Annotated in this window: 106 protein-coding genes and 1 tRNA gene (2 of these 107 only partly in view); 60 read left to right on the forward strand and 47 right to left on the reverse strand. The window is 64.9% G+C overall.

Annotated elements, in window-relative coordinates; genetic code table 11:
- From B6V74_RS08800 to B6V74_RS08840, 9 genes are all read left to right on the forward strand, one after another.
- Positions 1-349, forward strand: the 3' portion of a protein-coding gene (locus tag B6V74_RS08800) for a thioredoxin family protein (RefSeq protein ID WP_088722548.1). 206 nt of this gene lie to the left of the window's left edge; the window shows 349 of its 555 coding nt (coding positions 207-555); its start codon lies off the left edge, out of view; its stop codon occupies positions 347-349.
- A gap of 234 nt (positions 350-583) precedes the next feature.
- On the forward strand, positions 584-1,060 hold the full coding sequence (gene soxX, locus B6V74_RS08805; protein WP_075775685.1) for a sulfur oxidation c-type cytochrome SoxX: 477 nt from the start codon (positions 584-586) through the stop codon (positions 1,058-1,060).
- Between the two features lie 37 nt (positions 1,061-1,097).
- On the forward strand, positions 1,098-1,520 hold the full coding sequence (gene soxY / locus B6V74_RS08810; protein WP_075775684.1) for a thiosulfate oxidation carrier protein SoxY: 423 nt from the start codon (positions 1,098-1,100) through the stop codon (positions 1,518-1,520).
- A gap of 28 nt (positions 1,521-1,548) precedes the next feature.
- Complete coding sequence (soxZ, locus tag B6V74_RS08815; RefSeq protein WP_075775683.1) at positions 1,549-1,875, forward strand: thiosulfate oxidation carrier complex protein SoxZ; 327 nt, start codon at positions 1,549-1,551, stop codon at positions 1,873-1,875.
- A 114-nt stretch (positions 1,876-1,989) separates the two neighbouring features.
- Positions 1,990-2,850 carry a sulfur oxidation c-type cytochrome SoxA gene (gene soxA / locus B6V74_RS08820; RefSeq protein WP_088720164.1) on the forward strand — a complete coding sequence of 287 codons (861 nt, stop codon included), beginning with the start codon at positions 1,990-1,992 and terminating at the stop codon, positions 2,848-2,850.
- A gap of 155 nt (positions 2,851-3,005) precedes the next feature.
- Positions 3,006-4,697 carry a thiosulfohydrolase SoxB gene (gene soxB, locus B6V74_RS08825; protein ID WP_088720165.1) on the forward strand — a complete coding sequence of 564 codons (1,692 nt, stop codon included), beginning with the start codon at positions 3,006-3,008 and terminating at the stop codon, positions 4,695-4,697.
- Between the two features lie 58 nt (positions 4,698-4,755).
- The gene (gene soxC / locus B6V74_RS08830) at positions 4,756-6,066 is read left to right on the forward strand and encodes a sulfite dehydrogenase (RefSeq protein ID WP_075775680.1); all 1,311 of its coding nucleotides are present in this window, start codon (positions 4,756-4,758) and stop codon (positions 6,064-6,066) included.
- Positions 6,047-7,171, forward strand: coding sequence for a c-type cytochrome (locus B6V74_RS08835; protein WP_075775679.1), 1,125 nt, complete (start codon positions 6,047-6,049; stop codon positions 7,169-7,171). The genes soxC and B6V74_RS08835 overlap by 20 nt, the downstream gene beginning before the upstream one ends.
- A gap of 194 nt (positions 7,172-7,365) precedes the next feature.
- Entirely contained in the window at positions 7,366-8,601 is a 1,236-nt protein-coding gene (locus B6V74_RS08840) for a DUF4147 domain-containing protein (RefSeq protein ID WP_088722549.1), read from the forward strand.
- A 232-nt stretch (positions 8,602-8,833) separates the two neighbouring features.
- Here B6V74_RS08840 and B6V74_RS08845 read toward each other — a convergent pair whose 3' ends face one another.
- The 3 genes from B6V74_RS08845 to B6V74_RS08855 form a co-directional block, all read right to left on the reverse strand.
- Positions 8,834-9,427: a TIGR02281 family clan AA aspartic protease gene (locus B6V74_RS08845; protein ID WP_088722550.1), complete on the reverse strand. Its 594-nt coding sequence runs from the start codon at positions 9,425-9,427 to the stop codon at positions 8,834-8,836.
- A 71-nt stretch (positions 9,428-9,498) separates the two neighbouring features.
- Complete coding sequence (locus tag B6V74_RS08850; RefSeq protein ID WP_075775676.1) at positions 9,499-10,143, reverse strand: MarC family protein; 645 nt, start codon at positions 10,141-10,143, stop codon at positions 9,499-9,501.
- 40 nt (positions 10,144-10,183) lie between these two features.
- Positions 10,184-10,576, reverse strand: coding sequence for an HTH domain-containing protein (locus B6V74_RS08855; RefSeq protein WP_088720168.1), 393 nt, complete (start codon positions 10,574-10,576; stop codon positions 10,184-10,186).
- Positions 10,577-10,763: 187 nt separating this feature from the next.
- Between B6V74_RS08855 and B6V74_RS08860 the strand changes: the two genes are divergently transcribed.
- The 4 genes from B6V74_RS08860 to B6V74_RS08875 all read left to right on the forward strand — a co-directional run bounded on the left by B6V74_RS08860 (position 10,764) and on the right by B6V74_RS08875 (position 13,382).
- Positions 10,764-10,991 carry a twin-arginine translocase TatA/TatE family subunit gene (locus B6V74_RS08860; RefSeq protein ID WP_075775674.1) on the forward strand — a complete coding sequence of 76 codons (228 nt, stop codon included), beginning with the start codon at positions 10,764-10,766 and terminating at the stop codon, positions 10,989-10,991.
- 77 nt (positions 10,992-11,068) lie between these two features.
- Positions 11,069-11,683, forward strand: coding sequence for a Sec-independent protein translocase protein TatB (gene tatB, locus B6V74_RS19215; protein WP_088722551.1), 615 nt, complete (start codon positions 11,069-11,071; stop codon positions 11,681-11,683).
- The gene (gene tatC, locus B6V74_RS08870; RefSeq protein ID WP_075775672.1) at positions 11,680-12,543 is read left to right on the forward strand and encodes a twin-arginine translocase subunit TatC; all 864 of its coding nucleotides are present in this window, start codon (positions 11,680-11,682) and stop codon (positions 12,541-12,543) included. The genes tatB and tatC overlap by 4 nt, the downstream gene beginning before the upstream one ends.
- Entirely contained in the window at positions 12,540-13,382 is an 843-nt protein-coding gene (locus B6V74_RS08875) for an ATP-binding protein (RefSeq protein WP_088722552.1), read from the forward strand. The genes tatC and B6V74_RS08875 overlap by 4 nt, the downstream gene beginning before the upstream one ends.
- A 39-nt stretch (positions 13,383-13,421) precedes the next feature.
- On the opposite strand, the gene B6V74_RS08880 is transcribed toward B6V74_RS08875, so the two are convergent.
- The 3 genes from B6V74_RS08880 to rocF form a co-directional block, all read right to left on the reverse strand.
- Positions 13,422-14,732, reverse strand: coding sequence for an FAD-binding oxidoreductase (locus B6V74_RS08880; protein ID WP_088722553.1), 1,311 nt, complete (start codon positions 14,730-14,732; stop codon positions 13,422-13,424).
- A gap of 68 nt (positions 14,733-14,800) precedes the next feature.
- Positions 14,801-15,856: an ornithine cyclodeaminase gene (locus B6V74_RS08885; RefSeq protein WP_088722554.1), complete on the reverse strand. Its 1,056-nt coding sequence runs from the start codon at positions 15,854-15,856 to the stop codon at positions 14,801-14,803.
- Complete coding sequence (rocF, locus tag B6V74_RS08890) at positions 15,856-16,782, reverse strand: arginase (protein WP_088720172.1); 927 nt, start codon at positions 16,780-16,782, stop codon at positions 15,856-15,858. Before rocF ends, B6V74_RS08885 begins: the two co-directional genes overlap by 1 nt.
- 121 nt (positions 16,783-16,903) lie before the next feature.
- On the opposite strand from rocF, the gene B6V74_RS08895 reads away from it, so the two are divergent.
- On the forward strand, positions 16,904-17,329 hold the full coding sequence (locus tag B6V74_RS08895) for an Lrp/AsnC family transcriptional regulator (protein WP_088722555.1): 426 nt from the start codon (positions 16,904-16,906) through the stop codon (positions 17,327-17,329).
- A gap of 50 nt (positions 17,330-17,379) precedes the next feature.
- Here the strand turns inward: B6V74_RS08895 and B6V74_RS08900 are convergent, their stop codons facing one another.
- From B6V74_RS08900 to gltX, 7 genes are all read right to left on the reverse strand, one after another.
- The gene (locus B6V74_RS08900) at positions 17,380-18,573 is read right to left on the reverse strand and encodes a LysM peptidoglycan-binding domain-containing M23 family metallopeptidase (protein WP_075775666.1); all 1,194 of its coding nucleotides are present in this window, start codon (positions 18,571-18,573) and stop codon (positions 17,380-17,382) included.
- A 54-nt stretch (positions 18,574-18,627) separates the two neighbouring features.
- Positions 18,628-19,284 carry a protein-L-isoaspartate(D-aspartate) O-methyltransferase gene (locus tag B6V74_RS08905; protein ID WP_075775665.1) on the reverse strand — a complete coding sequence of 219 codons (657 nt, stop codon included), beginning with the start codon at positions 19,282-19,284 and terminating at the stop codon, positions 18,628-18,630.
- The gene (surE, locus tag B6V74_RS08910) at positions 19,281-20,066 is read right to left on the reverse strand and encodes a 5'/3'-nucleotidase SurE (RefSeq protein ID WP_075775664.1); all 786 of its coding nucleotides are present in this window, start codon (positions 20,064-20,066) and stop codon (positions 19,281-19,283) included. The genes B6V74_RS08905 and surE overlap by 4 nt, the downstream gene beginning before the upstream one ends.
- Before the next feature lie 136 nt (positions 20,067-20,202).
- Positions 20,203-20,877: an SDR family oxidoreductase gene (locus B6V74_RS08915; RefSeq protein ID WP_088722645.1), complete on the reverse strand. Its 675-nt coding sequence runs from the start codon at positions 20,875-20,877 to the stop codon at positions 20,203-20,205.
- A gap of 224 nt (positions 20,878-21,101) precedes the next feature.
- Positions 21,102-21,464, reverse strand: coding sequence for a DUF1284 domain-containing protein (locus B6V74_RS08920; protein ID WP_088720176.1), 363 nt, complete (start codon positions 21,462-21,464; stop codon positions 21,102-21,104).
- Between the two features lie 188 nt (positions 21,465-21,652).
- Positions 21,653-22,948: a citrate synthase gene (gene gltA, locus B6V74_RS08925; protein ID WP_075775661.1), complete on the reverse strand. Its 1,296-nt coding sequence runs from the start codon at positions 22,946-22,948 to the stop codon at positions 21,653-21,655.
- A 79-nt stretch (positions 22,949-23,027) separates the two neighbouring features.
- Positions 23,028-24,422, reverse strand: coding sequence for a glutamate--tRNA ligase (gltX, locus tag B6V74_RS08930; protein ID WP_088722557.1), 1,395 nt, complete (start codon positions 24,420-24,422; stop codon positions 23,028-23,030).
- Positions 24,423-24,535: 113 nt separating this feature from the next.
- On the opposite strand from gltX, the gene B6V74_RS08935 reads away from it, so the two are divergent.
- Entirely contained in the window at positions 24,536-26,659 is a 2,124-nt protein-coding gene (locus tag B6V74_RS08935; RefSeq protein ID WP_088722558.1) for a ComEC/Rec2 family competence protein, read from the forward strand.
- 109 nt (positions 26,660-26,768) lie between these two features.
- Here B6V74_RS08935 and lexA read toward each other — a convergent pair whose 3' ends face one another.
- From lexA to B6V74_RS08965, 6 genes are all read right to left on the reverse strand, one after another.
- Positions 26,769-27,485, reverse strand: coding sequence for a transcriptional repressor LexA (lexA, locus tag B6V74_RS08940; RefSeq protein WP_075775659.1), 717 nt, complete (start codon positions 27,483-27,485; stop codon positions 26,769-26,771).
- A 91-nt stretch (positions 27,486-27,576) separates the two neighbouring features.
- Positions 27,577-28,761: a gephyrin-like molybdotransferase Glp gene (gene glp, locus B6V74_RS08945; protein ID WP_088722646.1), complete on the reverse strand. Its 1,185-nt coding sequence runs from the start codon at positions 28,759-28,761 to the stop codon at positions 27,577-27,579.
- A gap of 2 nt (positions 28,762-28,763) precedes the next feature.
- Entirely contained in the window at positions 28,764-29,249 is a 486-nt protein-coding gene (gene moaC, locus B6V74_RS08950; RefSeq protein WP_088722559.1) for a cyclic pyranopterin monophosphate synthase MoaC, read from the reverse strand.
- Positions 29,246-30,043, reverse strand: a complete 798-nt coding sequence (trpC, locus tag B6V74_RS08955; protein ID WP_088722560.1) for an indole-3-glycerol phosphate synthase TrpC — start codon at positions 30,041-30,043, stop codon at positions 29,246-29,248. Before trpC ends, moaC begins: the two co-directional genes overlap by 4 nt.
- The gene (trpD, locus tag B6V74_RS08960; protein WP_075775656.1) at positions 30,040-31,062 is read right to left on the reverse strand and encodes an anthranilate phosphoribosyltransferase; all 1,023 of its coding nucleotides are present in this window, start codon (positions 31,060-31,062) and stop codon (positions 30,040-30,042) included. The genes trpC and trpD overlap by 4 nt, the downstream gene beginning before the upstream one ends.
- An 8-nt stretch (positions 31,063-31,070) precedes the next feature.
- Entirely contained in the window at positions 31,071-31,664 is a 594-nt protein-coding gene (locus tag B6V74_RS08965) for an aminodeoxychorismate/anthranilate synthase component II (protein ID WP_075775655.1), read from the reverse strand.
- 181 nt (positions 31,665-31,845) lie between these two features.
- Between B6V74_RS08965 and B6V74_RS08970 the strand changes: the two genes are divergently transcribed.
- The gene (locus tag B6V74_RS08970) at positions 31,846-33,729 is read left to right on the forward strand and encodes a divergent polysaccharide deacetylase family protein (RefSeq protein ID WP_088722561.1); all 1,884 of its coding nucleotides are present in this window, start codon (positions 31,846-31,848) and stop codon (positions 33,727-33,729) included.
- 37 nt (positions 33,730-33,766) lie between these two features.
- On the opposite strand, the gene trpE is transcribed toward B6V74_RS08970, so the two are convergent.
- From trpE to fabI, 7 genes are all read right to left on the reverse strand, one after another.
- Entirely contained in the window at positions 33,767-35,278 is a 1,512-nt protein-coding gene (trpE, locus tag B6V74_RS08975) for an anthranilate synthase component I (RefSeq protein WP_075775653.1), read from the reverse strand.
- 11 nt (positions 35,279-35,289) lie between these two features.
- Positions 35,290-37,131 carry a SurA N-terminal domain-containing protein gene (locus B6V74_RS08980; protein ID WP_088722562.1) on the reverse strand — a complete coding sequence of 614 codons (1,842 nt, stop codon included), beginning with the start codon at positions 37,129-37,131 and terminating at the stop codon, positions 35,290-35,292.
- A gap of 64 nt (positions 37,132-37,195) precedes the next feature.
- Positions 37,196-38,377: an aminotransferase gene (locus B6V74_RS08985; protein ID WP_075775652.1), complete on the reverse strand. Its 1,182-nt coding sequence runs from the start codon at positions 38,375-38,377 to the stop codon at positions 37,196-37,198.
- A 172-nt stretch (positions 38,378-38,549) separates the two neighbouring features.
- Positions 38,550-39,068, reverse strand: coding sequence for a DUF2127 domain-containing protein (locus tag B6V74_RS08990; RefSeq protein ID WP_075775651.1), 519 nt, complete (start codon positions 39,066-39,068; stop codon positions 38,550-38,552).
- A gap of 3 nt (positions 39,069-39,071) precedes the next feature.
- Positions 39,072-39,578 carry a xanthine phosphoribosyltransferase gene (gpt, locus tag B6V74_RS08995; RefSeq protein ID WP_075775650.1) on the reverse strand — a complete coding sequence of 169 codons (507 nt, stop codon included), beginning with the start codon at positions 39,576-39,578 and terminating at the stop codon, positions 39,072-39,074.
- A gap of 10 nt (positions 39,579-39,588) precedes the next feature.
- Positions 39,589-40,206 (reverse strand): LysE family translocator, encoded by a 618-nt coding sequence (locus B6V74_RS09000; protein WP_088722563.1) that lies wholly within the window; start codon positions 40,204-40,206, stop codon positions 39,589-39,591.
- Between the two features lies 1 nt (position 40,207).
- Entirely contained in the window at positions 40,208-41,029 is an 822-nt protein-coding gene (gene fabI, locus B6V74_RS09005; RefSeq protein WP_075775648.1) for an enoyl-ACP reductase FabI, read from the reverse strand.
- Positions 41,030-41,194: 165 nt separating this feature from the next.
- On the opposite strand from fabI, the gene pdxH reads away from it, so the two are divergent.
- From pdxH to B6V74_RS09045, 8 genes are all read left to right on the forward strand, one after another.
- A complete protein-coding gene (gene pdxH / locus B6V74_RS09010; protein ID WP_088722564.1) occupies positions 41,195-41,818 on the forward strand; it encodes a pyridoxamine 5'-phosphate oxidase in 624 nt (207 codons plus the stop codon).
- 121 nt (positions 41,819-41,939) lie between these two features.
- Positions 41,940-42,494 (forward strand): cold shock domain-containing protein, encoded by a 555-nt coding sequence (locus tag B6V74_RS09015; RefSeq protein ID WP_240496975.1) that lies wholly within the window; start codon positions 41,940-41,942, stop codon positions 42,492-42,494.
- On the forward strand, positions 42,464-42,955 hold the full coding sequence (locus B6V74_RS09020) for a DUF192 domain-containing protein (RefSeq protein WP_088722565.1): 492 nt from the start codon (positions 42,464-42,466) through the stop codon (positions 42,953-42,955). Before B6V74_RS09015 ends, B6V74_RS09020 begins: the two co-directional genes overlap by 31 nt.
- Positions 42,956-42,995: 40 nt before the next feature.
- A tRNA-Pro gene (locus B6V74_RS09025) sits at positions 42,996-43,072 on the forward strand.
- A 523-nt stretch (positions 43,073-43,595) separates the two neighbouring features.
- Positions 43,596-47,255: a vitamin B12-dependent ribonucleotide reductase gene (locus tag B6V74_RS09030; protein WP_088722566.1), complete on the forward strand. Its 3,660-nt coding sequence runs from the start codon at positions 43,596-43,598 to the stop codon at positions 47,253-47,255.
- Positions 47,256-47,384: 129 nt separating this feature from the next.
- On the forward strand, positions 47,385-47,630 hold the full coding sequence (locus B6V74_RS09035) for a hypothetical protein (RefSeq protein ID WP_075775644.1): 246 nt from the start codon (positions 47,385-47,387) through the stop codon (positions 47,628-47,630).
- Positions 47,631-47,902: 272 nt separating this feature from the next.
- On the forward strand, positions 47,903-48,517 hold the full coding sequence (locus B6V74_RS09040; protein ID WP_240497079.1) for an HD domain-containing protein: 615 nt from the start codon (positions 47,903-47,905) through the stop codon (positions 48,515-48,517).
- Between the two features lie 94 nt (positions 48,518-48,611).
- Positions 48,612-48,953, forward strand: a complete 342-nt coding sequence (locus B6V74_RS09045) for a zinc ribbon domain-containing protein YjdM (RefSeq protein WP_075775641.1) — start codon at positions 48,612-48,614, stop codon at positions 48,951-48,953.
- A 456-nt stretch (positions 48,954-49,409) separates the two neighbouring features.
- On the opposite strand, the gene B6V74_RS09055 is transcribed toward B6V74_RS09045, so the two are convergent.
- Both B6V74_RS09055 and B6V74_RS09060 read right to left on the reverse strand, forming a co-directional pair.
- Positions 49,410-50,435 carry an SH3 domain-containing protein gene (locus tag B6V74_RS09055; protein ID WP_168184200.1) on the reverse strand — a complete coding sequence of 342 codons (1,026 nt, stop codon included), beginning with the start codon at positions 50,433-50,435 and terminating at the stop codon, positions 49,410-49,412.
- Between the two features lie 74 nt (positions 50,436-50,509).
- Positions 50,510-51,901, reverse strand: coding sequence for an oligosaccharide flippase family protein (locus B6V74_RS09060; protein WP_168184201.1), 1,392 nt, complete (start codon positions 51,899-51,901; stop codon positions 50,510-50,512).
- 198 nt (positions 51,902-52,099) lie between these two features.
- Here B6V74_RS09060 and B6V74_RS09065 point away from each other — a divergent pair, with 198 nt between their 5' ends.
- The 5 genes from B6V74_RS09065 (at position 52,100) to B6V74_RS09085 (ending at position 59,033) form a co-directional block, all read left to right on the forward strand.
- Positions 52,100-53,338 carry a Coenzyme F420 hydrogenase/dehydrogenase, beta subunit C-terminal domain gene (locus tag B6V74_RS09065; RefSeq protein ID WP_088722570.1) on the forward strand — a complete coding sequence of 413 codons (1,239 nt, stop codon included), beginning with the start codon at positions 52,100-52,102 and terminating at the stop codon, positions 53,336-53,338.
- Entirely contained in the window at positions 53,335-54,498 is a 1,164-nt protein-coding gene (locus B6V74_RS09070; RefSeq protein ID WP_088722571.1) for a polysaccharide pyruvyl transferase family protein, read from the forward strand. Before B6V74_RS09065 ends, B6V74_RS09070 begins: the two co-directional genes overlap by 4 nt.
- A complete protein-coding gene (locus tag B6V74_RS09075) occupies positions 54,498-55,358 on the forward strand; it encodes a glycosyltransferase family 2 protein (protein WP_088722572.1) in 861 nt (286 codons plus the stop codon). The genes B6V74_RS09070 and B6V74_RS09075 overlap by 1 nt, the downstream gene beginning before the upstream one ends.
- A 133-nt stretch (positions 55,359-55,491) precedes the next feature.
- Positions 55,492-57,633 (forward strand): right-handed parallel beta-helix repeat-containing protein, encoded by a 2,142-nt coding sequence (locus tag B6V74_RS09080; protein WP_088722573.1) that lies wholly within the window; start codon positions 55,492-55,494, stop codon positions 57,631-57,633.
- Positions 57,633-59,033, forward strand: coding sequence for an O-antigen ligase family protein (locus tag B6V74_RS09085; protein ID WP_088722574.1), 1,401 nt, complete (start codon positions 57,633-57,635; stop codon positions 59,031-59,033). Before B6V74_RS09080 ends, B6V74_RS09085 begins: the two co-directional genes overlap by 1 nt.
- On the opposite strand, the gene B6V74_RS09090 is transcribed toward B6V74_RS09085, so the two are convergent.
- From B6V74_RS09090 to B6V74_RS09100, 3 genes are all read right to left on the reverse strand, one after another.
- Positions 59,030-60,013 (reverse strand): glycosyltransferase family 2 protein, encoded by a 984-nt coding sequence (locus B6V74_RS09090; RefSeq protein ID WP_088722575.1) that lies wholly within the window; start codon positions 60,011-60,013, stop codon positions 59,030-59,032. The genes B6V74_RS09085 and B6V74_RS09090 overlap by 4 nt on opposite strands.
- 11 nt (positions 60,014-60,024) lie before the next feature.
- Positions 60,025-60,585, reverse strand: a complete 561-nt coding sequence (gene ilvN / locus B6V74_RS09095; protein WP_075775634.1) for an acetolactate synthase small subunit — start codon at positions 60,583-60,585, stop codon at positions 60,025-60,027.
- 86 nt (positions 60,586-60,671) lie between these two features.
- On the reverse strand, positions 60,672-62,417 hold the full coding sequence (locus B6V74_RS09100; protein WP_088720194.1) for an acetolactate synthase 3 large subunit: 1,746 nt from the start codon (positions 62,415-62,417) through the stop codon (positions 60,672-60,674).
- A gap of 549 nt (positions 62,418-62,966) precedes the next feature.
- Between B6V74_RS09100 and B6V74_RS09105 the strand changes: the two genes are divergently transcribed.
- From B6V74_RS09105 to B6V74_RS18960, 4 genes are all read left to right on the forward strand, one after another.
- The gene (locus B6V74_RS09105) at positions 62,967-63,539 is read left to right on the forward strand and encodes a TRAP transporter small permease subunit (RefSeq protein ID WP_075775632.1); all 573 of its coding nucleotides are present in this window, start codon (positions 62,967-62,969) and stop codon (positions 63,537-63,539) included.
- Positions 63,539-65,290 (forward strand): TRAP transporter large permease subunit, encoded by a 1,752-nt coding sequence (locus B6V74_RS09110; protein ID WP_075775631.1) that lies wholly within the window; start codon positions 63,539-63,541, stop codon positions 65,288-65,290. Before B6V74_RS09105 ends, B6V74_RS09110 begins: the two co-directional genes overlap by 1 nt.
- Positions 65,291-65,366: 76 nt before the next feature.
- Positions 65,367-65,537: a hypothetical protein gene (locus B6V74_RS18955; RefSeq protein WP_166504604.1), complete on the forward strand. Its 171-nt coding sequence runs from the start codon at positions 65,367-65,369 to the stop codon at positions 65,535-65,537.
- 99 nt (positions 65,538-65,636) lie between these two features.
- Entirely contained in the window at positions 65,637-65,804 is a 168-nt protein-coding gene (locus tag B6V74_RS18960) for a hypothetical protein (protein WP_157771598.1), read from the forward strand.
- Positions 65,805-65,880: 76 nt separating this feature from the next.
- Here the strand turns inward: B6V74_RS18960 and B6V74_RS09120 are convergent, their stop codons facing one another.
- The 5 genes from B6V74_RS09120 to B6V74_RS09140 form a co-directional block, all read right to left on the reverse strand.
- Entirely contained in the window at positions 65,881-66,993 is a 1,113-nt protein-coding gene (locus B6V74_RS09120) for a TRAP transporter substrate-binding protein (protein WP_075775630.1), read from the reverse strand.
- A 292-nt stretch (positions 66,994-67,285) separates the two neighbouring features.
- Positions 67,286-68,383: a TRAP transporter substrate-binding protein gene (locus tag B6V74_RS09125; protein ID WP_075775629.1), complete on the reverse strand. Its 1,098-nt coding sequence runs from the start codon at positions 68,381-68,383 to the stop codon at positions 67,286-67,288.
- Between the two features lie 234 nt (positions 68,384-68,617).
- Complete coding sequence (locus B6V74_RS09130; protein ID WP_075775628.1) at positions 68,618-69,448, reverse strand: arginyltransferase; 831 nt, start codon at positions 69,446-69,448, stop codon at positions 68,618-68,620.
- Between the two features lie 139 nt (positions 69,449-69,587).
- Positions 69,588-70,043: a DUF2852 domain-containing protein gene (locus tag B6V74_RS09135; RefSeq protein ID WP_075775627.1), complete on the reverse strand. Its 456-nt coding sequence runs from the start codon at positions 70,041-70,043 to the stop codon at positions 69,588-69,590.
- Positions 70,044-70,170: 127 nt separating this feature from the next.
- Positions 70,171-70,638, reverse strand: coding sequence for a YbaK/EbsC family protein (locus tag B6V74_RS09140; protein ID WP_088722576.1), 468 nt, complete (start codon positions 70,636-70,638; stop codon positions 70,171-70,173).
- A gap of 126 nt (positions 70,639-70,764) precedes the next feature.
- Between B6V74_RS09140 and B6V74_RS09145 the strand changes: the two genes are divergently transcribed.
- Positions 70,765-73,539 carry a glutamine-synthetase adenylyltransferase gene (locus B6V74_RS09145; protein WP_088722577.1) on the forward strand — a complete coding sequence of 925 codons (2,775 nt, stop codon included), beginning with the start codon at positions 70,765-70,767 and terminating at the stop codon, positions 73,537-73,539.
- A 15-nt stretch (positions 73,540-73,554) separates the two neighbouring features.
- Positions 73,555-73,821 carry a hypothetical protein gene (locus B6V74_RS09150; RefSeq protein ID WP_075775741.1) on the forward strand — a complete coding sequence of 89 codons (267 nt, stop codon included), beginning with the start codon at positions 73,555-73,557 and terminating at the stop codon, positions 73,819-73,821.
- An 8-nt stretch (positions 73,822-73,829) separates the two neighbouring features.
- On the opposite strand, the gene eda is transcribed toward B6V74_RS09150, so the two are convergent.
- Positions 73,830-74,471, reverse strand: coding sequence for a bifunctional 4-hydroxy-2-oxoglutarate aldolase/2-dehydro-3-deoxy-phosphogluconate aldolase (eda, locus tag B6V74_RS09155; protein ID WP_088720197.1), 642 nt, complete (start codon positions 74,469-74,471; stop codon positions 73,830-73,832).
- Between the two features lie 133 nt (positions 74,472-74,604).
- Positions 74,605-76,410 carry a phosphogluconate dehydratase gene (gene edd / locus B6V74_RS09160; RefSeq protein ID WP_075775623.1) on the reverse strand — a complete coding sequence of 602 codons (1,806 nt, stop codon included), beginning with the start codon at positions 76,408-76,410 and terminating at the stop codon, positions 74,605-74,607.
- A 240-nt stretch (positions 76,411-76,650) separates the two neighbouring features.
- Here edd and B6V74_RS09165 point away from each other — a divergent pair, with 240 nt between their 5' ends.
- The 7 genes from B6V74_RS09165 (at position 76,651) to B6V74_RS09195 (ending at position 83,253) form a co-directional block, all read left to right on the forward strand.
- Positions 76,651-77,859 carry a class I SAM-dependent rRNA methyltransferase gene (locus B6V74_RS09165; RefSeq protein WP_088722578.1) on the forward strand — a complete coding sequence of 403 codons (1,209 nt, stop codon included), beginning with the start codon at positions 76,651-76,653 and terminating at the stop codon, positions 77,857-77,859.
- The gene (locus tag B6V74_RS09170) at positions 77,859-78,401 is read left to right on the forward strand and encodes a PIN domain-containing protein (protein ID WP_088722579.1); all 543 of its coding nucleotides are present in this window, start codon (positions 77,859-77,861) and stop codon (positions 78,399-78,401) included. The genes B6V74_RS09165 and B6V74_RS09170 overlap by 1 nt, the downstream gene beginning before the upstream one ends.
- 64 nt (positions 78,402-78,465) lie before the next feature.
- Entirely contained in the window at positions 78,466-78,966 is a 501-nt protein-coding gene (locus B6V74_RS09175) for a DUF2478 domain-containing protein (protein ID WP_088722580.1), read from the forward strand.
- A gap of 106 nt (positions 78,967-79,072) precedes the next feature.
- The gene (gene zwf / locus B6V74_RS09180) at positions 79,073-80,527 is read left to right on the forward strand and encodes a glucose-6-phosphate dehydrogenase (RefSeq protein ID WP_075775619.1); all 1,455 of its coding nucleotides are present in this window, start codon (positions 79,073-79,075) and stop codon (positions 80,525-80,527) included.
- Positions 80,524-81,195 carry a 6-phosphogluconolactonase gene (pgl, locus tag B6V74_RS09185; protein WP_075775618.1) on the forward strand — a complete coding sequence of 224 codons (672 nt, stop codon included), beginning with the start codon at positions 80,524-80,526 and terminating at the stop codon, positions 81,193-81,195. Before zwf ends, pgl begins: the two co-directional genes overlap by 4 nt.
- Positions 81,196-81,211: 16 nt before the next feature.
- Positions 81,212-82,819 (forward strand): glucose-6-phosphate isomerase, encoded by a 1,608-nt coding sequence (gene pgi, locus B6V74_RS09190; protein ID WP_088722581.1) that lies wholly within the window; start codon positions 81,212-81,214, stop codon positions 82,817-82,819.
- 113 nt (positions 82,820-82,932) lie between these two features.
- A complete protein-coding gene (locus tag B6V74_RS09195) occupies positions 82,933-83,253 on the forward strand; it encodes a hypothetical protein (protein WP_088722582.1) in 321 nt (106 codons plus the stop codon).
- Here B6V74_RS09195 and B6V74_RS09200 read toward each other — a convergent pair.
- Positions 83,250-83,675: a DUF1489 domain-containing protein gene (locus tag B6V74_RS09200; RefSeq protein ID WP_075775615.1), complete on the reverse strand. Its 426-nt coding sequence runs from the start codon at positions 83,673-83,675 to the stop codon at positions 83,250-83,252. The genes B6V74_RS09195 and B6V74_RS09200 overlap by 4 nt on opposite strands.
- 159 nt (positions 83,676-83,834) lie before the next feature.
- On the opposite strand from B6V74_RS09200, the gene B6V74_RS09205 reads away from it, so the two are divergent.
- The gene (locus B6V74_RS09205) at positions 83,835-86,099 is read left to right on the forward strand and encodes an adenosylcobalamin-dependent ribonucleoside-diphosphate reductase (RefSeq protein WP_088722583.1); all 2,265 of its coding nucleotides are present in this window, start codon (positions 83,835-83,837) and stop codon (positions 86,097-86,099) included.
- Positions 86,100-86,208: 109 nt separating this feature from the next.
- Here the strand turns inward: B6V74_RS09205 and B6V74_RS09210 are convergent, their stop codons facing one another.
- The 5 genes from B6V74_RS09210 to B6V74_RS09230 all read right to left on the reverse strand — a co-directional run bounded on the left by B6V74_RS09210 (position 86,209) and on the right by B6V74_RS09230 (position 90,555).
- A complete protein-coding gene (locus B6V74_RS09210) occupies positions 86,209-87,342 on the reverse strand; it encodes an ABC transporter permease (protein ID WP_088722584.1) in 1,134 nt (377 codons plus the stop codon).
- On the reverse strand, positions 87,339-88,313 hold the full coding sequence (locus B6V74_RS09215) for an ABC transporter ATP-binding protein (protein WP_088722585.1): 975 nt from the start codon (positions 88,311-88,313) through the stop codon (positions 87,339-87,341). Before B6V74_RS09215 ends, B6V74_RS09210 begins: the two co-directional genes overlap by 4 nt.
- On the reverse strand, positions 88,310-89,263 hold the full coding sequence (locus tag B6V74_RS09220; protein ID WP_075775611.1) for an HlyD family efflux transporter periplasmic adaptor subunit: 954 nt from the start codon (positions 89,261-89,263) through the stop codon (positions 88,310-88,312). The genes B6V74_RS09215 and B6V74_RS09220 overlap by 4 nt, the downstream gene beginning before the upstream one ends.
- Complete coding sequence (locus tag B6V74_RS09225; RefSeq protein WP_075775610.1) at positions 89,256-89,912, reverse strand: TetR/AcrR family transcriptional regulator; 657 nt, start codon at positions 89,910-89,912, stop codon at positions 89,256-89,258. Before B6V74_RS09225 ends, B6V74_RS09220 begins: the two co-directional genes overlap by 8 nt.
- A 247-nt stretch (positions 89,913-90,159) precedes the next feature.
- Positions 90,160-90,555 carry a cupin domain-containing protein gene (locus B6V74_RS09230; protein ID WP_088722586.1) on the reverse strand — a complete coding sequence of 132 codons (396 nt, stop codon included), beginning with the start codon at positions 90,553-90,555 and terminating at the stop codon, positions 90,160-90,162.
- Positions 90,556-91,002: 447 nt separating this feature from the next.
- On the opposite strand from B6V74_RS09230, the gene B6V74_RS19150 reads away from it, so the two are divergent.
- The 15 genes from B6V74_RS19150 (at position 91,003) to recN (ending at position 108,169) form a co-directional block, all read left to right on the forward strand.
- Entirely contained in the window at positions 91,003-91,206 is a 204-nt protein-coding gene (locus B6V74_RS19150) for a hypothetical protein (RefSeq protein WP_088727767.1), read from the forward strand.
- 286 nt (positions 91,207-91,492) lie between these two features.
- Positions 91,493-92,731 carry an FAD-binding domain-containing protein gene (locus B6V74_RS09240; RefSeq protein ID WP_240497080.1) on the forward strand — a complete coding sequence of 413 codons (1,239 nt, stop codon included), beginning with the start codon at positions 91,493-91,495 and terminating at the stop codon, positions 92,729-92,731.
- A gap of 150 nt (positions 92,732-92,881) precedes the next feature.
- Positions 92,882-94,048 (forward strand): putative peptidoglycan glycosyltransferase FtsW, encoded by a 1,167-nt coding sequence (locus tag B6V74_RS09245; protein WP_075775608.1) that lies wholly within the window; start codon positions 92,882-92,884, stop codon positions 94,046-94,048.
- Between the two features lie 18 nt (positions 94,049-94,066).
- The gene (locus tag B6V74_RS09250) at positions 94,067-95,170 is read left to right on the forward strand and encodes a UDP-N-acetylglucosamine--N-acetylmuramyl-(pentapeptide) pyrophosphoryl-undecaprenol N-acetylglucosamine transferase (protein WP_088720209.1); all 1,104 of its coding nucleotides are present in this window, start codon (positions 94,067-94,069) and stop codon (positions 95,168-95,170) included.
- Positions 95,167-96,576: a UDP-N-acetylmuramate--L-alanine ligase gene (gene murC, locus B6V74_RS09255; RefSeq protein ID WP_088722588.1), complete on the forward strand. Its 1,410-nt coding sequence runs from the start codon at positions 95,167-95,169 to the stop codon at positions 96,574-96,576. Before B6V74_RS09250 ends, murC begins: the two co-directional genes overlap by 4 nt.
- 84 nt (positions 96,577-96,660) lie before the next feature.
- Positions 96,661-97,851, forward strand: coding sequence for an APC family permease (locus B6V74_RS09260; protein WP_075775605.1), 1,191 nt, complete (start codon positions 96,661-96,663; stop codon positions 97,849-97,851).
- The gene (locus B6V74_RS09265) at positions 97,848-98,099 is read left to right on the forward strand and encodes a DUF2484 family protein (RefSeq protein ID WP_075775604.1); all 252 of its coding nucleotides are present in this window, start codon (positions 97,848-97,850) and stop codon (positions 98,097-98,099) included. Before B6V74_RS09260 ends, B6V74_RS09265 begins: the two co-directional genes overlap by 4 nt.
- Positions 98,100-98,147: 48 nt before the next feature.
- Positions 98,148-99,080, forward strand: a complete 933-nt coding sequence (gene murB / locus B6V74_RS09270) for a UDP-N-acetylmuramate dehydrogenase (protein ID WP_088722589.1) — start codon at positions 98,148-98,150, stop codon at positions 99,078-99,080.
- Positions 99,081-99,146: 66 nt separating this feature from the next.
- A complete protein-coding gene (locus B6V74_RS09275) occupies positions 99,147-100,061 on the forward strand; it encodes a D-alanine--D-alanine ligase (RefSeq protein WP_075775602.1) in 915 nt (304 codons plus the stop codon).
- A 53-nt stretch (positions 100,062-100,114) separates the two neighbouring features.
- Positions 100,115-101,014: a cell division protein FtsQ/DivIB gene (locus tag B6V74_RS09280; RefSeq protein ID WP_075775739.1), complete on the forward strand. Its 900-nt coding sequence runs from the start codon at positions 100,115-100,117 to the stop codon at positions 101,012-101,014.
- The gene (ftsA, locus tag B6V74_RS09285; protein WP_075775601.1) at positions 101,011-102,336 is read left to right on the forward strand and encodes a cell division protein FtsA; all 1,326 of its coding nucleotides are present in this window, start codon (positions 101,011-101,013) and stop codon (positions 102,334-102,336) included. Before B6V74_RS09280 ends, ftsA begins: the two co-directional genes overlap by 4 nt.
- 269 nt (positions 102,337-102,605) lie before the next feature.
- Positions 102,606-104,315: a cell division protein FtsZ gene (gene ftsZ / locus B6V74_RS09290; protein WP_088722591.1), complete on the forward strand. Its 1,710-nt coding sequence runs from the start codon at positions 102,606-102,608 to the stop codon at positions 104,313-104,315.
- Positions 104,316-104,549: 234 nt separating this feature from the next.
- The gene (gene lpxC, locus B6V74_RS09295) at positions 104,550-105,470 is read left to right on the forward strand and encodes a UDP-3-O-acyl-N-acetylglucosamine deacetylase (protein ID WP_088722592.1); all 921 of its coding nucleotides are present in this window, start codon (positions 104,550-104,552) and stop codon (positions 105,468-105,470) included.
- Positions 105,471-105,649: 179 nt separating this feature from the next.
- Positions 105,650-106,498 (forward strand): outer membrane protein assembly factor BamD, encoded by an 849-nt coding sequence (locus B6V74_RS09300; protein ID WP_075775738.1) that lies wholly within the window; start codon positions 105,650-105,652, stop codon positions 106,496-106,498.
- Between the two features lie 21 nt (positions 106,499-106,519).
- Positions 106,520-108,169 (forward strand): DNA repair protein RecN, encoded by a 1,650-nt coding sequence (recN, locus tag B6V74_RS09305; RefSeq protein ID WP_088722593.1) that lies wholly within the window; start codon positions 106,520-106,522, stop codon positions 108,167-108,169.
- An 11-nt stretch (positions 108,170-108,180) separates the two neighbouring features.
- Here the strand turns inward: recN and B6V74_RS09310 are convergent, their stop codons facing one another.
- Both B6V74_RS09310 and B6V74_RS09315 read right to left on the reverse strand, forming a co-directional pair.
- Positions 108,181-108,573, reverse strand: a complete 393-nt coding sequence (locus B6V74_RS09310; RefSeq protein ID WP_088722594.1) for an SgcJ/EcaC family oxidoreductase — start codon at positions 108,571-108,573, stop codon at positions 108,181-108,183.
- Positions 108,570-109,946, reverse strand: a complete 1,377-nt coding sequence (locus tag B6V74_RS09315; RefSeq protein ID WP_088722595.1) for an FAD-linked oxidase C-terminal domain-containing protein — start codon at positions 109,944-109,946, stop codon at positions 108,570-108,572. Before B6V74_RS09315 ends, B6V74_RS09310 begins: the two co-directional genes overlap by 4 nt.
- Positions 109,947-110,124: 178 nt before the next feature.
- On the opposite strand from B6V74_RS09315, the gene B6V74_RS09320 reads away from it, so the two are divergent.
- Both B6V74_RS09320 and B6V74_RS09325 read left to right on the forward strand, forming a co-directional pair.
- Positions 110,125-111,513 carry a bifunctional enoyl-CoA hydratase/phosphate acetyltransferase gene (locus B6V74_RS09320; RefSeq protein ID WP_088722596.1) on the forward strand — a complete coding sequence of 463 codons (1,389 nt, stop codon included), beginning with the start codon at positions 110,125-110,127 and terminating at the stop codon, positions 111,511-111,513.
- Positions 111,510-112,682, forward strand: a complete 1,173-nt coding sequence (locus B6V74_RS09325; RefSeq protein ID WP_075775594.1) for an acetate/propionate family kinase — start codon at positions 111,510-111,512, stop codon at positions 112,680-112,682. The genes B6V74_RS09320 and B6V74_RS09325 overlap by 4 nt, the downstream gene beginning before the upstream one ends.
- 133 nt (positions 112,683-112,815) lie before the next feature.
- Here B6V74_RS09325 and B6V74_RS09330 read toward each other — a convergent pair whose 3' ends face one another.
- Positions 112,816-113,589: the final stretch of an aminopeptidase P family protein gene (locus B6V74_RS09330; RefSeq protein ID WP_088722597.1), read on the reverse strand. 1,026 nt of this gene lie beyond the right edge of the window; the window shows 774 of its 1,800 coding nt (coding positions 1,027-1,800); the start codon falls outside the window, past its right edge; the stop codon is at positions 112,816-112,818.

A 113,589-nucleotide genomic window follows, 5' to 3' on the forward strand; every position in this document is an offset into this window, starting at 1 on the left:
GATGCACGAGGAGGTTTTCTCCGATGCCAAAATCGCGCAATACATCACCGACAACTACTATGTCGTGCAGATGAACCTGTTCGGCGATGTTGAAGTGACCGATTTCGACGGCGAGGCTCTGCCCGAAAAAGAGATGGCGATGAAGTGGGGCGTGATGTTCACGCCGACCATGATGTTCTTCCCCGAAGAGGCCTCCGATCAGCCTGCCAACAAGCAGGCCGTTGCACAGATGCCGGGCGCTTTCGGCAAGGGTACGACGATGGCCTTGCTCGAGTGGGTAAAGACTCACGGCTACGAGAGTGGCGTGAATTTTCAGAAGTACGTTGCCGACAAAGTTATGGCGAAGTGATCGCGAGTTTCGCGAATCTGACAGAGTCGTGATCTCGTGCTCGCGGGCGCAGCATTCGTGCTGCGCCCGCGAATGTTTCTGATTTCGCTTAAGAAATCTTGGGTATGCTGCGGTATACGCCGATATGTTCCGGAGAACATATTGGAAAATATGCGGATTTTTGAATTTATCCATTGCGCCGCTGTGACGCGCTCGCTTAAAAGTGAGTCAGGGAGAGAATTTGGGAGGACTTCTATGAAACGCCACGTTGCGTGGGCCGCAATGGCCGCCACCTTCGCAGCCAGCGCCGCGATCGCAGAAACCGCGCCGATGGATGTCAAATTCACCGATGTGGGCGCGGTGACCGAGTCGCTGACCGGTCAGCCGGGCGATCCCGCAAAGGGCGCAGAAGTCGCGGCGACCAAGTCGCTGGGCAACTGCGTGGCCTGCCATAAGGTCTCGGCGCTCGACGCGTCGTTCCAAGGTAATGTCGGCCCGGAGCTGAACGGCGCGGGCGATCGTTGGGACGAGTCGCAGCTGCGCGGCATCGTCGTCGACGCCAAGCACACCTTCGAAGGCACGGTAATGCCGGCGATGTACAAAACCGGTCCCTTCATTCGCCCCGGCGACGGGTACACCGGCAAGGCTGCGCCTGCCGATCTGCCGCCGATCTTGAATGCACAACAGGTTGAGGATGTGGTCGCTTTCTTGATGACCCTCAAGGACGAGTGACCCTCTGAACGACAAACCCGAGAGGAGAAGATACAACATGACCATGACCAGACGTGACGCGCTGGCGCTGGCGATGGGCGGCGTTGCCGCTTCCATGCTGCCGCTGCCCGCGCTGGCCGATGCCGGTGCTGACGCCATCGCCAAGTTCACCGGCGGCGCAGATGCCGCAATGGGTGACGGCGTCACCCTGACCGCGCCGGAAATCGCCGAGAACGGGAATACCGTTCCGATCTCCGTCGATGCGCCCGGCGCAACCGAGATCGCGGTCTTCGCGCCCGGCAACCCGACGCCCGACGTCGTGACCTTCAAGTTCGGTCCGCTGGCCGGCTCGCAGATGGCCTCGACCCGGATTCGCCTCTCGAAGACCCAGGACGTCATCGCTGTCGCCAAGATGGCCGACGGCAGCTACGTCCAGGCGAAATCGACCGTGAAGGTCACCATCGGCGGCTGCGGCGGCTAATTTTTTCGGTATCTGAGGAGACAAGACCATGAAAGGCGTGAGACCCCGCGTAAAAGTGCCGAAAAAAGCTTCGGCCGGTGACACGATCACCATCAAGACCCTGATCTCGCACCCGATGGAATCGGGTCAGCGCAAGGACAAGGACGGCAACGTCATCCCGCGCGAGATCATCAATCGCTTCACCTGCGACTTCAACGGCGAGAACGTCATCGACGTCACCCTCGAGCCGGCGATCTCGACGAATCCCTACATCGAATTCGAGGCGAAAGTCCCGGAATCGGGTGAGTTCAAGTTCACCTGGTACGATGATGACGGTTCGACCTACGAAGACAGCCAGAAGATCGAAGTGAGCTGATCGGCCGAACGGCCAGCGGCGCGTGAGGGAGCGCGCCGCCTCACCAAGAACAGAGAACCGCGCCTGTTTGGGGAGATCGATGGGCGCGGGGCACACCCAGGGAGGACACAGAATATGACGTTGCGCACCAGCCGCACCATCCTTGCCGCCACTGCAGCCTTCGCGCTCAGCACCGCGGCGCTGCACGCCGAAATGGCGGATGACGAGCTCGTCATCAACGGCGACACCCCGATCACGGTGAAGGCGCCCGCCGCCGATCACCTCAAAGGGCATCTCGACGAGGTCTATTCCGGCTGGCTCTTCCGCACGGACGAGACCCGCGCGATGGAACAGGACGACTTCGACAACCCGATCATGATCTTTGCCGAGCAGGGCCAGGAAACCTGGTCGACCGCCGACGGCTCCGAGGGCAAATCCTGCGCGGATTGCCACGGCGACATCAGCGAAGGCATGAAGGGCGTGCGCGCCTCGATGCCTAAGGTGAACGAAGCCGGCAAGCTGTGGTCGGTCGAGGATTACATCAACGATTGCCGCACCAACCGCATGGGCGCCGAAGCCTGGGGTTGGGACAGCGCTCCGATGCACAACATGACCACCGCGATCGCGGTCGAGTCGCGTGGCATGCCGGTCGCGGTCAAGATCGACGGCGAGGCCAAGCCTTTCTGGGAGAAGGGCAAGGAGATGTACTACACCCGCTATGGCCAGCTCGAGCTTTCCTGCGCGTCGTGCCATGAAGAGAACTACGGCAACTACATCCGCGCTGACCATCTTAGCCAAGGCCAGATCCAGGGCTTCCCGACCTACCGTCTAAAGAACGCGGGCGTCGTGTCGATCCACAACCGCTTCAAGGGCTGCATCCGCGACACGCGCGCGGAAACCTACAGCCCCGGTTCGGACGAGTTCCGTAATCTCGAGCTCTACGTCGCTTCGCGCGGCCTGGGTCTCGACATCGAGGGTGGCGGCGTCCGTCCCTGACCTGTGAATTGATGCGCGGGGCAGGGCCTCCCTGTCCCGCGCGTTTCGTTTCAACATATTCAAAATTTCATATCTGTCTGAATTCGTTTGTCTATTTACCCGAATGAAACGACCGCCGGGCGCACTGGCCCGGTGAGAAGAAGGAGACACATCGCATGATATCCCGGCGGGAATTTCTTCAGGCGAGCTTGGCCGCCTCGACCATCCTCGGTGCTTCGGGCCTGTCGCGCTGGTCGCGCGCCATGGCGCAGCAGTCGATTACCCAAGACCAGCTCCTGCAGTTCGAGCCGCTGGGCAATGTCACGCTGATCCACATCACCGACATCCACGCGCAAGCGATGCCGATCTATTTCCGCGAGCCGGAAATCAACCTCGGCGTGGGTGAGGCGAAGGGACGTCCGCCGCACGTCACCGGCGCGGATTTCCTCAAGATGTTCAACATCGAGCCGAACACGCCCGACGCATATGCGCTGACCTACGAGAACTTCACCGATCTCGCCAAGAGCTACGGCAAGATGGGTGGGATGGACCGTGTGGCGACCGTCGTGAAGGCGATCAAGGCCGAACGCCCCGACGCGCTGATCCTCGATGGCGGCGACACCTGGCACGGTTCGATGGTCGCGCTGAAGACCAAGGGCCAGAACATGGTCGACATCATGAACAAGCTCGGCGTCGAGGCGATGACCTCGCACTGGGAATGGACCTATGGCCAGGACCGGGTGAACGAGATCGTCGACGGCCTTCCCTTCCCCTTCCTCGGTGCGAATATCTTCGACGCCGAATGGGACGAGCCCGCCTACGAGCCCTACAAGATCTTCGAGCGCAACGGCACGCAGATCGCGGTCATCGGTCAGGCCTTCCCCTACATGCCGATCGCGAACCCCGGCTGGATGTTCCCTGACTACTCCTTCGGCATCCGCGAAGAGCGTATGCAGGCGATGGTCGACGAGGTTCGTGCGAAGGGCGTCGATCTGGTCGTCTGCCTGTCGCATAACGGCTTCGACGTGGACCACAAGATGGCGAGCCGCGTGAAGGGCATCGACGTGATCCTCACCGGTCACACCCATGACGCCGTTCCGGAGCCGATCCTCGTAGGCGAGACGATCCTGATCGCCTCGGGCTCGAACGGCAAATTCGTCTCCCGCGTCGATCTCGACGTGCGCGACGGCAAGATGATGGGCTTCCGCCACAAGCTGATCCCGATCTTCTCCGACGTGATCGAGCCCGACAAGGAGATGACCGACGTCATCATGGGCCATCGCGAGCCCTACAAGGCCGAACTCGAGGAAGTCGTGGGCGAGACCAACTCGCTGCTCTATCGCCGCGGCAACTTCAACGGCACCTGGGACGACCTGATCTGCGAGGCGATGCTCGAAGAGCGTGACGCCGAGATCGCCATGAGCCCGGGCGTGCGCTGGGGGCCGTCGCTGATCCCCGGGCAGAAAATCACCATGGAAGACGTGCTCAACGCCACTTCGATGACCTATGGCGAGAACTATCGCTCCGAAATGTCGGGCGAGATGATCAAGACCATCCTCGAGGACGTGGCCGACAACATCTTCAACTCCGACCCCTACTACCAGCAGGGCGGGGACATGGTTCGAGTGGGTGGCATGGGCTACCACATCGACGTTTCGAAGCCGATCGGCGAGCGGATTTCCAACATGACGCTGCTGAAGGACGGCTCCGATATCGACCCGGCACGCAACTATGTCGTGACGGGCTGGGCCTCGGTCAACGAAGGTACCGAAGGGCCGCAGATCTGGGACGTGATCGCCGATCACCTGCGCAAGATCAAAACCGTTGACTTGAAACCGAATGACTCGGTGGTCGTGACCGGCATCTGAGCCGGTCCCGCCCGTCGATGATTACGCCCCGCAGGGGTTAGAGACTGGAGGAAAACACATGGACGACAAGGAACGCCAGGGCAACCCGGCCACCAATGCCGCCCTCAGCCGCCGCGGATTCCTCCGCGCAGGGGCTGCGGTCGGTGCGATGGCCGCAGGGGCTGGTGCCGCGCGCGCAGAACAGCAACCCGATCCGTTGATCACCGAAGTTCAGCCTTGGGCTTCGGGCTGGGGCGACGGCGTCGATGCCACCCCCTACGGCCTGCCGATCGAATTCGAAGATGACGTCATCCGCCGCAATGTCGGCTGGCTGACCGCGGACGTGATCTCGTCGATCAACTTTACGCCGATCCACGCCCTCGACGGCACGATCACTCCCACCGGCTGCGCCTTCGAGCGTCACCATTCGGGCGCGATCGAACTGAAGAAGGAAGACTACCGTCTGATGATCAACGGCCTCGTCGACAAGCCGCTGGTCTTCACCTACGAGGATCTGGAGCGTTTCCCGCGTGTGAACCGCACCTACTTCCTCGAATGCGCCGCGAACTCGGGCATGGAATGGGCCGGTGCCCAGCTCAACGGCGCGCAGTTCACCCAGGGCATGATCCACAACATGCAATATTCGGGCATCCCGCTGCGGACGCTGCTCGAAGAAGCGGGGATCACCAATCTCGGCGACCAGATCAAGGACAAGTGGGTCTATGCCGAAGGCGCCGACGCGTCCTCGAACGGCCGCTCGATCCCGCTGGAGAAAGCGCTCGACGACTGTCTCGTGGCTATCAAGGCCAATGGCGAAGCGCTGCGCAAGGAGCACGGTTATCCGGTGCGCCTCGTGGTTCCGGGTTTCGAAGGCAACATGTGGGTGAAGTGGCTGCGTCGTCTCGAAGTCACCGACGAGGCCGTGCAGTCGCGCGAAGAAACCTCGAAATACACCGACACGCTCGCCGACGGCACGTCGCGCAAGTGGACCTGGGTCATGGACGCCAAATCGGTCGTCACCTCGCCCAGCCCGCAGATGCCGATCAAGCACGGCAAGGGTCCGCTGGTCATCACAGGCATGGCCTGGTCGGGTCGCGGTCACATCACCAAGGTCGACGTTTCGCTCGACGGCGGCGCGAACTGGCAAGAGGCCCGTCTGGCCGAGCCGGGCGCCGACAAGGCGGTCTCGCGCTTCTATCTCGAGATCGACTGGGACGGTTCGGAAATGCTCCTGCAGTCCCGCGCTACCGATTCCACCGGCTACGTTCAGCCGACCAAGGACGCGCTGCGCGCGATCCGCGGGGAGAATTCGGTCTATCACAACAACGGTATCCAGACCTGGTGGGTCAAGGAAAACGGGGAGTCCGAGAATGTCGAAGTGTCGTCGTAATCTGCTGCTGGCCACGCTTCTGGCCGCTCCGCTCGTCGCGACGCCCGCCCTGGCCGAGAAATTCGGTCTGGGACGCGAAGCGCTGCCCGAGGAAATCAACGCCTGGACCGTCGAGGTCTTCCCCGATGGCAAGAACCTTCCCGAAGGCTCGGGTTCGGTCGCCGACGGTGAAAAGATCTTCGCCGACAACTGCGCGGTCTGCCATGGCGACTTCGCCGAGGGCGTCGACAACTGGCCGAAACTGGCCGGGGGCGAAGGGACGCTGGCCAACAAGGATCCGGTGAAAACCGTCGGTTCCTACTGGCCCTACCTGTCCACCGTCTGGGACTATGCGCACCGCTCGATGCCGTTCGGCAACGCGCAAACGCTGACCGTCGACGAGACCTATGCCATCGTCGCCTACATTCTCTACTCGAACTACCTCGTGGAAGACGATTTCGTCCTCACGAAGGATAACTTCCTCGACGTGGAGATGCCGAACGCGGACGGGTTCATCGTGGATAACCGCGACGAGGTCGAAGTGCCGAAGTTTTCGGAAGCCGCTTGCATGAGCGACTGTAAGACCGACGTGCACATCACCAAGAAAGCCACCGTGCTCGACGTGACGCCCAACCAAGGCGGCGGCGAAGATACGGCGGCTGCGGACGATAGCGCTCCGGCCGACGTCGTCGTCGCAGGCGACGCTACCCAGAGCGACGCGGCCGAGGCGATGGCGCAGGACGCTCCGGCGGCGGCGCAGGTGGAGAAAACCACCTCCGAGCCGAAGGAGACGCTCTCTGCCGATCCGGCGCTGGTCGAGGCTGGCGAGAAGGTCTTCAAGAAGTGCAAGGCCTGCCACCAAGTCGGCGAAGATGCGAAGAACCGCGTCGGCCCGGTGCTCAACAACCTGATCGGTCGTCAGGCCGGGACGGCTGATGGGTTCAAATACTCGAGCGCGATGAAGCAGCACGGTGAAGACGGTCTGATCTGGACCGAACAGACGGTCGAGGAATATCTCGCCGACCCGAAGGGCTACATTCCGAAGAACCGGATGTCCTTCGCCGGCCTGAAGGACCCCGAAGACGTCAAGGCGGTGCTCGCCTATATCGAAAGCCAAGGTGGCTAAGACCCTCCCCGGGCGGGGGCCTCGGCTCCCGCTCACTTAAACCGACAGGGCCCTTCCGCCTGATCGTGTTTCGACGCCCGCGCTCCCCGCGGGCGTCTTTTCGTTTCTGCGCCACCGCGAGGACTGCCTTCGCCTGGCGCACTTGCACCCCGGCGCCCCCCGGGCATAGTTGGGCAAAAGCGAAGGGAGAGGGCATGGATCTGGATGCACGCGCACGCGAGCTGTTCGATATCGGAGTGAAGGCGGCCGATCCAGCGGCGGGTGTGTCCCGCGCGATGGGATGGGCGATGGAGACCCCGCCGGGGCCGGGCGGGCGCTGGCAGGTGATCGCGCTCGGCAAGGCGGCGCTGGCGATGAGTGCTGCGGCGCTGGAGGCTTTGCCCGAAGATGCGCAAGCGCTCGTCGTGACCAATCCCGAGAATGCCGAAGCGGCGGCGCCTCGTGCGGGTGTCACGCTGATCGCGGGCGATCACCCTGTGCCGGGGGAGGGCAGTGAACGGGCCGGGCGCGCGATCCTGCAGTGCCTGCAAGCCTGTGGCCCGGAGGATCGCGTTCTTGCGCTGATTTCCGGTGGCGGCTCCGCGCTCGCGGTCGCACCAGCAGAGGGGCTGAGCCTGTCGGACAAAGCCGAGGTCAGCCGACTTCTCCTCGGTTGCGGGGCCGATATCACGCAGATGAACCTGATCCGCCAGCAGCTGTCGCAGCTCAAGGGCGGCGGCTGGCTGTTGGCCTGCGCGGCCCCCGTGACGGGGCTGATCCTTTCAGATGTGCCGGGCGATGATCTGCGCGTCATCGCCTCGGGACCCACTGTCGAGCCGATCGGCACGCGGGCCGAGGCAGCGCGGCTGTGCCGTGATCTCGGGATTTGGGACGCTTTGCCCGCGCCTGTGCGGGCGCATCTGGAAGCCTCCGGCCCGGAACCAGCTCTGCCTGCGGCGCGCAACCGTCTGATCGGGGCGAACGGGCTGTCGGTCGCGGCGATGGTGTCGGCCGGAGCCGAGGCCGCGCCCTTCGCGCTCGACGGGGACGTGGCCGACCTTGCGCCGCAGATCGTGGCCCTGCTGCGCGATATGCCCTCAGGGGCGCTCGTCATGGGGGGCGAGACCACCGTGACGATCAAGGGCGACGGGCTGGGCGGTCGCAATCAGGAACTCGCGCTGCGGGTGGCTTGTGCCGCGGAGGCGGCGGGTCTCGAGGGTGATTGGCGCTTCCTGTCGGGCGGTACCGATGGCCGCGATGGGCCGACGGATGCGGCGGGCGGTCTGGTGGGGCCGGGGACCTGCGCGGCGGCGCGGGCGGCTGGCGTCGATTGCGACGCGGCGCTCGCCCGCAATGACAGCTATCGCGTCCTGCAGGCGGCGGATGCGCTGCTGATGACGGGGGCGACCGGCACGAATGTGGCCGATCTCGCGGTTCTGGTGAAAGGCTAGCTTAGCCGCGCTCTGCTTCGGCAGAGCGCATCATCGGGCGCAGACGGAGATAGGCTTCGCGGATGACGGCGACGGTGATGATCGCAAGCGCGAAGGTGTCGAAGGCAACCATGGGCGTTTTCCTCGTAACGAAGCCTGGAGGGCCGAGCCTGAACGGCGGCCACCTTGGGACCCTCGACAAAGATTGAGGCGCAAAAAAGGCACGATCACGGCGATTGAGGGCCGGGTCCGCTTAGCGTTCGAGGATCAGCGTGCCCCGCGCGAATTCCACTTTCGCGAAGCGGGTGAGGTAGGTCATCCCCAGCAGTGACGTGTCCATCGATCCGCGATTGACCACGGCGCGCAGGTTGCTGTCGTGGATCGGGCCCAAATCGAAGCGCTCCAGCCGCACCGGCGCAGTCGCGACGATGCCGTTGGCTGTGCGCGCCTGCCCGATATAGGCGAGATCGGCGGTCTTGATGCCCGCGCGCTCGGCGGCGCGCTGGGTCAGGACGATCTGGCTCGCGCCGGTATCGACGACGAAGCGGATCGGCGTGCCGTTGACCTCGGCGGTGAGGTAGTAATGCCCGTCGGGCGCTTGCGGCACTTCGATCCGCCCATCACGCATCACGGCCTGATCGGGGATCGAGACCTGTCGCTGGATGTCGGTCCAAAGCCCCACGGCGGCGAGCGTGCCCAGAAAGATCAGCCCCCAGATCGCGGCCTGTTGCAGCGTGCGCCCCGGACGGCGACGGATTTCCAGCAGGAAATACCCGCCCACGGCGACGAGCAGGAGGCCCAGATAGACGAGCCGTCCCCAATTCTCGCTGATGATCGTCTCGACCATGATCCTCGTTACCCCTACCAACCTAATTCAGATAGGATCGCCTGCGCGGCTTTCCCAGAGGGCGGATTGCCTCAGCTTACCGGGCTCCCGCCCATCAGCCCCGCGCCATGCAGCCCGTCGAGGATGAACTGGATCGCCAGCGCCGCCAACAGCATCCCCAGAAGCCGGGTGACGACCATCGTGCCGGTGCGACCCAGCGCGCGCTCGATCGGCGTGGCGAGCAGGAACATCACGAAGACGCAGCAAAGCACCAGCAGCATCATCGCGATGATGACCACTACATGCAGCCAGTCGCCGCCCTCGCGGCCGGCCAGCAGGATCATCGTCGCCATCGCGCCGGGCCCGGCGAGAAGCGGCGTCGCCAGAGGGAATACGGAAGGGTCTGTTTCGGGGTCGGCCTCGTGCTCCTCGCCCTGCGCCTCGCGGCGTTTGGTGCGGCGTTCGAACAGCATGTCGAGCGCGGTGAGGAACAGCAGCACCCCGCCCGCGATGCGGAATGCGGGCATGGAGATGCCGATCCCGGCGAGGATCTTGTCGCCGAAAATGCCGAACAAGGTCAGCAGCACGGCGGCTATGATGAGGGCGCGCAGGGCGATGCGCAGTCGCGCGCGATGGCTTTCGCCCAAGGTCAGTGCGATGAAGACCGGGGCCAGCCCGATCGGATCGATGATGACGAAAAGTGTCACGAAAGCAGTGATGTATTCGGCACCGATCACGCAGGGGCATCCCTTCCAAGTTTCGCAGTCGAGCCTAGCCTCATCCCCGACCGCCCGCCAGCCTTTCCCCGGCGTCTTCGGCAGATGGCTCGGGCGGCGCGGAGGGCAGGGCGGCACGGATTTTCGCGGCCAGGCTCGCGGCGCCTCCGGCAAGGCGCGGATCCTCCATCGCCTCGGCGAGATCGAGCAGATGATCGAGCGCGGCCAACTCCTCGCGGGTCAGCACAAGAGGCGGCAAGCCAACCGCCCGGCGCAGGATATAGCCGACGCCGCGTTCGCCCTCGACCGGCACGCCATAGGCCGAGATTTCCGCCATGTCGCGCCAGATCGTGCGGACCGAGACTCCCAGCCGCTCAGCCAGATCGCTGGCACGGTGCATCTTGCCGTCGCGCAGGATGGCGATGATCTGTTGCAGCCGCTCGTCGCGGGTCATGGGTCTCTCCCGTCAGGTCAAGCGAAGGGTAGCGCGGGGCGGGGCAACTGACAATGAACTGTCAGTAATCTGCGCCTCACAGCGCCGTTTGGGCGGAATCGGTCTAGGATTGAGGCCCGCATGATCCTAAAACTCGGGACCGACATAAGGCGCGGGCGGCGGGCCCGTGACCAGAGGAGAGACAACAATGCTCAACAATATCGGCCTTCCCGGTCTGCTTCTGATCGCCGTCGTGGTTCTGGTTCTTTTCGGCCGCGGCAAGATTTCCTCGCTCATGGGTGAAGTCGGCAAAGGCATCACCGCCTTCAAGAAAGGCGTGAGCGACGGCACGAAGGAAATCGAAGACGGCTCCGTCGACGAGGCACGCGACGTGACCCCGGCGGACGAAGTTCAGAAAGAAAAAGACAAGGCCTGAGCCTGATCGCTTTTAGGGGTTGCGGGCTGATGCCCGTTTGCCTTTGCGTCCTCATTTGGCCGGAGGCCTGAGCACTCATGTTAGACATCGGTTGGAGCGAGCTTCTGCTGATCGGCGTCGTGGCGCTGATCGTCGTGGGGCCGAAGGATCTGCCCAAGATGTTCCACCAGCTTGGCCGCATCACCGCGAAGGCCAAGTCGATGGCGCGCGAATTCTCGCGGGCGATGGAAGATGCGGCGAAGGATACCGGGCTCGACGAGGCCGCGGGCTCCGTGCGCGACTTGAAATCGCTGGCCTCGAAGAAGTCGCTCGGGCTCGACGCGCTGGAAAAGGCGACCGACGCTTTCGAGAAATGGGAGCCGGGCCGGTCCGAGCGGACCTCGCTCAAGCCCGATCCCGAGGCGGAGCCGCCCAAGCCCGAGGCTGCCCAACCCGAGGCGACCGCAGCCGAGACGGCCAAACCCGAGACTTCCAAGACGGCAAGCAAGCCGGCGGCCAAGCCCGCTGCGAAGAAAGCCGCGTCGAAGACCGCAGCCAAGACTGGCGCGAAGACGGGCAGTTCGACCGCAGCGAAATCCAGCGCCAAGCCGGCGACGAAGTCGAGCAGTAAACCTGCCGCGAAAACCGGTGCCAAACCGGCGGCCAAGAAGACGGCGGCGAAGAAACCCGCCGCGAAGAAGGGTGACGCATGAGCGACCATGACGAAATCGAGGACAGCGCCGCCCCGCTGATCGAACACCTCGCGGAACTGCGCACGCGCATCCTCTATTCGCTGGGGGCCTTCATCGCGGCGATGGTGGTCTGCTACACGGTCTGGAACCCGATCTTCAATTTCCTGACCCGGCCGGTCTGCTCGGCGCTGGAATCGCGCGGCGAGCAATGCGGCCTCTACCTGATCAAGCTGCAGGAAGGTTTCTTCGTCGCGATCAATATTTCCTTCCTCGGCGGTTTCGCCCTGGCATTCCCGATCATCGCCTACCAGATGTGGCGTTTCGTGGCGCCGGGCCTTTACCGCAACGAGAAGAACGCGTTTCTGCCGTTCCTGATCGCCTCGCCGGTGATGTTCTTCCTTGGCGCGGCGTTCGCTTATTACATCATCCTGCCGCTGGCCTTTAACTTCTTCCTCGGCTTCCAGCAGGGCGAGATCGGCGCGACGTCCGGCGCGAACGAGATGGCCGCCATCGGCTTCCAGGGCTCGGTGCAGGAATATCTCAACCTGACGATCAAGTTCGTCATGGCCTTCGGGATCTGCTTCCAGCTGCCCGTCCTGCTGTCGCTGATGGGCAAGGCGGGTCTGGTCTCCTCGCAAGGCCTCGCGAATATGCGCAAATACGCCGTGGTCGCGATCCTTGTCGTGGCCGCGATCGCGACGCCTCCGGACGTAATTTCCCAGGTCATCCTGTTCTCGGTGGTCTACGGTCTCTACGAGATATCCATCCAACTCGTGAAGCGGATCGAGAAGACCCGTGAAGCTCGAATGCGCGCCGAAGGCACCTGGATCGATCCCGACGAATGGGATGAAGACGAAGACGACGAGGATACCAAGGGATGAATGACGCGACGCTGACCCGGATCGCCACGGCACTGGAGCGGCTCTCGCCCGCGCCACAGCCCGCGCCGGATTTCGCCTCGGCCAGCGCCTTCATCTGGCACACCGCGCCGGATCGGCTGGAGCCCGTGCCTCAGGTGAACCGCGTCGACCTGAGCCTGCTGCACGGCATCGACCGCTCGCGCGACACGCTGCTGGCCAACACGCTGCAATTCGCGCGCGGGGCGGCTGCGAACAACGCGCTTCTCTGGGGCGCGCGCGGGATGGGGAAGAGCTCGCTCGTGAAAGCGGCCCACGCCGCGGCGGTGGCCGAGGGGCAGCCGCTCAAACTGGTGGAGCTTGCGCGCGAGGATCTGCCGTCCGTCGGGCGTCTGCTCGCGCATCTGCGCGACGCGCCGGAGATGCGCTTCATCCTGTTCTGCGACGACCTGTCGTTCAGTCATGATGACCAGCATTACAAATCGCTCAAGGCGGTGCTGGATGGCGGGATCGAGGGGCGGCCCGCGAACGTGATCCTCTATGCCACGTCGAACCGCCGTCACCTGATGCCGCGCGACATGATCGAGAACGAGCGTTCGACTGCGATCAGCCCCTCCGAAGCGGTGGAGGAGAAAGTCTCGCTGTCCGATCGGTTCGGGTTGTGGCTGGGCTTCCATCCCTGCAGCCAAGACGAGTATCTTACGATGATCCGCGGCTATTGCGACAGCTATGGCGTAGAGATCTCCGACGAGGAGTTGCGCGCCGAAGCCATCGAATGGCAGGCCACGCGCGGGGCGCGTTCGGGCCGCGTGGCATGGCAGTATTTCACCGATCTGGCCGGACGGCGCGGGATCGCGCTGTAAGCGCGTCTCTCCGCATCGTCCAAGGCGCGGGTAGGGGGCTTACACCCCCAGCCGATCGCGCAGAGCATACCACCACGACCCCGCGACGGAGTAGGGCACGCGGAAAGTGCGCCCGCCGGGAAACGGAATCCACGGCAGTTTCGCGAACGTATCGAACCGGGTCAGGTCGCCGTTGATCGCCTCCGACAGGATGCGCCCGAAAGTATGCGAGCCGGTCACGCCATGCCCCGAGTAGCCATGCGCGAAATAGGTGTTCTGCCCGATCCGTCCCATCTGCGGCACGCGGCTGAACGAGAGCGCGAAATTGCCCGACCACGCGTAGTCGATCTTGGTGCCTTTGAGCTGCGGGAAGACTTTCTCGAGGTTCTTCCAGAGCTTCGCCTTGATGTCTTTCGGGTCTGCCCCGCCATAGACTGTGCCGCCGCCAAACAGCAGGCGGTTGTCGGCGGACATGCGGTAATAGTCGAGGATGTAGCGAACGTCCTCGATGCAGACATCTGACGGCATCAATTCGCGTGCCTTGGCCTCGCCCAGCAGCTCGGTCGCCATCACCTGCGTCGAGACGGGCATCACACGGCGCTCCAGCGTGGGCACGACATGGCCGAGATAGGCGTTGCCGCACAGAACCAGCGTTTTCGCGGTGATCTGCCCCTTTGCGGTCCTGATCACCGGGCGCGTGGCTTCGGTGTCGACGAAATTGACGGGGGACATTTCGTAGATCGTGCCGCCCATTTTCTCGACCGCCGCCGCCTCGCCAAGCGCGAGGTTCAGCGGATGCAGATGGCCGCCCTTGTGGTCGATCATGCCGCCCGCATAGAGGTCGGAAGCCGCGTGCTCGCGCATCTGCTCGCGGCTCAGCATCTCCTGGCTTTCGATGCCGTAGCTGCGCCAGAGTTTCCAGCGCGCTTCCAGCTCCTGCATATGCTTGCCGGTGAGCCCCGCGAAGACGTTGCCGGGCTTCAGGTCGCATTGGATGTCGTAGGTCGCGACGCGCTCGCGGATGATGTCGCCGCCTTCCATCACCAGACCGGCGACGAAATTCGCGGTGTCCTGTCCGTAGCGGCTCTCGATCACGTCGAGGCTCGCGTTCAGCCCGTTGACGACCTGACCGCCATTGCGGCCCGAAGCGCCCCAGCCGATGCGTGCGCCTTCCACGACGGTGACGCTATAGCCCTTTTCTGCCAGATGCAGCGCGGTCGAGAGGCCCGAAAAGCCCGCGCCCACGACGCAGATATCGGCCTCCACCGCGCCTTCCAGTTCCGGACGGAGCGGGGCCGGGTTGGCCGAAGCCGCGTAGTAGCTGTCGGTGTGTCTGCCGTCGCCCGCATAGGGGTGGGTCTTGTCGGTCATGTCGCGCTCTCGTCTGAAAGGGGCGTTTCGCTTTCGGTGCCACGCGCGCGCGTCAAGCGCAAGCGGGCTCAGCCCGCCCGCGTCAGCATCCCGAACAAATCGCGCGGATCGTCGGGGTCTGCCATAAGATCGAGCATCTGCGCATAATCGCCACCCTTCACGCGGTCATGGATGTAGCGCAGCGCGCTGAAATCCTCGATCGCGAAGCCCACGCTATCGAACAGCGTGATCTGTTTCGCGTCGCGGCGGCCCTCGGCCTCACCGCGCATGACCTTCCACAACTCGGTCACCGGGTGATCCTCGTCGAGCGCCTGAATCTCGCCCTCGATGCGGGTCTGCGGCGGGTATTCGACAAAGATCTCCGAGCGGGTGAGGATGTCGCGATGCAGTTCGGTCTTGCCGGGGCAGTCGCCGCCGATTGCGTTGATGTGGATGCCCGAGCCGACCATATTGTCGGTCAAGATCGTCGCATATTGCTTGTCGGCGGTGCAGGTGGTGATGACCTGCGCGCCTTCGACCGCTTCCTCGCCGGAGCGGCATTTGGTGACGTTGAACCCCTGCGCGATCAGGTTCTTCGCGGCTTTCTCGGTCGCGCTCGGGTCGATGTCGTAAAGCCGCAATGTGTCGATGCCGCAGATCGCGCGGAAGGCCAGCGCCTGAAACTCGCATTGCGCACCATTGCCGATCATGCCCATCACCGTCGCGCCTTTCGGGGCGAGGTATTTGCCCACCAGCGCCGAGGTGGCGGCGGTGCGCAGTGCGGTCAGTATCGTCATCTCGGTCATCAGCAGCGGATAGCCCGTAGCGACCGAGGACAGCACGCCAAACGCCGTCACGGTCTGGTGCCCGGTGCGGCCGTTCTTGGGGTGCCCGTTGACGTATTTGAAACCGTAATTTTCGCTATCCGCGGTCGGCATCAACTCGATCACGCCCTCCGCAGAATGGCTCGCGACGCGCGGCGTCTTGTCGAAATCCGGCCAGCGGCGGAAATCCTCTTCGATATAGGCGGCGAGGTCGCGCATCACCTGTTCGGGGCCGATCTCGTTCACCAGCTTCATCATGTTGGCGACGGAAACGAAGGGCACGAAGGCCAGTTCGGAGGGGGCGAGCGGGGACTTGTCCATCAAAAACTCCGTGTCATGCGGTCAAGAACGCGGCGGCCGAAGAGGCTGGCCGCGAGGTCGCACAGCAGTTTCGCCGTGCGGCCGCGTTCGTCGAGGAAGGGGTTAAGCTCGACAATGTCGAGCGAAGTGACGAGGTCGCTGTCGCCGACCTCTTCCATGATCAGATGCGCCTCGCGGAACGTGGCGCCGCCCGGCACGGTCGTGCCCACGGCGGGCGCGATCCCGGGGTCTAGGAAATCGACGTCGAAGCTGACATGCAGAAGGCCGTTGGCTTCGCGCACGCGGTCAAGGAAGGCGCGCAGCGGAGCCAGCACGCCGGTCTCGTCGATGGCGCGCATGTCATGGACTTCCAAGCCGATCTGCTTGATGCGCTCGCGCTCTGCCGGATCGACAGAGCGGATGCCCATCATGCAGAAGTTCTTGGGATCGATGCTGGCTTCCAGCGGCGGGAATGCCTCGAAATCCGGCTGTCCCGTGACGTAGGCCACGGGCGTGCCATGCAGGTTACCGCTGGTCGTGGTTTCCAGCGTGTGCAGGTCCGGGTGGGCGTCGAGCCACAGAACGAAAAGCGGGCGATCCTGGGTTTTCGCATGACGTGCCAGCCCGCTCAGCGTGCCGGCAGCCAGCGCGTGGTCGCCACCGATGAAGATCGGGCGGTCGTGCTTCTGGGCGGCGTCGAAGGCTGCGTCCGACAACGCCTCGATCCAGGCGCGGGTCTCGGCCAGATCGTGGATCGCGGGGTTCTTGTGCGGCACAGGGTCTTGCGCCGGGATCGACAGGTCGCCCAGATCGTTCACTTCCCAGCCCAGCTCGGTCAGGATGTCGCCCAGCCCGGCGATGCGCAGGCTGGCCGGTCCCATGATGCAGCCGGGTTGCGAAGCGCCAGTTTGAATAGGCGCGCCCAGAATCGATACTGTGCGTGTCATCGTGATCTCCCTTGTTGGACTCAGTCTGACGAAATGGCGCAGAGGTTTCGCTTGTCAATTTGCGCAAATCGGAACTAAATTTGATCAGTTTGGCTAATTGATTGATCAAAACGGAGGGGCGATGCAGCTCGACGATACGGACCGCGCGATCCTGACCGCATTGCGGGCGGACGCGCGGCTCTCGGTGACTGATCTTGCGCTGCAGGTGGGGGTGTCGCGCACCACAGCACGCGCCCGGCTGGAGGCGCTGGTGGCGTCGGGGCAGATCCGGCGCTTTACCATCGAGACCGAGACCGATGTCGAGGGGCAGGTGCGTGCGATCTCGCTGGTCGAGTTACAGGGCAAGATGTCGCGCGCTGTGATCCGGGCGCTGCACCGGATTCCGGAGGTCACGACGGTTTTCGCGACCAATGGAAACTGGGATCTGGTGGCGGAAATCCGGGCCGAGACTCTGGGCGAGTTCGACCGGGCCTTGCGCGATATTCGGGAAATTCCGGGGGTGCTCAACAGCGAGAGCTGTCTGCTGCTCGCGCCTGTTGCGGGCTAGGCGGGCAGGGGCGCGGGCGGACCGGAATATCTCCGGCCCGCCGCGCAAGATCAGTTGAGATACGGCATCGGATCGACGGAATCGATCCCCTTGCGGACCTCGAAATGCAGATAGCCCTGATCGCCGGACGCGACCTTCGCGATGGTCTGGCCGCGCTTGACGCTCGCGCCTTTCTTCACCGTGATGCCGGTCACGTTGTAATAGACCGTCACCAGATTGTCGGGATGCTTGATCGCGAGGAAGGCGACATCGTCGGTGTCCTGGCTGATCAGCAGCACGGTGCCGCTCTCGGCGGCTTTGACCGCAGTTCCGGCCGACGCGGAGATATCGACACCGTCGTTCTTGCCCTTCTTGTAGGGGCGGATGATCGAGCCGGGAACCGGCATCATCATCTTCGACGTGTCCGACGCCTTGGTGCGATCGGTGCTCATGTCCGGGGTCTGCGTCTTGACCGGCTCGGAGGCTTTCGGCGGCGTCTTGTCGGGCAGGGGCTCTGCCGCGGAGGGCGGCACCGGGGTCGGCGAGCCGGTGCCGGGCGCCGTCGTAGCCGTAGCGGTCTCGACCTTCGGAGGTTGGCGGCCGGAGGCGACCGGGATGATCAGCATCTGACCTTCACGCACGCGCAGATCGTTGGGTAGCCCGTTCCATTCGGCCAGTGCCTTCACCGGCACCGAATAGTAGCGCGCGATGGAGTAGGCGGTCTCGCCACGCGCGACCTTGTGGCGGATCGGCTCGGGGCTGGTTGTGGAGACCGGGGCCGAAGCCGGGGTCGCCTTCGCGGGCTGGTTCGCCTGCGCCTTGTCGATCGCGTTCGACGCGAGCGAGGTGATGTCGATCGTCTCCGAGGTCAGTGCACTGGAATTGCCCGGCGCCGCGGTGCCGGCTGTCGTCGCGACCTTGTTGGGCAGGGCCAGCACTTCGCCCGCGTTCAGCACCGCGTCGGGCGCGACCGCGTTGTAGCGGGCCAGCGCGCCGGGATCGGTGCCGATGCGTTGTGCGACGGAGTTGACCGTATCGCCGCGGCGCGCCACGACGACCTGATAATTCGGGTAGGTGATGATGCCCTGCGCATTCGGGCGCGGGCGATCCTGTACGGCCTGCCGGGCAGCCGCGCTCGTGTCGAGCCCGCCATTGCCGTAGCCGCGCATGTCCAGATCGAACCCGTTCGGGTTACAGGCGGCCAGCGCCGTCAGCGCGACTCCACCTGCCAGAATCAGCCGCAGCCGGGAATTCTTCGTTGCCATCCGCTCGTCCTCACTGTCTCTCAGACCTCTACGGGGTCCGTTCTTGCCTGCCACTCAGTCGTTTGCCACGCCCTCTACAAGGGGGACGAAGCGCACCGGACGCAATTCTTCGTAATCGAAGCCCGTCTCGAGCCGGCGCACCCGGATCAGGCTTTGCACCGTGTCCGACTGGCCCACGGGCAGAACCATGATACCCCCGATCTTCAGCTGGGCCAAGAGCGGCCCGGGAGGGTCTTCCGCGGCGGCAGTCACGATGATTCGATCAAAGGGCGCCTGATCGGGCAGCCCATGCGAGCCGTCGCCGGAAATCGCAACGATATTGGTGAGCCGCAGCGCCGTGAAGACGCCCTCGGCCTCGCGCACGAGGCGCTTGTGGCGATCCACCGTGTAGACCCGCCGGGCGAGCTGACTCAGGATGGCTGCCTGATAGCCCGATCCGGTGCCGATCTCGAGCACGGTATCGCGCGAGCCGACATCCGCGGCCTGGGTCATCAGCCCCACGATCGAAGGTTGCGAGATGGTCTGTCCGCAGGCGATCGGCAGGGGCATGTCCTCATAGGCACGATCGGCGAAGATACCGCGCACAAACTGGCCGCGGTCGATCCCCTCCATCGCGTGCAGCGTGCGCGCGTCGGTCACGCCCTTGGAGCGCAGTGCGAAGAGGAACCGCATCTTGCGCTCGGCCAGATCCTCTTCCGCATCCTCGCTCATCCCAGACGGGCCTCCAGATCGGCGATCACGTCATGCGCCGTCAGATCGGCGCGCATCGGCGTGACCGAGATATAGCCGTCGAGGTTGACGGCGGCATCGGTGCCCGGCTGCGTCGGCGTATGCTGCGGGCCACCCTTGATCCACAGGAAGCGCCGCCCCGAGGGCGCGTGGTGCGCCTCGGTCGAGAAGAAGCAATCCTTGCGGAAGCCTTGGGCGGCGACCTTGTGGCCCTTGACGTCGGCTGCCAGCACCGGCGGGAAATTGACATTGTAGAACACACGGTAATCGCCATCGTCCCAGATGCCCTGATCGAGGAGCTTGCGCACGAGCCCCGCGCCATGCACCCGCGCCGCCTCGAACATGTCGGGGGCATTGAAGACGTCGGGTCCGATGAATTGCGACAGGGCAATCGCGGGCACCCCTTGCAGCGCCGCCTCCATCGCACCGCCCAACGTGCCGGAATAGAGCGCGTTGTCGGCGGAGTTGTTGCCCCGGTTCACGCCCGAGAGCACCAGATCGGGCCGCTGCCCTTCCAGCACGTCGTAAAGCCCGGCCATCACGCAGTCGGCGGGGCTGCCTTCGGCTGCGAAACGGCGCTCGGCCAGCTTCGAGATCATCATCGGCCGGGTGTAGGAGATGCAATGGCCCACGCCCGATTGCTCGAACGCGGGCGCGACCGTCCAGACCTCGCCATCGGGACCTGCGAGTTCTTCGGCGATCTCGAGAAGAACGGCCAGACCCGGCGCGTCGATGCCGTCGTCATTGGTGATGAGAATACGCATGTTGCCCCCAGTTCCCCGTCGCGTCACCCGATGCTTACCTTGCAGTGGATGAAGGGTAAAGCGGGGGCAGGCAACAGCCTGGATGTGTCGCCAAAGCGCCGCAGGCCAAGCGGTCCGCGGCGTTTTGGCCGGGGCGTCAGAGCGTGTCGAGGATACGCCGTGCTTCGGCATGGCGATCGGCGAGAGCGTCGCGATCCTCGCCGGGGAAGAACCGCCCGCGCAAGGCGGTCGCCATCGGCGCAGGCTCGGCGATGACCACGCGCGGCCCGATCTTCACGGTCTCCGCCAGCCACGAGCGCAGCATCGCCATCTGTGCCGCTTTCGTCGCCCCGTAGATGCCGAAGAATTTCTGGCCCGCACGCGGATCGTCGAAGGCCAGCGCGGTGCCTTGACGGGCGAGCAGCAGCGGCTCGATCAGCCCGATCAGCTGCGCGGTCGCGGTCACGTTCACCTTGACCGAATTGGCCAGTTCCTTGGCGTCGATATGCCCCGTCGGCGAGAGCGGCGCGGCATGGATCGCGGTATGCACCCAGAGATCGAGCCCGCCCCAGCGCGCGCCGATCGACTGCGCGAGATGCGCCATCTGATCGGGGTCGGTCACGTCCAGCGGGCCGAGCGAAGCGGTGCCGCCCTTCGCCTGAATCCGGTCGTCGAGTTCTTCCAGCGCGCCGGTGGTCCGCGCGACGGCCATGATATGCCAGCCGTCTTCGGCCAAGGCCTCTGCAATCGCCCCACCGAGGCCACGCGAAGCGCCGGTGACTAGCGCCAGTTTCTTGCCCTGCGAAGGGTCTTGGGTCTGATCCGTGCTCATGGCGCGTTTCTTGCCACCACGCTCGCCTTCGCGCAAGCGTCAGATGCACGATCCGCGCCTCTCCCGATGATTTGCGAATTTGCGCGCGGGCGAGTCGGCCCGCTTGGCAATGCTGCGCAATGGCGGCTGCGCCACTCGCCGTCGCGGGCAGCTGGTCGGCGCCGCGCAGACGCGGCGGGACCCTGCCTCGAAATCGAAGCGCTGCCCCCCGGCTGGGAATGGCGTTACGCTTTGCCCTGAAGCCGAGCGAGAGCGGCTTCGCACATGCCCTCGCTCAGCCATTGGCACTCGGCGCAGATCGTCTGGTGGACATCGGCGGGCAGGGCGGCCATCCGCTCCAGCGCCTCGCCCCAGCTGAGCACATCGCCCGGCGCAATTCCCAATGCCTTCGCATGGGCTGCATCCAGCCGGTCGATCTTCGCCTGCCCGGTGCAACCGGACCCGCGCCGCGACGGGCAGGGACCGCAGATGTCATCGGCCGCGCCCACCACTTCGATCTCCACCGCCGCGCCTTCCGCACGCCGCAGTCGCCCCTCGACGATTTCGGTCATGTTCGCAGTGAAGGCATCCGAATATCCCTTCCCCACGAACCCGAGCGAGCAGAGGAAATGATGCGGGCGGTATGTCAGACGGTCAGCTATGTCTTCGCTCTTTCGTAATTATCCCGGGGGAGGCCGGCGCAGCCAAGCGGGGCTCCGTCCCCTGTCACCGGGGTAGCAGAATGGAAAACGGGCCGGAAGGTTTCCCCTCCGGCCCGCAATGATCTGGTCTATGCTCAGCGCTTCTCGAGATCGACGTAATCGCGGTAGGTCGCGCCGGTATAGAGCTGACGCGGGCGACCGATCTTGCCGGTCGGATCCTCGATCATCTCTTTCCACTGCGAGATCCAGCCGACGGTGCGCGACAGCGCGAAGATCGGGGTGAACATCGAGGTCGGGAAGCCCATCGCCTCGAGGATGATGCCCGAGTAGAAGTCGACGTTCGGATAGAGCTTCTTGGAGACGAAATATTCGTCCTCCAGAGCGATCTTCTCCAGTTCCTTGGCGACCTGAAGCGTCTCGTTGTCGTGGATGCCGAGCAGGTCGAGCACCTCGTCTGCCGATTCCTTCATGACCTTCGCGCGCGGGTCGAAGTTCTTGTAGACGCGGTGACCGAAGCCCATCAGGCGGAAGGGATCGTCCTTGTCCTTGGCGCGCTTGATGTATTCCGGGATCTGGTCGACGGTTCCGATTTCGCGCAGCATCTCGAGGCAGGCTTGGTTGGCGCCGCCGTGGGCGGGGCCCCAGAGGCAGGCGATGCCGGCCGCGATACAGGCGAACGGGTTCGCGCCCGAGGAGCCCGCCAGACGCACGGTCGAGGTCGAGGCGTTCTGCTCGTGATCGGCATGGAGCGTGAAAATCCGGTCCATCGCACGGGCCAGCGCAGGCTCGATCTTGTAGTCTTCGGCCGGGACCGAGAAGCACATGTGCAGGAAGTTCTCGGCGTAGCTCAGCTCGTTCTTCGGATAGACGAAGGGCTGACCGATCGAATACTTGTAGGCCATCGCGGCGATCGTCGGCAGTTTCGCGATCAGGCGGATCGAGGCGACTTCGCGTTGCCACGGGTCCGAGATGTCGAGGCTGTCGTGATAGAAGGCCGACAGCGCGCCCACGACGCCGACCATGGTCGCCATCGGGTGGCTGTCACGGCGGAAGCCCTGGAAGAACTGCTTCATCTGCTCGTGGATCATCGTGTGACGCGTCACGCGGAACTCGAAATCTTCCATCTGCGCCTTGGTCGGCAGTTCCCCGTAGAGCAGCAGGTAGCACACTTCGAGGTAATGCGACTTCGACGCGAGTTGGTCGATCGGATAGCCACGATACAGCAGCTCACCCTTGGCACCGTCGATGAAGGTGATCTTGGATTCGCAGGCTGCGGTCGAGGTGAAGCCCGGATCGTAGGTGAAGACGTCGGCTTGGCCATAGAGCTTGCGGATATCGAGCACGTCGGGACCAGCCGAGGGCGAGAGCACGGGAAGCTCATAGGTTTGTCCGTCAAGCGAGAGCGTGGCGGTCTTCGAGTTGTCTGCCATGTAAATTCCCTTTCATCCTCCGGCTGGGCCGCGCCGGTCTATCGCGTCCGGACAGTCGTCCGGAGAGGGCGGCCAGGCCTCAGGCCGCCTGATCGTCGAGTCGAGCCAGAGTCTCCTCCCGGCCCAAAACGAGCATCATATCGAATACGCTGGGGGTTGCCGCACGTCCCGCCAAGGCCGCCCGCACCGGAGCTGCGACCTTCCCAAGGCCAAGCCCATGCGCTTCGGCAACCTGTCCGACAGCGGCTTCCAGGTCTTCCCGCGACCAATTAGCGCGTTGCAGCGCAAAGGTCAATTCACTCAGTATACCACGGGATACATCATCCAGTGCCTTGGCCGCTTTCTCTTCGATCTCGATCGGGCGCTGCGTCAGAGAGAAGTGTGCCTTTTCAATGAGTTGCGGCAGAAGTTTCGCTGATCCCTTTACCACGGGAAGCGTGCGCATAAGCGCAGATTTCTGTGCGTCATCCAGCGACGGTTTTTCTGCAGCTGCGAGATAACCTTCGATTTCGCGCAGCAATTCGGCCTCGTCGGTGACCGCGATATGCTGGCCGCAGATATTCTCGAGCTTCTTGAAATCGAGCCGCGCCGGCGCCTTGTTGATGCCGGTGATGTCGAACCATTCCTTCGCCTGTTCGTCGGTGAAGAATTCGTCGTCGCCATGGCTCCAGCCGAGCCGCGCGAGGTAGTTGCGCATGCCCGTCGCCGGGTAGCCCATCGCCTGATACTGCTCGAGGCCCACCGCGCCGTGGCGCTTCGACAGCTTCTTGCCGTCGGGGCCGTGAATCAGCGGGATATGCGCGAAGGTCGGCACGTCCCAATCCATCGCGCGATAGACCAGCATCTGCCGCGCGGCATTGACGAGATGGTCGTCCCCGCGGATCACATGGGTCACGCCCATATCATGGTCATCGACGACAACGGCCAGCATGTAGGTCGGTGTGCCATCCGAACGTAAACAAATCATGTCATCGAGCTGATCGTTGCGGATCGTCACTTCGCCCTGCACCGCGTCCTGGATCACGGTCGTGCCCTCGCGCGGGGCTTTCAGCCGGATCACGTAGGGCGCGTCCGGATGGGTCGCGGGATCGGCATCGCGCCACGGCGAGGGGAACATCTGGCCCTTGTTCGCCGGGTCCTCGCGGAAGGCCGCGATCTCTTCCTGCGTGGAGAAGCACTTGTAGGCGTGGCCTTTCTCCAGCATCTTATGGGCGACCTCGGCATGGCGAGCCGCGCCCGCGGCTTGGCTCACCACCTCGCCGTCATAGTCGAGCCCCAGCCATTCGAGCCCCTGCAGGATCGCCGCCGTCGCCTCCGGGGTCGAGCGTTCACGGTCGGTATCCTCGATACGCAGCAGGAATTTACCGCCGCGCCCGCGTGCATAGAGCCAGTTGAACAGCGCCGTGCGCGCACCGCCGATATGCAGATAGCCGGTGGGCGAGGGGGCGAAACGGGTGACAATCTGGTCGGACATGTCGGAGCCTTTCTTCGCGGGCTCTCACCGGCCCGCCTTTACCTTTCGGAAACCATCAAGCGCATAGGCTTTCTCGGCTCGATGCATAAGCAGGGACGGGGCCGAGGACAAGCATGGCGATCAATGCGGAACCGGGCGACTGGGCGCTGCCGGAGGGCGCAAAGGGCGCGGGCCGCAGCTCTCGTCTGATCGCGGCGCTTTTCGCTGGTCTCTCCGATCCGCTTGGTGCCTTGGTGCGGGCGCGGGCGCAGCTTTTCCTGTGGATGCCGGTGGCGCTCGGGGGCGGGGTCGGTGCGTATTTCACGCTCAAGGTGGAGCCGGGCTGGCTTATCTACCTGACCGCGCTCGCGATCTGCGCGATCTCTCTGACGCTTTGGCTGCGTGGCGCGGTATGGTTTCGGCTGCCGGCGGCACTCATTGCCCTCGCGGCTCTGGGCCTGTTGCTGGCGGGACTACGCGCCCATCTCGTCGCCGCACCGGTGCTGCAATACCGCTATTACGGCCCCGTCGCCGGGCGGATCGTTAAGATCGACCGCGCGCGCTCGGACCTGATCCGGCTGACGTTGGATCAGGTGCGGATCGACCGGGTCGCCCCCGGAAATACGCCCGCGCGGGTCCGGGTCACGCTGCATGGCGATCAGAGCGAGTTCACCCCGGAACCCGGCGCGCAGGTCATGCTCACGGCGAATCTCTCGCCCCCGCCGCCGCCAGCCGCGCCCCGGGATTACGATTTCCGCCGCACCGCCTGGTTCGATCGCCTCGGCGCGATCGGCTATACCCGCGCGCCGGTGATGCGGGTCGCGCCGCCCTATCCCGGTGATTGGGCGATGGCGGCGCATCGCGCGCGGATGCGGCTCTCTACGGCGATTCAGGCGCGGATCGCGGGCCAGCCCGGCGCGGTCGCGGCGGCGCTGATGACCGGCGACCGCTCGGGTCTGAGCGAGGCCACGCGCGAGGCTATGCGCCGCTCCGGCCTCGCGCATCTGATCGCGATCTCGGGGCTGCATATGGGAATCCTCGCGGGTTTCGTCTTTGGACTCGTGCGCTACGGGCTGGCGCTGGCAGGCCGACCCGCGCTGATCTGGCCCACGAAGAAATTGGCCGCCATTGCGGCGCTGATCGCGGCCAGCGCCTATCTGTGGCTCGCGGGGCCTGCGGTCTCGACCCAGCGGGCCTGGATCATGGTGTCGATCATGCTCCTCGCCGTTCTTTTCGACCGTCGTGCGCTGAGCCTGCGCACCGTCGCGCTCGCCGCCACGCTCTTGCTGATCTGGCAACCAGAGAGCCTGACCGCGCCCGGCTTCCAGATGTCCTTCGCGGCGACGACCGCGCTGATCGTGATGCTCGGGCCGTGGACCCGCGCCGCGCGCTACCTGCCGCGGCTTCTGAGGCCCGCGCTGATGCTGGTCGCGACCTCGCTCATCGCTGGAGCGGCTACGGCGCCGATCGTGGCCGCGCAGTTCCACCGGCTGTCGGAATACGGGGTTCTGGCGAACCTGTTCGCGGTGCCCGCAATGGGGCTGGTGATCATGCCGATGGGGGTCCTCGCGGCGCTGCTGGCCCCCTTCGGTCTGAGCGGCCCCGCGCTTTGGGCGGTGGGGCAGGGGACGGCGTGGATCTTGCGCGTCGCGCGATGGGTCAGCGACCTCGATGGCTCCGTTCTCGCCATCGTTCAACCGGGGCCTTATGTGCTGCCGCTGATCGCGCTTGGCGCTTTAGGGCTGATCCTGACCCGCGGCGCGGGACGGACAGCGAGCATCGGCCTGATTGCGACGGCTTGCGTGTTTTGGCTGCGCGCCGACGACGAGCGACCTGCACTTCTGATCGCACCCGAGGGCCGGCAGGTCGGGGTGATGACGCCGCTAGGCCGGGCTCTGTCGAAACCCGGCGCGGGGTTCATCTCGGGCCGCTGGCTTGCGGCGGATGGCGACGCGGCGACGCTGGAGGTGGCGGCCGCGCGGCCTGCATTCTCCGGGCCGCGCGGCGCGCGGATTGCGCAGTTTCGCGGGGCGCAGCTTGCGCATTTCACGGGAAAAGCCGTGCAATACGCCTTGCCTGCGGTCTGCGCCAAAGGCGGAATTGTCGTAACCTCCGCCAAATTCGACAGCGCCACAGGCCCTTGCGATCTGTGGGACGCGCAGCGCCAGCGCGGAACCGGCGCGGTCGCGATCAGTGCAGCCGGGGAAATCACGACGACCGCGCAAGTCAAAGGTCGCCGTCTCTGGACGCGCCCCTGACCTTCGCTCTTCGCAAATATGCCCGCCGGAGGCTCCGCCCTCTGCCACCGGCGCAGCAAATGAAAAAGAGCGCCCCGCAGGACGCCCTCTTCCAGAAACTCAATGGATGTCAGTAGCTGCGGATCAGCCCGACGAGCCGACCCTGCACCTTCACCTGATCGTCGCGCAGCAGCCGCGTCTCATAGGCCGGGTTGGCGGCCTCCAGCGCGATCATTCCGCTGCGACGGTAGAAACGCTTCAGCGTGGCCTCATGGCCTTCGACCAAGGCGACCACGATATCGCCGTTATCCGCCGTGCCCTGTTCGCGGATCACCACGACGTCGCCATCGTTGATCCCGGCCTCGATCATCGAGTCGCCTTTGACCTCGAGCGCGTAATGCTCCCCGCGTCCGCTCAGCATCGAGCCCGGAACGGCGACGTGATGCGAAACTTCCGAAATCGCCTCTATCGGGACACCGGCGGCGATCCGGCCCATCACCGGCAGTTCCAGCGCGTGGATCACGTCAACCGGCATCGCGCCGCGCGGCGGATCGGCCTTGTCCCCCTCGATCACTTTGGGCGCGAAGCTTCCTGTATCCTCGGTCGCGGGCGCGCCGAATTTCTTCTCGAGCGCCTCGGGCAGTTTCACGATCTCGATCGCGCGGGCCCGGTGAGCGAGACGGCGGATGAAGCCGCGTTCTTCCAATGCGGTGATCAGCCGGTGGATACCGGACTTGGAGCGCAGGTCCAGCGCGTCCTTCATCTCGTCGAAAGAGGGCGGAACACCGTCCTTCATCATCCGTTTCTGAATGAATTCCAGCAATTCCAGTTGCTTGCGCGTCAGCATCCGCGACCCTCCGTTCCCCGGTCAAGGCACATGTTCAAGGATTGTTCTACCCTTGTTCACGGGGGCTGTCAACGGCCGAGGCGGGCGCGGCTCAGTCGAGCGGCAGGATCTCGACCGTCTCGCCCGCCTTGCGCGGCCCGTCGCCGATGGGGCGGATCAGCAGGCAATCGGCCTGCGACAGGAGGCTCAGCATCGCGGAGTCCTGGTTGTCGAAGGGCGTGACGCGGGGCAGGGGATCGCCGGGCACGAGCGTGGCGCGCATGTAATGCGTGCGCGGACCGGTGGGGCCGGTATCGGTCGCGAGGATTGCCTGTTTCACGCGCGTTTCGGGCGGCAGGCCCGAAAGCTTGCGCAGCATCGGGCGCAGGAACAGTTCGGCACAGACCGTTGCCGAGACCGGGTTGCCCGGAAGGCCCAGCATCGCGGCCTCGCCCATCCGGCCCGCCATCAAGGGCTTGCCCGGGCGCATCGCGATCTTCCAGAAGCTGCGTTCGAGTCCCAGTTCCTCGGCCACGTCGCCCACAAGATCATGCGCGCCGAGCGAGGCGCCACCGGAGGTCACCACCATATCGGCGCCCTTCGCGAGGTCGAACACGGTGCGCAGACTGTCGCGGTCGTCGCGAGCGATCGGCAGCATGCGCGCTTCTGCGCCCATGCGCTCGGCCAATGCCGCGACGATGAAGCTGTTGGAGCAGATGATCTGGTCCGGCCCCGGCTCTTCGCCCGGCATCACCAACTCGTCGCCAGTCGCGATGATCGCGACGATGGGGCGGCGGCGCACGGTGAGGGCGGGCACGTTCATCGCCGCCAGCAGCCCGAGGTCGCGCGCGGTCAGCGGGCGGTCGGGGCAGAAGCTCTCGCCTTGCGTGAAATCCTGACCCTTCGGCCGGATATTGGTATTGCTATCAAGCTCTTGCGGCAGCGTGATCGTGTCGCCTTCGCGCGTCACGTTCTCCTGCAGCACGACCACGCCATTCGGCCCCGGCACTGGCGCGCCGGTGAAAATGCGTACCGCCTGGCCGGGCTTGGGCTGACCCTCATAGCCGCGACCCGCGGCGGCTTCGCCCTCGACGGTCAGCGTCGCGCCGGGCAGGTGGTCGGCCGCGTCGAGCCAGTAGCCATCCATCGCCGAGCCCGAGAAGGGCGGCTGGGTCAATTGCGCGGTCGCGGGCTCCGCCATCACACGACCGAGCGCATGACGCAGGCTCACGCGTTCGGTACCCAGCGGTTCGACCAGCGTCAGAACCTTTTCAAGCGCTTCTTCGACGGGCAACAGGCTCATGTTGCGCTCCCTTCAGCCTCGTATTTGCCGGATTTCCCGCCGTCTTTCAGCACGACGCGGATACCCTCGATCTGCATGGATTTCTCGACCGCCTTGAGCATGTCATAGACCGTCAGCGCAGCCGCCGACACGGCGGTCAGCGCCTCCATCTCGACGCCGGTCTGCCCCGAGGTTTTCACGGTGGCGCGAATGCGTACACCGGGCAGCGCCTCGTCGGGTTCCAGATCGAGCGTGACCTTGGTGATCGGCAGCGGGTGACATAGCGGGATCAGATCGGAGGTCTTCTTCGCGGCCATGATGCCCGCGATCCGCGCGATGCTCAGAACGTCGCCCTTCTTCGCGGTGCCCTTCAGGACATAATCCAGCGTCTCGGGCAGCATTACCACGCGCCCCTCGGCCACGGCGATGCGGTCGGTCACGTCCTTGTCGGAGACGTCGACCATATGGGCCTGACCGTCCTTGTCGAAATGCGACAGGCTCATGCGACCTCCAGAAGCGTCCGGGTGGCGCCCGCGACATCGTCCTGCCGCATCAGGCTTTCGCCGATCAGGAAGCGGCGCGCGCCGACCTCGGCCATCGCGGCCATGTCGTCGCGGGTGAAGATGCCGCTTTCGCAGACCAGATCGCGGCCCTCGGCGAGGATGCTCGGTGCAAGTTCGCGGGTCACGTCGAGCGTAACCTCGAAGGTCTTCAGGTTGCGGTTGTTCACGCCCAGAAGCGGCGACTTCAGGTGTTTGAGCGCGCGCTCGGTCTCTTCCATGTCATGCACTTCGACCAGCACATCCATACCCCAAGCAAAGGCTGCGTCTTCCAGCTCAGCCGCCAGATCATCCTCGACCGAAGCCATGATGATCAGGATGCAATCGGCGCCCCAGGCGCGGGCCTCCGCGACCTGATAGGTGTCGTAGAGGAAATCCTTGCGCAGCGCGGGCAGCGAGCAGGCCGCGCGCGCCGCCGACAGGAATTCCGGCGCGCCCTGAAAAGACGGCGTGTCGGTCAGCACCGACAGGCAGGCCGCGCCGCCTGCCTCATAGGCTTTGGCCAGCGCGGGCGGGTCGAAATCGGGGCGGATCAGTCCTTTCGAGGGCGAGGCCTTCTTGATCTCGGCGATCAGCCCGTAGCCCGTTTCCGCCTTCGCGGTCAGGGCGTTGGCAAAACCGCGCGTGGGCGCCTGCGCCTTGGCCTGAGCTTCAACCTCGCTCAGCGGGCGGGCGGCTTTGGCCGCTTTGATCTCTTTAAGCTTGTAGGCCTTGATCTTGTCGAGGATCGTGCTCATCCGGCGACCTCCTGCGTGATGCGGGCCAGCGTTTCCAGAGCGGTCTTGGCCTTTCCGCTGTCGATGCTCTCGGCCGCCATTTCCGCCCCGGATTTCAGGTCCGAGACCTTGTCGGCCACGACGAGCGCGGCGGCGGCGTTGAAGATCACCGCGTCGCGATAGGCCGAGGGCTCCCCCTCGAGCAGTGCGCGCAGGGCGGCGGCGTTCTCGGCTGCGGTGCCGCCGATCAGATCGCGGAAGCGATGGACGGGCAACCCTGCATCCTCGGGGTGGATCTGGATCGACTCGATCCGGCCGTTTTCCAGCGCGGCGACTTCGGTCGTGCCGCAGATGGTGATCTCGTCGGTGCCGTCCGAGCCATGGACAAGCCATGCCTTCTCGGAGCCGAGCATCTGCAACGTCTCGGCCATCGGGAAGATCAGGTCGGGCGCGAAGGCCCCGGTCAGCTGTCGCTTCACGCCTGCGGGGTTGGTCAGCGGGCCGAGGATGTTGAAGATCGTCTTGCAGCCCAACTCCTGACGCACCGACCCGACATGACGCATCGCGGGGTGGTGGATCTGCGCCATCATGAAGCCGATATTCGCCTCGGCCAGACCGCGCTCTGTCGCCTCCGGCCCCGCCATCACGTCAATGCCGAGCTCGGACTGCACATCCGCCGTGCCCGATTTCGACGAGGCCGCGCGGTTGCCATGCTTTGCGACCGGAACGCCCGCGCCCGCCACGACGAAGGCCGCAGCCGTCGAGATGTTGAGCGTGTGCATCCCGTCGCCGCCGGTCCCGACGATGTCGATTGCGCCTTCGGGGGCTTTGACCGGCACGCATTTCGCGCGCATCGCGGCGGCGGCAGCGGCATATTCCGACACGGATTCCCCGCGCGCCCTCAGCGCCATCAACAAGCCGCCGACCTGCGCGGGAGAAGCTTCGCCGTTGAACAGGATTTCGAAGGCCATCTCTGCCTGCGCGCGGCTCAGCGGCCCTTCGGACGCCGAGTAGATCAGCGGCTTCATTGCTTCGCTCATGGCCTGGCTCATGCGGGCACCTTCAGGCTGACGCCTGCCTCTGTCAGGAAATTCTTCAGCATCGCGTGGCCATGCTCGGAGGCGATGGATTCCGGGTGGAACTGCACGCCCTCGATCGGCAACTCGCGATGGCGCAGCCCCATGATCGTGCCGTCATCCAGCTCGGCGGTGATCTCGAGGCAGTCGGGCAGGCTCTCGCGCTCCACGATCAGCGAGTGGTAGCGCGTGGCTTTCAGCGGAGAGGGCAGGCCCTTGAAGCAGCCTTTGCCCTCGTGGCGGATCTCGCCCATCTTGCCATGCACGATCTCGGAGGCGCGCACGACTTTCCCGCCGAAGGCCTGACCGATGGTCTGATGCCCCAGACAGACGCCGAACAGCGGCAGCTTGGCCTCGGCCGCGGCCATCACCAGCGGCAGGCAGATGCCGGCTTGATCGGGATCGCAAGGCCCGGGCGAGAGTACGATCGCCTCGGCACCCATGCCCATCGCGTCCTGAACGTTCAGCGCGTCGTTACGCCAGACCTTCACATCGGCGCCCAGCTCGCCAAAATAGTGCACCAAATTGTAGGTGAAGCTGTCATAATTATCGATGAGCAGCAGCATGGCCGGGCCCTTTCGTTTGTTGGCCCCCGGCGTCCCCGATGCGGTCAGGCGCGGATGCGCCTATCAAGGGGGGTGAACCGGGGATCGGGTCGGGCTATAGATGCTATCAGCGAAGGGCCGGGGTCAAGGGCAGTCCCCGGGAAAAGCCGCGTATCAAGAGCGGTGAAGATGGAGGCAGGCAATGATGCGATCTGTGATGAAGGGCGGGCTGGCCGGTCTGCTGGTCGCGGTTTTCGGCACGGCGGTGATGTCGTTGATCTTCCCGGCCCCGAAAGAGCCCGGCGCGGAGATCAAGCTCGCCGGAAGCCCGACGCCCGAAGAACCCGCGAATGTGGACTTGCCCGCGGGCTCCGATTTCTCGCGTCCGGCGACCGATCGAACGCCCGCGATGCCGACCCCGGACGGGGCGCCGCTCTCGGCGCCGACCCGGGCGCCCCGCGTGTCAGAGCCGCAGCCAAGCCTCGCGCCGCCCAGTGCCGACGAAATCCAAAGCGCCGCGCGCCCCGAGATGTCGACCGACATGGCCGAGCCGCGTCCCGAAGCGCAAGGCGAGACGGTCGCGCTCGCCGCGCCGGTCGCGCAGGAGGCGGGCAGGCAACCGGACAGCGCCCCGCCTTCCGCTCTGCAAGGTGCGCCTGCGCCCGACACCGCACCCGAGGTTGCGCCGGTGATCGAGCCCGCGCCTGCGCGCGAGACATCGCCGGAAGCCCCGAATTTCGCGTCGGCGATGAGCGCGCCGACAGTGGACACACCTGCGACGACGCCCGCCGCCCGCGAGGCGCAGCCGGATATGACTGCAGAAAATGCGCCCGCAGCCGAGATGCCCGCCTTGCCGGAGGTGAGCTTGCAGCCGCCGAAAGCGCCCGAGAAAGCAACGGCGCCCACCGATCAGGGGAATACGGCTGTCGTCGCGACCGATATGCCCGCACTGCCCGGGGCCAAACTGACGCCCCCCAAACCGGAGCCCCAAACGGCTCCGTCCTTGGCGGACATGCCCGCACCTGATCGGTTGCCGTCCGAAGGGGAGGGGATCGACACCGCGCAGGCGGATAAACCCGAGATTTCGACCGACCCATCGGCAAGCCCGGACCTGCCCGCTGGGCGCGCCCTCCCGCAAGGCGGGGATGCGGTGCCGACCAAGCCGCGCATCTTCTCGTTGCAGGATGTGCCCTCGATGCCGGGCAAGCCCGCGAGCGGGTTCAAATCAGCGCCCGGCGTCGTGGTGGATCGCTTGCCGCAGGTGACGCCTTCGGCGCCGCCCTCCCTCGGGGACGGACCTGACGGCGGCGGCGCGCAGGATGCGCCGGGGACCGCGCAGGTCGATGCGGCTGACCTGAGCCCGATCGAGAAATTCGCAGCCCCCGCGCCAGCCGGCGACAAGCCGGAGATTTCGCTGGTTCTGATCGATCCGGGCGTGGCGAGGGGCGGGCTCGATCCGGCGACGATCACGGCGAGCGATCTGCCGATGACCATCGCGATCGATCCAACCCGGGACGGCGCTGCCGAAGATGCCAAAGCCTTCCGGGCGGCGGGGTTCGAGGTCGCGATCCTTGCGTCCGGTCTGCCCGCCAATGCCGCCCCCGAGGATGTCGAGGTGGCGCTCGAGGCGTGGCGTCACGTGATCCCCGAGGCCGTCGCCGTCGTGGAGCCGCCGGAGCCGCAGTTCCAGAACAACCGTCCGCTCGCGCGTCAGATGGTCTCGGCGCTCGGGCGCAGCGGGCTGGGCGTGGTCACGCAGAAGAAGGGGTTCGACAGCGCCAACCAGATCGCGATCTCCGCCGATCTCCCGCGCGCGCAGGTCTGGCGCGTGATCGATGACGGGCGCGAGAAGGCTGCCGTGATCTCGCGGATGCTGGCGCGCGCCGATTTCGAAGCAGAGCGCAATGGCTCGGTAGTGGTAATGCTGTCCGCTTGGCCGGAGTCGTTCCAGGGGATCGAGGATTGGTATGTTGACGCGCAGGACAAGGTGACGCTCACCCCGGTCTCGGCGCTCGCACTTGATACCGTGACGCAAGCTGCGCCCGCCCCGGAGACCGAGCCGAAAATGGAAAACGCGGGCCAGTAAGCCCGCGTTTCTCTCTTTTCGCCTGTGGTGACGGTGCTCAGCCGTTGCCGCGTGTCGCCACGAACAGCCCCGCATCCTCGGCGGCCTTGCGCAGCGCTTTGGACTTATTGACCGTCTCCTGCCATTCCGCCTCGGGGTCGCTGTCATAGACCACGCCGCCGCCCGCCTGAATGTAGAGCGTCTTGTCCTTCACCACCGCCGTGCGCAGCGCGATGCACATGTCCATCTCGCCATTGGCCGCGAAATAGCCCACGCCACCGCCATAAATGCCGCGCTTCTCAGGCTCCAGCTCGTCGATGATTTCCATTGCGCGAACCTTGGGCGCGCCCGAGACAGTGCCCGCGGGCAGACCGGCCAGCAGCGCCGAGAGCGCGTCCTGATCGTCGCTGAGCTCGCCCACCACGTTCGAGACGATATGCATGACGTGGCTGTATCGCTCGATGATGAACTTCTCGGTCGGGTGCACGGAGCCGATCTTCGAGACGCGGCCGACATCGTTGCGACCGAGATCGAGCAGCATCAGGTGCTCGGCCAGCTCCTTCTTGTCGGCCAGTAGATCCTCTTCCAGCGCCTTGTCCTCGGCAGGGGTAGCCCCGCGCGGGCGGGTGCCCGCGATCGGGCGGATCGTCACCTCGCCCTCGCGGACCCGCACGAGGATTTCAGGCGACGCGCCCACGATCTGGAAGCCTCCGAAGTTCAGGAAGAACATGAAGGGGGAGGGGTTGGTGCGTCGCAAGCTGCGGTAAAGCGCGAAGGGCGGCAGCGGGAAATGCGCCGACCAGCGCTGCGCCGGAACCACCTGGAAGATGTCTCCCGCGCGGATGTAATCCTTCGCGGTCTCCACGGCGGACATGTAGCCCTCCTTGGTGAAGTTCGAGCGCATCTCGCCGACCTGCAGGCTCTCGCCCAGATCCCGGCTCTCGACCGGCGTGCGGTCGAGATCGCGCAGCGCATCCGAGACGCGCTCGGCGGCCTGCGCATACGCGGCGCGCGCCGACAGACCGGCCGACTGGAAGGCCGGCGCGCAGATGATCACGTCGCCCTTCACCCCGTCGAGTACGGCCACGACCGACGGGCGCAGCAGCATCGCGTCGGGTACGCCCAACGGATCGGGGTTCACGTTCGGCAGCTTCTCCACCAGCCGGATCGTGTCATAGCCGAGATAGCCGAACAGACCCGCCGCCGCGGCAGGCAGATCGTCGGGCATGTCGATGCGACTCTCCGCGATCAGCGCCCGCAGGCTATCGAACGGGTGGCCCGGAAGATCTTCCCATGCCTCGTCGAAGCGCGCCGAGCGATTGATCCGCGCCTGTTCGCCCCGGCACTCCCAGATCACGTCAGGCTTCATGCCGACGATCGAGTAGCGTCCGCGCACCTCGCCACCGGTCACCGATTCCAGCATGAAGGAATTCGGCTGCGCCTCGGCGAGCTTGAGCATCAGCGAGACGGGCGTGTCCAGATCGGCCGCGAGCCGGGCGTAGACCAACTGGTTTTCACCCTTGGCCCAGCGTTCCTCGAACGCCTCGAAAGAGGGGGAGAGAGCGACCACGACGGGCCTCCTTACTGCATCTGCGACTGCACCGCGGTCACGGTCTGGCTGTCGAGATCGAGCCCGGCCTCCGACTCCACGGCGGTCGCGTAGAAATTGAGCAGGTCATTGGCCAGCGAGTTCGACAGCTGTTTGCCGATCTGACCCGAGATCAGCTTGCTGTCAGCATCTTCCATATCCGCCGGGATGACCTTGTCGGTGACGAAGACATAGACCTTGCCGCTGGCGGTGATCTGCGCCGGCTTGCCCGGTTCGGTCTTGAAGACCTTCGAGACCACGGGCGGCGGCAGTTCGTCGGAATAGCCGCCGCGCCCGATGCTCGCCACCTTGGTGGTCAGCACGCCGGTCTCGCCCAGCGACTTGCCGCCCTCGACCGCAGAGACGATCTCCTTGGCGCGGGCCTCTTCCGCCTGCACGACCTGATCGGCGCGCCACGCATCGGCCACGTCGCTCTTGACCTCGTCGAAGGGCTTGGGCTGGGGCGGCACGATCTTGTTCAGGCGCAACGCGAAGACGCCGCCATCCGACAGGGTCTGCAGCTCGGGATAGGCGTCGGTCGTCGCCTCGTTCGCCGCCTTGCGGAATTCGTCATAGCCCGCGATGCCGTCGGTGCTGTCGGCGGTGAAACCGATCTGGCCAAGCTCCATGTCGGTTTCCTTGGCCATCTCCTCCAGAGTCGCGCCTCCGGCCAGACGGTCCTGCAGGTTTTCACTCATCTTGCCGATCTCGTTGCGCGCCTTCTCGGCCTCGGCATCGCCCGCCAGTTCGTCGCGCGCGTCGGCGAACGAGGTCTCCTGAGCATCGATGATGCCGTTCACCTTGAACAGCGCCGGGCCCAGATCGGTCTCGACGGGGCCGACCACGGTGTTGTTTTCGGCCGAGAAGACCGCGTCGGCGGCCTTGCCCAGATCGTCGCGAGTCACGTCGCCCAGATCGGCATCGTCCAGCGTCAGGCCGCGATCCTTCGCAAGATCGGCAAAGGTCGCGCCGCCGTCCAGCTTGGCTTTAGCGGCTTTCGCGGCATCCATGTCGGAATAGACGAGACGCTCCACGAGGCGCTTTTCGGGCTGCTTGAACTCGTCGATCCGACGCTCGTATTCGGCCTTCAGCGTGGCGTCGTCGATCTTCACCTTGTCGGCCAGCATCTCAGGCGTCAGCCAGGCATAGGTGATGTCACGCGTCTCGGGCGCGGTGAACTGATCGATATGGTCGTTGTAATAGGTTTTGAGCTGCTCGTCCGTCGGATCCGGGATCGCCTTGGTCAGATCGCTCTCCGTCACTTCCGCCCAAGTGAAGCCGCGCTTCTCGCCTACATATTGCGTATAGGCATCCACGACGGGCTTGGGGGCATCCACGCCGCCCGCGACCGCGCCCTGAATGATCGAGCGGGCGAGATCGTCGCGCAGCTGCGTTTCGAATTGCTGCTCGGAATAGCCTTGCTGGCGCAGCGCGAACTTGTAGGTCTCGCGGTCGAACTTGCCCGAGGCGTTCTGGAAGGCCGGGATGTCGTAGATCTTCTGTTGCAGCTGCTTGTCGCCGACCGAGACGCCAAGACGCCGCGCGCCCTCACCGATCGCGGCCTGACCGATCAGCTTGCCCAGCACCCGCTGGTCCGCGCCCGACGCCTTCATCTGCGCCATCGTCACCGCCTGGCCAAGCTGCTGCGAGCGCTGCTGCATTTCCTGACGCAGAGCGCGAGCGTAATCGTCCACGGTGATCTTGGTCTCGCCGACCGCGCCGACCGACTTGGCCGAACCGGAGAAGCTGCGTAGCCCGAAACCGCCGAGACCAAGGATCAGCATGGCCAGCAAGATCCAGACGACGACACTCTTGCCGTGGCTGCGCATCTTCATCGGGGGTCCTCCTCGGGAATTGTCTTTTGGCGCTGTTTAGGGCTTTGATTACTGGCCTGCAAGGCTAGCTGCGCGCGAGGCTCGCCAGCCGGTCGCGCAGCGCCGCGATCCCGTCACTGTCGACATTGGCGAAGGCGATCCGCATCTGCTGCGCGGCTCCGTTTGCGCCCTGTGGCATGAACATCGTGCCGGGCAGCATCAGCACGCCCGCCTCGCGCACCAGAGCCTGCGCGAAATCAGGAGAGGGGCGCGGATCGGGATGGGTGACATAGGCGAAATAGGCGCCGCAGCCCAGCATCTTCCAGCCTTCCAGATCGGCGAAGGCCGCCTCCATCGCGGTGCGGCGGCGCAGGATTTCCTCGCGCTCGCCCGCGACCCATTGCGACAGGTGGACCATCCCCCACAGCGCTGCCATCTGACCAAGCTGCGAGGGGCAGATGGCCACCGTGTCGAGGAATTTCTCGACCTCTGCAAGGCGCGCCTCGCCTGCGACGATGGCGCCGACGCGATGCCCAGTCAGGCGATAGGCTTTCGAGAAGGAATAGAGATGGATGAAATAGTCCGGCCAGTCGGGATCGGAGAACAGGTCATGCGGAGCTCCATTGCGCGAGTCGAAGTCGCGATAGGTCTCGTCCACGATCAGCGCGAGCTTGTGACGCTTGGCCAGATCGGCGAAGGCGCGCAGCAGCTCGGCCGGATATTCCGCCCCGCCCGGGTTGTTGGGCGAGACGAGCACGATCGCCCGGGTCTTGCCGGTGATCTTCGCGGCGGCCTCCTCGGGATCGGGCAGTAGCCCCGCGCCGGGGGCGAGCGGCACCGTGTGCACGCCCGCCATGTCGAGCCACATCTTGTGATTGAAATACCAAGGCGTCGGCAGGATCACCTCGTCGCCCGGGCCTGCGAGCGTGGCCAGCGTCGCGCAGAACGCCTGATTGCAGCCTTGGGTGATCGCGACCTGACGCGCCGCGACCTCGCCGCCATAGGCCAGCGACCATTGATGCGCGAGTTCCGCGCGCAGATCGGGAAGGCCCAGAACGGGGCCGTAGAGATGCGCCTGCGGATCGTTCAGCGCGGCCTCGGCGATGGCTTGGCGCAGCGCCTCGGGCGGCGGATCGACGGGGGCTGCCTGCGAGACATTGATCAGCGGGCGATCGGCGGTGAACTCGACCCCGTCGAGCCAGCGCCGCGCCTCCATGACCGGGGGCGGGAAGGTGGCGGCGAGGGCGGGGTTGAGCGGATGGGGCATGAAGGTCCTCTTGGCTGATCGGCGCGAGATCAGCAGAGCGCCGCCCGCTTGGCAAGAGGCGGGAGCCTCCGGTGGGGATATTTGGATCGAGAAGAAGAGGGCTGCGCTTCCTCTTGTCGGGAATATCTCGGGGGTGAGGCGCAAACGGAGGCAGAGAAGGGCGCAGCGCGCCCTAGCTGCGTCCCTCATGGTGGTTGCGCCATGCGAAGCTGTGCCGCACATACCACTCGCGTAGGGTCAGCGCGATGACCACGAGATCCAGCACCGTCAGCGCCAGCATGCCTGCGCCATGGTTCAGACTGTAGAGATACATCTGGTAGGCCACGAAGCCGGTCATCATCACGATCGCCATCGGGTAGGCCCAGATCAGTCCGCGGATCAGCAGGATCACCACGACCAGCTTCAGCAAGCCGTGGCTGGTGAAATAGAAACCGTAGAAATCCTGAGTCTGGATCGAGAAGTGGTGGGCCGCGTTGAGGAACGCATTGGCGATGCGGTCATTGGGATCCTCGCGCAGCTCTCGCGCGGTCAGCCAATGCGCGGCGTCGAAGACCGCATTCTTCGGCAGCCCGAGAAGCGCGAGGCCGGACAGCGTTTCCGCAATCTCGAAGATCGCCTTGATGATCAGGCTGACCTCGAAAAGCCAGTGCAGGAACCGCCCGAGAGGGGTTCCGGGTGCGCCGAACCGCACTGATCAGTCCGTGCCGCGATAGGGTTGCACATATTGCAGCGCCATGTCCCAGGGGAAGAAGATCCAAGTGTCCTGGCTGACTTCGGTGATGAAGGTGTCGACCAGCGGTGCGCCCATCGGCTTGGCGTAGACGGTCGCGAATTGCGCCTTCGGGAAGAGGTCGCGCACCAGCTTCAGCGTGTTGCCGGTATCGACGAGGTCGTCGACGATCAGCACGCCTTCGCCGCCGTTTTCCATCAGGCTCTCCTGCGTGGGCTTGATGACCTGCGCTTCGCGTTGTTCCTGATGGTTGTAGCTTTTGACCGAGATCGTATCGACCGTGCGGATGTCCAGTTCGCGCGCGACGATCGCCGCCGGAACGAGGCCGCCACGGGTGATGCCTACCACGGCGCGCCAGCTGCCGTCGCCCGGCCCCTTGCCGTCGAGACGCCATGCCAGCGCACGGGCGTCCCGGTGGATTTGGTCCCAGCTGACGTGGAAGCCTTTTTCATGCGGCAGACGATCGGACATCGGGGTCTCCTCAGCTCAGAGCGAGTTTCAGACCGAGCAGCGCCAGCAGGCCGCCGAAGCAGCGCTCGATCACGGTTTTCAGGTTCAGATAGGCCGCGCGCGTCTTCTCGAGCGAGAAGATCCGCGCGACGATGACGTTCCATCCCGCATCGTTGAACATCACGATGCCGAGGATCGCGACATAGGCCCAGGCGGGCGCCGAGGGCGGGATGAAGGTCAGGAAGACGGTGCCGAAGAATACGGCGGGTTTCGGGTTGGCGAGCTGGGTCGAGATGCCGAGCCAGATCAGACGCGGAGCCGAGCGGGTGCGGGGCAGGTCGGGAATCTCATCTTCCATCGGATCGTCCGCGTGGCGCCACATCTTGTATGCGAGCCACAGCAGATAGGCCGCGCCGGCGATTTTCAGCGTGGTCAGCAGGGCAGGGGCGATCTTGAAGACGAGGGCGAGACCGAACAGCGCCGCCGCCGCCCAGATAACCGCGCCCAAGCCGATCCCGAGTGCGAGCCAGATGCCGCGCTGGAACCCGTCGCGCAGACCCGTGCGCGCGGCCAGCAGCACAGCTGGCCCCGGCGACATCGCCGCGGCCAGATGCACGAAATAGATCGCGGTGAGGGCCGCGAGGGTCATCTCATTCCTTCCGCTTGGTGACCACGTCGATATCGGGCGCGTCGACCGCTTTCATGCCCACGACGTGATAGCCCGCGTCGACATGCAACGTCTCGCCGGTGGTGCCGGAGCCGAGATCGGAGAGCAGGTAGAGCGCGGCCTTGCCGACCTCTTCCTGTGTCACGTTGCGGCGCAGCGGCGAGTTCAGCTCGTTCCACTTCATGATGTAGCGGAAATCGCCGATGCCCGAAGCCGCGAGCGTCTTGATCGGACCGGCGGAGATCGCGTTGCAGCGGATTCCGTCCTTGCCGAGGTCCTCTGCGATATACATCACGCTGGCTTCGAGCGCCGCTTTGGCCACGCCCATCACGTTGTAATGCGGCATGACCTGCTCGGCACCGTAATAGGTCAGCGTGAGCAGCGAGCCGCCCTCGTTCATCATCGCAGCAGCTTCCTTGCATACTGCGGTGAAGGAATAGACCGAGATGTCCATCGTGGTTTTGAAGTTGTCGCGCGAGGTGTCGACATAGCGCCCGCGCAGCTCCGACTTGTCGGAGAAACCGATCGCGTGGACGACGAAATCGATGCTGTCCCAATGCGTGCGCAGCGTCTCGAAAAGGCTCTTGATCGAGTCACCGTTGGCGACGTCGCATTCGACGAGGATCTCGGAGCCGAGCTGTTCGGCCAGCGGTCCCACGCGCTTCTTGAGCGCCTCGCCCTGGAACGAGAAGGCGAGTTCCGCTCCCGCATCCGCGAGGGCCTTGGCGATGCCCCAGGCGATGGATTTGTCATTCGCAAGGCCCATGATCAGCCCGCGTTTGCCCGCCATCAGGTTGTTCGACATGTCAGGTTGTCCCCCGCTTCGCTCTGGTAAGTCCGAATGCTTTAGGCGAAAGGTGAAGACGCATCAAGGCTACTGACCTCCGGTCAAGCATGATCGTGTGGATCGTGTTGCCGATCGGAGCGTTGGGCACGGTGTGCCATGCGACGGGCCAGACTGGAGGCGAGTATGAGTGACAGAAGCGGAATTTTCGCGGGCGACGATCCATTCGCGATCGCGCAGGCTTGGCTGAGCGAAGCCGAAGAGACCGAGATCAACGATCCCAATGCGATAGCGCTGGCGACGGTCGATCCGGACGGGCTGCCCAATGCGCGCATGGTTCTCCTCAAGGAAATAGAGGGGCGCGACATGCCCTCGGGCGGGGCGTTCGTCTTCTACACCAACTACGGATCGGTGAAGGCGCAGGAGATCGAGAGCGCCGGAAAAGCTGCTTTCGTGATGCATTGGAAGTCATTGCGCCGCCAGATTCGGGTTCGCGGTATGGTTGAACGCGAGGAAGGGCCGCAGGCCGATGTCTATTACAAGTCACGCTCCTTGAAATCGCGTCTCGGGGCCTGGGCCTCGCGACAAAGTGAGCCGCTGAGCTCGCGCAGCGCGCTGATGGCGGAGGTCGCGAAGGTGACCGCGGGTCATGGCACAAATCCGGAACGACCGCCTTTCTGGGGAGGGTTCAGAATCAAGCCCTTGGAGTTGGAATTTTGGGCGGACGGCGCATTTCGCCTTCACGATCGTTTCCGTTGGAGCCGGCAAACCCTTGCCGATGCGTGGGAAGTGACCCGCCTAAACCCCTGAAACTCGCGCTTCGTGAATTGCATAGGGTCTTGAAACTTTGAGAATTCTCTTGAAGTGTCGCGTGAATACCGCATCTCCTGAGTGAGGTGCGGGCGGAAATGCGAACAGGAAAGCCCGAAGTATGCAAACGGGATGGAAGATGCTGGGGGAGTCGGAGGCCGAGCCTCGCGAAGTTACCGGCACCGTTAAATGGTTTGACCCAGTCAAAGGGTTCGGCTTCATCGTCGATGGCGAAGGGGGGCCGGATATCCTTCTACACGCGAATGTGCTTCGCAATTTCGGCCAGGGCTCGATTGCTGACCGCGCACGGATTCGTGTCCAGATGCAGCTGACCCCGCGCGGCGCGCAGGCGGTCGAGGTCTTGGAGATTTTACCCCCGGAAGGCGAGCCCGTCGCGCCGATCGAAGATTTGGGTGACAACAGTTTCGACGATATCGCGGCCCTGCCGCTGGAACCGGCGCGGGTGAAGTGGTTTGAAAAGGCCAAGGGATTCGGCTTTGCCAACATCTTCGAAAACGAAGAGGATATTTTCATTCACATGGAAGTTCTGCGTCGGTCGGGCTTCGCCGATCTCAGCCCCGGCGAAGCGGTGTGCCTTCGGGTGATCGAAGGCAAGAGGGGGCGGATGGCGGCACAGGTGCTCGCATGGGATGCTGGTTTGAAATCCGGGCGCTGAGCGCCGCCCTTCTTCTGAGTTGGGCGCCGGGCATTGCCGCGGCGGACGGAGCGCAATGCCGCGACGATCTCGCGATTCTGCGCACGGATGGCCAGTTGGTGAATTTCACCATCGAGATTGCCGATGACAGTGCAGAGCGTGCGCAGGGCTTGATGGGTCGGCGCGAGATGGACACGGGGGCAGGGATGCTCTTCATCTATGACCGCCCGCGCGAGGTCGCCTTCTGGATGCACGACACGCCGCTGCCGCTCGATATGGTTTTCATCGATCCGGCAGGGCGCGTGGTGAAGGTCGCGGCGAACACCACTCCCAATGACGACACGCCGATTCCCTCCGGCGCGCCGGTACGCTACGTGCTCGAGATCAATGCCGGGATGGCCGCGCGCTACGGGATCGCGCCGGGTGCGGAGCTTGCGCATCCCAGCGTCGATCCGGCACAAGCCGCATTTCCCTGCGAATGACCCTTTCCTTGTACCGAACCTCTTTGTAAGGAGAGGGCGTCGGGGCGTAGCGCAGCCTGGTAGCGCGTCTGTTTTGGGTACAGAAGGTCGTGAGTTCGAATCTCGCCGCCCCGACCATCCCTCCAAATTGCCGATTCCGGCTCTGACTACATCTAGTGGCAGGTCTTGATTGTGGCACTAGCGACACGATCCGCGAATTTGCCCATTTTTTGCGCAAAGCCGGCGCGGCTATCCACAAGATATTGCGTGCTGTGGATTGAAATTCCCAGATGAGCCGCAAACGCGCGGGAATCCTCAATTAAATTTGGCCCTTATTGGTGCCGCAGCGCGGCGTCCTAGCGTTAACCAAATGTGGAGGAATCGTGCAGTCCGCTTCCCTTGGGGCCGGTCAACTGAAAAATGGACTAACTCAAGGTGAAAGTTTCGTTGACGGCTCGGTGCGCCTACGGCAGGTTGTGTGGTGTCGGAGGCCAACCCACCAGATGTAGTGGAGCCTAGGGCCAAGGGACAGATTTCGGACATTGCACCCCCGAATCCGGGGCGCGCAGCCCTCGCGGTGTCGACTGCGAGGTCCGGGCTTTCTGTTCTCTGCGGCTCCCGCCGACACCGGATTTGACTGACTGCAAACGGGGACAGGGCAATGAAGATCGAACGCAAGTTCACCACCGACGAAACCGGCGCCTACGGCGCGCTGGAGTTCACGACGACCGCATCCGAGATTCGCAATCCCGACGGCAAGGTGGTGTTCCGCAACGAGTCGGTCGAAGTGCCCAGCGGTTGGAGCCAGGTCGCCTCGGACGTTCTGGCGCAGAAATACTTCCGCAAGGCCGGCGTCCCGGCGGCGCTGAAGAAGGTCAAGGAAAAGGGCGTGCCGGAATTCCTATGGCGCTCGGTTCCCGATGAAGAGGCGCTGGCCCAACTCCCCGAAGAGGCGCGCTTCACGGGCGAAAGCTCGGCCAAGCAAGTGTTCGACCGTCTCGCCGGTGCCTGGTGCTATTGGGGCTGGAAGGGCGGCTACTTCACCACGGAAGCTGATGCGCAGGCTTACTATGACGAGATGCGCTTCATGCTGGCCGAACAGATGGCCGCGCCGAACTCGCCGCAATGGTTCAACACCGGCCTGCACTGGGCCTACGGCATCGACGGCCCCGGTCAGGGCCACTTCTATGTCGATCACAAGACCGGCAAATTGACCTCCTCGACCTCGGCCTACGAGCATCCCCAGCCCCATGCCTGCTTCATCCAGTCGGTCTCGGACGATCTGGTGAAAGAGGGCGGGATCATGGACCTCTGGGTCCGCGAGGCGCGCCTGTTCAAATACGGCTCGGGCACGGGCACCAACTTCTCGAGCCTGCGCGCCGAAGGCGAGAGCCTCTCGGGCGGTGGCAAATCCTCCGGCCTGATGGGCTTCCTCAAGATCGGCGACCGCGCGGCGGGCGCGATCAAGTCGGGCGGCACCACGCGCCGCGCCGCGAAGATGGTGATCTGCGACATGGATCACCCGGATATCGAGGAATTCGTCAACTGGAAGGTCATCGAAGAGCAGAAAGTGGCCTCGCTGGTCGCGGGCTCCAAGCTGCATGAGCGTGAGCTGAACGGCATCTTCACCGCGATCCGCGAATTCGACGGCTCCGACGAGACCTCGGTCGATCCGACTCAGAACGAGGCGCTGAAAGCCGCGATCAAATCCGCCAAGCGCGTGATGATCCCGGAAACCTACATCAACCGCGTGCTGCAATATGCGCGGCAGGGCTACAGCTCGATCGAATTCCCGACCTACGATACCGATTGGGACTCGGAAGCCTACGTTTCGGTCTCGGGTCAGAACTCGAACAACTCGGTCCGCGTCACCAACGCTTTCCTGAAAGCGGTTAAGGACGATGCCGATTGGGAACTGATCCGCCGCACCGACGGCAAGGTCGCCAAGACCGTGAAAGCCCGCGATCTGTGGGAGCAGGTCGGCCACGCCGCCTGGGCCTGCGCCGATCCGGGCATCCAGTTCCACGACACCGTCAACGAATGGCACACCTGCCCCGAGGACGGCCCGATCCGCGGCTCGAACCCGTGCTCGGAATACATGTTCCTCGACGACACGGCCTGTAACCTTGCCTCGATGAACCTGCTGACCTTCTACAAGGACGGCAAGTTCGACGCGGAAAGCTACATGCACGCCACCCGCCTGTGGACCGTGACGCTGGAAATTTCGGTGCTGATGGCGCAGTTCCCCTCGAAGGAAATCGCGCAGCGCAGCTACGACTTCCGCACGCTGGGCCTCGGCTATGCCAATATCGGCGGCCTGCTGATGAACATGGGTCTGGGCTACGACTCGAAAGAGGGCCGGGCGCTGTGTGGCGCGCTGACCGCCGTGATGACCGGTGTCTCCTACGCCACTTCGGCCGAGATGGCGGGCGAGTTGGGCGCGTTCCCGGGCTACGAGAAGAACTCGAAGCATATGCTCCGCGTCATCCGCAACCACCGCAACGCCGCTTACGGCAAGAGCGATGGCTACGAGAGCCTCGAGATCAAGCCGGTCGCGCTCGATCACAAGGGCTGCCCCGATCCGGAACTGATCGCGCTGGCCAAGCAATCCTGGGACGAGGCGCTGGCCCTGGGCGAGCAGCACGGCTACCGCAACGCGCAGGTGTCGGTGATCGCGCCGACCGGGACGATCGGTCTGGTAATGGATTGCGACACCACCGGGATCGAGCCGGACTTCGCGCTGGTGAAATTCAAGAAGCTTGCAGGCGGCGGCTACTTCAAGATCATCAACCGCTCGGTGCCGGGCGCGCTCGAAACGCTGGGCTATAGCTCGGCGCAGATCGAAGAGATCATCGCCTATGCCGTGGGCCACGCCAGCCTTGGCAACTGCCCCGACATCAACACCACCGCGCTGATCGGCCACGGCTTCGGCCCGCGCGAGATCGAGAAGGTCGAGGCCGCGCTGCCGACCGCCTTCGATATCCGCTTCGTCTTCAACCAGTGGACGCTGGGCGAGGAGTTCTGCACCCAGACGCTGGGCATCCCGGCCGAGAAGCTGAACGACCCGACCTTCGACATGCTGCGTCACCTCGGCTTCACCAAGAAGCAGATCGACGCCGCGAACGACCATGTCTGCGGGACGATGACGCTGGAAGGCGCGCCGCACCTGAAGGACGAGCACCTGAGCGTGTTCGACTGCGCCAATCCCTGCGGCAAGAAGGGCAAGCGCTACCTCAGCGTCGAGAGCCACATCCACATGATGGCTGCCGCGCAGAGCTTCATCTCGGGCGCGATCTCGAAGACGATCAACATGGCGAACCACGCCTCGATCGAAGACGTGAAAGCGGCTTACGAGCTCAGCTGGTCGCTCGGGATCAAGGCCAACGCGCTCTACCGTGACGGGTCGAAACTGTCGCAGCCGCTGGCTGCCGCGCTGGTCGAGGATGACGAGGAGGCCGAGGAAATCCTCGCCACCGGCTCGACCCAGGAAAAGGCCGCCGTGCTCGCCGAGAAGATCGTCGAGAAGGTGCTGGTCAAGGAGATCGTCCGCAGCCACCGCGAGAAGCTTCCGGAGCGTCGCAAGGGCTACACCCAGAAGGCGGTCGTGGGCGGTCACAAGGTCTATCTGCGCACCGGCGAATACCACGACGGCACGCTGGGCGAGATCTTCATCGACATGCACAAGGAAGGCGCTGGCTTCCGGGCGATGATGAACAACTTCGCGATCGCCGTGTCGGTGGGCCTGCAATACGGCGTGCCGCTGGAGGAGTTCGTGGACGCCTTCACCTTCACCAAGTTCGAACCGGCCGGGATGGTGCAGGGCAACGACTCGATCAAGAACGCGACCTCGATCCTCGACTACGTGTTCCGCGAACTGGCCGTGTCCTATCTCGACCGCACCGACCTTGCGCATATCAAGCCGCAGGGCACCAGCTTCGACGATCTGGGCGGTGGCGAGAACGAGGGCAAGCGCGCCGACGGCAATGTCGAGCCGATGTCCGAGAACGCTTCGAAGTCGCTCGAAGTGCTGCGCCAGATTTCCTCGACCGGCTATCTGCGCAAGCGCCTGCCGCAAGAACTGATGGCTCTGCAGGGCGGCGTGGAAGTGGTGACCTCGCAGATGCCCGCGCAAAGCGCGCAGGCCCGTGCCTCCAGCTCCACCGCGGTCTCCTCGGGCTCGGTCCAGATGGATGCCCGCGCCAAGGCGAAGATGCAGGGCTACGAGGGCGAAGCTTGCGGAGATTGCGGCAACTACACGCTGGTGCGCAACGGCACCTGCATGAAGTGCAACACCTGCGGGGCGACCAGCGGTTGCTCTTGAGGGACAGGGGTCTCGGTCTGGCGGCCGGGGCCCCGACGACGACGGCACGGTCCGGTCTGTCCGGGCCGAGGGAAGACGGGCGCGGCCCGAGGGACAGAAACGACCGCCAAAGGCGGCAAGGAGCGGAAATTGGACTTGATCGTCGGCAATAAGCGGGTGACCCCCAAAACGACGCGCCGCATCCCCGGTGGCATCGAGGCCGAGCTGGTGGGCGAGGGGCTGACCTCGCTGATCGACGCGACTTTCACGGGCACCGAGATCGCCTGCCTCGGCGGCGACCTCGATCACCACGCGCTCGACGTGACCGATATCCGGATGGGCGGCGGTGCGACCACCGTCACCCTGATGACCGCGCGCGAGATGGCGCTGCACTGAGCGCCGCCGTGCGCAACAACGAGATCCGGGGCGGGTGCGCTCGTCCCAGACGCCGAGAAGGCCCAGGCGAGACTAAAAACAGCTCGGGCGGTAAACTAATGAGCCTGATCGGCGAAACTGGCCCTCTCCGCCCCCCGGAGAGGGCCTCTTTCCGTTCGGGGTGAAACTGGAAGGTGCGGCCGCGCTCTGGCCATTTTCGCCATCCCGCGTCACGATGTCCGGTGTGGCCCGAGGCGGCCAAGGAATGAAACCCGCAACCGGAAGGACCGCAGATGACCGCATCCGGACCGACAGTCTCCTTCATCCAGATGAAAGACGGCACCCGCGAAGATTACGAACTGCTCGAAGAGCTGGAGAAGCCTTTCCTTGCAGGAACGGCGGATCGGTTGTTGCGCGAACTCGCCGCGCAGGCGGAGGAGACGCTGTCGGGCTACCAGATCACGCGGCTCGAACACGGGCTGCAGGCGGCGACCCGGGCGCGGCGGGACGGGGCGGATCTTGACTGGATCGTGGCGGCACTGCTGCACGACATCGGCGACCGGCTCGCGCCCCAGAACCACGACCGGATGGCGGCGGAAATTCTGCGGCCCTATGTCCGCGAGGAGGTCTCGTGGGTGGTCGAACATCACGGCATTTTCCAGATCGCCTATTACGGCCATCACTACGGTTGGGACCCGGAGGAGCGCCAGAAATTCAAGGACCACCCCTGTTATCGCAGCTGCGAGCAATTCTGCGAGCGCTGGGATCAGTCGAGTTTCGATCCGGCCTATCCGATGGACCCGCTGGAGAGCTTCGTCGGGGACGTCCGCGAGGTGTTTTCCCGCAAGGCCTATGCGCCAGAGGTCCTGCGCGCTGGCGAGGTTCACGGCTTGCCCGATCCAGCCTGAGCGGGCCGGAGCCGCACAGACCGCTTCCCGCTTTTTCTCGCAGGAGAAAGATTTTTCTGGCGATAACAGGCGCGCGAGACTAAGGGCATGACCCATGAGCGATACCTTGCCCCCGTGCCCCGAATGCAACTCGTCCTTCACCTACGAGATGGACGCCCTGCTGATCTGTCCCGAATGCGGCCATGAATGGTCGGCCTCGGGTGACGCGGATGCGCCCGCGGAGGTGCGCGACGCGGTGGGCAACGTGCTGAACGACGGCGACACGGTGACCGTGATCAAGGACCTCAAGGTGAAGGGCTCCTCCTCGGTGGTGAAGGTCGGCACCAAGGTGCGCGGCATCCGTCTCGTCGACGGCGATCACGATATCGACTGCAAGGTGCCCGGCATCGGCCAGATGGGGCTGAAGTCCCAATTCGTGAAAAAAGTTTCCGAGTAAGCCTCCTCATTGTCGCGTCGCGACCCAGGTGCCGCTGCACCCGTCGACGTTTTGATAATCCCCCACGAGGTGCCCTTTGACGAGGTGCCCCTTGAGTGAGCCGACAGAGCGCGTTCGGAAGTAGAAATTCCCGACGATCCGGTCGGCTCCGACGACTTGCCCGGTTACCCTGTAGGAAGCTCCGTAGGTGTTGGTGGCCTGGCCCGAAACCCGGCCGTCCCGGATGAATATCCCGCCGTAGCCCGGCGTGCAGGGCCGATCCATCACACGCATGCTCTGAGGGGTGTACCTACCGACCCAGTGCCCGTCGAGCGGGCTTGGCCGTCCGTCGGGTGGCTCTGGAACGCAGGCTGCGAGCGCGCTCAGGGTCACGCCCGCCAGGGCCGCGGTGGCGGCCCTGCGTGTGAGTGTCGTCCTCTTGTTCATTGGATTGTCCTCCCGGGTTCGCGCCCGCGCTCACTCGATCCCGACGATCATCGTGAAGGGGGCAGGGGCGTCGCCGATATTGTACACCGTGATCCGGTTTTCGCCGTTGAGCCAGAGCTGTCCGCGATAGTCGCGCCTACCGCCGCGGCTCTCGTAGAGAAGCTGGCCGTCCGGGGTGAAGATGTTGAAATGCACCGCAGGCGAGCCTGTCTGGAGCTGTGCCGTCAGGAACTGCTCGGCCCGCGCGCCGAGCCGGTAGTTGACCGCAGCGCCGGGGTCGAGGGTTGATCTCAGCACCGCGCCGCTCGTGCCGGGGGCGAACTGGACCTGCTGATCGCGGGTCTCGGGTTCGGCCACGCGCGGTGGCGGGGCAGAGCCTTCTCGCAGGTAGCGTCCTGCGACCCAGCCGGTCAGAGAGCCTTCGGTGGCCGCGACCTGGCACCAGCGCTGACCCTCGGCCATTCGGCAGCCCATGTTGCGCAGGATCGCCCCCTCGGGGAACCGGCCGAGGATCGTAGCCCCGGTCGAGGGCCTCGCGCGCAGGTTCAGCGGATCGTTGATATCGCCGGTCTGGACCTGCCAGAAATCCGGCCCGCCCTGCAGCCCGTCGGCATAATCGCCCTGCACGATCGCGCCGGTCTCGCCGGTGATCCCGATCCGGATGTCGAAATTCGCGATCTCGTCGCGCCGCGCCGCCGAGCGCATCATGTAGACCGAGATCTTGTATGTCCCCGAACTCGGCAGCGTGCCGGTGTAGTGGTTCAGCTCGGGCGTGAACTGGCTGTTCATGATCGCCTGATCGCCGGGCCCGCTCCCAGGGCCGTAGAGGTTGAAATACGTGGCGGTGTGTTTCGTGGACAGCTTGATATCGATCGTCTGACCGGCCTCGGCGCCGATCGTGTAGATCACGCTGTCATAGCCCTTGATGCGATCGCTCAGAACCGCGTTATCCGCTCCGGCTGAGAAATACACCGGAACCTCGCGCATCTCCTCCGCGAGGGCAGGCGTTGCGAGTGAGAGCGCCGCGACGAAGACATAACCCAGAAACCGGTTCATACCGATCCTCCCTCTTTGGTTTATGGCGCGCGTCATCGGAGAGTGTAGCACGAAAATCGTACAGAGGCGCGGCGTCAGGCAGTGCCGATCTGCGGGTGTCCGAAATAGGCCCGCAGATGGGGCAGGGCGACAAGTTGCGCCGCGATCAGGAGCAGCGCGATCGGCCAGATCAGCAGCGTGCCGGGCGCGGCAAGTGTAATCAGCGGGATCGCGACCAGCACGAGTGCGGTCGTCAGCGCAGCGCGGCCAACCTGTGGCAGCGCCATAACCCGCGACAGCCGCCAGAGCGCCACGCCGAGACCGATCGCCTCGCCCGTGACCCCGAGCCAGATCACCGGCACGACCGAGCCGGTCTGGGCAAGCGCCCAATAGCTCACCGGGAGAACCGCGATCCGGGGCAGGTTCCCCCAAAAGCCGTTATCGGTCTGCCCCGCCGAGAGCGCGACCGTGCTCGGCCCGTTCTTGATCGCGCGGAGCGCGTTCATAAGCGCGAAGGGGATCAGGAGCGGCAGGAGGCTTGCATATTTCGTCCCCAGAAGGGCGGTGACGACGAACGGTCCGATCAGGACCGTGCCCAGCAGGAGGGTCGATCCGGTGAGGAACATCCCCTCGAATGTCGCCCCGGCAAGCTGGCGATGCGCGGAGGCGTCCGCACGGCCATGTGCGACCGAGAGTTTCGGTAAAAAGAGGTTCTGCACCGACTTCGCGCCAATCAGCGTGGGCGTCAGCGTCAGTGTCATGCCCATCGCGAAGACCGCCAGCGCCTCCATTCCTGCCAGTCGCCCGACGATGATCTTGTCGCCCTGAAAGACGAGATACATCAGGGCCGCATTGGCCAGAAGCGGCGCGCCGAAACGCAGGTTCGCGCGCATCTCGGCGCGGTCGAGGCGCAGGCGGTAGCGGCGCTCGGCCATCAGGTGCGAGACCAGAACCCCGAGGGCTGCGTGCAGCAGGATCGCCCAAAGCGCCACCTGCCAGTCGTCGAAGAGACGCGAGAGCGGCCAGATTGCGATCAGCGCGGCCAGTGCGGGCAGGGCGCCTGTCAGCAGCATCGGGCGATAGTGGTCCCTGCGCTGGGCGCGGTGGATGTCGAAATGCTGCGCCGCCGTCAGGAGCGGTACCAGCGCGAGCCAGCGATAGGCAGATGCGGCCTCCGGGATCGCGAGGAAGTCGGCGATCGGCCCCGCCAGCACGAACAGCGCCGCCGCCGCGATCACGCCGCGCAGCAGTTGAAAACCTTGCAGTGCGGCCTGAAACGCGGGGTCGTCGCCGCGCTTGGACTGCACGATCTGCTGCTGCAGCCCCAGCGTCGAGCCCATCTCGATCACCGCCATCACCATCGCGAAGGTCGCGGCCACGCCGTAATCGGCGACCGGGATCAGCCGCGCGATTGCGAGGTTGCGCGCGAGCATCAGTGCCGAGGTGGCGGCGTTCCCGCTGAGGATGAAGATCGCGGTGCGAAGCATGTACTGTCCGATATGGCGCGGGGTTTGGCCGCCCGCGCATGTTTTGCGCCCATAATCCCGCCCCGGGTACCGCTTGGTCAAGCGCGGCATTACGGCTGTGGCCTGACGGCCACGTCAACCGAGGTCTCCGGCGGTGTTCCGCCTTGCCAGATTCCCGGCTTTGCTGTTCAACTTCGTGAAAAAGCAGAGCGGCCGAGCATGAACCATCACAGCCCCATTTCGACGCCTTCGAGCGATGCGCTCTCGCAAGTCGCTGCGGGCGATCTCTGTGCAGGCTGCGGGCTGTGCGCCGGGGTCGCGCCTGACGAGATCGCGATGGAGCTCGACGCGCGCGGCTTTCTGCGCCCGGTGCAAAGCGCCGAGATCAGCGCGCGTGCGGAGACCGCGATTGCCGCCTGCTGCCCGGGCTTGGGCCAGAGCGCTCAGCGCGTCGCGCCCGGAGAGGAGCCGCTCTGGGGGCGGTTCATGGAGATGAAGAGCGGCCATGCCACCGACGCGGATCTGCGCCATGCGGGGGCTTCGGGCGGGGCGCTCTCGGCGCTGGCGCTGCATCTGCTGCAATCGGGGCGCGTCGATGCCATTGCGCAGATCGAGCCCGATCCCGAGAACCCGATCGGCAATCGAATGCGGCTGAGTACCACGCGCGAGGAAGTTCTGGGGGCGGCGGGCTCGCGCTATGCGCCCTCGGCCCCACTGGCCGATCTGTCGTCGCTGATCGCGGATGGGCGACGCTTCGCGGTGATCGGGAAGCCTTGCGATGCGGTGGCACTGCGGGCGCTTGTGGCGCGCGATCCGAAACTCGCGCGGACTTTCCCGGTGATCCTGTCCTTCTTCTGCGCGGGCGTTCCCAGCGCGGAGGGCGCGCGGGAGTTGCTGGCGGAAATGGGCGCGCCCGAGGATCGACTGACAGGCCTGCGCTATCGCGGCAATGGCTGGCCGGGCAAGACGGTGGCCACGCTACATGATGGCGCCACCCGCGAGACGAGCTATCACGCGGCCTGGGGCGGGGTGCTCTCGCGCCATGTCCAGCATCGCTGCAAGATTTGCGCCGATGGCACCGGGGTTGCCGCCGATCTGGTCTGCGCCGATGCGTGGGAAGCCGATGACGAAGGCTATCCGCTGTTCGAAGAGGCGCCGGGGCGCAGCCTGATCGTGGCGCGCACGCGGCTCGGCGCGGACATTCTGAGGGAGGCCGAGGCGGCAGAGGCGGTCGAGACCGCGCCGTTCGATGTGGCGGAACTCGCCGCGATCCAACCCGGTCAGCGCGAACGCCGCCGCGCCCTTTTCGCGCGTCTCGCGGCGCTCAAGCTGATGGCACGCCCGATCCCGCGCTACGAGGGGATGAACCTGCGCGCCTGCGCGTTGCAGAACCCGGTGACGCGGAACCTGCGCAACTTCGCAGGCACGATGCGCCGCGTCTGGCGAGGACGGATATGAACCGCACGCTGCGCGTCTGCCTGATCTTCCACTCGACGCGCTCGGACAATCTTGGCGTCGGCGCGCTGACCGTGTCGGAGATCGCCCTGCTGCGCGATCTGGCCACGAAAGCGGGGCGCGAGATCGCGATTACCGTGCTCGACTGGAAGGACCGGCGCGCGCCCTATGTCGCGGGCGAAGACCTGCGGCTGATCGAGGTGGATGGCGCGTTTCTGAAATCTCCCAAAGGGTTGTGGGCCGAAGTTAAGGGCGCCGATCTGGTGATCGACATTGGCGGCGGCGACAGTTTCGCGGACATCTACGGCACCTCGCGGCTGGTGAAGATGTTCTGGATGAAGTTCGCCGCCCATCTCGCGGGCACGCCTTTGGTGGTCGCGCCGCAGACCGTGGGGCCGTTCACCAAGGGCTGGTCGAAGCGGCTGGCGCGGATGAGCCTCAACCGTTCGGCTTTGGTGGCGGTGCGCGACGAACGCTCGCGCGCGGCGCTGGACGATCTGGGCTATCGCGGCGCTCCAGTTCTGGCCTCCGATCTGGCGCTGCGGCTGCCTTTTGATCCGCCCGCGCCGCGTGATGGTGGGCCGGTGCGCGTCGGTCTCAATGTCTCGGGGCTGTTGATGGCGGGGGGCTATCACGGGAGCAATGATTTCGGGATGGCGCTGGATTATCCCGCGCTGATCGCGCGCGCGATCGACTGGTTCAAGGGGCAGGGAGCGGAGGTCCATCTGGTCCCGCATGTGATCGTGCCCGAAGGCCCGATGGTGATCGAGGATGACCTGCGCGCCTGTGAGACGCTGGCGGCCGAGCATGACGTGATCTGCGCGCCTGCCTTCGCAAGCCCCTCCGGGGCCAAGAGCTATATCGCCGGGCTCGATTTCTTCACCGGGGCGCGGATGCATGCCTGTATCGCGGCATTTTCGGCGGGTGTCGCGGTGGTGCCGCTTGCCTATAGCCGAAAGTTCGCGGGGCTTTTCGGCGCGCTTGGCTACGATCACACGGTCGATGCGACCACGGCGGCTGCGGATACGGTGATGGCGGCGCTGGAGCGAGGGTTCGCCAATCGCGAGACGCTGGCCGCAGAGGCGCAATCGGCGCTGGCGCGGGGGATCGACCGGCTCGCCGTCTATGACGCGGCGCTGTTAAACCTGATGAAGGCGCTGTGATGGCCGAGGCCGCGATCATCATCCCGCATTACAATGACGTCTCGCGGCTGATGCGCTGCCTGGAAACGCTTTCGCCGCAGCTGGATGCGCGTTGCGAGCTGCTGGTGGTCGACAATGGCTCGACCGATGATCTTGGCCCCGTCCGCGCGGCCTATCCCGACCTTCGGATCGTCACCGAGACCAAGAAGGGCGCGGCAGAGGCCCGCAATCGCGGCGTGGCGGAGACGACGGCGGAGCGGCTGTTCTTCATCGACAGCGATTGCGTGGCCGACCCGAACTGGATCGCGACCGCTTTCGCCGTGGCCGGGCAGGGCGATCTGGTCGGCGGGCATGTCTTCGTCTTCGAAGAGACTCCGCCGCCGCGTTCCGGCGCGGAGGCGTTCGAGACCGTCTTCGCATTCGATTTCCGCCGCTATATCGAGGAGAAAGGCTTCTCCGGCACCGGCAACCTGCTGACCCGGCGCGATGTTTATGAGGCCACCGGCCCCTTCATCGCCGGGCTGTCGGAAGATCTGGACTGGTGCCGTCGGGCGACCGCGAAGGGGTATTCTCTGGTTTATGCAGAAAGGCTGCGCGTGGGCCATCCGTCGCGGCAGGATTGGGCGGCGCTGTCGCGCAAATGGCGGCGCCTGACCGAGGAAGGCTTCGGTGTGAATGGCGCGAGCCTGCCCGCGCGGCTGCGTTGGGGCGCGAAGGCGCTGTTGATGCCGGTGTCGATACTCGCCCATCTGCCGAAGGTCCTGCGCCATCCCGAGCTGAACGGTGCGACCGAGCGTCGCCGCGCGGTGGGGACGCTCGCAAGGCTGCGGCTCGCGCGGATGGGCTGGATGCTGCGGCAGGTGATTTTCGGGCGGCTTTAGCGGCGCGAAGGCCACAAAGGCGACGTGAAAAGTTAAATCTGGGTTAAAGCACTTGCTGCCTTGATCGCCCTCACGCTAGCGTGACGTCAAGACATCAGAGCCGCAAGAAGCGGCCCGGGACAGGCAGGCAGCGATGGAGCAGATCGCATTCACCACGAGGCATGCGGCCCGCGTCGGATGGCGTGGGCTTTTGGCCGTCGGATTTGTCATGCTCGGCGCATGGCCCGCAATGGCGCGCGACTGGCAGGTCTCGGATACGGAAGCACTCGCGCGGATCGGGGCGAAGCTGGAGCCGGGCGATACGGTCCTGATCGCGCCGGGCGACTATGACGCTCTCGAGCTGCGGGGTATGGCGGGGCGCGAGGATGCGCCGATCACCTTTCGCTCTGCCGATCCGGGCAACCCGGCGGTGATCGCGCGAATGGACCTGCAGGAGGTCAGTCATGTCGTGATCGAGGCGGTGATTTTCGACTATCGTTACGCAGAGGGAGACCGGTCCAACACGCGCCCGTTTCAGGTCTTTACCACGCGCGATCTGACAATCCGCAATGTAGTGTTCGACGGTGACCTCGCGCCGCCCGATCCCGAGTTGATCGAACAGGGCCCGCTGCCGACTGCTTTCGGCCTCGCCGTGCGCGCCTCGACCGGGATCAGGGTCGAGAGCTCCGAGTTCCGACGCTTCTATCGCGGCGCGATCTTCACCGATTGCACCGATCTGAATCTGGTCGGCAACGATATCCACGACATGCGGATGGACGGGCTAAACTTCGCCCAGATCGAGCGCGCCGAGATCGCGGGCAACCACATTCACGATTTCCGTCGCGCGGTCGCGTCCGGCGATCATGCCGACATGATCCAGTTCTGGACCGCAGGCACCGAACGCCCCAGCCGCGACATCGCGATCCGGGGCAATCTGCTCAATTCCGGGGAGGGCGGCTTCACCCAGTCGATCCTGATGCGCAACGAGCTGGTCGATCGCGGCAAGGCCGGGGCGGAGATGTTCTACCGCAACGTCGAGATCAGCGGGAACGTCATCATCAACGCCCACCTGCACGGGATCACTTTGGGGGAGGCGGACGGCGTGAAGATCGCCAACAACACGCTCATCCATGATGTCTATTCCGAGGGCGAGAAACGCGATCCGGTTCTCTGGATCCCGCAGATCCGCGTGGCGCGCGACGCCCGCGCCGTCGAGATCGCCCGCAATGCGGTGAGCGAGATCGCAGGGCCCGCGGGGCAGCCCGACTGGAGGGTACGGGACAACCTGCTGATCCAGGACATCACGCCGCAGCGCGCGGGCTATTACGACGATATTTTCGTCGCCGCGCGCACCGGTGCGCCGCGTGAGATCGCGAATTACGCCTATCTGCCGAGTGGTCCATTGGCCGGGAGCGGGATCGGTGCGCCGATGCTGGATATCCTCGGCGGTCCGGATGCGTTCCAGCCGGTCATGCGGTTTGCCCGCGGCGAGGGAGGCGGCACGACGCTGCAATTCGATGCGCGCGCGAGTGTGCTTCCCGAAGGCGTGGACCCCGCCGAGGTCGCCTATGAATGGCAGATCGACGGGCAGACCAGTCTCGATGGTGTGCAGGTGCCGGTGGGCTTCCGAATGCCGGGTCGGCACAAAGCGACCCTCTCGCTCACGCTGCCCGATGGGCGGAGCGCGCAGAGCACCGGCTACGTCATGGTCCGCGGCGACCGTATCCTCAGCTACGATCCGCAACTGGGCCGGGTGATCTCGCATGCCGGGTCGCAGCCGAAAGTGCTCGACTCGATCCCGCTCAGCCCCGGCGCATTGGAATTCGGGCTCGGCGGGGGCGCAGTGGTGATCCCGCGCGAGATGGTCGCCCCTCTCTTCGGAGCAGATCGCTTCTCGCTGCATATGAGCCTGCGAGCGATGGGCGATTACAAATCCGCGGGAGAACTGTTGCGCCTGCATCAATCGCTGATCGTGCGGGTTACCGGGCGCGGTACCTTCGAGGTCGAGTTCTGGCCCGAGAGTGGGCAGCGGCTGTTCCTCCGCACCAAACGCGTGCCGATCTATGACGGAAAATGGCACGACATCACCTTCCGCTACGCCTCGGAGGATAGTCTTTTCGAGGTGCTGGCGGGCGAGGAGGTGATCGGCAAAGGCACCGTCTCGGGGCGGCTCAAGCCGATGGAATATTGGGGCCTTGCGCTGGGCAATCCCTTCGGCAAGGGCAGCTTCCACGGCGAGCTTGAAGCCCTTGATCTGATCGCGAGCCGCCCGGCGGTGAGCGGGGCGATGCGCTGATGCGCGCCGGGGCGATCGGTGGCACCATGCCGGAGCATGCGCGCCCGACACGCCGTGCGGGTGGGCGAAACCGCATTGCCGAGACCGCCGCGCTCGCGACCGCGAAACTGCCGTGGCCGGTGCTGTTGTTCGTGCTGTCGATCCTGCTGCCCTTCAAGTTCAACCTCGGCCCGCTTGCGATCACCGGAAGCCGTCTCGTGCTGATGTTCTTCATCCTGCCCGCCTTCGCGCGGGTCTTCAGCGGGCGCGCGGGGCGGATATTGCCGGTGGACTGGCTGTTCCTGTTCCATGCGCTGTGGCTGTCGGTCGCGCTCGCGGTCAACAACCCGGATCGCGTCATTCAGCAAGCGGGCTCGGTGGGGCTCGAGGTGCTGGGAGGCTACCTGATCGGGCGCGCCTATATCCGCTCGCGCGAGGATTTCGCGGCGCTGGGCAAGGTGCTGATCTGGTCGGTGCTGATCCTGACGCCATTTTCGCTTTACGAGACCAAGACCGGCACGACCCTGATCCCGACGCTGATCGACAAGCTGCCGGGAATGAGCACGATCACCTACAACTTTCAGGAGCCGCGCTTGGGGCTGGAGCGTGTGCAGGGCCCCTTCGCGCATCCGATCCATTTCGGGCTCTATTGCTCGGTCGTCTTCGCCTTCGCCTTCGTGGCCTTCGACGGGATCAAATCGCTCGGGTGGCGGGTGGTGGCGAGCGGGATGATCCTGCTCAATGGCTTTCTCGCGCTGTCTTCGGGCGCGCTTCTGTCGCTGCTGCTGCAACTGGGGCTGATCGGCTGGTATATCACCTTCGTGCGGATCGAATGGCGCTGGTGGCTGCTGACGGGGCTCTTCGCTTTCGCCTATGTCACGGTTGACCTGCTGTCGAACCGCTCGCCGATCATGGTGTTTCTCAGCTACGCGACCTTCTCGGCCCATACCGCCTATTGGCGCACGATCATCTTCGAGTGGGGGCTGAAGAATGTCTGGGCCAACCCGGTCTTCGGGATCGGCCTGAACGACTGGGTGCGACCGTGGTACATGTATTCCGGCTCGATGGATAATTTCTGGCTGGTGATGGCGGTGCGCTATGGCATCCCCGGCTTCCTGCTGGTCACGAGCGGCTATGTCTGGGGGCTGTTCAAGGTGATGTTCCGGGATTTCAGCGGCGATACGCGGATGCAGAATTTCCGTCGCTCCTGGGTGTTCACCTTCGCGGGGATGACCTTCACGCTCTGCACCGTCTATGTCTGGGAATCGATCTACGCCTTCACCTTCTTTCTGTTCGGCGCCGGCATGTGGATGCTGACCGAGGCGGTGAAAGAGCGGGCCGACGACCCCGAGGACACGGCACGGCCTGAGGCGCGTGCCACCAGCTACACGCGGTTTGCACAGAGTCATCGGCGGGATTAACGGCCGATCTTTGCCCGCGCCTCCGGGCTGAGCGCGGCCAGAACCGGATCGGGCGGTGCCATTCCGAAAAAACCCCGCAACAGGGCCGCGGCTTCCGTTCCATGCCCCTGCGCCCGCAATTGCGCGGCTTTGGCAAGCGACCACGCCGCGCCGCCGATCAGACCGGCGGGGAAATGGCGGCGCAGGAACATCGCTCGTGCGCGATGCTTGAAATATTGCGAGAACGGCGAGGCGACCGAGCCCATCCGCTGCGAGCCGATCGCCGTGCCCGCGACGTGATGAACGATTGCGCCTGCGCAATAGGAGATCGGCAGATTGCCCCGGCGCAGCGCCCAGTCGACCTCCTCGTAATAGAGGAAATAATCTTCCGTCAGAGGCCCCGCGCGCTCGAGATGGGCGCGGGTGGCGACTAGGCTCGCGCCGGTGACGAAGTCGATGTGCTCCGGGTCCGGAGCAGGGCTGTCCGCGGGGGCAAACTGGTTCAGGTTATGGGTGATCCCGGTGCGCCGGTCGATCACTCCGCCGTCAATCTGGATCGTATCTGGCGCGTCACCATAGACCACCCGATGCGCGATCATCGCGGCGCCTCGCGGTCCGGGATCATGCGAGACGAGGGCGGCAGGCGTCTCGGGCGGCACCACGCAATCGGGGTTGAGCAGCCAGAACCGGTCGGGCGCGGGATTGGCCGCGAGCCGCGCGAGGCCAAGATTGACGCCCGCAGCAAACCCGCCATTGGCTCCCGCCTCGATCAGCGCAATGCCTTCCTGACCCGCCTCCGCAGCCCCCATCAGATCGGGGACAGCCGCGCGGATCACCTCGACCGTGTCATCGGGCGAGGCATTGTCGACTACCACCACATGCAGCGCCACGCCGGTCGCCGCCCGCAGCGAGGCGAGGCAGGCCGCGATCACGTCCGAGGACCGATAGGTGACGATGACGACACCCAGAGCAGGATCGGTGGCGGGATGCGGCTCGGCCATGTCGCTCGGGCTCAGGCCCCGCGCGACAGCGCCGCGACCCCGGTGCGGGCCACTTCGGCCAGACCCAGCGGGCGCATCAGATCGGCGAAAGCGTCGATCTTCTCGGGCGTGCCGGTGATCTCGAAGACAAAGCTCTCCAGCGTCGAGTCGACCACATTGGCGCGAAAGATCTCGGCCAGACGCAGCGCTTCGATACGCTTGTCGCCGGTCCCCGCAACCTTGATCAGCGCCAGTTCGCGCTCGACCGGATAGCCCTCGACGGTCAGGTCCTTCACTTCGTGAACCGGCACGATGCGGCCCAGCTGTGCCTTGATCTGGTCGATCACGTTCTCGGTGCCGCGGGTGACGACGGTGATCCGGCTGCGATGGCCCTTATGGTCCACCTCGGCCACGGTCAGGCTGTCGATGTTGTAGCCGCGGCCCGAGAACAGCCCGATCACACGGGCCAGAACCCCGGCCTCGTTATCCACGATCACGGCGAGCGTATGGCTGCGCTCAATCTGATCGTGGCTGTCGCGCAGGTCGTAAGCGGAATGGCTCGAGGAGCCTTTCTTGATTTTCAGAGCGGCCATTGCCTCTCTCCTTTTCCTAGTTCGGACCCGATCTTCGGCTTGGTCCAAATATCCCGGGGGGCCGGGGGCAGAGCCCCCGGCGTCGCTCACACCAGCGCAGCGCCTTCCTTGAAGACATCGGCATCGGCCGCCAGCAGCATCTCGTTATGCGGCTTGCCGGACGGGATCATCGGGAAGCAGTTCTCGTGCTTCTCCACGAGGCAGTCGAATAGCACCGGGCCGTCATGCTTGATCATCTCCATGATCGCATCGTCGAGATCGGCGGGGTCGGAGACCTGCATCCCCTTCCAGCCGAAGCTCTCGGCGAGCTTCACGAAATCGGGCAGGCTTTCGGACCAGCTATGCGAGTAGCGCTCGCCATGCAGCAACTCCTGCCACTGGCGGACCATGCCCAGACGCTCGTTATTGAGGATGAACTGCTTCACCGGCACGCGGAACTGGGTCGCGGTACCCATCTCCTGCATGTTCATCAGCCAGCTCGCCTCGCCCGCCACGTTGATCACGAGGCTCTCGGGATGGGCGATCTGCACGCCGATCGACGCCGGGAAGCCGTAGCCCATCGTGCCCAAGCCCCCGGAGGTCATCCAGCGGTTCGGATCCTCGAAGCCGAGGAACTGCGCGGCCCACATCTGGTGCTGACCCACCTCGGTGGTGATGTAGCGATCCATGCCCTTGGTCAGCTCTTCGAGACGCTGCAGCGCATATTGCGGTTTGATCGTCTTTTCCGAGTTGGTGTAGGCGAGGCAGTTCACCTTCTTCCACTCGTCGATCTTCTTCCACCATTTCTCGATCGCGGGCTTGTTCACCTTGCGCCCGCGCGATTTCCAGACCTTGAGCACGTCTTCGAGCACATGGCCGATATCGCCGAGGATCGGCAGGTCGACGGCGATGATCTTATTGATCGAGGAGGCGTCGATATCGACATGCACCTTGGTCGATTTCGGCGAGAAGTCCGCCACGCGGCCGGTGATCCGGTCGTCGAAGCGCGCGCCGAGGTTGATCATCAGATCGCAGCCATGCATCGCGAGGTTGGCTTCATAGAGGCCGTGCATCCCGAGCATGCCGAGCCAGTTCTTGCCCGAGGCAGGGTAGGCGCCCAGACCCATCAGCGTCGAGGTGATCGGGAAGCCGGTCGCGTCGACCAGTTCGCGCATCAGCTGGCTCGCGGCAGGGCCCGAATTGATCACGCCACCACCGGTATAGAAGACCGGCTTCTCGGCGGTTTCGATCAGCTCGACCAGCTTGGTGATCGCGTCCAGATCGCCTTTCACCTGCGGCTGGTAATGGTCGACCTTCGCGGCTTTCGGCTCGCAGTAAGTGGCCACCGCGAATTGCACGTCCTTGGGCATGTCGATCAGCACCGGGCCGGGGCGGCCCGAGGTCGCCACGTGGAAAGCCTGATGGATCGTCTCGGAGAGTTTCGCGGGGTCTTTCACCAGCCAGTTATGTTTGGTGCAGGGGCGGGTGATGCCCACCGTGTCGGCCTCCTGAAAACCATCGGTGCCCACGAGGAAGGTCGGCACCTGACCCGACAGCACGATCAGCGGGATCGAGTCCATCAGCGCGTCGGTCAGACCCGTCACCGCATTGGTCGCGCCCGGGCCCGAGGTCACCAGCGCCACGCCCGGCTTGCCGGTCGAACGCGCATAGCCTTCGGCCATGTGGATCGCGGCCTGCTCGTGGCGGACGAGAATGTGACGGATGTCGTTTTGCTGGAAAATCTCGTCATAGATCGGAAGGACCGCGCCGCCCGGATAGCCGAAAATTACCTCGACTCCGTGATCCTTCAGCGCCTGAACCACCATCTTCGCGCCGGTCATCTGCCGTGCCATATGCTCACTCCATCCTTGCGCGAGGGCCACGCCGCCCGCCGCTACCTCTCAAGCGTCCAATCGTCCAATAAAAAGCCCCCGGCTTTGAGGCGGGGGCGCATGGGAACCTTCATGGTCTAACCGTTACCGGCCCATGCGCTTGGCTCCTACGACGACAAGAAGAATCGCATCCATTGCGGATCCCTTTCGGACTGCTTTGCGCGGACATTATGAGCGGGTGCAGGAGGCGTCAATGCCCAAACGCTGAATAAAATGTCGCGAAGGGAGGAAATTTCTTCCCGATTGTTGCGCATCGCGGCCTGCGAGTCGCAACTTTGAGAAATCATAAGCGGCATGCGACGCGGGTGCCGCTAGGTCAGTCGCATCAAAGTGATCCCGTTGACGCTTCGTCAGCCGCCAGGTCGGCGCTGGGGAGCGATGTTTTTAGGTCGATCTGGTCAAGTGAACAGACCAGATAGGGCCTTAATTGCTTGACCTTTCGCCTCCACTCGGCCAATCACGGGCAAAGCCTCGGGCAGGCTTTCGGGACAAAATTAGGGAGGAAGTGAGATGGGCGCTTTGCTGGCCCTTTCACGCGCGATCGACCGGATAAACGAGACCATCGGCAAGGCGGTGTCGTGGCTTATTCTGGTGTCGGTCCTCGTGAGTGCGACCAACGCCATTGTACGCAAAGCCTTCGACATGTCGTCGAACGCTTGGCTGGAATTGCAATGGTATCTTTTCGGCGCGGCGTTTCTGGGCGCTGCCGCATACACGCTCAAGCAAAACGAGCATATCCGCATCGACATCATCTATGGTGCGTTCTCGCGGAAAGTGCAGCACTGGATCGATCTGCTCGGGCATATCTTCTTCCTGATGCCGTTCGTCGTGCTGATGCTGTTCAAGCTGACTCCCTTCGTGATGATCTCGATCCGCTCGGGCGAGATGTCGACGAATTCGGGCGGTCTGATCCTGTGGCCGGCCAAGCTCCTGCTGCTGATCGGCTTCTGGCAGCTGTTCTTCCAGGGCGTGTCCGAGATCATCAAGAAGATCGGCGTGATGCGTGGGTTGATCGCGGATCCCCATGCCGACAGCGCGGGCCATCACGGCCATGATCCCATCGCCGAAGAGGAGGGTCTGTAATGCTCGAGCTTATTGCTCAGAACATGGCCCCGATCATGTTCATCTCGCTGATCGTCTTCCTGCTGATCGGCTATCCTGCGGCCTTCGCGCTCGCGGCCAACGGTCTTTTGTTCTTCGTCATCGGCGTTGAACTGTCGGGCTATTCCGGCGGGACGATCAATCTTGACTGGCCGTTGTTGAATGCGATGCCGCAACGGTTCTACGGGGTCTTGTCGAACGAGACCCTACTTGCCATTCCGTTCTTCACATTCATGGGCATCGTGCTCGAGAAATCGGGCATGGCCGAGGATCTCCTCGACACGATCGGTCAGTTGTTCGGTCCGGTGCGCGGCGGTCTCGCCTATGCGGTGATCATCGTGGGCGCGCTTCTGGCGGCGACCACGGGCGTGGTCGCGGCGTCGGTGATCGCTATGGGCCTGATCTCGCTGCCGATCATGTTGCGCTACGGCTATGATCGGAAGGTGGCCACAGGTGTCATTGCGGCGTCTGGGACACTGGCGCAGATCATTCCGCCTTCGCTGGTGCTGATCGTTCTGGCTGACCAGCTGGGTGTTTCGGTGGGTGACATGTACAAGGGCGCGCTGATCCCCGGTATGGTGCTGACCGGCATCTACCTCGGCTACGTGCTCGTGATGTCGATCATCAAGCCGAAGTCGATGCCGGCCCTGCCGAAAGAGGCGCGTACGCTCGGCTCGGGTGTGATGTCGCTCCTTGTCGCGCTGGCAGGTGCGGTCGCGGTCTTCATCTTCGCCGAGAAGTATTTCGAGGCGAGCGGATCGAGCGTCAACAACTCCGAGATCCTGGCTGCCGGTGCGGCCGTGATCGTGGTCTATATCGTGGCCTTGCTCGACAAGGCGCTGAAGATCAACCTGATGAGCCGTCTGGCCCAGCAGGTGGTCATCGTGCTGATCCCGCCGCTGGCGCTGATCTTCCTGGTGCTGGGCACGATCTTCCTGGGTGTTGCGACCCCCACCGAAGGCGGCGCCATGGGCGCGGTCGGCGCGCTGGTGCTGTCGGCGGTCAAGAAGCGTCTGACCTTCCCCGTCGTGCGTGACGCGCTGGCGGCGACGACGCGCCTGTCGGCCTTCGTGCTGTTCATCCTGCTGGGCGCGCGGGTCTTCTCGCTCACCTTCTACGGGGTGAACGGGCAGGTCTGGGTCGAGCATCTGCTGACCTCGCTTCCGGGTGGCCAGTTGGGCTTCCTGATCGTGGTGTCGTTCCTTGTGTTCTTCCTCGCCTTCTTCCTCGATTTCTTCGAGCTGGCCTTCATCATCGTGCCGCTTCTGGCGCCTGCCGCGCAGGCGCTGGGGATCGATCTGATCTGGTTCGGCGTGATCCTGGGCGTGAACATGCAGACCTCGTTCATGCACCCGCCCTTCGGCTTCGCGCTGTTCTACCTGCGCTCGGTCGCGGCCAAGGTACCCTATATCGACAAGGTTACCGGCAAGAAGATGGAGCCGGTGAAGACCTCGCAGATCTACTGGGGCGCAATTCCCTTCGTGTTCATCCAGGTTGCGATGATCGCCATCGTGATCGCCTTCCCGGCCATGGTGATGCACTACAAGGGGCCGCAGGTTGATCTGAAGGACGTCGAGATCAAGCTGCCCCAGATGCCGGGCATGGGCGATGGGGGCGGCCTCGGTGGACTGCCGTCTCTGGCGCCGCTCGGTGGGTCGACCTCTGGCGGGTCAAGCTCGGGAAGCGCGGCTCCGGGCGGGCTGCCCCCGCTTCCCACACCGGGCAGCAACTGATCGACCGTAAAATGAAAGATCGGGGCGGCCTTCAGGGGCCGCCCCTTTTTTATAGAGAGAGAGTGGAGGGCGAGGGATGCGGTATCCTCTTCTGGTGATTTTCGGGGTTTCGTTGCTTGCGCTGGCGGGCTGTGGTGAGACCAAGGAGCAGCGGGCGGCGACGGGCGGCGTGGCCGGTCTCGTCGTGGCGGGCCCTGTCGGAGCGGTCGTCGGGGCCGGGCTAGGTGTGGTGACGCGCAGGAACTGACGAGCAGCCTTTCACGGAGCTTGGGAACCGCGAAAGGCGTCTCGGCGTCTTGTCCTTGAGAAGGTCGCGCGTTGCGGCTGCTATCGAAAGGACGAGAAGATGCGAATTGCGACGATTGTGATGGCGGGCGGCCTGCTAGTTTCGCTCGCGGCCTGTGGAGATACCACCACCGAACGCGCAGCCACTGGCGGCGTCGGCGGGCTTGTCGTGGCCGGACCCGTGGGCGCCGTGGCAGGCGCGACGGCAGGGGCCGCGACCACGAAGTGAGGTCGGGCCGCACCCGGATCGAAAAAGGCCCCGGGGCGCGAACCCCGGGGCCTTCTCGTTTCACGCTGGGCGTGGTTCAGATCTTCAGATTGCCCGCAGCCTGCTGGCGCATCATGAAGTAGTCGAAGTTGAACTCCGACAGCTGCCACCAGCCATAGGCGTCGTTGCGGAAGCTGAACTGGCTGTCGTAGATCTTCTTGAACGCCTCGTTCGAACTGTTGATCTCGTCGTAGACCTCGTTCGCGGCGTTGAAGCAGGCTTCGAGGATATCCTGGCTGAACGGACGCAGCTGTGCCCCTTGGCCGAGGAGCTTCTTCAGCGCGGTCGGGTTCTTGTAGTCATAGGACGCCATCATATCCGAGTTCGCCGCCTGCGTCGCTGCCTGCAGTGCGACCTTGTAGGCCTCGGGCAGTTGCTCGTAAGCGTTCTTGTTGAACATGGCGTGCAGACAGGCGCCGCCTTCCCACCAGCCGGGATAGTAGTAATAGGGTGCGACCTTGTAGAAGCCGAGCTTCTCGTCGTCATAGGGGCCGACCCATTCGGTGGCGTCGATCGTGCCTTTCTCGAGCGACGGGTAGATGTCGCCGCCGGCGATCTGCTGCGGCACGACGCCGAGCTTCTCCACGACCTTGCCGCCGAAGCCGCCGATCCGCATCTTGATGCCCTTGAGATCTTCGGGCGTGTTGATCTCCTTGCGGAACCAGCCGCCCATCTGGGCGCCGGTGTTGCCACAGGGGAATGCGGTGATGCCGTAGTTCGCGTAGAACTCGTTCATCAGGTCGTTGCCGCCGCCATAGTAGAACCAGGCGTTCTGCATGCGCATGTTCAGGCCGAACGGCACTGCGGTTGCGAAGGCGAAGGTCGGATCCTTACCCCAGTAGTAGTAGGACGCGGTGTGGCAAGCCTCGACGGTGCCGTTCGACACCGAATCCATGGCCTGCAGGCCGGGCACGATTTCGCCCGCCGCGAAGACCTGAATGTTGAATTTCCCGTCCGTCATTCCCTTGACGTAATTCGCCATCGTCTCGGCGGCGCCGTAGATCGTGTCGAGCGATTTGGGGAAAGACGAGGTCATGCGCCACGTCACGGTAGGGGTTTCTTGCGCGATAGCAGGTGCGGCGAGTGCGCTACTGGCAGCTGCGGCTGCCCCGCCAAGCGCACCTTTGCGCAGGAAAGAACGACGATCCATATGGTTTCCTCCCAAGTCGTGGATGTCTGTCAATTTTTCTGACCACACCGCTCCATTGATGGCGTTCCCTCCGGTGTGGACATTGCGGTCACTTTACTTGACCGGTTCCGGGTGTAAACCGGGCATCACGCAATTTTATGTCGTGTGTGGTCACAGTTCTGAAACCATGCTGCAATGTAGCATTGCACGCGCAGAATCTCCGCCCGGCGCCTGGTCTCGTGCAGGCATAGAAAAAGCCCCAGCGCGCAGCGCGCCGGGGCTTCGGTTCTCTGGCTTGACCAGTTTGGGCGGCTTACAGCTCGCCCTTGTTGGCTTCGCTCATCATGAAGTAATCGTAGTTGAACTCGGCCAGCTGCTCCCAGGTGAACCAGTCCTTGCGGAAGTCCTTGATCGAACCCCAGATCTTCGCGAATTCGGGGTTGTTCGCTTCCATCTCCGAATAGACCTCGTTGGCCGCCTTGAAGCAGGCCTGCATGATCTCCGGCGAGAAGGCGCGCAGCTGGGTGCCGTTGGCGACCAGGGTCTTGAGCGCCTTCGGGTTCTTCATGTCGTATTTCTGCAGCATGTCCGCATCGGCGGCCTGAGCGGCGGTGTGGAGAAGTTGCTGATACTGCTTCGGCAGGCCTTCCATCTTTTCTTTCGAGAACATGAAGTGGACCGTCGGGCCACCTTCCCACCAGCCGGGGTAGTAGTAGTAGGGCGCGACTTTATAGAAGCCGAGCTTCTCGTCATCGTAGGGGCCGACCCATTCGGTCGCGTCGATCGTGCCTTTTTCGAGCGCCGGGTAGATGTCACCGCCGGCGATCTGCTGCGGCACGAGGCCGAGCTTTTCCATCACCTTGCCCGCGAAGCCACCAACGCGCATCTTGAGGCCCTTGAGATCCTCGACCGTCGAGATCTCCTTGCGGAACCAGCCGCCCATCTGTGCGCCGGTGTTGCCGCCCGGCAGACCGTAGAGGCCCTGCTTGCCGAGGAACTCGTTATAGAGCTCGATACCGCCGCCGTGGTAGTGCCACGCGTTCATGCCGCGCGCGTTGAGCGAGAACGGCACTGCCGCGCCGAGCGCCCAGGTCGGATCCTTGCCCCAGAAGTAGTAACCCACGGTATGGCAGGCTTCGACCGTGCCGTTCATCACAGCATCTGCGACCTGAAGACCGGGGACGATTTCGCCTGCGGCGAAGACCTGGATCTTGAAGTTGCCGTCCGAGGCTTCCTCGACCATCTTCGACAGGACTTCCGAGCCGCCATAGATCGTGTCGAGCGACTTCGGGAAGGACGAGGCGAGACGCCAGGTGATCTGCGGGTTGCTTTGTGCGATCGCGGGGGCTGCCAGCGTGCTCGCAGCCGCACCACCCAGCGCGGCTTTCGTCAGAAAGGAACGACGGTCCATTTAGGATCCTCCCATTATTGCTCCGTTGCGCGAGGACGCGCCTCGCCACCCACCTCGTATCCTCCGTGGCGGGTCTGCCGGGACCGTTTCACCACAGGCCGGGAGTGTCCAGAGTTCACGCGCGCGTAATCAACGGAAGTCGTGGAAAAGTTTTAAAAAAATCATTTGACATACGGCGAGTGCCGAACGGTTGAGCAGTCGTCTGCGAGAGCGTCGGCGGCGCGTGGTGGTGGCTCAACTGTTGCGTGTGTCGGGGAGCTGGATTCGCGCGACTTGTTCTGCGATCGGCGGCACCGAGAGCGGATGCGTCTCGGTCTCGTGCTTGGCGGGATCACCGATATCGGTCCACTTGCCGCCCTTGTAGATCTCGAGCGCGGAGAAGTTCGCCTTGTAGTTCATCTTCGGCGAGCCGGGTACCCAATAGCCCAGATAAACGTAAGGAAGGCCCACGCGCTTCGCGATCTCGACATGGTCGAGAATGAGGTATGTCCCGAGGGAGTCGCGGATGCGTTCAGGCTCGTAGAAGGAATAGACCATCGACAGCCCGTCATCGAGCACATCGGTCAGGCAGGTCGCGATCAGCGCGCGCATGCTGTCGGGAGTGGCCGCGGTCTCGCGATATTCGATGACCCGCGATTTCACGGGCGTCTCCTCGATCATCGCGGCGAATTCGAAGATATCCATGTCGGCCATGCCGCCATCGGCGTGGCGCGCATCGAGATAGCGGCGGAACAGGGCGAATTGCTCTTCTGTCGCCCAGGGAGACGTCGCGGTGCGCCGCAGGTCGCCGTTCTTCTTCATCACCCGGCGCTGCGATTTCGACAGTTTGAAATCGGCGACCCGTATGCGGGCCGACAGGCACGCGGTGCAATCGGCGCAGGACGGCCGATAGAGCACGTTCTGTGACCGGCGAAAGCCTTGGCGCGACAGCGCGTTGTTGAGCTTCTCGGCGGACTCGCCCTGCAAGGCGGTGAACAGTTTTCGTTCCGACCTGCCGTCCAGATAGGGGCAGGGCTGCGGCGCGGTTACATAGAACTGCGGTGCAAGCGGAAGCGAATGGCGCATCAAAAGCCTCGTTGGGGAGGGGTGGCGGCAGGCTAGCAAAGGAGCGCTCACCCGCCAAGTGTTTCATGGTGACGACATAGAAAGCGCCCCGGTCAGGTCAACCGGGGCGCTGAATTCGCGTCGCGAACTGTCTATATGGTTAGGCTTTCGCCTCTTCGGAGGTGTTCTCCGACTGGGCCGCTTCCTTGGCGCGCTCTTCCATGTACTGGTCGAACTCTGCCTTGTCGCGGGCTTCGCGCAGACGGCCGAGGAACTCTTCGAATTCCTGCTGTTCGCGCTGCAGTCGCTCGAGCGTGTCGGCCTTGTAGGCGTCGAACGCGGCGTTGCCGGTCGAGCGCGAAACATGGACGCCACCGGCGCCGTAGCAGCCGAAGCCGCGTTTCTGCACCGCCTGACCCGTGCGCCAGCGACGCCCGAAGCGGCCGGTGAACAGGATGAAGGCGAGAATGACGAGGCCGAGGGGGCCTGCGAAGATGAAGCCGGCCACCATCAGCGCGATCCAGGCGCCGGGGCCGTTCCCATCCATCCAGTTAACGGCGCGGGTAAACCAGTTACCAACCGCGACGGGCATGGAGTTGGTGGAATAGGCGGACATTGGAACCTCCGGGTTGAGTATGTGAATTCCTTTCACATCTCCAAGATCGGAAGTCGGACCGTGTCTTGCAAGGGGGGATGTAAACGATTTTTACATTTTTGCCGCAAGGCGCCGAAATTGCTTTGTTTTATTCGGTGAAATCGGCCCGTTTCGCGCCGCTGATCCGTTCCAGGTCGGCCGGGGCGATGGCAAAAACGTGCCGAGGCGTGCCCGCTGCGGCCCAGACGGTATCGAAATCGAACAGCCGGGGGTCGAGGAAAGCCGTTATCGGCCCGACATGACCCAGCGGCGCGACGCCGCCGATCGCGAAGCCGGTCTCCGCGCGGATCAGCCCCGCGTCTGCCTTGCCCAAGGGCTGGCCCGCGACAGCGCTCGCCTTCTCGGCGCTCACCCGGTTGCCGCCTGCGGTGATGAAGAGCACGACATGGCCGCTGTCTTCTCCGCGAAGGATGATGGATTTCGCGATCTGATCGACCTCGCAGCCCACCGCCTGCGCCGCCATCTCGGCAGTTCGGGCCTCGCCCGGTTCGGTGATCTCGAAAGGCGCGCCTGCGGCTTCGAGGGCGGCACGAACGCGTTTCAGGGATTTGCTCATGGCGAGGCTCCGGACGGTTTGCGGTCAGGGCGCGGATGCGCCCCGGGGCGGGGTGTAGTTATGGCCAGATGGCGCGTGACAGCAATCCCCATTGACCGGCTGGCCCCGCAGGGTAAGCATGGCGCCATGCCGTTTACCTCGCGTCTCACCCGTTCGCCCCTGCCTTTCGAGCCCGACCGCGCCGCCGAGGCCGAAGAGCTGTTTTCCGATCTCGCGCCGGAGTTGCGCGAATTGTTAGGGGGCACGGCTGGTTGCAGCCCATATCTCAAAGGCCTGATGGAGAAAGAGGCCGAGTGGCTGCGGTCTGCGATTTCAGTCAATCCGGAAGCTGCGCTGGCCGATGAATTCGCGCGGATCACGCCCGTCAGCCTCGCCGATCTACCGAGCGAGCTGCGCCGGGCGAAGCAGCGGGTCGCGCTGCTCGCGGGACTGGCCGATCTCGGTGGCGTCTGGTGTCTCGAGGAAGTGACCGGCGCCTTGACGCGGCTTGCCGATATCGCGGTCGATCTGGCGATGAAGCGGCTGGTGGCCGAGGAAATCCGCCGCGGCAAGATACCCGGTGCGAGCGACGATGATGTCGAGAGCGCCGCCGGGATGGTCGCGCTCGCGATGGGCAAGATGGGGGCAGGGGAGCTGAACTACTCCTCCGATATCGACCTGATCTGCCTTTTCGATGAAAGCCGGTACGACCCCGATGAGGCGATGGAGGCGCGCAGCGCACTGATCCGGGCGACGCGCAAGATGGCGGCGATGCTAAACGATCGCACGTCCGAGGGTTACGTCTTTCGCACCGACCTGCGCCTGCGCCCCGATGCCGCCGTCACGCCGGTCTGCATCTCGATGGGATCGGCGGAGCTCTATTACGAGGCCGAAGGTCGGACATGGGAGCGCGCGGCCTATATCAAGGCACGTCCCTGCGCGGGGGATCTCGCGGCGGGGGAGCAGTTCCTTGAACGCCTGCGGCCCTTCGTCTGGCGCAAGCATCTCGATTTCGCGGCGATTCAGGACGCCCACGACATGCGCCTGCGTATCCGCGAGCATAAGGGGCTGCACGGTCCGATCGAGGTGGCGGGCCACAATATCAAGCTCGGTCAGGGCGGCATCCGCGAGATCGAGTTCTTCACCCAGACCCGGCAACTGATCGCAGGCGGGCGCGACGAGACGCTGCGCGACCGGACCACGGTGGGCGGGCTGCGTGCGCTCGCCGCGAAGACTTGGGTGGCCGAGGATGTCGCGGAGGAACTGATCGGTCATTACCGCGAGCATCGCGAGATCGAGCACCGTCTGCAGATGGTGGGGGACGCCCAGACCCAGATTCTGCCCGGCAATGAAGAAGGGCTCGCCCGGATCGCCGCTATGATGGGCGAGGGCGATGTGGCTCGCTGGCGCGATCGGCTGCGCGACCGGTTGGAGCGGGTCGAAAGCCTGACGAATGATTTCTTCGCCCCCGATGCCGCCGCCGAGCGCCCCGAACTGAGCGACGCCGCGCGTGAGATCGTCGAGGGCTGGACGGGCTATCCGGCGCTCCGATCCGAGCGGGGGCGCGCGATCTTCAAGCGGCTGGAGCCGGAACTGCTCGACCGGATGCGGCGCGCAGCAAACATGGAGGAAGCACTCACCCAGTTCGACGGCTTCCTCAAGGGGCTGCCCGCGGGCGTGCAGCTGTTCTCTCTGTTCGAAGCCAATCCGCAACTGGTCGATCTCATCGTCGACATCTGCGCCACTGCGCCGGGGCTCGCGAGCTACCTGTCGCGCAATGCCGGGGTGCTGGACGCGGTTCTCGGCGGCTCGTTCTTCGCGCCCTGGCCGGGAAAATCTGCGCTGGAAGCCGATCTCGCCCGGCTGATGGAGCGCGCCGACGATTACGAGGCCGCGTTGATTGCGGCGCGGCGTTGGGCGAAAGAGTGGAAATTCCGCGTGGGCGTGCATCATCTGCGCGGTCTCGTCGATGCGTCAGAAGCCGCGGGCCAATATGCAGATGTGGCTGGCGCGGTGCTGGGCGCGCTCTGGCCGGTCGTGCAGGGCGAATTCGCGCGCCGCTACGGGTCATGCCCGGGCAAGGGGGCGGTGGTTCTGGGCATGGGTAGCCTCGGGGCCGAGCGGCTGAATGCGCAATCCGATCTCGATCTGATTGTGATCTATGACGCCGATGGGGAGGAGTTCTCGGATGGCAAGAAGCCACTTGCCTCAAGGGCTTACTATGCGAAGCTCACGCAGGCGCTGATCACCGCGCTCAGCGCGCCGATGCCGGAAGGGACGCTCTACGAGGTGGATATGCGGCTGCGCCCCTCGGGCAAGCAGGGGCCTGTCGCGACCTCGGTACAAAGCTTCGAGAGCTACCAGATGGAGGAGGCCTGGACCTGGGAGCATCTGGCGCTCACCCGGGCGCGCCCGGTCGCCGGCAGCGCCAATCTGGCCGACCGGGTCGAGGCGATCCGTCTCAAGGTTCTACAGGCGAAAGGCGGCGGCGCCGAGGTGTTGCGCGATCTGGCGCAGATGCGGGCGCGGATCTTCGCGGCCAAGGCTCCCGATGGCGATTGGGAGGCGAAGGTCGGCCCCGGGCGATTGCAGGATATCGAACTGCTCGCCCAGAGCTTCGCGCTGCGCGCGGGCGTCCCGGCGCGCAAGGCCGAGGCGCAACTGCGCGCAGGCCCCCGCGGCGGGTTCGTGACCCGCGAAGAGGGTGAGGCGCTTGCCTCGGCCTATCGTCTGCTGTGGCGGTTGCAGGCAGGCGGGCGCTTGCTGAGCGAGAAGCCCTTGGATATGGCGGCGATCGGAGAAGGCGGCCGCGCTTTCCTGTTGCGCGAGACGGGGCTGGATGATCTCGATGCTCTGGCGGCGCGTCTGAACGAGGTCACGACCGAGACAGCCGCCATCGTGGACAGGGCTCTGGAGGGCTGAATGGCGCGCAAACTTATGGAATTGAGCGAGGCGGACCCGAAAGGGCTGATCCGCGAGAGCTTCAAGATCGACGGGATCACTATGGAAGAGTGCCGCTCGATCTTCATGGACTGGGCGTTGAGCCTCGGGCCGGGGATGGATGCGAGCGAAGCGATGCGCACCGTGCTCGCGGCGTATCAGGCGCCGCCCGAGCACCCGATGACCCGTGTGCTCGAAGAAGGTCTGACCCGCGAAAGCGCCCCGCCGATGCGGCGCGGCGGCTGGCGGGCGCGTCGTCCCTAGCAGGGCGATTAGCGCGGCAGCGCCGCCGCCTCGCGCGCAAGCGCTTCGATCCCGGCCCAGTCGCCCGATTGCACCATCGCATCGGGCGCAACCCACGAGCCGCCCGCGCAAAGAACGTTGGGCAGGCTCAGGTAATCATTGGCGTTCTTCATGCTGACGCCGCCCGTCGGGCAGAAGCTGACCTGCGGGATCGGCGCACCGATCGCCTTCAGCGCGGGCGCGCCGCCCGAAGCTTCCGCCGGGAAGAACTTCAGCACGTCGTAACCCATCTCGAGAAGCTTCATCACTTCGGATGCAGTGGCCGCACCGGGCAGCAGCGGCAGGCCTTCATCTTCGCAGGCCTTCACCAGCGTTTCGGTCGCGCCGGGCGACACGCCGAATTTCGCGCCCGCGGCTTTCGCGGCTTTCACATCGGCGGGGGTCAAGAGCGTCCCCGCGCCGACCACGCCGCCTTCGACATCGGCCATGGCGCGGATCGCGTCGAGCGCGCAGGGCGTGCGCAGCGTCACTTCCAGCGCAGGCAGGCCGCCCGCGACGAGCGCCTTGGCAAGAGGGGCGGCATGAGACACGTCCTTCACCACGATCACCGGCACGATCGGGGCCAGTTCGCAGATCTTGCGGGCGGATGCGGATTGTTCACTCGGGGTCATCGGATCACTCCAGTCTGGTTCGCCCATGCGGGCGGAGAGGGCAGGACGCTCCGCGGGGGATATTTCTTGCCAAGCCGAAAGCAGAACCCTGTTTTCGCCTTGGTACAAATATCCCCGCCGGAGGCTAGAAAACTCAAAGCACCACCGAGGCGCCTTTTGTGGACGGGCCGACATGGGTGCGGAAGGCGCCGAACAGCTCGCGACCGAGGCCGAACTGGTTGCCGCTGAGGTCGGGTTCGACCGGCGCGCGGCTCTCGAAGCCTTCGCTCAGGCAGGTCAACTCGCCCGTCGTCGCGTCGAGCCGCACCATATCGCCGTCCTGCAGCTTCGCAAGCGGCCCGCCATCGGCGGCCTCGGGGGAGACATGGATTGCTGCGGGAACCTTGCCCGAGGCGCCCGACATCCGGCCATCGGTGACCAGTGCCACTTTCAGCCCGCGATCCTGCAGCACTGCGAGGGTCGGGGTGAGAGAGTGCAACTCCGGCATCCCGTTCGCCTTAGGTCCCTGGAAGCGCACCACGACGATCGTGTCTGAGGTGAATTCGCCCGCCTTGAAGGCGTCCTTCACCTCGTGCTGTTCCTTGAAGACGCGGACCGGCGCCTCGATCACATGGCGCTCCGGCGCGACGGCGGAAACCTTGATCACGCCGCGGCCGAGATTGCCTTCGAGCTGCTTCAGGCCACCGGTCTTCTGGAACGGATCGGCGGGTTTGCGCAGAATCTTTTCGTTCTGGCTCTCGGGATCGGCCTCTTCCCAGACCAGACCGTCCTCGGTGATCTTCGGCTCCTGCGTGTAGCGGGTCAGCCCGTCGCCCGCGACGGTCTTGGCGTCCTCGTGCAGCAGGCCCGCGTCGAGCAGATGACGGATCATGAATTGCAGACCGCCCGCGGCGTGGAAGTGGTTCACGTCGGCGAGGCCGTTGGGGTAGACTTTCGCCATCAGCGGCACGACCGAGGAAATCTCGTCGAAATCTTCCAGATCGAGCACGATCCCGGCGGCGCGCGCCATCGCCGGCAGGTGCAGCACATGGTTGGTCGAGCCACCGGTGGCCATCAGCCCCACCATGCCGTTCACGAAGGCCTTCTCGTCGAGCACTTCCGACGCCGGGCGGTAGTCATTGCCGAGCGCGGTGATCTCGGCGGCGCGTTTCGCGCCTGCGACCGTCAGCGCCTCGCGCAGCGGCGTGTTCGGGTTCACGAAGGAGGCGCCGGGCAGGTGAAGACCCATGAACTCCATCAGCATCTGGTTGGTATTCGCGGTGCCGTAGAAAGTGCAGGTGCCTGGACCATGATAGGAAGCCATCTCTGCGGCCATCAGCGCGTCGCGGCCGACTTCGCCGGCGGCGAATTGCTGGCGCACCTTGGCCTTCTCGTCATTGGGCAGGCCGGTCGTCATCGGCCCCGCGGGGATGAAGATCGCCGGGATATGCCCGAAGGTCGCGGCGGCCATGATGAGCCCGGGCACGATCTTGTCGCAGACGCCGAGGTAGAGCGCCGCGTCGAAGGTGTTGTGGCTGAGCGCCACTGCCGCGGCCATCGCGATCACGTCGCGCGAGAAGAGCGACAGGTCCATACCCGGCTGGCCCTGCGTGACGCCGTCGCACATCGCGGGCACCCCGCCCGCGACCTGTGCCGTCGCCCCCACCTCGCGCAGCGCAGCCTTGATCGTCTGCGGGAATGTTTCGAAGGGCTGATGGGCCGAGAGCATGTCGTTATAGGCGGTCACGATGCCCACGTTGGGGGCGCGTTCGCCGGCGAGCTTGTCCTTGTCCTCTCCCATCGCGGCATAGGCATGGGCCTGGTTGCCGCAGCTGAGATGCGCCCGGGCGGGCCCTGCATCGGCGGCGGCCTGCATCCGGGCGAGATAGTCGCCGCGCGGGCCTTCGGAGCGGGCGCGGATTCGGTCGGTCACACGGGCGATTGTGGCATCGAGGGTCATCGGCGGGGCCTTTCCTTGCTATGCATCTGATGCGGAACATGCAGCCCGTAAGGGCCGCTCGCGCAGCGGGCGCGGATCGCGGTTGCGTCCTCGCTACCATGTTAGCGCTAACGCCGCAACCCGTTCCCTTTGTCGATTATCTGGGGCAGAGCGGGGATGCGGCAAGCGCGAGGGCTTTCGCGCCGGGTCGCTTGGCGCTAGGAAGGCCGCGCCTGAGACAGCGCGCGCAAGGAGCCCCCGATGAGCCAGTCCGAAGACCCCGCCACCCGTCCGACCGTCCGGCTGCGCCCGAAAGCCGAGGCCCGCGCGATCCGCCACGGCTTTCCCTGGGTTTATGCGGACGAACTGGTGACCGACCGCCGCACCAAGGCGATCGCGCCCGGCACGATCGCGACGCTGGAGGATGGCGAGCGGCGACCGCTCGCGACGGTTACGGTCAATCCGAACTCCAAAATCATCGCGCGGGTGATGAGCCGCGACGCCGAGGCGGTGATCGATCGCAACTGGATCACTCTGAAGCTGGCCCGGGCGCTCGAGATGCGCGTGCGCCTGTTCGATGCGCCTTTCTATCGCTTGGTCCATGCCGAGGCGGACGGGCTGCCCGGTGTCATCATCGACCGGTTCGGTGACGCGGCGGTGATCCAGCCGAACGCGGCATGGTCGGAGGTGATGATCGCGGATCTCGAGGCCGCGCTGGCCGAGGTCACGGGCGTCACCACGATCATCAAGAACGGCGCGGGCCGGGCCCGCAATCTCGAAGGTCTCGACGAGGAGATGGTCACGCTCCGTGGCGGGATCGACGCCCCGGTCGAGGTGCCGATGAACGGTGCAATTTACCTCGCCGATCTGATGGGCGGGCAGAAGACTGGGCTTTTCTACGACCAGCGCCCGAACCACGCATTTGCGGCGCGGCTGGCCGAGGGCGCGCGGGTGCTGGATGTCTTCTCTCACGTGGGCGGCTTCGCCTTGGCCGCGCTGGCCGGTGGCGCGCAATCCGCTTTGTCGGTCGATGCGTCTGCGTCGGCGCTCGAGCTGGCAAGCAAGGGCGCCGAGGCGATGGGCGCAAGCGCCCGGTTCGCGACGCGTCAGGGGGACGCCTTCGATACGCTCGACGCTTTGGATCAAGAAGATGAGCGGTTCGATCTGGTGATCTGCGATCCGCCCGCCTTCGCCCCCGCCAAGCCCGCGCTGCAAGCGGGGCTGCGTGCCTATGAGCGGATCGCCCGGATGGCCGCGCCGCTGGTCGAACCGGGCGGCTATCTGGTGCTGTGCTCCTGCTCGCACGCCGCCGATCTGTCGCAATTCCGCGCAGCTTGCACGCGTGGCATCGGCAAGGCGGGGCGGTCCGCGCAGCTGATCCACACCGGTTATGCCGGGCCGGACCACCCGATGCTGCCGCAACTGGCGGAATCAGGTTACCTGAAATCACTGTTCTTCCGGCTCGACTGATGCGGGTCGTGCTCGATGCCTGCGTGCTCTACCCGACGGTGCTACGCGAGATATTGATCGGGGCGGCGAAGGCGGGGCTCTATCGTCCGCTCTGGTCGGCGCGGATTCTCGAGGAATGGGCGCGGGCCGCCGCGCGCCGCGCGCCCGCCGACGAAGCGGTTGCGCGGGGCGAGATCGCGCTGCTGCGCGCCACCTTCCCGAAGGCCGAGGTGGCGGCGCAGCCGGGGATCGAGGACCGGCTGGTCTTGCCCGACGAAAACGATCTGCACGTTCTGGCCGTGGCGATCGCGGGCAGCGCCGATGCGATCCTGACCTTCAACGCGCAGGACTTCCCGCGCGGGACACTGGCGGGCGAGGGGCTGGAGCGGCGTGATCCGGACGGGTTCCTCTGGCAGCTTCTGTCCGAGCACCCCGAGCAGATGCGCGCCATCACCGAATCCGTACGCGCCGAGGCAGAGCGTTTGTCGGGCGAGCCGCAGCCGATCCGGGCGCTGATGAAACGGGCGCGTCTGCCGCGCTTCGGCAAGGCGTTGGCGGCGTGATCTTGCGCTCCGTCTCAGGGCGTGGCCCCTTGACCGCCCGCGAAAGCCTCGCCAAACAGGCGCAATGATCGGGTTCATCACATGCCAAGAGCGCGGCGCGGCCGACAAGCTCCTTGCCCAGCTCGCCGACAGGCTGCTGTCGCAAGGGCGCGACGTGATTGGCATGGTGCGCGCCGAGGTGCCGCAGCGGTTCGAGTGCGAGATGCATCTGCGCATCCTCCCCGATGGCGAAACCCGCACGATTTCGCAGGATCTGGGGCAGGGCGCGGGGGCGTGTTCGCTCGACGCGGGTGCGCTCGAAGAGGTCGTCGCACAGGTCGGCCATGCGCTCGAGATGGCGCAACCGGGCACCATCGTGATCCTCAACAAGTTCGGCAAACAGGAAGCCGCGGGGCGCGGCTGTCGCGACCTGATCGCCCAGGCGATGGCCTCCGATTTTCCGGTGCTTCTGTCCGTTCCGCCCGAAACGCGCGCGGATTTCGCGGCGTTCACGGATGGTTTGGCCGAAGAAATCCTGCCGGATATTCAGGCGCTTGAGGCATTTCTCTCGCGTGAGAGCGCTTAATCCGCGCCCTTACGTTGTCTCGCGCCGCTGCCATGCTAGACTTGTTCCGCTAAGGTGAGTACAAGGGGGTCGTTAGCGCTAACGGACCCCAAACACGGAGCAGCCCATGGTTTCGCGCGTCATTCCCGTCGAACGTTTCGACCTGGTGATTTTCGGCGCCACTGGCGACCTCGCCAATCGCAAAATTCTCCCCGGCCTGTTTCGGCGCTATTGCGCGGGACAGATTCCCGAAGGCTCCACCATCATCGGTGCCGCGCGCTCGGAGATGACCCCGGATGAATTCCGCGATCAGGTCCGCGCGGCGATCGCCGAATTCGGTGGCAGCAAATGCGACGACGAAGGCGCGCTGGACGGGTTCTTGCCGATGCTCGACTATGTCGCGATCGATGCGAAAGGCGATGGCGGCTGGGATGATCTGAAATCGAAAGTCCGCGGCGACACGGTCAACGCGTTCTACTTCTCGGTGGCGCCCTCGCTGTTCGGCGACCTCGCGGAGCGGCTGCACAAGCGCGGGATCGCTGGGCCGGATGCCCGGATCGTCGTGGAAAAGCCCTTCGGGCGCGACCTCGCCTCTGCCAAGGCGCTCAACGCCGTCCTCGCGGAGTATTTCGACGAGACACAGATCTACCGGATCGACCATTATCTCGGTAAAGAAACCGTGCAAAACCTGATGGCGGTACGCTTCGCCAACATCCTGTTCGAGCCGCTCTGGAACAGCCAATTTGTCGATCATGTGCAAATAACGGTCGCCGAAACGGTCGGCGTAGGCGGTCGCGGATCGTATTATGACAAGTCGGGCGCGATGCGCGACATGGTGCAGAACCACTTGATGCAGCTTCTGTGCCTGATCGCGATGGAGCCGCCTTACCACTTCGACCCCGATGCGGTGCGCGACGAAAAACTCAAGGTGATCCGGGCTCTGCAGCCTGTCGCACCTGCCGATATCGTGCGCGGCCAATACGTGGCGAGCAAGGATGCGCCCGGCTATCTGGAAGATGCCGAGGACCCGGAGTCGACGACCGAGAGCTATATCGCGATGAAATGCCATGTCGCGAACTGGCGCTGGGTCAACACGCCCTTCTACCTGCGCACCGGTAAGCGGCTGCGGGCCCGCACGTCCGAGATCGCGATCACCTTCAAGCAGCCGCCGCACCAGATCTTCGACGAGGCCGAGGGCGAGTGGCGCGAGAACGTGCTCGTGATCCGGCTCCAGCCCAACGAGGGCATGAACCTGAAGATGATGATCAAAGAGCCGGGGCCGGGCGGCATGCGCCTCGTGCAGGTGCCGCTCGATATGTCCTTCGCGGACGCTCTGGGCGAAGAGGCCGACATCACCGACGCCTACGAGCGGCTGATCATGGACGTCATCCGCGGCAACCAGACGCTGTTCATGCGTGGCGACGAGGTTGAAGCGGCTTGGGCCTGGACCGATCCGATCATCGAAGGCTGGGAGTCGCGCGGCGACAAACCTCAAAGCTATGACAGCGGTTCGTCGGGCCCCGATGACGCGTTGATGCTGATGCATCGGGACGGCCGCCGCTGGCGGGAGATTCGCGAATGAATTTCGAAAGTTACCCCGATCGCGAGATGCTTATGATGGGGCTTGCGGACCGCATCGCGAGCCAGCTTCGCGCGGCAATCAACAACGAGGGCCGCGCGACCTTGTCGGTGCCGGGCGGCTCCACGCCCGGACCGATATTCGACATTCTCTCGGATATCGATCTGGACTGGTCCAAGGTCGCGGTGCTGCTCAATGACGAGCGTTGGGTGCCCGAAACCTCGGAGCGGTCGAATACGCGCCTGATCCGCGCGCGGCTCCTGACGGGCCGGGCGGCGGCGGCGACGCTGGTGCCGCTCTATGCCGAAGCGGAGCAGCCCGAGGACAAAATGACGGAACTGGCTGCCGGGATCGAGCCGCATCTGCCGATCTCCGTCCTGCTTCTGGGTATGGGCGCGGATATGCATACGGCGAGCCTGTTCCCCGGTGCCGACCGCCTGAAAGAGGCGTTGTCGAACGAGGCGCCGATCCTGTTGCCGATGCGCGCCGAAGCTGCGGGCGAGCCGCGTATCACGCTCTCGGCACCGGTGCTGCGCGATGCGATGCACACGCATATCCTGATCACCGGGCCGGAGAAGCGCGCGGCGATCGAAGCGGCGGAAAAGCTCCCCGTGGAACAGGCGCCGGTGCGCGCCGTTCTCAAGGACGCGACCGTGCACTGGGCGGAATAAGGGAGCACTTTCACCGATGACCATCTGGCAAGACCTCCTCGACAAGGCGCAATCCGTGCAGTCCCGCGAAATCGCGGAATTGTTCGAAAAGGACAATCGCGCGTCCGGTTTCAGCCGCGAAACCGGGCCATTCCTGTTCGATTTCTCCAAGACCAACATCGACTCGGAAACGCTCGACCTGCTGGTGAAGCTGGCCGAGGAGAAGGGCGTCGCGGCCCGCGCGGAAGCGATGTTCACCGGTGAGAAAATCAACGACACGGAAGGCCGCGCAGTGCTGCATACCGCGCTGCGCAATCTCGACACGGACGTGTTCGTCGATGGCGAGAACGTCATGCCCGATGTCCGCGCAACCTATGCCCGTATGGAAGCGTTCGCCCGCGACGTTCGCGAGGGCAAGTTCAAGGGGGAGGGCGGCAAGATCACCGATGTGGTCAATATCGGCATCGGCGGCTCGGACCTTGGCCCGGCGATGGCGACGCTGGCGCTTGCGCCTTATCACGACGGTCCCCGCTGCCATTTCGTGTCCAATGTGGACGGGGCGCATATCCATGACACGCTGGCCGGCCTGAGCCCGGAAACGACGCTGGTGATCGTCGCCTCCAAGACCTTCACCACGATCGAGACGATGACCAACGCCGAGACGGCAAAGCGCTGGATGGCCGAGAAGGTTGCGGACCCGGCGCAGCAATTCGCAGCGCTCTCGACCGCTGCTGACAAGACCGCCGCATTCGGCATCGACGAGGCACGCGTCTTCGGGTTCGCCGATTGGGTTGGCGGGCGCTATTCGATGTGGGGGCCGATCGGGCTGTCGCTGATGATTGCGATCGGACCGGAGGATTTCGCAGATTTCCTCAAAGGCGCCGCTAAGATGGATGCCCATTTCCGCGCCGCCGATTACAAGGACAACCTGCCGGTTCTGCTGGCGCTGGTGGGTATCTGGCACAACCAGTTCTGCGACTACGCCACCCGTGCGGTTCTGCCTTATGATCAAAGGCTTGCGCGGCTGCCGGCCTATCTTCAGCAACTGGAGATGGAGAGCAACGGCAAGCGCGTGAGCATGGATGGCAAGAACCTGCCTTACAATTCGGGCCCCGTCGTCTGGGGCGAGCCGGGCACCAACGGCCAGCACGCATTCTACCAGCTGATCCACCAGGGTACGCGGGTCATTCCCTGCGAATTCATAGTCGCGGCCGAGGGGCATGAGCCCGATCTGGCGCATCAGCACATGTTGCTCGTGGCCAACTGCCTTGCCCAATCCGAGGCGCTGATGCGGGGCCGCTCGCTGGCCGAGGCGACCGAGATCATGCGCAAGAAAGGCTTCGAGGGCGATGAGCTGGACCGTCAGGCGCGGCACCGTGTTTTTCCGGGCTCGCGGCCATCGACGACGCTGCTCTATCCGAAGCTCACGCCGGAGGTCTTCGGCGGGATCGTCGCGCTTTACGAGCATCGCGTCTTCGTCGAGGGCGTGATCCTCGGCATCAACAGCTTCGACCAATGGGGCGTGGAGTTGGGCAAGGAACTGGCGCTTGCGCTTGCGCCGGTGCTCAAAGGCGAGGATGCGGGAGAGGGCAAGGACGGCTCGACCCGGCAGCTTGTCGCCCGGGTCCAGTCGCTGCGCGGCTGATCCAAACGTGTTCGGCGGTCCCGCCTGCGGGCGGAACCGCGTCGGTTATCCTTCCGTTCATCTTGCAGGCCGGGACGCTCCACCCGCCAAGGTTCGAGTGAAGGATTTTCGCGATGATCGAGAAGATGGAAGATGGACCCGAAGGCGTCGCGGAACTCCGCGCCTCGGGCACCGTTCTCAAGCATGACGTGACCGAGGCGATGCGCCTCGTAGGCACGGCGGACCGGATGATGGTCGTCGTCGCGCCGCGCTTCGATGGCTACATGGCCGAACTGATCGGCGGGCTGCGCCAAAGCTGCGAAGACGGTCAGGCCGGGCGCTGCGCGCTGGTCGTGCCGGAGGATATGCGCTCCGAGGCGGATTTGCAGGGCGAGGGCGGCGCGTTCCGCATCTTTACCGTGCAGGCGGAGGCGGAACGCTGGCTCGGCTCTTAGCGCAGGCCGATTTCCGAGAGCGCCACGGCGAGCTCGCGGGGCAGAGCCTCTTCGCGGGCACGGCCCTTGGGCAGATCGCGGGGTGCATCCTCGGGGCTGAGATAACGCCAGCCCTGGAAGGGGCGACGCGACAGGGCCTCTGTCCGGATCACCTCGCGGTCGAGCACGATGGCGCAGCGCGCAATCCCGTCCGCGCCCATCACCTCGGACAGTTCCAGAATGCGCTGGCGCGCCAGCACCGCGCCCTTGAAGACCCAGTACAGCGACCCGCCGTTGAGGATTTCGTCCGCGCGTTTCGGCCACATGCGCGTGACATGCATCGCCGGCCCTTTGCCATAACGGCTGGCCTGCCACGCGATCAGGTCTTCGACCTTCTCGGCGCCGACGCACAGTTTTATCAGATTCACCACTTTGTCACCCATGCCCCTTAACTAGGATTTCGTTCCCGCGACGGCAATGTCCGATTTGCGTCTGGTCATGCGAAGAGGCCTTAGGTATAGTGTCAGCCCGCCCCCGACGCACGATATGCGGCGGGGGCTTTCGATTTCTGACCTCACTCGAACTGCTGCCACGAGGACCTCATGAGCCGTTTTGCCGCCCCGATTGCCGAACAGATCTGGGACATGAAATACCGCCTGAAAGAGCAGGACGGGACCCCGATCGACGCCACCGTGGAAGACAGCTGGCGGCGTATCGCGCGCGCCTTGGCCGAGGTCGAGGATAAGCCCGCGAAATGGGAAGAGAAATTCTACGGCGCGCTGGAAGATTTCAAATATCTCCCTGCCGGCCGTATCGCCGCAGGTGCCGGCACGGGCCGCGCCGTGACACTGTTCAACTGCTTCGTCATGGGCACGATCCCCGACAACATGGGCGGCATCTTCGACATGCTCAAGGAAGCCGCGCTGACGATGCAGCAGGGCGGGGGAATCGGCTACGACTTCTCGACCATCCGTCCGCGCGGGGCCGAGGTGAAGGGTGTCGCCGCCGATGCCTCCGGCCCGCTGAGCTTCATGGATGTCTGGGATGCGATGTGCCGCACCATCATGTCGGCGGGCTCGCGCCGTGGCGCGATGATGGCGACGATGCGCTGCGATCACCCCGATATCGAGAGCTTCATCACCGCCAAGCAGGATTCGGCCCGTCTGCGGATGTTCAACCTGTCCGTGCTGGTGACCGACGCGTTCATGGAGGCCGTGAAGGCGGATGGTCCGTGGGATCTGAAATACGGCGACAAGGTCTATCACACTCTGAACGCCCGCGATCTGTGGAACAAGATCATGCGCGCGACCTATGACTACGCCGAGCCGGGCGTGATCTTCATCGACCGCATCAACAAGATGAACAACCTCAACTATGTCGAGCAGATCGCCGCGACCAACCCCTGCGGCGAGCAGCCCCTGCCGCCCTATGGCGCCTGCCTGCTGGGCTCGATCAACCTCGCGCGGCTGGTGACGAACCCGTTCGAGGCGGATGCCGGGCTGGATCCCGAGCAGCTCGACGAGATGGTGCGCCTTGCGATCCGCATGATGGACAACGTGGTCGACGCCTCGCGCTTCCCGCTGGAGCAGCAGCGCGAAGAGGCGCAGAACAAGCGCCGCATCGGGCTGGGTGTGACCGGTCTGGCCGACGCGCTCCTGATGCTGGGCCTGCGCTATGGCTCGGAAGAGGCCGCGGCACAAACCGAAGCCTGGATGAAGCAGATCGCGCGGGCGAGCTATCTCGCCTCGGTCGATCTCGCGAAGGAGAAGGGGCCGTTCCCGCTGTTCGACGCCGAGAAATACCTCGCCTCGGGCAACATGATGCAAATGGATGACGACGTGCGCGAAGCGATCCGCGAGCACGGCATCCGCAATGCGCTGCTGACGTCCATCGCGCCCACGGGCACGATCTCGCTCTACGCGGGCAACGTCTCCAGCGGCATCGAGCCGGTCTTCGCCTATGCCTACAAGCGCAAGGTGCTTCAGCCCGACGGTTCGCGCACCGAGGAAGAAGTGGTCGATTACGCGGTGCAGATGTGGCGCGACAAGTTCGGAGACAAACCGCTGCCCGACTATTTCGTCAATGCCCAGACGCTCGCGCCGATGGACCACGTCCGGATGCAGGCGGCGGCGCAGAAATGGGTCGACAGCTCGATCTCCAAGACCATCAACTGCCCCGAGGATATCCCCTTCGAGGCGTTCAAATCGGTCTATATGGAAGCTTGGGACACCGGCTGCAAAGGTTGCACCACCTACCGTCCGAACGACGTCACCGGCTCGGTTCTCAGCGTTTCCGAGAAGTCCGAAGACGCGCCGGAAGTCGATGAGGGCGCCGATGTGGTCTACCTGACCGAGCCGCTGGACCGTCCCGCGGCGCTCGAAGGCTCGACCTACAAGATCAAGTGGCCGGGCTCGGAGCACGCGATCTACATCACGATTAACGACATCGTCCAAGGCGGCCATCGCCGTCCCTTCGAGGTCTTCATCAACTCAAAGAACATGGAGCATTTCGCTTGGACCGTGGCGCTGACCCGGATGATCTCGGCGGTGTTCCGGCGCGGTGGCGATGTCTCCTTCGTGGTCGAGGAGCTGAAAGCCGTGTTCGATCCGCGCGGTGGCGCTTGGATGCAGGGCAAATACATCCCCTCCATGCTCGCGGCGATCGGCGGCGTCATCGAGCGTCACATGATCTCCATCGGCTTCCTCGAAGGCGAGGGCATGGGCCTGAAATCCGACCCCGAGGCCGACCGTATGGCCATCGGCGAAGCCCCCCGCGGCAAGGCCTGCCCGTCCTGCGGCTCCTACGCCCTCCGGATGGTCGAAGGCTGCATGACCTGCGCCGATTGCGGCCATTCGAAATGCGGCTGAGCTGATCCGGCCATTGATTTGAAAAGATCTGCCCCTGACCGTCTGGTCAGGGGCTTTTCTGTTCCAGCGGGTTACGATCTTCGATCTGATTTCATTTGCTGGACCGGCATCAATCCAGCGTCTGCCGGTAGCGCAGCAGCGAGATGACGATGATCGCCACGCCGATGATCAGGATCGCGCGCAGGTCGCCGGTGATGTCGGCCAGGTGGGCGCCCTTGAGCATCACTTTGCGCACGATCCGCAGGAAATGCGTGGCCGGGATCGCCGCGCCGATTACCTGTGCCCAGCCGGGCATGCCCGCGTAGGGGAACATGAAACCCGAGAGCAGGATGGTCGGCAGGATCGTCATGAAGCTCGCCTGCATCGCTTGCATCTGGGTGCGCACGAGGGTCGAGATCAGGAAGCCGAGGGCGAGGTTCACCACGATGTAGAGGTTGAAGCCGATGAAGAAGGCCAGACCCGATCCGAGGAACGGCACCCCGAACAGAAGCTTCCCGGCGATCAGGAACACGATGGTCTGGATGTAGCCGATCACAACATAGGGCAGGATCTTGCCCAGCATCACCTCGAGCGGTCGGACTGGTGTAGCGATCAGGGTCTCCATCGTGCCGCGCTCCGTCTCTCGTACGATCGCGATGGCCGTGATCAGCACCATGGTCATCGCGAGGATCACGGCGATCAGCCCCGGCACGATGTTCAGGGAGGTTTCGCCTGCCGGGTTGAATTGCTTGTGCACGACGACCGAGAACGGCGGCGACTGCCCTGCGACCGGGGCGAGGGGGCCCTCGAACGTTTGCTTCACCGCGGTGTCGACGATCCCCGCCAGGGCGCCTACGGCCGTCCCCACCGCCGTCGGGTCGGAGGCATCGGCGCTGACCAGCAGCTTCGGCGAGAGGCCCCGCACGATGTCGCGTTCGAAATTGGGCGGAATGACCACGACGAAATTCGCGGTGCCGTCGCGAAGCGCGCGAGCGCCCTCTTCGGCGCTGGTCACGATGCCCTCGAATTTGAAGTAATCCGAGGTTTCCATGCCTGACAGCACCGCGCGCGCCACCGGACTCTCGTCGGCCATCTCGATCAGGGTTGGCAGGTGATGCGGGTCGGAATTGATGATGTAGCCGAACATGATCAGCTGCAGGATCGGGATGCCGATCATCATCGCGAAGGTCATCCGGTCGCGCCGCATCTGGATGAATTCCTTGTAGAGCACCGCTCCGAAACGCGACAGAGAGAACCAGCTCATGCGGAGGGGCCTCCGTTGACACCGAAATTGTCGGCCGCTGTCGCCATCAGGTAGATGAAGACCTCTTCAAGCTCGGCCTCTTTCTTCTCCCATTTGCGTGCGTCGTTTTCGTTCCGCTTTTCAGCGACGACCGCGTCAAGCCCGGCGCTGTCGGTCGAGGAGACATGAAGCTGGGCGCCGAACCGCGCCACCTGTTCGACCCTGGGATCGGCGCGCAGATCGTCTTCTAGCTGGATCAGATCGCGGCCGGAGACCCGCCAGGTGGTCAGGCCGACCTGATGGGGGATCTCGGCCGCCGGCCCGTCGATCAGCTTCTTCCCGTAGGCGATATAGGCGATGTAGTCGCATTGCACCGCCTCATCCATGTAATGCGTCGAGACCAGCACCGTGACGCCCTGCTTGCTGAGCTGGCGGATCTCGTCCCAGAAGTCGCGTCGCGCCTTCGGGTCGACCCCGGCGGTGGGTTCGTCGAGCAAGAGGAGCGCGGGTTTGTGCTGCATGCACGCAGCCAGCGCGAGGCGCTGTTTCCAGCCCCCCGACAGCGTGCCTGCCAACTGCTTGCCGCGCCCCTCGAGGCCGAGCGTGCGCAGCGTCTCGTCCACCACCTTCTTGCGGTTTTTCACCCGATACATCCGAGCCATGAAGTCGAGGTTCTCACGGATCGTCAGATCGCCATAGAGCGAGAACTTCTGCGTCATGTAGCCGACGTTTTCCTTGATCAGGCGCGCGTCCTTGCGGATGTCGTAGCCAAGGGTGTGACCTTCGCCACCATCGGGGGTGAGCAGGGCGCACATCATCCGGATCGTGGTGGTCTTGCCCGAGCCGTTGGGTCCGATAAAGCCGTAGATCGCGCCTTTCGGCACCGACATGTCCACCGCGTCCACGACCTTCTTGCCACCATAGATTTTCGTCAGCCCGCGCACTTCGATCGCGGGTTCGGGCTCGGAGGTCGCGGCGGGCGTCGTGGTCATTTCACTCGCCTCAGGCTGACCGGCTGGCCGGGCAGGAGCGTCGCGCCCGCAGGAATGCGCGCCTCGGCGCGGAACACGAGCCGCGACCGTTCTTCGCGGGAATAGATGATTGGCGGCGTGTATTGCGGCTCGGAAGCCATCTTGCTGATCGTCACCTTGATGCCGGTGTCACAGCCGTCGCACTCCATCTCCAGCTGATCGCCGAGCGCAAAGTCGGCGCGCTCGGCCTCGGGCAGGAAGAACAGGACCTTGAGCGCGTTCGGCGGCAGGATCGACAGCACGGGCGCCCCCGCTGCGGCCACTTCCCCGGCCTTGTAATAGACCGTCTCGATCCGCCCCTCCACCGGCGCGGCGACCGTCATGTCATCGAGTTGCGACCGCGCGAGATCGGCATCGGCCTGCGCTGCCTCGAGCGTTTTCTGGGCAGCCAGAAGCTGTGCGCTGCGCGCGGGCAGGGCGGCCACTTCGAGCTGAGCCTTGAGTTGGGCGACCTGCGCCTCGGCCTCTTCGAGCGCAGCGCGGTCGACATCCACCTTGGCCTGCGCGACGATCTCGCGGGCGAACAGATCTTCGGTGCGCTTCAAAGCGGATTCCGCGAGATTGCGATGCGCGATGGCCTGTTCCAGCGAGGCCTTGATTACCTCGATCTCCGGGTCGCGAGAGCCGGTTTCGAGGTTGTTCAGATTGGCGCTCGCGGTCCCGATCTTGGCTTCGGCGGCGCGGACCGCTGCCTGCTGCTTGGTCGAATCCATGTCGAACAGGAACTGGTCGGCCTTCACCGTGTCACCTTCCACCACCGCCAGCGTCTTGATGCGTCCGGTGACCGAGGGGGCGACGTAGACATATTCGCCTTCGACATAGCCCGAGTAATGCGGCACCGGGGCGTCCCCGTAGCCGGGAATGATCGCGGCGAGCAGTGCGCTGATCCAGGCGAGGATGGTATCAAGCATCGGTCGAACCTTCTGTGGACAGGAAAACGCCGTGGAACAGGATATCGAGGTGGTTCTCGATCAACTGGTCGATCGCGAGCCCGCCCTCCGGCACGACGTTGAAGATTTCCGCAAGCAAGAGATGCACGACGATGGGACCGATGACCGAGCGCAGGGTCAGTTCGGGATCGACCGGGCGCAATTGGCCTGACGCTATGCCCTGCCGCACCATTTCAGTCGCTGCGGGCAAGACGTGGTCGAACACCTCGCGCCGATACATCGCTGCGATCTCGGGGGCGACGACGGCTTCGCGGATCACGACCTTGGGGATCGCCAGCACCTTCGGGTCCGAAAGCGAAGTCGCGATCAGCGAGAACAGCGCGCGCAACGTGCCGCGCGCGTCGTCGGAGCTCAGTTCGACAAGGGCTTGCGCCCGCGCGGCGATCGGAGAGACAGCCCGCCGCACCAAGCCTTCGAGAATGGCCTGTTTGGAGGGGAAATAGAGGTAGACCGCCCCTTTGGAGAGCCCTGCGGTCTTGGCGATCTGGGCCACGGACGTATGGGCGTATCCCTTCTCTTCGAAGAGCGTGAGGGCCGCGTCGAGCACCTCGTCGGGCCGCGCCTCGGCGCGACGGCGGAATTTGGGCTCGGGCGAGTCGGAAGTCGTCATGGAAAGAAAGTAACTGACCGGTCAGTCAGTAGCAATGACTTTGAATACTTCCTCGCCGGTTCAATGCAGTCCGCGAAAGAGTAGGGCTCGGTGCCGGCCACGCTGTGTCGCTGGATAAAGGTGCGGTCGGGAGTGCGGGAGATGGAGAGCGGACCCAGCCGCTTGCGACGAGCGGTACTCGCGGAAGCTGCTCGCATCGTTTCGTTCTTGGAGAGAAGGCCGAGCCGCGCGGGCCCGGCCATCAGGGTCAGCCGTTATAGTCTTCGTCGGCGACTTTCTCGAGCCATGTGACCGGCGAGCCGTCGATGCTCTCCTGAATCGCGATATGGCTCATCGCGGTGTCGGACGAGGCGCCGTGCCAGTGCTTTTCGCCTGCCGGGAACCAGACGACATCGCCCTGGCTGATCTCTTCGACGGGGCCGCCTTCGCGCTGGACGCGGCCGCGCCCGAAGGTGACGATCAGGGTCTGGCCCGCCGGGTGGGTGTGCCATGCGGTGCGCGCGCCGGGCTCGAACGTGACATGGCTGCCCGAGGTGCGGCCGGGCTCTTCGGCCTGAAACAGCGGGTCGACGCGGACGGTGCCGGTGAACCAGTCTTCGGGGCCCTGCATCGAGGCGTTGGTGCCGGAGCGAATGATCTTCATGGGAAAACTCCTTTCTTGGGGTAGGGGAGTGCGGGGCTCAGCCGCGCAGGTTCTCGAAATCAGAGTTGCCCGCCATAGACGGGAGGTTTGAAGTGCACGACTTCGGTTCATGCCCTGCAACCTAGTGCGGCAGGGGCGACAGGATAATCGGTGGAATCTTTACAGCACTCATGAGCAAGAGCCATGAATGTGCAGGTTCATTCAACCGAGCGTGATAATGGGAGCCCGGTCAACTGCGCTCCCGCACGGCTTCCAGAACCGCCCCGAAGGCGGAGGACGGGCGCTGTCGGCTGGGGTAATAGAGGTGGCGCGTGTTTCATGACGTCCACGGATTATCCAGGCGTCATTTCAGGTAGCCTGCGTCGCTTACCTGCGCGCCCCAGGTCGCAACAGATGAGCGCCGTTCATCTGTGGCAGTATTGCCTCTAGCAGCGGGAGGCCCCGGCCATGCGCTTTCCGAGGTTTCTCAGACCCGTCGCGGCGCTGTTCATCGTCGCGAGCATGGCCAGCGCTCAGGAAGCGAAAGGAGACAGCATGATCCCGATCATAGTGACCGTGACCGCAGGCGAGACGGTGCTGACCGCGAAGCTGGACGACACGCCCGCGGGGGCGCGATTTCGCGAGCCTGATCCGCTGGGGCTGACCCTGTGAGACGTCCACGGCGTCGAGAAGATCGCCGACCTACCGCGCGAACTCGACGCGACCAACGCGCCTCGGAGCTATGAGCCGAAGACGGGCGACATCACGCTTGATGCGCCGTGGGGCAATCTCGCGATCTTCTACAAGCCCTTCGCCAACTCGCCGGGCCTCGTGCGGCTGGGTACGTTCGACGGGTCGGTCGAGGTGCTGAAACCCGACGGTGCGGTTCGAACTGGCCGAGTGATCGCATATCTTCTTCGCGGCGTAGATCGGTAGTCCTGACCCAAAAGGAGACGCCGTGACTGTAGCCGAGCCTTTGCCATGTCCTGCCGCCACCCGCGCTGCGGGCGAAGAGCGCCTCGCGCGCTTCACGCCGAGGATGGGCGCGGCTTACGCGCAGGGGCGCAATTTCGATCACGGGGCCGGTCGGCACAGGGATGTCTCGCAACTCTCTCCCTATCTGCGCCGCCGTCTCGTGCTGGAGCGGGATGCGGTGGCGCGGGCCCTCGACGCCCATGGGGCAAAAGCTGCGGAGAAATTCGTGCAGGAGGTTCTCTGGCGAGGCTATTTCAAAGGCTGGATGGAGCATCGTCCGGCAATCTGGATGCGCTATCGCGACGGCTTGGCGCACGACCTCGCGACGCTCGAGGAGAGCCCCAAGCTAGCGGCGCGTGTGAACGACGCCGAGGCGGGACGCAGCGGTATCGCCTGTTTCGACGCCTGGGCGACAGAGCTGCGCGAGACCGGTTATCTGCACAACCACGCCCGGATGTGGTTCGCCTCGATCTGGATTTTCACGCTTCGGCTGCCGTGGCGGATCGGGGCGGATTTCTTCTATCGCAACCTGCTCGATGGCGATCCGGCCTCGAACACGCTCAGCTGGCGCTGGGTGGCGGGGCTGCATACGCGGGGCAAGTTCTATGCCGCCGAAGCTGCCAATATCGCGCGCTATACCGGCGGGCGGTTCGCGCCCGATCCCGCACAATTTGCGGCGGTGAGTGCGGGGCTGGAGGTGCAAGAGCCAGAGGGGCTGCCCCCGGTCGCCCCGTTACGCGCGCCGCGCGCCCCGCAGCCGGGGCTGCCCACGGCGCTTCTGATTACCGAGGAAGATTGCCGCGTCGAGGATTTCGATCTGGGCGCGCTCGACCTGCGCGGGGTGGCGACCGTCAGCGCAAGCCATCTGCGCTCGCCGCGCGCGGTGGCCGAACATGTCGCCCGGTTCGAGCGTGACGCGCTCGCCGATGCTACGGTTCGCTCAGGAATCTCTGAAGGGCTGCCCATGGGAGCCGACGATCTGGCCGTGCTCGTGGAATGGGCGCTAAGCCTTGGTGCCAAGCAGATCGTCACGCCCTTTATCCCGGTCGGCCCGCTTGGCGACTGGCGGGAGAGGGCGGACGCGGCGCTGGGCCAGCACGGTATTGCGCTGTGCGAGGTCAATAGGGATTGGGATCGCGCTATCTGGCCCCATGCCACGGCCGGTTTCTTCAAGATCAAGAAGAAGCTCCCGCGCATCCTCGAGGAGCTCGACCTGACCTGAGGGCGGTGGCCATCGCACCTGCCCTTGCCGATCATCGCCGAGTGATCGCGTCGCAGTTGAATTTTCCTAGTCATCTCAAAGCTTTTGGGCTACGATTCCATTCAGACCCGGAAAACGGGCGTATTCGAGGCAGTAACGGCAGTATAGCCCATGACAGAAATGGCATTCGGCACCGTCCCCGTGCGGGTCGGTGAACCCGTCTTACCGAAATGGTGGCGCACGATCGACAAATGGGCGCTCGGCGCCGTTTTGGCGTTGTTCGGCCTTGGCATGCTTCTGGGGCTCGCAGCCTCGGTGCCGCTGGCAGAGCGCAACGGACTCGAGCCCTTCTATTACGTGAAACGACAGGCGGCCTTCGGCGTGTTGGCGCTGTGCGTGATGCTGGGCATCTCGATGCTCGATCCGAAACAGGTGCGCAGGCTCGGCGTGATCGGCTTCGTGGGCGCGTTCATCGCGGTGATGCTGCTGCCGGTGCTGGGCACCGATTTCGGCAAGGGCGCGGTGCGCTGGTATTCCTTCGGCTTCGCCTCGATCCAGCCCTCCGAATTCCTGAAACCCGGTTTCGTCATCATCACCGGCTGGTTCATGGCCGCAGCGCATGAGGTCGGCGGGCCGAAGGGGCGGCTCTATTCCTTCCTGCTGATGGTGATCATCGTCGTGGCGCTCGCGCTGCAGCCCGACTTCGGTCAGGCCTCGCTGGTGCTCTTCGCCTGGTCGGTAATGTATTTCATCTCGGGCGCGCCGATCGCGCTGCTGACGGGGATCGGGGCGATGACCGTCGCAGGCGGCTTCTTCGCCTATAACTTCTCGGAACACTTCGCGCGCCGGATCAACGGGTTCCTGTCGACGGATGTCGACCCGCGCACCCAGATCGGCTACGCGACGAACGCCATCCAGGAGGGCGGGTTCTTCGGCGTGGGCGTCGGGCAGGGGTCGGTGAAATGGTCGCTTCCCGATGCGCATACCGACTTCATCATCGCGGTCGCCGCCGAGGAATACGGCCTCATCCTTGTCCTCGTCATCATCGCGCTCTACGCGACGGTCGTGATCCGGTCGCTGCTGCGCCTGATGCGGGAGCGCGACCCGTTCACCCGGCTCGCAGGCGCGGGTCTGGCATGCGCCTTCGGCGTTCAGGCGATCATCAACATGGGCGTCGCGGTGCGCCTTCTGCCCGCGAAAGGCATGACTTTGCCGTTCGTCAGTTACGGTGGCTCTTCGGTCATTGCTTCGGGGATTGCGGTGGGTATGTTGCTCGCGCTGACTCGGACCCGGCCGCAGGGGCAGATTTCGGATATTCTCGCCCGGCGCGGTCGCTAAAACCCTCAGGAGGGGGACATGGCCAAGGACACGACCCCGCTACTGCTGATCGCCGCTGGCGGCACCGGCGGGCACATGTTCCCCGCACAGGCGCTGGCCGAGGCGATGGTGCGCCGGGGCTGGCGCGTCAAGCTGTCCACGGATGCGCGCGGGGCGCGCTACGCGGGCGGCTTTCCCCATACGGTGACGGTGGAGCAGATCGCCTCGGCGACCTTCGCGCGCGGCGGGGCGCTCGGCAAGCTGGGCGTGCCCTTCAAGATCGCGGGCGGCGTGGCCTCGGCCATCCGCAAGAACCTGTCGGACAAGCCGACGGTGGTCGTGGGTTTCGGCGGCTATCCGACGATCCCGGCGCTGTCTTCGGCGGTCGCGCTTGGCATTCCGCGTGCGATCCACGAACAGAACGGCATCATGGGCAAGGTGAACCGCGTCTTCGCCAAGAGGGTGAACCGCTTCGCCTGCGGCACCTGGCCGACCGATCTGCCCGAGGGCGTGCAGGGCGAGCACACGGGCAATCCGGTGCGGGCTTCCGTGCTGGAGCGTGCGGGGGCTGCCTATATTCCACCGGGCGATTACCCGATGTCGGTCCTCGTGATCGGCGGCTCGCAGGGCGCGCGCATCCTGTCTGACACGGTTCCGGCCGCGATGGCGAGCCTGCCCGAAGCCGCTCGCGCCAATCTGCGCGTCTCCCATCAGGCGCGCCCCGAAGATCTCGACCGGGTCGTGGCCGCCTATGAGGCCGCGGGCATCAGCGCCGAGGTCGAGCCCTTCTTCAACGACGTGCCGCGCCGCCTCAGCGAATGTCAGCTGGTGATCTCGCGCGCGGGCGCATCATCGGTCGCGGATATCTCCGTCATCGGGCGGCCCGCGATCCTGATCCCATATGCCGCCGCCGCTGGCGATCACCAAGCGGCCAATGCGCGCGGTCTCGCGAAGACCGGCGGCGCGATCACCATCCCCGAAAGCCAGCTCTCGGCAGAGAGCCTCGCGGATCAAATCTCACTGGTGCTGGACAACCCCGAGGGCGCGCTGCAGATGTCGCGCGCGGCCCTCTCCTACGGGGTGCCGGACGCCACCGAGCGGCTTGTCGCCCTCGTCGAAGACCTAGCAGGAAAGACTCAATGAACGCGACCAAACTGCCCGGAGAACTCGGTCCCATCCATTTCGTCGGTATCGGCGGGATCGGCATGTCCGGCATCGCCGAAGTGCTGATGACGCAGGGCTTTACGGTTCAGGGCTCGGATGCGAAATCATCGAAAATCACCGACCGCCTGGCCACGCTGGGCGCGACGATCTTCGAAGGCCAGCGCGCCGAGAATATCGGGGAGGCTGGAGTCGTGGTGATCTCCACCGCGATCAAGCCGGGAAATCCCGAGCTTGAAGAAGCGCGCCGTCGCGGTCTTCCGGTCGTGCGCCGCGCCGAGATGCTGGCCGAGCTGATGCGCCTGAAATCGAACATCGCGATCGGCGGTACCCACGGCAAGACGACGACCACGACACTGGTCGCGACGCTTCTGGACAAGGGCAATTTCGACCCGACCGTGATCAATGGCGGGATCATCCACGCCTATGGCTCGAATGCGCGCGCAGGCGCGGGCGAGTGGATGGTGGTGGAGGCCGACGAGAGCGACGGCTCGTTCAACCGTCTGCCCGCGACCATCGCCATCGTGACCAATATCGACCCCGAGCATATGGAGCACTGGGGGTCATTCGACGCGCTGCGCAAGGGCTTCTACGATTTCGTTTCGAACATCCCGTTCTACGGGTTGGCTGTCTGCTGCACCGATCATCCAGAGGTGCAGACGCTGGTCGGCAAGCTCAATGACCGCCGCGTCGTGACTTTCGGCTTCAACGCGCAGGCCGATATCCGCGCGATCAACCTGCATTACGAGGCGGGCGTCGCGCATTTCAACATCGCGCTGCAGGGCGAAGAGGGCAAGCCGGTGATCGAGGGCTGTACGCTGCCGATGCCGGGCGATCATAACGTCTCGAACGCGCTGGCCGCCGTCGCGGTGGCGCGCCACCTCGGGATGAAGATGGACGAGATCAAGGAGGCGCTTGCGGGTTTCGGCGGTGTGAACCGGCGCTTCACCAAGGTGGGCGACGTGCTGGGCGGGGTGACGATCATCGACGATTACGGTCACCACCCCGTCGAGATCGCCGCGGTGCTGAAAGCGGCGCGTCAGGCGGTGAAGCCCGGTGCGCGTGTGATCGCGGTCCACCAGCCGCACCGATATTCGCGTCTGCATTCGCTGTTCGACGATTTCTGCACCTGTTTCAACGAGGCCGATGTGGTAGCCATCGCCGAGGTCTTCTCGGCGGGCGAGGAGCCGATCGAGGGGGCGACGCGCGACGATCTGGTCGCCGGTCTGATCGCGCATGGTCACCGTCATGCTCGTGCCATCTTGTCGGAAGATGATCTGGCCCGGCTGGTGCGTGAACAGGCGCGTCCCGGCGATATCGTCGTCTGCCTCGGGGCGGGGACGATCTCGACCTGGGCGAACAACCTGCCTGCGAAGCTGGGGGGCTGAGCAGGCGCCGGGGTGACCCGGCACGACATCCAAAAGGCTTGCGGCGCTGCCACGTCGTCTCATGTGGGCAAGGAAAGCCGCGCTATGCGTGACGAGGCGCATCTGAAACGTCGATTGGGTCCGTGGCTGATGACCGGCTACGGGGTCGGCGTCATGGTGGGCGCGGGTATCTACGTGTTGGTCGGCGCGGTCGCGGCGCAGGCAGGGATCTGGGCGCCGCTGGCCTTCGTGCTTGCGGGGCTGATCGCGGCCCCCTCGGCGCTTTCCTATGCCGAGCTCTCTTCGCGCATCCCCGAAGCCGCCGGGGAGGCGGCCTATGTCGAGGAAGGGCTGCGCAGCCATGCGCTGGCTCTGATCGTGGGGCTGGGCATTGTCGTGGCAGGCACGGTCTCCGCCGCGGCGGTGCTGCGCGGTGGGGCGGGGTACCTGACGCTGCTGGTGCCGTTGCCGGTCGAGGGCGTGATGATCGCCTTCGGGCTGGCGCTGATCGGCGTCGCATGCCTCGGCGTGCTCGAATCCGTCGGTCTCGCCGCGGCGCTGACGCTGGTCGAGGTGGTCGGGCTCGCGCTGGTCATCTGGGCGGGGCTCTCCGCCGACCCGAGCCCCGATCTCACGCCGCTGCCCGCGCCGCACTGGGCCGGGATCGCGGCGGCCGCCTCGCTCGCTTTCTTCGCCTTCATTGGTTTCGAGGACATGGTGAACATGTCCGAGGAGATGCGCGACCCCATCCGTGACATGCCGCGCGCGATCCTCGCCGCGCTCGCGATCACCGCCGTTCTGTATCTGACCGTGAGCTATGCCGCCGTGCGTGCGGTGCCGCTGGCCGATCTCGCCCGCTCCGAACAGCCGCTGGCGCTGGTATGGCAATCGGCGGGGCACGCGCCCGGAATCCTCGCCGCGATCGCGGTGGCGGCGGCGCTGAACGGGGTGCTCGCGCAGGTGGTGATGGCGGCGCGCGTGCTGTTCGGTCTCGGTCGCCGCAGCCCCGCGCTTTCGGTTTTTCATCAGGCGCATCCGCGCTTTGGCACGCCGGTTCTCGCGACACTTCTTTGCGGCGTGGCGATGATTGCGCTTGCGCTCGCCGCCCCGGTCGAGCAATTGGCCGGTATTACCTCGAAGGTGCTTCTGGGCGTCTTCCTTCTCGTTAACTTGTCGCTCGTCGCGCTGAAAAGCCGGTCCGACTATGCGCCGTTCAAGGTGCCGATGGCGGTTCCGGTGGTGGGCGCATTGGTCGCCGGAGCGGCCCTGATTGCAGCCTTGGGAGGTTTCTCATGACCGTCTCGCTCTTTCTCGCTTGTGTCTGGGCACTCATAGCCACGCTTATCGCGATGGGGCCGCGGCGGTTTCATTGGCCGGGCGCGTGGGGGCTGATCGCGGTGGGGGTGCCGCTGGTCGGCTGGGTGACCTATCAGAACGGTCCGATCTGGGGGCTGCTGGTCATGGCGGGCGGGATGTCCGTGCTGCGCTGGCCGGTCATTTTCCTCGTCCGGGCGCTGCGCGGCACGCGCGACACCGCTGAGTGAGCTCACGATCGCTTGCTTCGCCCCGCGCGCGAGGCTACGAAACGCGCCATGACCGATTGCCCCTCGACCTATACTCCGCGCGGCGCTCTGACGCCGAACCGTCCGCTTGACTCGCTGACCTGGCTTCGCGTGGGCGGCCCGGCCGACTGGCTGTTCCAGCCTGCCGACGAGGATGACCTTGCCGCCTTCCTGAAAGGCCTGCCCGAAGAGATCGCGGTCTTCCCGATGGGCGTCGGCTCGAACCTGATCGTGCGTGATGGCGGTCTGCGCGCGGTGGTGATCCGCATGGGGCGCGGTTTCAACGGCATCGACTGCGAGGGCGAGACCGTCACCGCAGGTGCGGCGGCGCTGGACGCCCACGTCGCGCGCAAAGCGGCGCAGGCGGGGCTCGATCTGACCTTCCTGCGCACGATCCCCGGCGCGATTGGTGGCGCGGTGCGGATGAACGCGGGCTGCTACGGCAGTTACGTGGCCGACCACCTGATCGAAGCGCGTGCGATCACGCGGGCAGGGCAGCGGGTCACGCTCACGCCCGCCGATCTGAACTTCGCCTATCGTCAGAGCGATCTGCCCGAGGGCTGGGTGCTGACGGGGGCGACTTTCCGCGCCGAACCCGGCGATCCGGCGGCGCTCGAGGCGCATATGGCTGAACAGCTGGCCAAGCGCGACGCGACCCAACCCACCAAGGAGCGCACCGCCGGATCGACCTTCCGCAACCCGGCGGGCTTTTCCTCGACGGGACGCGCCGATGACACGCATGAGTTGAAGGCGTGGAAGGTCATCGACGACGCCGGCATGCGCGGCGCGCGCATCGGCGGCGCGCAAATGTCGGAAAAACACAGTAACTTTCTGATCAACACTGGCGGGGCGACCGCGGCCGATCTCGAAAATCTCGGGGAAGAGGTGCGCAAAAAGGTTGTGCAATCGAGCGGAATTTCGCTAGAGTGGGAAATCATGCGTGTAGGAGAATTCGAGGCATAAGACCTCCACCCTGCAACGCAATTACCGGACGGGGGCCAACCCCCGCATGAGGCGAAAGTAGCGGGTATGTCGAGCAGGGCATCCCACCGTGTGGCGGTTCTTCTGGGCGGCCCTTCTGCTGAGCGGGAGGTGTCTCTGTCCTCGGGGCGCGAATGCGCCAAGGCATTGCGCACGGCGGGTTTCGAAGTGATCGAGATCGACGCGGGAGAGGATCTTCCGCAACGGCTGAACGATGCCGCGCCTGACTGTGTTTTCAATGCTTTGCACGGTCGCTGGGGCGAAGATGGCTGCGTTCAGGGCATGCTCGAATGGCTCCGTATTCCCTATACTCATTCCGGCGTTCTGGCCTCTGCGCTGGCCATGGACAAGGCCCGCGCCAAGCAGGCCTATGCCGCCGCGAACCTGCCCATCGTGCAATCGGTGATCGCCTCCAGGGGTGACGTGATGGCGCGGCACGTGCTGCCCGCGCCCTACGTCGTGAAGCCGAATAACGAAGGATCGTCCGTCGGCGTCTACCTGGTGATGGACGGCGCGAATTCTCCGCCGCAGCTGTCGGCCGAGATGCCCGAAGAGGTGATGGTCGAGACCTACGCCCCGGGCCGCGAATTGACCGTTTCCGTGATGGGCGAGCGCGCGCTCTGCGTGACCGAAATCATCACCGAGGGCTGGTACGACTATGACGCGAAATACCGCCCCGGCGGATCGCGTCACGTCCTTCCCGCCGAAATCCCCGTCGAGATCACCGAAGCTTGTCTCGATTACGCAATTCGCGCACATCAGGTGCTGGGCTGCCGGGGGCTCTCGCGCACCGATTTCCGCTGGGACGAGGGCAGGGGGCTCGCCGGTCTCGTGCTGCTGGAAACCAACACCCAGCCCGGCATGACGCCCACCTCGCTTTCGCCCGAACAGGCGGCCCATTGCGGCATCGACTTCCCGGAGCTTTGCGCATGGTTGGTGGAGGACGCCTCATGCGGCCGCTGAACGGGACCCCGCCGCGCGAAGCCCCCGGGCATCGCAAAGGCCCCCCGGGCGGCATGGCTCCTCGCGTTTACCAACGCTCCAAACGTCCCGCGCGACGCGATCCCGCGCCGTCGCGGCTCGCTTTCAAACTCGAACGGCTGTGGCTGACGCCCGCCGTGCGCGCCTTCACCCGGATCGGCCTTCCGCTCGTGTTGATCGTTGCGGGCCTTGGGGTATGGCTCGGCGATCCCGGCCGCCGCGCCGAGCTGGTCGCGCAGGTGCAGGACGTGAAGGACGCGATCGAGCATCGCCCCGAATTCATGGTCAAGCTGCTCAAGATCGAGGGTGCGAGCCCTGAGGTCGCGCATGCCGTGCGCGCGATGCTGCCGGTGGGGCTGCCCGCGTCCAGCTTCGACATCGACCTTGATGCCTATCGCGATACGATCCGCCGGCTCGATGCGGTGGCCGATGCGCGCCTCGTGATCCGCCCCGGTGGCGTGCTCGAGGCCGACGTGACCGAGCGCGTGCCCGCGATCCTCTGGCGGCAGCCAGCGGGTCTGGAAATGCTCGACGCCTCCGGCCACCGGGTCGCCACGCTGATTTCGCGCGACGCGCGCCCCGATCTGCCGGTGATTTCCGGCATGGGCGCGGACAAGGCGGTGCCCGAGGCGCTGGAGATCATCGCCGATGCCGGTCCGATCCTGCCGCGCCTGCGCGGGCTGGAGCGGTTGGGCGAGCGGCGCTGGGACATGGTGCTCGATCACGATCAGCGCATCATGCTCCCCGAGACCGATCCTGTCGCCGCTCTCGACCGCATCCTCGCGCTCAATACCGCCGAGGATCTGCTCGCACGCGATTTCACCGTGATTGATTTTCGAAACAAGGACCGTCCGACGATCCGGCTCAGCGATAACGCGCTCGCCGAATTCCGCCGGGTGCAGTCAGACATTCTCAAAGCGAGGGCCACGCAATGACCGATCTCTACGAGTTCCAGCGCGCAATGCGCAACATGCGTAAGGCAGCGATGCAACGGGGCGTGATCGCGCTCCTCGATGTCGGCAGTTCCAAGATCGCCTGCCTCGTTCTGAAGTTCGACAATCCCAACGGGACCGAGGATGAAGGCTCGCTGGCCGGGCACGCCTCGGTTCGGGTGATCGGGGCCGCGACGACCCGTTCGCGCGGGGTGCGCTTCGGCGAGATCGACGCGATGGCAGAGACCGAACGCGCGATCCGGACCGCCGTGCAGGCGGCGCAGAAGATGGCCAATACCCGTGTCGATCACGTCATCGCCTGTTTCGCGGGCGCCGAACCGCGCTCCTATGGTCTCGCCGGTGAGATCGAAGTGCAGGGCGATCAGGTCACCGAGGTGGATGTGAGCCGCGTGTTGGCGTCGTGCGATATCCCACCGCTCGGGGCAGGGCGCGAAGTGCTCCATGCGCAGCCAGTGAACTTCGCGCTCGACCATCGCTCGGGTCTGGCTGATCCGCGGGGCCATGCGGGGCAACGGCTCGCGGTCGACATGCATTTGCTGACCGTCTCCGACACCGCGATCCAGAACCTGATTTACTGCATCCGGCGCTGTGATCTCGAACTCGCGGGTATTGCGAGTTCGGCCTATGTTTCCGGCGTCTCCAGCCTTGTCGAAGACGAGCAGGAACTGGGCGCTGCCTGCATCGACATGGGCGGCGGTGCGACCGGCGTGTCGATCTTCATGAAGAAACACATGATCTATGCCGATGCGGTGCGTCTGGGTGGCGAGCATGTCACCCGCGACATCGCGGCGGGGTTGCGGGTGCCGATGTCGGTCGCCGAGCGGATCAAGACCTTCCACGGCGGCGTCGTGGCTACCGGCATGGACGATCGCGAGATGATCGAGCTGGGCGGCGACTCCGGCGACTGGGAGAAAGACCGCCGCCAGGTAAGCCGGGCCGAGCTGATCGGCATCATGCGTCCGCGCGTCGAGGAAATCCTCGAAGACGTGCGTGCGATCCTCGATGCCGCAGGGTTCGAGCATCTGCCCTCGAAGCAGATCGTGCTGACCGGCGGGGCGAGCCAGATCCCCGGCCTCGACGGGCTGGCTGCGCGAATCCTCGGCCAGAATGTAAGGCTCGGGCGACCGATGCGGGTGCAGGGGCTGCCGCAGGCCGCGACCGGGGCGGGCTTCTCTTCCGTGGTGGGGCTCTCGCTTTTCGCGGCGCATCCGCAAGACGAATGGTGGGATTTCGAAATGCCGCCCGAAACGCTGGGCGGGCGCTCGCTGCGCCGGGCCATCCGCTGGTTCCGCGATAATTGGTGAAATGTTGCAAAAGTGAAAATCGACTGATCTCAGACGCCTGTCGCGCGAACTTCAAGTTCGCGTAGCGGCGGCGGTCTGACCGCACGATCCACACAATATCCTGACGTTTGCGCGAAATACCGCTGGTCACGGAATCTGGAGCTCCAGATTTTGTGGTTCGGGACGGTTTTTTGCGTGACGCTGCGGCGATTCATCGCTAAAATCGGCCTAATTTCCATCGAAATCGGCCTGGGACAGGGTCGGGCAGCAACAACAGGCGGACATACCACATGGCGTTGAATTTGATGATGTCAGAGCACGAGGACCTCAAGCCCCGGATCACCGTATTCGGCGTCGGGGGCGCGGGCGGGAACGCGGTCAACAACATGATCGAGCAGCAGCTCGAGGGCGTGGAGTTCGTGGTCGCGAATACCGACGCTCAGGCGCTGCAGCAGTCCAAGTCGCAGGCCCGGGTCCAGATGGGCACCAAGGTCACCGAGGGGCTGGGCGCAGGCGCGCGTCCCACGGTGGGCGCGGCCGCGGCCGAAGAGAGCATCGAGGCGATCGTCGATCACCTTGCCGGGGCGCATATGTGCTTCATCACCGCCGGTATGGGCGGTGGCACCGGCACCGGCGCGGCGCCGATCATCGCGCAGGCCGCGCGCGAGCTTGGCGTGCTGACCGTTGGCGTCGTGACCAAGCCCTTCCAATTCGAAGGCTCCAAGCGGATGCGTCAGGCCGAGCAGGGCCTCGAGGAGCTCCAGAAGGTCGTCGACACGCTGATCATCATTCCGAACCAGAACCTGTTCCGTCTGGCCAACGAGAAAACCACCTTCACCGAAGCCTTCTCGATGGCCGACGACGTTCTGTATCAGGGCGTGAAAGGCGTGACCGACCTGATGGTCCGCCCGGGCCTCATCAACCTCGACTTCGCCGACGTGCGCGCGGTGATGGACGAGATGGGCAAGGCAATGATGGGCACCGGCGAGGCCACCGGCGAGGATCGCGCGGTTCAGGCGGCCGAGAAGGCGATCGCGAACCCGCTGCTCGACGAGATCTCGCTCAAGGGCGCGAAAGGCGTGCTGATCAACATTACCGGCGGCTACGACCTGACGCTGTTCGAACTCGACGAGGCGGCGAACCGGATCCGCGAAGAGGTCGACCCGGACGCAAACATCATCGTGGGTTCGACGCTGGACCCGGAGATGGAAGGCGCGATGCGCGTCTCCGTCGTCGCGACCGGCATCGACGCGCTGGCGAGCCCGGCGGAAATCCCGGTGCCGCGCCGCTCGCTGGCCGAGCCGCTGAAGCCCGCGGAAACCGCAGCCGAGGCCACCATCGAGCATGCACCCGCCGCAGCCGCCACTCCGGCGCCGCAACCGGCACCGCAGCCTGCGCCGCAGCACGCGCCGGCCGCTCAGGCAGCCCCGCAGCCTGCGCCGCAACCGCAGCAGACCGCGCAAGAGCGGACCCTGTTCGATGCGCCCGCGGCGCGCGCCACGATGGATCAGCCGCGCGCCCACGAGGCCGCCGACGATCTGCCGCCGCCGGCCTACCGTCCGCAGCCTGCGCCCACGCAGGACCTGCATGTCGAAGACGGCGCGCATGACTATGTCGCACCGCGTCCGCGTCAGCCCGGCACCCCTTCGCCGGAGGCGCTGCGTCGCCTCGAGGCGGCGGTGAACAAGACCCCGTCGAACGCGCCCGCGCAGCGTCCGATGGCTGCGACTCGCCCCGCAGCGCAGCAGCAGCCGCAGCCGCAGCCGCAGGCAGAGCGTCCGCGTTTCGGGATCAACTCGCTGATCAACCGCATGACCGGTCACGGCCATGGCGAGCAGGGCCACGCGCCGCAGCAGCACGCTCCGCAGCAGCCTGCGCCGCAGCCCCAGCAGCAGCGTCCGCAGACCGCTCAGCCGCGCGCGGAAGCCTACGATGACGAGCAATCCGACGATCAGGATCGCATCGAAATCCCGGCATTCCTGCGTCGTCAGGCGAATTAATCGGTCACAAAGACTTCACGAAACATCGAAAAGGGCCTGCGAGAGCGGGCCCTTTTCTATTGTAGAACAAAGGTTTACGTCCTCATACGCGGTGTTCCGCCAGATCACGGTCGCAATGTTTCAGGCCGTTACAAAGAGTGAATTGTTAACCGCGCCCTCTCTGACTAACTGATGCTGCGGCTCCCGAACCCGTGTGTTCGTTGATCGCCAGAGAAAAAAGTTGTGAGGTCTATCGTGCAGACGACGCTTGCCAAATCCGTGGCCTTTTCCGGCGTTGGGCTCCATTCGGGCGCCCCGGTCGAGATGCAAGTGCATCCGGCGCCGTCGGGCCATGGCATCGTGTTCCGTCGCACCGATGTGTCCGGCGTGAACCCTCGCGTACCCGCCTTGTGGAACAACGTGCCGAGCGCGACGCTCTGCACGCTGATCGAAAACGAGGATGGTGTCCAGGTCTCGACGATCGAGCATCTGATGGCGGCACTCGTCGGTTCGGGCATTCACAATGCGCTGATCTCGCTCGACGGGCCTGAAGTGCCGATCCTCGATGGCTCTTCGGCCCCGTTCGTCGCCGAGTTCTGCGAAGCCGGTCTGCGGCACCTCGCCGCGGAACTGCGCGCGATCCGCATCCTCAAGCCAGTCGAAGTGCGCAACGGCAAGGCCGTCGCGCGGCTCGAACCGGCCGCCAGCCTCGAGATCGATTTCGCGATCGACTTCACCGACGCCGCCATCGGCCGTCAGAGCAAGCGTCTCAAGATGGCCAACGGCGCCTTCGTGCGCGAGCTGATGGACAGCCGCACCTTCTGCCGCCTCGCCGATGTCGATGCGATGCGCGAGAAGGGGCTGAGCCTCGGCGGCACCTTCGAGAATGCCGTGGTCGTCGATGGCGACAAGGTTCTGAGCCCCGGCGGTTTGCGTCACGCGGACGAACCAGTGCGCCACAAGATGCTCGACGCGCTTGGCGATCTCGCGCTCGCGGGCGCGCCGATCCTCGGTCGTTATCGCGGCAACCGCGCGGGTCACGCGATGACGAACCAGCTTCTGCGGGCGCTGTTTGCGCGCCCCGATGCGTGGTGCTGGGAAACCTGCTCGCCCGCACAGGCTTACAGCCTGCCCGGAGCTGGTGTATGCTCGGCAGCGGCACTGGCATCGGCCTGAACGCATCGCGGCCCGGTCACGGGTTCGCGGGCATCGGGAAAAGGGGCGTCAAAACCCGCAAAGGCATTTTGCGCCCCGGATTTTTCTGTGCTAGGACATGCCGAACGGCCTCCGAACCGGGGCAGTGATTGACGGGTCCGGGGCCTTTCTCCGGCAACGAAAGAGGGATGGGGCAGGGCATGGCGCGCGGCAAATTAGCGGCAGCGAAACTCGGGGCTCTTGGTCTTGTTATGGCGCTTTCCGCCTGCGGTCCTGATCCGAACAAAGCACCGAACCTCGAAAACTTCACGGCCAAGCAAATCTACGAGCGCGGCGAATACGAGCTCGAGGTCGGCAATCCGCGGCGTCCCAACACCGCGCTGAAATATTTCTCCGAGGTCGAGCGGCTTTACCCCTATTCGCAATGGGCCAAGCGCGCCTTGATCATGGAAGCCTATGCTCAGCACAAGGCGAAGAATTACGAAGAAGCCCGCGCCTCGGCGCAGCGATTCCTCGACACCTATCCGGGTGACGAAGACGCGGCCTATGCGCAGTATCTTCTGGCGCTCAGCTATTACGATCAGATCGACGAGGTCGGCCGGGATCAGGGCCTGACCTTCCAGGCGCTGCAGGCGCTGCGCGACGTGATCGAGAAATACCCCGATTCCGAATATGCCCAGTCGGCTATGCTGAAATTCGACCTGGCCTTCGATCACCTCGCCGGCAAGGAGATGGAGATCGGGCGCTACTACCTCAAGCGCGGTAACTACACGGCGGCGATCAACCGCTTCCGCGTTGTGGTGGAGCAGTTCCAGACGACGACCCACACGCCCGAGGCGCTGGAACGTCTGGTGGAGGCCTATCTCGCGCTCGGCATCACCGATCAGGCGCAGACCGCCGCGGCGATCCTCGGCCACAACTTCCAGTCCTCGCCCTTCTATCAGGACGCGTACAACCTGCTGCAAAGGCGTGGGTTGAAGCCCGAGGCGAAGGGCGACGGGTGGCTGTCCAGCGTGTATCGACAGGTGATTCAGGGCAAGTGGCTCTGATCTGGGCCCTCATGGTCTGACATGCTTCATTCGCTGGATATCCGCGACATTCTGATTATCGAGAGGCTCGAGCTGGACTTCGGTCCCGGCCTCAACGTGCTGACCGGCGAGACCGGGGCGGGCAAGTCGATCCTGCTCGATTGCCTGGGCTTCGTCCTTGGTTGGCGCGGGCGCGCGGAACTCGTGCGTCAGGGCGCCGATCAGGGCGAGGTGACAGCGGTGTTCGAACTGCCCTCCGATCACCCCGCGCGCGACGTGCTGGCCGAGGCCGGTATTCCCGTGACTGACGAGTTGATCCTGCGTCGGGTGAATGCGCGCGACGGGCGCAAGACCGCGTGGATCAACGACCGCCGGGCGAGCGGCGACGTGCTGCGGCAAGTCTCTGCCTCGCTGGTGGAACTGCACGGTCAATCCGACGATGGCGGCTTGTTGAACGAACGCGGCCACCGCGCGCTGCTCGATGCCTTCGCGGGCCATTCCGAGTTGCTCGAGGCCACCCGCTCCGCCTGGAAAGCGCGCGCAGCTGCGGCGCGCAAGCTTGAGGCGGCGCGTAGCTCACTTGCGGCCGTGAAAGAGGAAGAGGAATTCCTGCGGCACGCCGTGAAGGAATTCGACTCGCTCGATCCCAAGCCCGGAGAGGAAGCCGAACTCGACGGTCAGCGCCGCCTGATGCAGGGCGCCGCGAAAATCCGCGAAGATGTGTCCCGCGCCTTTGCCGCTCTGGGCCCGGAAGGGGCGGAGGGGATGATGCGCGACGCCGATCGCTGGCTGCAGGGCGCTGCGGACCGGGCCGAAGGGCGCCTCGACGCGCCGCTGGAGGCCTTGGAGCGCGCGTTCCTCGAATTGGGCGAGGCAGCCCAAGGCGTGGAGACCGCGCTTGATGCGCTCGATTTCGACCCGCATGCCTTGGAGGCCTGCGAGGAACGTCTGTTCGCGATCCGCGGTTTGGCCCGCAAGCATGGCGTGCTGGCCGATGAACTGGCCGATTTCGCCGAAGGCCTGCGCGAGAAGCTTGCTGCGCTGGACGCGGGCGAGGAGGGGATCGGTGCGCTAGAAGCCGACCTCGCGAAAGCCGGCGCAACCTATGACAAGGCCGCCGTGGCCCTGTCGCAGGCGCGCGCCGAAGCCGCGGGGCAGCTCGATGCCGCGATGGCGGGCGAGTTGGCTCCGCTGAAGATGGACCGCGCCGTGTTCGAGACGCGCCTGTCCGAGGGCGAGCCCGGGCCGGAAGGCACCGATACCGTGCGCTTCACCGTCGCCACCAACCCCGGCGCGCCGGCGGGCCCGCTCAACAAGATCGCCTCCGGGGGCGAACTGTCGCGCTTCCTGCTGGCGCTGAAAGTCGTGCTCGCGCGCGGCACCGATACGCTGACCCTGATCTTTGACGAGATCGACCGCGGCGTGGGCGGAGCCACCGCCGATGCCGTGGGGCGCCGCCTCGCAAAGCTGGCCGAAGGGGCGCAAGTCCTCGTCGTCACCCACTCTCCGCAGGTCGCCGCCCGTGGCGCCACCCATTTCCGCGTCGCGAAATCGGTGACTGACGGCATGACCACGTCCGAGGTCCGCGCGCTGGCCACAGCAGAGCGCACCGACGAGATTGCCCGGATGATCGCAGGCGCCGAAGTCACCGACGCCGCGAAGGCTGCGGCGCTGGACCTGCTGAAGGGGTAGGGGAGCGCCGCTTACCCCGCCTCCACGACGAACTGCGCGGCGACGATTTGCCAGCCATTCGGAGTCAGTTCCAGCGTTGCGGCCAGCGTGCAGCCGATGCGGCCGGCATCGGCGCCGTTCTCGGTGACGATCCCGGTCAGGACGAAGCGCTGCAGGACGACCGCTGCCTCGGCGCCGACAGGGCGCGATTTGGCCTTGCCGGTCACCAGCCGCGCGCGCGAGAAGGCGCCGGCGAGTTCGCCTGCGAACAACTCCGCGATCTGGGTGCGACCGGAGGCGACTCCACCCGTCAGCGAGATGAAATCGGCATCTTCCGCGAAGAATCCCGCAAGCGCCTGCGCATCGCGCGCGCCCCAGGCTTTTGCGAAGGCGCGGGGCAGCGCGTCCGGAGTCTCGAAGCTCATTCGTCCTGCTCCACCAGTTTACCGGGATTGAGAATGTTCTGCGGGTCGAGCGCGCGTTTGATCTGGCCCATCACGTCCCAGCCAGCGCCATGCTCGTCGCGCATGTAGCCCATCTTGCCCATGCCGATGCCGTGTTCGCCGGTGACGGTGCCCTGCATCTCCAGCGCGCGTTCGGCCATCTTCGCGGCCACCTGCTTGGCGCGTTTGAACTCGTCCTTATCCTCGGGATCGAGCAGCAGGACAGAGTGGAAATTCCCGTCGCCGACATGACCTACCACGGGACCGATCAAACCGGCCTCGATGATGTCGCGCTTGGTCGCGGCAACGGCCTCGGCCAGCCGCGAGATCGGCACGCAGATATCGGTCACCAGTCCCATGCAGCCGGGGCGATGCGCGATCGTGGCGGGGTAGGCGCCGTGACGCATCTTCCACAGCTTATTGCGGTCCTCGGTCGTCGTCGCCCATTGGAAATCTGCGCCGCCCATCTCGGCCACGACTTCGCCGAACCGCTCGGACGCCTCGGCCACACCGCTTTCCGAGCCGTGGAACTCGATCATCAGATGCGGTTTCGCGGGGAAATCGGTGCCGTTGGCCTCGTTGAATATCTGCGCGGTGAGATCGTCGACGAATTCGATCCGCGCCATCGGGATGCCCATCTGGATCGTCATCTGCACCGTCTCGACCGCCGCTTCCAGCGTATCGAAGGCGCAGACCGCAGAGGAGATAGCCTCGGGCTGGCCATGCAGGCGCAACGTCAATTCGGTGATGATCCCGAGCGTGCCTTCCGAACCCAGCATCAGCGCGGTCAGGTCATATCCGGCGGAGGATTTCTTCGCGCGGCTGCCGGTGCGGATGATGCGGCCATCGGCCAGCACCACTTCCAGCGCCGCCACATTGTCGCGCATCGAGCCATAGCCCACCGTCGTCGTCCCGCTCGCCCGGGTCGCCGCCATGCCGCCAAGCGAGGCATTCGCGCCCGGATCGACCGGGAAGAACAGCCCCGTCGCGCGCAGATCCTCGTTCAGCGCCACGCGAGTCACGCCGGGCTGGACGCGGACCTGCATATCCTCGGCCAGAACCTCCACCACTCGGTCCATCTTCATCAGGTCAAGGCTGACCCCGCCGCGCACCGGCACGGCGTGCCCCTCCAGCGAGGTGCCGGTGCCGTAGGGCGTGATCGGCACGTCATGCGCGGCGCAGATCTTCACGATCTGGCTGACCTCTTCGGTGCTGGTCGGATAAGCCACGGCATCGGGGGGTGAGAAGGGAAACCAAGTCTCGTTGCGGCCATGTTGGTCGCGCGCGCCTTTCGAGGTATCGAGCCGGTCGCCCAGCAAAGTTTCGAGTTCCGCCAGCGCCTCTGCCAGTGCCATGCAACGCCTCCCATGTCTTGCTGCCAAAGGTTTAGGCTCAGCCGCGCGGGAGTGAAAGGGTTTCAGCGGATTGTCGGCGGTTTTTGTCTCGGATCAAGGATTTGTCGCGAATCTTTGCCTAGGCAGCAGCGTGCAGGTCTCGCAGACTTGCAGTGCAGGAAAAAGAAGGAGCGCGCCAATGATGTTCGAGAGCCGGAAATGGGACGAGATCGAGGTCGGCCAGTCAGCCGAATTGAAGCGGCTATGCACTGCCGACGATTTCTACGTTTTCGCCGCCGCCTCCGGCAATCACAACCCGGTTCATCTGGAGGCCGAGGACGGCGATGGCGACGGCCAGAAGGAGGCCTACGCGCCGGGCATGTTCGTGGCCTCTCTGATCACCGCGGTCCTGGGCAACCTGCTGCCGGGGCCGGGGACGCTCTACCGCGCGCAAAGCCTGCGCTTCCATGATCACGCGATGGCGGGTCAAGAGCTCTGCGCCCGCGTCGAGGTTCTCGAGAAGCTGCCCGGCGAGCTGCTGCGGATGAAGACGGAAGTGCGCCGTGTGGGCGATGACGCGCTGATCGTCGAGGGCGAGGCCGAGGTCCATGCCCCGCAGAAACACCTGAAATTCGATGCGCTCGAAGTGCCCGGCCTGATCTCGCAGCGCCATCGCCATTTCGAGAAACTGCTGGAGAAGGCCGAGCCGCTGCCCGATCTGGTCACCGCCGTCGTCTGCCCCGAAGAGCCGGTGTCGCTCGACGGTGCGCTCCTCGCCGCCGAACATCACCTGATCGAGCCGCTGCTGATCGGCCATCCCGAAAAGATCATGTCGGTCGCGAAAGAGCTCGGCCGCGACGTGACCAAGTTCGAGATCCTGCCCGCCGAGACCGCCCGCGATGCCGCGCGCATGGCGGTGCAGCTGGTCAACGAGGGGCGCGCCGGCGCGGTGATGAAGGGCCATCTGCATACCGATGCGCTTTTGAAGCCGATGCTCGACAAGAATACCGGGCTGCGGATCGGCAAGCGCTTCACCCATGTCTTCGTCATGGATGTGCCGGGCGTTGTGCATCCGCTGATCGTTACCGATGCCGCGATCAATATCGCGCCGGATCTCGAGACCAAGGTGCATATCGTGCAAAACGCGATCGACGTGGCGATCTCGATCGGGATCGAGGTGCCGAAAGTGGGCGTGCTGTCTGCAGTCGAGACCGTGACGCCCGCGATCCCGTCGTCCCTCGATGCGGCGCTGCTGTCGAAAATGGCCGAACGTGGGCAGATCACCGGGGGCGAAGTCGATGGGCCGCTCGCGATGGACAATGCGGTCGATCTGGCCGCCGCACGCACCAAGGGCATCCGCTCGGCGGTCGCGGGCCGGGCCGAGGTGTTGGTCGCACCCGGGATCGATTCCGCGAATATGCTGGCCAAGCAGCTCGCTTACATCTCTCACGCGGAAGGGGCGGGGCTGATGCTGGGCGCGAAGGTGCCGGTAATCCTGAACTCGCGCTCCGATAGCGGGATGGCGCGGCTGGCCTCCGCTGCCGTGGCCTCGATCCACTACCACCGCACCTGCGGGGGCCGCGCATGAGCACCCGTGCGATCCTGACACTGAACTCCGGCTCGTCCTCGCTGAAGCTGGGGCTGTTCTCGGAAGACCTCGAGACGCTCGCGCTTGGCCATGTCGACCGGATCGGACGGCGCGAGGCGGCGATGAAACTCGGCGGACCCGATGGATCGCCACTGCCGCTGCCCGCCTCCGCGCCAGATGACTTCGTCACCAATGCGGCGGCGCTACACACTGCGCTTGCGGCCTTCCAGTCGGCCTTTCCCGGGCTGGAAGTGATCGCGGTCGGCCACCGGATCGTGCATGGCGGGATCGACCACGCCGCGCCGGAACCCCTGTCCGAGCCGCTCATGGCGGAATTGGCCAAGCTCGCCCCGTTCGCGCCGCTGCACCAGCCACATAACCTCGCCGGTGTCCGTGCCGCGGTCGATACCTTCCCCGGCACGCCGCAGGTCGCCTGCTACGACACCGCCTTTCATCGCGGCCATCCCTTCGTCAGCGACACATTCGCGCTGCCGCGCCGCTATTACGAGCAGGGTGTGCGCCGCTACGGCTTCCACGGGCTGAGCTATGATTTCATCAATGGCGAACTGACGCGGACCGAGCCCGAGTTGCACAAGGGGCGGATGATCGTGGCGCATTTAGGCTCGGGTGCGTCGATGTGCGCGATCGAGAACGGCCAGTCCGTCGCCTCGACAATGGGGTTCTCCGCGCTGGAAGGCCTGCCGATGGGCACACGCCCGGGCGAACTGGACCCCGGCATCCTGCTCTACATGATGGATCAGGAGGGGATGAGCCCGTCCGAGATTTCGACGCTGCTCTACAAGGAATCGGGCCTACTGGGCATGTCTGGCATTTCCAACGACATGCGCACGCTCGAGGCCTCGGACGATCCCAAGGCAAAAGAAGCGATCGACTATTTCTGCTTCCGCATCAAGCGTCAGATCGGCGCGATGGCGGCGGCGATGGGCGGCCTGGACGGGATCGTCTTTACCGGCGGGATCGGGGAGAACTCGGCGCGCGTGCGCGCGCAGGCCTGCGAGGGGCTGGGCTTCCTCGGGGTCGCGGTCAATCCCGACGCCAATGCCGAAAATGCGCGCGAAATCGGGGCGGGCGCGGTTCGGGTTCTCGTAATCCCAACCAACGAGGAAATCGTCATCGCGCGGGCGGCGAAGGCGGTACTCGACCTTTAGACGACGGCGCATGCGGCCCCTGCGGGACGCTCCGCGGGGGATATTTAGACCAATACGAAAGAGGGGACCCAGCTTTTCGGCTTGGTAAAAATATCCCCGTCGGAGGCATCCCCGGCATACTGTGCGCGCAGCCTCAGATCGGCGCGCAGGCGGTTTGCAGCCACGCCTTGGAGCCCTCGCTGACCTTGGGCCCGATACGCTCCAGAACCTCGGCGTGATAGGCGTTGAGCCAGTCGCGCTCCTCGGGGCCGAGCAGATCGATGTCGATCAGGCGGCGGTCGATCGGCACCCAGGTCAGCGTCGAGAAAGAGAGCTGGTCGCGGTTGTCGCCCTTGGCCTCGGCCTCTTCGGTGAGGATCAGGTTCTCGATCCGGATGCCGAATGCGCCTTCGCGGTAATAGCCCGGTTCGTTCGACAGGATCATTCCGGGTTCGAGCGGCAGGGTCGAGATGCGCGAGATCCGCGCGGGGCCTTCGTGCACGCAAAGCGCAGCGCCGACGCCGTGGCCTGTGCCGTGATCGTAATCCCAGCCCTCGGCCCACAGGGGCGCACGGGCGAGCGCATCGAGATGGGCCCCCGCCACGCTGCGCGGGAAGCGCGTACGCGACAGTGCGATCATGCCCTGCAACACCCGGGTGAAGGGACGTTTGGCGTCTTCCGGTACATCGCCCACGGCGACGGTGCGGGTGATGTCGGTGGTGCCGTCGACATATTGCCCGCCCGAATCCACCAGCAGCAACTCACCCGGTTTCACGGGGCGGTTGGTGTCCTCGTTCACGCGGTAATGGACGATCGCGCCATTGCCGCCCGCGCCGCAGATCGTCTCGAAGGAGATGTCGAGCAGCGCATTGGTATCGCGGCGGAAGCCCTCGAGGGCGGTGACCACGTCGATCTCGGTCAGGTGGCC

The organism is Thioclava sp. F42-5, assembly GCF_002213195.1.
Lineage (GTDB): Bacteria > Pseudomonadota > Alphaproteobacteria > Rhodobacterales > Rhodobacteraceae > Thioclava > Thioclava nitratireducens.

Coding starts and splice junctions, on each gene's coding strand:
- B6V74_RS09205 (WP_088722583.1), top strand. CDS start 83,835: ATGAGCCGTTTTGCCGCCCCGATTGCCGAACAGATCTGGGACATGAAA.
- B6V74_RS08895 (WP_088722555.1), top strand. CDS start 16,904: ATGCAGCTCGACGATACGGACCGCGCGATCCTGACCGCATTGCGGGCG.
- gpt (WP_075775650.1), bottom strand. CDS start 39,578: ATGTCCGATCGTCTGCCGCATGAAAAAGGCTTCCACGTCAGCTGGGAC.
- B6V74_RS09265 (WP_075775604.1), top strand. CDS start 97,848: ATGACCGTCTCGCTCTTTCTCGCTTGTGTCTGGGCACTCATAGCCACG.
- B6V74_RS09210 (WP_088722584.1), bottom strand. CDS start 87,342: ATGAGCTGGTTCTCTCTGTCGCGTTTCGGAGCGGTGCTCTACAAGGAA.
- soxB (WP_088720165.1), top strand. CDS start 3,006: ATGATATCCCGGCGGGAATTTCTTCAGGCGAGCTTGGCCGCCTCGACC.
- B6V74_RS09260 (WP_075775605.1), top strand. CDS start 96,661: ATGCGTGACGAGGCGCATCTGAAACGTCGATTGGGTCCGTGGCTGATG.
- B6V74_RS09135 (WP_075775627.1), bottom strand. CDS start 70,043: ATGTCCGCCTATTCCACCAACTCCATGCCCGTCGCGGTTGGTAACTGG.
- recN (WP_088722593.1), top strand. CDS start 106,520: ATGCTTCATTCGCTGGATATCCGCGACATTCTGATTATCGAGAGGCTC.
- B6V74_RS09090 (WP_088722575.1), bottom strand. CDS start 60,013: ATGGCCGAGCCGCATCCCGCCACCGATCCTGCTCTGGGTGTCGTCATC.
- surE (WP_075775664.1), bottom strand. CDS start 20,066: ATGCGTATTCTCATCACCAATGACGACGGCATCGACGCGCCGGGTCTG.
- B6V74_RS08855 (WP_088720168.1), bottom strand. CDS start 10,576: ATGACCCGCGACGAGCGGCTGCAACAGATCATCGCCATCCTGCGCGAC.
- B6V74_RS09280 (WP_075775739.1), top strand. CDS start 100,115: ATGGCTCCTCGCGTTTACCAACGCTCCAAACGTCCCGCGCGACGCGAT.
- murB (WP_088722589.1), top strand. CDS start 98,148: ATGACCGATTGCCCCTCGACCTATACTCCGCGCGGCGCTCTGACGCCG.
- B6V74_RS08875 (WP_088722552.1), top strand. CDS start 12,540: ATGAATGACGCGACGCTGACCCGGATCGCCACGGCACTGGAGCGGCTC.
- B6V74_RS09130 (WP_075775628.1), bottom strand. CDS start 69,448: ATGCGCCATTCGCTTCCGCTTGCACCGCAGTTCTATGTAACCGCGCCG.
- B6V74_RS09020 (WP_088722565.1), top strand. CDS start 42,464: ATGGGATGCTGGTTTGAAATCCGGGCGCTGAGCGCCGCCCTTCTTCTG.
- B6V74_RS09080 (WP_088722573.1), top strand. CDS start 55,492: ATGGAGCAGATCGCATTCACCACGAGGCATGCGGCCCGCGTCGGATGG.
- B6V74_RS09320 (WP_088722596.1), top strand. CDS start 110,125: ATGATGTTCGAGAGCCGGAAATGGGACGAGATCGAGGTCGGCCAGTCA.
- B6V74_RS09040 (WP_240497079.1), top strand. CDS start 47,903: ATGACCGCATCCGGACCGACAGTCTCCTTCATCCAGATGAAAGACGGC.
- B6V74_RS09300 (WP_075775738.1), top strand. CDS start 105,650: ATGGCGCGCGGCAAATTAGCGGCAGCGAAACTCGGGGCTCTTGGTCTT.
- tatB (WP_088722551.1), top strand. CDS start 11,069: ATGTTAGACATCGGTTGGAGCGAGCTTCTGCTGATCGGCGTCGTGGCG.
- B6V74_RS09120 (WP_075775630.1), bottom strand. CDS start 66,993: ATGGATCGTCGTTCTTTCCTGCGCAAAGGTGCGCTTGGCGGGGCAGCC.
- B6V74_RS09125 (WP_075775629.1), bottom strand. CDS start 68,383: ATGGACCGTCGTTCCTTTCTGACGAAAGCCGCGCTGGGTGGTGCGGCT.
- B6V74_RS09310 (WP_088722594.1), bottom strand. CDS start 108,573: ATGAGCTTCGAGACTCCGGACGCGCTGCCCCGCGCCTTCGCAAAAGCC.
- B6V74_RS09250 (WP_088720209.1), top strand. CDS start 94,067: ATGGCCAAGGACACGACCCCGCTACTGCTGATCGCCGCTGGCGGCACC.
- B6V74_RS09065 (WP_088722570.1), top strand. CDS start 52,100: ATGAACCATCACAGCCCCATTTCGACGCCTTCGAGCGATGCGCTCTCG.
- B6V74_RS18960 (WP_157771598.1), top strand. CDS start 65,637: ATGCGAATTGCGACGATTGTGATGGCGGGCGGCCTGCTAGTTTCGCTC.
- B6V74_RS08860 (WP_075775674.1), top strand. CDS start 10,764: ATGCTCAACAATATCGGCCTTCCCGGTCTGCTTCTGATCGCCGTCGTG.
- B6V74_RS08900 (WP_075775666.1), bottom strand. CDS start 18,573: ATGGCAACGAAGAATTCCCGGCTGCGGCTGATTCTGGCAGGTGGAGTC.
- B6V74_RS09070 (WP_088722571.1), top strand. CDS start 53,335: ATGAACCGCACGCTGCGCGTCTGCCTGATCTTCCACTCGACGCGCTCG.
- ilvN (WP_075775634.1), bottom strand. CDS start 60,585: ATGGCCGCTCTGAAAATCAAGAAAGGCTCCTCGAGCCATTCCGCTTAC.
- B6V74_RS09245 (WP_075775608.1), top strand. CDS start 92,882: ATGACAGAAATGGCATTCGGCACCGTCCCCGTGCGGGTCGGTGAACCC.
- edd (WP_075775623.1), bottom strand. CDS start 76,410: ATGACCCTCGATGCCACAATCGCCCGTGTGACCGACCGAATCCGCGCC.
- lexA (WP_075775659.1), bottom strand. CDS start 27,485: ATGCTGACGCGCAAGCAACTGGAATTGCTGGAATTCATTCAGAAACGG.
- zwf (WP_075775619.1), top strand. CDS start 79,073: ATGGTTTCGCGCGTCATTCCCGTCGAACGTTTCGACCTGGTGATTTTC.
- B6V74_RS09105 (WP_075775632.1), top strand. CDS start 62,967: ATGGGCGCTTTGCTGGCCCTTTCACGCGCGATCGACCGGATAAACGAG.
- soxZ (WP_075775683.1), top strand. CDS start 1,549: ATGAAAGGCGTGAGACCCCGCGTAAAAGTGCCGAAAAAAGCTTCGGCC.
- B6V74_RS09175 (WP_088722580.1), top strand. CDS start 78,466: ATGATCGGGTTCATCACATGCCAAGAGCGCGGCGCGGCCGACAAGCTC.
- B6V74_RS09030 (WP_088722566.1), top strand. CDS start 43,596: ATGAAGATCGAACGCAAGTTCACCACCGACGAAACCGGCGCCTACGGC.
- moaC (WP_088722559.1), bottom strand. CDS start 29,249: ATGAGCCTGTCGCATTTCGACAAGGACGGTCAGGCCCATATGGTCGAC.
- B6V74_RS09015 (WP_240496975.1), top strand. CDS start 41,940: ATGCAAACGGGATGGAAGATGCTGGGGGAGTCGGAGGCCGAGCCTCGC.
- B6V74_RS08845 (WP_088722550.1), bottom strand. CDS start 9,427: ATGGTCGAGACGATCATCAGCGAGAATTGGGGACGGCTCGTCTATCTG.
- B6V74_RS09230 (WP_088722586.1), bottom strand. CDS start 90,555: ATGAAGATCATTCGCTCCGGCACCAACGCCTCGATGCAGGGCCCCGAA.
- B6V74_RS09075 (WP_088722572.1), top strand. CDS start 54,498: ATGGCCGAGGCCGCGATCATCATCCCGCATTACAATGACGTCTCGCGG.
- B6V74_RS08835 (WP_075775679.1), top strand. CDS start 6,047: ATGTCGAAGTGTCGTCGTAATCTGCTGCTGGCCACGCTTCTGGCCGCT.
- tatC (WP_075775672.1), top strand. CDS start 11,680: ATGAGCGACCATGACGAAATCGAGGACAGCGCCGCCCCGCTGATCGAA.
- B6V74_RS09170 (WP_088722579.1), top strand. CDS start 77,859: ATGCGGGTCGTGCTCGATGCCTGCGTGCTCTACCCGACGGTGCTACGC.
- B6V74_RS08970 (WP_088722561.1), top strand. CDS start 31,846: ATGATGCGATCTGTGATGAAGGGCGGGCTGGCCGGTCTGCTGGTCGCG.
- soxX (WP_075775685.1), top strand. CDS start 584: ATGAAACGCCACGTTGCGTGGGCCGCAATGGCCGCCACCTTCGCAGCC.
- B6V74_RS09150 (WP_075775741.1), top strand. CDS start 73,555: ATGGAATTGAGCGAGGCGGACCCGAAAGGGCTGATCCGCGAGAGCTTC.
- B6V74_RS09100 (WP_088720194.1), bottom strand. CDS start 62,417: ATGGCACGGCAGATGACCGGCGCGAAGATGGTGGTTCAGGCGCTGAAG.
- pdxH (WP_088722564.1), top strand. CDS start 41,195: ATGAGTGACAGAAGCGGAATTTTCGCGGGCGACGATCCATTCGCGATC.
- B6V74_RS09275 (WP_075775602.1), top strand. CDS start 99,147: ATGTCGAGCAGGGCATCCCACCGTGTGGCGGTTCTTCTGGGCGGCCCT.
- rocF (WP_088720172.1), bottom strand. CDS start 16,782: ATGACACGCACAGTATCGATTCTGGGCGCGCCTATTCAAACTGGCGCT.
- soxC (WP_075775680.1), top strand. CDS start 4,756: ATGGACGACAAGGAACGCCAGGGCAACCCGGCCACCAATGCCGCCCTC.
- pgi (WP_088722581.1), top strand. CDS start 81,212: ATGACCATCTGGCAAGACCTCCTCGACAAGGCGCAATCCGTGCAGTCC.
- B6V74_RS09200 (WP_075775615.1), bottom strand. CDS start 83,675: ATGGGTGACAAAGTGGTGAATCTGATAAAACTGTGCGTCGGCGCCGAG.
- fabI (WP_075775648.1), bottom strand. CDS start 41,029: ATGTCGAACAACCTGATGGCGGGCAAACGCGGGCTGATCATGGGCCTT.
- B6V74_RS08885 (WP_088722554.1), bottom strand. CDS start 15,856: ATGGACAAGTCCCCGCTCGCCCCCTCCGAACTGGCCTTCGTGCCCTTC.
- B6V74_RS08880 (WP_088722553.1), bottom strand. CDS start 14,732: ATGACCGACAAGACCCACCCCTATGCGGGCGACGGCAGACACACCGAC.
- soxY (WP_075775684.1), top strand. CDS start 1,098: ATGACCATGACCAGACGTGACGCGCTGGCGCTGGCGATGGGCGGCGTT.
- B6V74_RS08965 (WP_075775655.1), bottom strand. CDS start 31,664: ATGCTGCTGCTCATCGATAATTATGACAGCTTCACCTACAATTTGGTG.
- ftsA (WP_075775601.1), top strand. CDS start 101,011: ATGACCGATCTCTACGAGTTCCAGCGCGCAATGCGCAACATGCGTAAG.
- B6V74_RS09165 (WP_088722578.1), top strand. CDS start 76,651: ATGAGCCAGTCCGAAGACCCCGCCACCCGTCCGACCGTCCGGCTGCGC.
- B6V74_RS19150 (WP_088727767.1), top strand. CDS start 91,003: ATGCGCTTTCCGAGGTTTCTCAGACCCGTCGCGGCGCTGTTCATCGTC.
- B6V74_RS09060 (WP_168184201.1), bottom strand. CDS start 51,901: ATGCTTCGCACCGCGATCTTCATCCTCAGCGGGAACGCCGCCACCTCG.
- trpC (WP_088722560.1), bottom strand. CDS start 30,043: ATGAGCACGATCCTCGACAAGATCAAGGCCTACAAGCTTAAAGAGATC.
- B6V74_RS09055 (WP_168184200.1), bottom strand. CDS start 50,435: ATGAACCGGTTTCTGGGTTATGTCTTCGTCGCGGCGCTCTCACTCGCA.
- B6V74_RS09145 (WP_088722577.1), top strand. CDS start 70,765: ATGCCGTTTACCTCGCGTCTCACCCGTTCGCCCCTGCCTTTCGAGCCC.
- gltA (WP_075775661.1), bottom strand. CDS start 22,948: ATGGCAGACAACTCGAAGACCGCCACGCTCTCGCTTGACGGACAAACC.
- B6V74_RS18955 (WP_166504604.1), top strand. CDS start 65,367: ATGCGGTATCCTCTTCTGGTGATTTTCGGGGTTTCGTTGCTTGCGCTG.
- B6V74_RS09220 (WP_075775611.1), bottom strand. CDS start 89,263: ATGCTTGATACCATCCTCGCCTGGATCAGCGCACTGCTCGCCGCGATC.
- B6V74_RS09110 (WP_075775631.1), top strand. CDS start 63,539: ATGCTCGAGCTTATTGCTCAGAACATGGCCCCGATCATGTTCATCTCG.
- B6V74_RS08915 (WP_088722645.1), bottom strand. CDS start 20,877: ATGAGCACGGATCAGACCCAAGACCCTTCGCAGGGCAAGAAACTGGCG.
- B6V74_RS08905 (WP_075775665.1), bottom strand. CDS start 19,284: ATGAGCGAGGATGCGGAAGAGGATCTGGCCGAGCGCAAGATGCGGTTC.
- ftsZ (WP_088722591.1), top strand. CDS start 102,606: ATGGCGTTGAATTTGATGATGTCAGAGCACGAGGACCTCAAGCCCCGG.
- trpD (WP_075775656.1), bottom strand. CDS start 31,062: ATGAGCGAAGCAATGAAGCCGCTGATCTACTCGGCGTCCGAAGGGCCG.
- murC (WP_088722588.1), top strand. CDS start 95,167: ATGAACGCGACCAAACTGCCCGGAGAACTCGGTCCCATCCATTTCGTC.
- B6V74_RS09085 (WP_088722574.1), top strand. CDS start 57,633: ATGCGCGCCGGGGCGATCGGTGGCACCATGCCGGAGCATGCGCGCCCG.
- B6V74_RS08985 (WP_075775652.1), bottom strand. CDS start 38,377: ATGCCCCATCCGCTCAACCCCGCCCTCGCCGCCACCTTCCCGCCCCCG.
- B6V74_RS08980 (WP_088722562.1), bottom strand. CDS start 37,131: ATGAAGATGCGCAGCCACGGCAAGAGTGTCGTCGTCTGGATCTTGCTG.
- soxA (WP_088720164.1), top strand. CDS start 1,990: ATGACGTTGCGCACCAGCCGCACCATCCTTGCCGCCACTGCAGCCTTC.
- B6V74_RS09000 (WP_088722563.1), bottom strand. CDS start 40,206: ATGACCCTCGCGGCCCTCACCGCGATCTATTTCGTGCATCTGGCCGCG.
- eda (WP_088720197.1), bottom strand. CDS start 74,471: ATGACCCCGAGTGAACAATCCGCATCCGCCCGCAAGATCTGCGAACTG.
- B6V74_RS09225 (WP_075775610.1), bottom strand. CDS start 89,912: ATGACGACTTCCGACTCGCCCGAGCCCAAATTCCGCCGTCGCGCCGAG.
- B6V74_RS08840 (WP_088722549.1), top strand. CDS start 7,366: ATGGATCTGGATGCACGCGCACGCGAGCTGTTCGATATCGGAGTGAAG.
- B6V74_RS09140 (WP_088722576.1), bottom strand. CDS start 70,638: ATGAGCAAATCCCTGAAACGCGTTCGTGCCGCCCTCGAAGCCGCAGGC.
- B6V74_RS09045 (WP_075775641.1), top strand. CDS start 48,612: ATGAGCGATACCTTGCCCCCGTGCCCCGAATGCAACTCGTCCTTCACC.
- B6V74_RS09315 (WP_088722595.1), bottom strand. CDS start 109,946: ATGGCACTGGCAGAGGCGCTGGCGGAACTCGAAACTTTGCTGGGCGAC.
- B6V74_RS09195 (WP_088722582.1), top strand. CDS start 82,933: ATGATCGAGAAGATGGAAGATGGACCCGAAGGCGTCGCGGAACTCCGC.
- B6V74_RS08935 (WP_088722558.1), top strand. CDS start 24,536: ATGGCGATCAATGCGGAACCGGGCGACTGGGCGCTGCCGGAGGGCGCA.
- B6V74_RS09325 (WP_075775594.1), top strand. CDS start 111,510: ATGAGCACCCGTGCGATCCTGACACTGAACTCCGGCTCGTCCTCGCTG.
- pgl (WP_075775618.1), top strand. CDS start 80,524: ATGAATTTCGAAAGTTACCCCGATCGCGAGATGCTTATGATGGGGCTT.
- gltX (WP_088722557.1), bottom strand. CDS start 24,422: ATGTCCGACCAGATTGTCACCCGTTTCGCCCCCTCGCCCACCGGCTAT.
- B6V74_RS09215 (WP_088722585.1), bottom strand. CDS start 88,313: ATGACCACGACGCCCGCCGCGACCTCCGAGCCCGAACCCGCGATCGAA.